The organism is Corynebacterium sp. c8Ua_99, from assembly GCF_039907185.1.
Lineage (GTDB): Bacteria > Actinomycetota > Actinomycetes > Mycobacteriales > Mycobacteriaceae > Corynebacterium > Corynebacterium jeikeium_D.
Window position 1 is genome coordinate 1 of sequence record NZ_JASBOG010000008.1, and the last position, 115,343, is coordinate 115,343.

Consider the following 115,343-nt stretch of genomic DNA (forward strand, 5'->3'; position numbering starts at 1 on the left):
CTGCAATAGGCCAGTACCGTACGACAGATAAAGCAAAAATCCCGAGAGCTGCATTTGCTGCAGTTTCTCGGGATTTATCTTGTGTCCGGAGGGGGACTTGAACCCCCACGCCCGTTAATAGGGCACTAGCACCTCAAGCTAGCGCGTCTGCCATTCCGCCACCCGGACCGGGTAGGAAGCACTTCCGTGCTGACCTGTGATACTGTATCCCGACTACATAATGAAACACAAATTGGCAGGTCAGCAGGGTATTGGCGCGCCAAACCTGGGTGTAATTACATCAGCGGTGTTAGCCCCGCATCCGCCTTGGATTCGCACTGAGAATCAGGCCCTGCAGATAGGGAGTCTTGTGAAGTCCCTGCAGCGCGCTCATAAAGTAGGCACACTGGTAGTTATGACTACGAATTCCAACGACACCGCAAATGCTCCGGTTTTCCCGGGACCAGATCCGTACGCACCGCTGAAGGATTTGCCAACCTTCGAGCTGTCCTCGCCAGATATCAAGGACGGCGAGAAGATTGCGGATGAATTCCGCGCTCCGTCGAATGTTTCCCCACAACTGGATTGGGCAAATCTGCCGGAGGGCACTAAGTCCATTGCCGTGACCTGCTTCGATCCGGATGCTCCGACCGCTTCGGGCTTCTGGCACTGGGCTGTCTTCAACATTCCAGCGACCGAAAAGGGTCTGCCACAGGGAGCTGGCTCCGAAGACGGCTCTAAGCTGCCAGAAGGCGCTATCCAGCTTGTCGGCGACTCGGGCATGCGTGGTCACTACGGAGCTAACCCACCGGCGCAGCATGCCCCACACCGTTACATGTATGCGGTGCACGCGGTCGACGTGGAGAAGCTTGAAGTTCCGGGAGATGCGACGCCGACCGTGCTTGGCTTCAATCTGTACTTCCACTCGATTGCGCGTGCCATCATCACGCCGTGGTGGGAGAACGTCGGGGAGTAAGGATACGACGCCCACACGGGCAACTACCGACCGGGCGCGCTACTCATACAGAAAACCCGGGGCCAGCGCCTTCATGGCAGCTGGCCCCGGGGTCACGTGTTTATTGGGTTAGGAAGCCTCAACGGCTTTCAGCAGTTAACCACGCCACGGCAGACCACAGCCGACTGCCTCCGAAATGGAGTAGAATCCCTGAGCTCGAATCTGGCGAGCCAACCCTTGGTGAATGTCACGAATCCAGTCCGGACCGCCATAAATCAACGGTGTGTAGCCCTGCAGTAGGGAAGCGCCGTTGGCAATCCGCTCCCACGCCTGCTCAGCAGTTTCAATGCCGCCGACGCTGATGAGAACTAGTTTGTCTCCGACGCGCTCGTGCAGCAGCTTCAGCACCTCTAGTGACCGAGCTGCCACAGGAGCACCCGAGACTCCACCGGCCCCCATCTCCGCGACCTCATCCGCGGGCGTACGCAGGCCCTCGCGAGAAATGGTGGTGTTGGTAGCCACAATGCCTGCCAGCCCAAGGTCAACCGCCAAGTCAGCAACTGCGATGACATCATCGTCGGAGAGATCAGGAGCAATCTTGACCAGCACCGGCGAGTCGGTCTCCTCAGTCACCGCTGCCAGAATCGGGCGCAGTGACTCCACTGCCTGAAGGTCGCGCAGACGCGGCGTGTTCGGTGAGGAGACGTTAACAACAACGTAGTCCGCCAAGCCGCCGAGCTGGCTAGCCGATTCTCGATAGTCATCGACGGCCTCTTCCAGCGGAGTCACCTTTGTCTTACCAATGTTGATACCGATGACGTCGTCACTGCGACGCGCCCGCAAGTTCTCCGCTACAGCAGCGGCGCCGGGGTTGTTGAAACCCATGCGGTTCAAAATGGCGCGGTCTTCCTTCAGACGGAACAGACGCGGGCGATCGTTGCCCGGCTGCGGCTTGGCAGTCACGGTTCCCAGTTCCGCGTAGCCAAAACCAATTGGCCCCCAGCAATCCGGGGCAATAGCAGCCTTGTCGAAGCCCGCGGCGAGCCCCAGCGGACGCGGGAAGTCCACACCGAACACGGTTTGACGCAGCACAGCATCGTCAACAACGAGTAGCTTGCTCACCGCCCGCTGTAGACTCTCCGACTTCTGCAGCCCCTTCAGGGTCTTCGAGATGGCCTCGTGAATCTGCTCCGGTGGAACCTGGAACATTGCCTTTAGCGCGAGTTGATAAGACTTGGCGCGAAGTTTCGAAGGCATCTACTTAGTCTCTCCCTCGGAGTCGTCTGCTCCCTTGGTGTCACCTGCACCGGTCGGTAGTTTATCGGCTGGTTCCCGAACCGACATCTCCTCACGGATCTTCTCTGCATCCTGCTTGAAATCAGCAATTGCCTTATCGACGTCCGCGGAGTCAAAAATCTGGGCCCCGTCACCGGTAGCCGAGAAGACGCCAATCTGGCCATCCTCGGTGGCAACAATCGACTGTGGATCTGCAACCGTGTTGATGTCCGCGACCTTGACTGGGGTACCCGAGCTGATGTCGTAGCCAGTCAGCTTGTTCACCTTCGTCGAAGTCACCCAGACAATTCCGCGCGATTCATCGACCGCTACCGCCCACGGAGCCTCCGGGGCCGGAGCTGCCTGGTGGAGGCGAATGACGTCAGTGGCAGTGTAAATAAGAAGCTGGTTGCCCTTGGTGTCTGCGGCAGCAATGACATGATCACCGGAAGCTACCTTGCCGACGCCGATGCCCGCACGCAGCGCAGAGCCAGCGCGGGACTCATCGAGCTTGAGCTCATGCACCGAAGTCTCCGGACGGTTGACCTCTAACAGCTTGACGTCCGCGTCATTGTCCGCTTTGGGAATCTCAACGAGCTGCGACCCGTTATTGGCAGCCTTGAAGTCACTGGCCAACTCGCCATCAGCGCCGAACACATCGACGACATTGCTATCCGCATGGGCACCGATGATGCGGCCGCCTTCCAGGCCAACTGCGGCGGAGTAGTTGGTGCCACGGCCGACAACGGCCGTTTCCGTAGCCTGGTCAGTAATGACGTGGATGCCATCTTCACACGGCAGCAGAGCGTTAGGGCCGCCCGGCGCGAGCTCACCACACTTCGCGTCCAGCTTCATTGATCGCTCAATTGGGTTATTCAGCGGACCGGCAAAGATCTTGTCCCCGGCCTTCAGGACAACTCGGTCGCCGACCAACACGGCATCGGTAACGTCCTCATCAATCTTCTTGGCTCTACCGATAGCAGTATCGGGAGCAGCGGGTGAAGCGGCCGGCACTGGCGTGGCGTTGCCCATTCCGGCATCGATGTCTCCTTCCACATCGGAGGAGCACCCTGCCAGGACCACTGCGCTAGCGGAAAGCCCCGCTAGAAGGGAGGTTATGACACGTCGACGACTGTTTTCACTCACGCTATAGAAACTACCACCCCGGCCTGATTACTTTGTGGACGCCTCCAGCCGTGGGAGGTTCTCGCATTCGTTGTGCCTTATAAGTCTTTAGAAGACTGCCGTTACTGATTACAGCGTGACGTCGTCAAGCGCGTTGCAAATCTGCGGTGGCAGCGTGAGTTGTTCGGAGGTGAGGTTTTCGCGTAGCTGAGCGCGGTCTCGAGCGCCAACGAGAATCGAGGTGACGCCCGGCCGATCGCGTGCCCAGGAAATCGCTGCGACGGCAGCACTGACGCCGAGCCCCTTGGCTGCGGTGGTCAGCGCGCCTGCAACCGTGACGCCGCGTGTGTCGAGATAGTCCTGTACCTCTGCGTCGGCGTGTTCGGAAGCAGCGCGGGAGTCTTCGGGAATGATGTGCTGGTATTTGGCGGTCAAAACACCTTGGGCCAGTGGGGCGCCACCGATAAAGCCGAGCCCCAAATGCTCACAGGCGGGCAGCAGTTCTGCCTCAGGGCTTCGCTGGAGCAGCGAGTACTCATGCTGTGCGAACACCGGAGCGATTCGATCCGCGGCGGCATGCGTCACCGCTGCCTGCCAACCGCTGTATCCACGCACTCCGGCGTAACGTACTTTCCCCGTGCGCACAGCCCATTCCAGGGTATCGGCGACCTCTTCCGGTGGGGTCAGCCCATCCCAGTAGCCGGGCGACCACAGGTCAATGTGTTCGACGCCGAGGCGTCCGAGCGTTTCGTCGAGGTCCTTTTGCAGTGTCTTACGCGAGCAGTCCACGCGCCTGCCGACGGGCCGCTCGGGGTGTATGCCAGATGCGACCGAGAGCACCAATTCGTCGGCAACGCCGCGCTTTGCGATGACCGCACCCAGCATGTCGGCAACAGTGTCGCCGCCGTGGAGTGGGGAAGCGTCGACAAGGTTGCCTCCGGCGTCGAGGAAGTCCGTCAGGATGCGTCCGGCCTCGTCTTGCCTGGTACCCGCACCCCAGGTGGCCGTACCCAGCCCCAAGGCGGAGACGCGTAAACCGCTGTTGCCCAGAATTCGTTGTTGCACGATTTTTACTTTAGGACACCCGTGTGCGGTCGCGGGAAAAGTTCCGCGGGAGAGGTCTCGCTATCGCCGCACCGAAACCTCGCTATAGCCACAACACAAACCGGACGAGTAGCCTATACAGCCGTGACTATCATGACGACACTAAGCGCCTCAGCGGATACCGCTGCCGATACCGCCGGCACCGGTATGACCTGGGCCCAGACGATCATCCTGTCCGTAGTGCAAGGTTTGACGGAATTTCTCCCGGTGAGTTCCTCGGGGCACCTTCGGATTGTCTCCGAGCTGCTGTGGGGCCAGGACGCCGGTGCATCCTTCACCGCTGTGGTGCAGCTTGGCACCGAATTGGCTGTGTTGGTGTTCTTCGCCAAGGACATCTGGCAGATCCTCACTGGCTGGTTTGCCGGTCTGTTCAATAAGGAAGCCCGCGGTTTCAACTACCGCATGGGTTGGATGGTGATTGTCGGTACGCTGCCGATTGCCATCATCGGTGTGCTGGGGAAGGACCTCATCCGCGATAACCTGCGCAATCTCTGGATTACAGCCGCTGTGTTGGTGCTTTTCTCCTTTGTCTTTATCGCCGCAGAGAAGTTCGGCCGTCGTGAGCGCAACTATGAAGAGCTGACCATGCGAGATGCCATCGTCATGGGTTTCGCGCAGTGCCTGGCGCTCATTCCGGGTGTGTCGCGCTCGGGCGGTACGGTGTCTGCCGGCCTGTTCTTGCACTTGGACCGAGAGGTTGCAACGCGCTTTTCCTTCCTGCTGGCTATCCCCGCTGTTTTCGCTGCTGGAATTTTTTCGCTTCCAGACGCGTTTGACCCTGCGGCGGGACAGGCCGCTAGTGGTGCGCAATTGGCCATCGGTACGCTGATTGCCTTCGTCGTCGGCTATGCGTCTATCGCATGGCTGCTGAAGTTTGTGTCGAACCACTCCTTCGCTTGGTTCGCCGCGTACCGCATCCCGGTCGGTTTGATTGTTATGGTGTTGCTCGGCTTCGGCACGATCAACGCTGTTTAGTGAGGTAGTGAGTATTTAATGCATTCGTGGCCCCAACCACAGGTTCCCAGTCTCGGCGATGCGCGCTTCGATGTGTTCAACCGCGCCAGCAATACAGGTAAGGCGCATTCGCTTGACGACGAAAGCTCAACATCGGTACCCCTACGCCTCTACGACACCGCGGATCAGAAGGTCTCCCAGGTGGAAGCGGGACCGGAGGCGACCATGTACGTGTGTGGCATCACACCCTATGACGCCACGCACCTGGGGCACGCAGCAACCTACCTCACCTTTGATCTGATTTACCGTCAGCTGCTGGACAATGGACACTCGGTGCATTACGTGCAGAACATCACCGATGTCGATGACCCGTTGTTCGAACGTGCGGAGCGCGATGGGGTGGACTGGCGCGAGCTGGGCACCTCGCAGATTGATTTGTTTCGCTCGGATATGGAAAACCTGTCGGTGATTCCACCGCGCGACTATATCGGCGCCATTGAGTCCGTGGGCGAGGTCGTGGAAATGGTCGAGAAGCTGCTGGAGAATGGCTCGGCCTACCAGCTCACCGATGACGAGTACCCGGATGTGTACTTCCGCAAGAGTGCCACTGAGAACTTTGGTTACGAGTCCAATTACTCGGCAGAGCAGATGGCGGAGTTCTTTGCGGAGCGCGGTGGCGACCCGGATCGCCCGGGCAAGGAGGCCCCACTGGACGCGCTGGTGTGGCGTGCCGCTCGCCCCGGGGAGCCAAGCTGGGAGGCTCCTTTTGGTGCGGGCCGGCCGGGTTGGCACATTGAGTGCTCGGCGATTGCCACCAACCGCTTGGGTAAGAGCTTCGACATTCAGGGCGGTGGCTCGGACCTGGCTTTCCCACACCATGAGTTCTCGGCGGCTCATGCCGAGGCCGCTACTGGCTGTGCACGGATGGCCAGCCATTATGTTCACGCTGGCATGATTGCGCTCGATGGCGTGAAGATGTCCAAGTCGCTGGGTAACCTGGTGTTTGTCTCCAAGCTGGTGGCCGCCGGCGTCGACCCGAGTGCTATTCGTATTGGCGTGTTCGCCAGCCATTACCGCTCTGATCGCGATTGGTCGGACGAGGTGCTGGAGGCGGCCAAGGCACGTCACGAGGCCTGGCGTGCGGCTTGCACAGCTACAAAGACTGCCACCGATGAGAAGGCTGTGAGCGCAGCAGCGGCACTGGTTGCCGATGTGCGCGCAAGCCTGGCCAATGACCTGGATACGCCGGCTGCTCTGGCCGCTATCGATGCCTGGGCTGCGGAGTGGTCCTCGGATACCAGCAACAAGGCAGATGCTGGCACAGTAACCGGCGCAGCGGGTGCCGGAGAATTCGTTGCCGCCGCGCTGGACGCGCTGCTTGGCGTTAAAATTTGAGCATGAGCAACTCAGATCTGTCTGCTGTCGAAGTAACGCAAGAGAACATCGATAAGCTAGTTGCCGATTTGCGCATGTTTGCCACCGGCAGCTACCTGCAGCCCGAGGAACGCGAGTTCTGGGAGCCACTTTTTGACGAATCGGTAGCCGACCAGGTCGGGGAAGCCCTCCGTGAGGCCGCCGCTGGTATTGATCAGGCGGCGGAACTGGCCGTCGATAAGCGAGAAGAAGCCGCAACGCAGGCGGTAGAGAACTGCCTACAGCGCGTGGCTGCGATTGAGCATGAGCACGGTGGCTCGATTTTTGATGAGGAGCTCGACGAGATTCTCGCGATTATCAATTCCGCAACGAAGGCTGTCGGTTTGGACCTGCCTGCGGTGAAGGCGGAAAGCTACTTTGAGATGGAATAACCAGCCCGATTAACGGCGCGGTTATGAAAGTAGACTAAGGTGTCTATTCATGACTGATCGCCACTCTTCCGAGTTCCTCACCGCACTGCACAGCCGTGTACTCATTGGCGATGGCGCCATGGGTACCCAGCTGCAGTCTTTTGACCTCGACGTTGACGCGGACTTCCTCGGCTACGAGGGCTGTAATGAGATTCTCAATGACACTCGTCCCGACATCATCGAGACGATTCACCGGCGTTATTTCGAGGCCGGCGCCGACCTGGTGGAAACCAATACCTTCGGCTGCAACTTCCCGAACCTCGCGGATTACGACATTGAAGACCGTATTCAGGAGCTAGCGCACAAGGGCACCGCAATCGCCCGCAAGGTCGCTGACGAAATGGGGCCGGGGCGCGAGGGTATGCGACGCTTTGTCCTCGGTTCGCTGGGCCCGGGCACGAAGCTGCCGTCTTTGGGGCACGCTCCGTACGCTCAGCTTCGCGACGCTTACACGGAGGCCGGACTCGGCATGATTTCCGGTGGCGCGGATGCGTTTTTGATTGAGACCTGTCAGGACTTGCTGCAGGTAAAGGCGGCCGTCAACGGTGTCAAGGCCGCCATGCGACAGGCTGACAAAAAGATTCCGATCGTCGTCCACGTGACCGTCGAGACCACAGGCACCATGCTGATGGGCTCGGAGATTGGTGCAGCCCTGGCAGCGCTGCAGCCGCTGGGGATCGACATGATTGGTCTGAACTGTGCAACGGGTCCGGACGAGATGAGCGAGCACCTGCGCTACCTGTCCAACTTCGCCTCCATTCCTGTATCGGTGATGCCGAATGCGGGCCTGCCAGTGCTGGGTAAGAACGGTGCGACCTACCCGCTGACCGCACCAGAGCTAGCCACAGCGCTGCGCGGCTTTGTTGAAGAGTTTGGCCTGGCGATGGTCGGTGGCTGCTGTGGTACCACACCGGAGCATGTTTCCGCTGTGCGCGATGCTATTACCGGTGCAGGCGCCTACGCCGAGCAGGGCCCTGCTGTTCAGGCAGCACGCCCATCGACGGATCCGAATGCAAAGCCAATCGATGAGGTCGCTTCTCTGTACTCGGCAACCCCGCTGACGCAGACAACCGGCATCACCATGATTGGTGAGCGCACCAACGCCAACGGTTCCAAGGCTTTCCGCGAGGCCATGCTGGCCGGCGACTGGGAGAAGTGCCTAAACACCGCCCGCGGTCAGGTCACCGATGGCGCACACATGATCGACCTGTGTGTGGACTACGTGGGGCGCGACGGTCGCGATGACATGGCAACCCTGGCATCGCAGATCGCCACCTCGGTGACGTTGCCGGTCATGCTGGACTCCACGGAACCGGAAGTTTTGAAGACTGGCCTGGAGCACCTCGGTGGTCGCTGCGCGGTCAACTCTGTGAACTTTGAAGACGGCGATGGCCCGGACTCGCGCTACCAGCGCATTATGCGCCAGGTTGTTGAGCACGGTGCTGCCGTGGTCGCTTTGACTATCGACGAAGAAGGTCAGGCGCGTACAAAGGACAAGAAGATTGAGATTGCCGAGCGTCTCATCGCCGACATCACCGGCACGTGGGGACTGCGCGAGCAGGACATTATTGTCGACTGTCTGACTTTCCCGATTTCCACTGGCCAGGAGGAAACTCGCCGCGACGGCATCGAAACCATCGAAGCCATCCGCGAACTTAAGCGTCGCCACCCGAACGTGCACACCACGCTCGGTCTGTCCAACATTTCCTTCGGTCTGAACCCGGCGGCTCGCCAGGTACTCAACTCGGTGTTCCTCAACGAGTGCATCGAGGCCGGTCTGGACTCCGCCATTGCCCACAGCTCCAAGATCTTGCCGATGAACAAGATCGACGACAAGCAGCGCGAAGTCGCTCTCGATATGGTGTACGACCGCCGTCGTGAAGCGGGGCACCCCGACGGGGAGTATGACCCACTGCAGGTATTCATGGAGCTCTTCGAAGGAGTCTCCGCCGCTGACGCGAAGGACGCCCGGGCCGAAAAGCTCGCCGCCATGCCGCTGTTCGACCGCCTGGCGCAGCGCATCATCGACGGTGAGCGCACGGGTATCGAGGCTGACCTCGATGAGGGCATGAAGGAAAAGGAACCGCTGGCGATTGTCAACGAGGACCTGCTGCGTGGCATGCAGACCGTTGGTGACCTGTTCGGTTCTGGCCAGATGCAGCTGCCATTCGTGCTGCAGTCGGCCGAGACGATGAAGGCCGCGGTGGGCTACCTCGAGGGCTTTATGGATGCCGAGGATGCCACGGGCTCCAAGGGCTCGATTGTGCTGGCCACGGTGAAGGGCGATGTCCACGACATCGGCAAGAACCTGGTGGAGATTATTCTCTCCAACAACGGCTACACCGTGCATAACCTGGGCATTAAGCAGCCAATCGCTACGATTCTGTCCGCCGCCAAGGAACTGGATGTCGACGCCATCGGCATGTCCGGCCTGCTGGTGAAGTCCACTGTGGTGATGAAGGACAACCTGCTGGAGATCAACTCCGCCGGCGATGCCACCCGCTTCCCAGTACTGCTCGGCGGCGCCGCGCTGACGCGTAGCTACGTGGAAGACGACCTGTCCGAGCTCTACCACGGCGATGTCTACTACGGCAGGGATGCCTTCGAAGGACTGCGCATCATGGACGAGCTGATGGCAGCTAAGAAGGGCCTCGGCCCAGACGAGAATTCGCCAGAGGCCATTGCTGCCCGCGAGAAGAAGGAAGCTCGCCGCGCCCGCCGTGAGCGCTCCAAGCGCATCGCCGCGCAGCGCGCCGCCAAGGCTGCTGCTGAAGCCCCCGAGGTGCCGGAGCGTTCCGATGTCGCCGCTGATGTCCCCGTTGCGACACCGCCGTTCTGGGGAACCCGCATTGTCAAGGGCCTGCCCCTCGACGACTACCTGACCACCCTCGACGAACGCGCTCTGTTCATGGGGCAGTGGGGACTGCGCGGCACCCGCGGCGACGAGGGGCCGAGTTACGAGGAACTGGTCGAATCCGATGGTCGTCCACGCCTGCGCGCATGGCTGCAGCGCCTGCGCGCCGAGAACATCCTCCAGCATGCGGCTGTCGTCTATGGCTACTTCCCAGCAGTTTCTGAGGGCGATACCGTACACGTACTGCCGCTACCTGCGGAAGGGGAGCAGCCCGACCCCGCGGCAGAGCCAGTGGTGTCCTGGACCTTCCCGCGCCAGCAGCGTGGTCGCTTCCTATGCATTGCTGACTTCATTCGCTCGCGCGAAGATGCCATCGCCGCAGGACAGACCGACGTCATGCCGTTCCAGCTGGTGACCATGGGACAGCCCATCGCTGACTTCGCCAACGATATTTACGCCAAGAACGAATACCGCGACTACCTGGAGGTTCACGGTATCGGCGTGCAGCTCACCGAGGCACTGGCCGAGTACTGGCACCAGCGCATTCGCTCCGAGCTCGCGTTCTCCGACGGCACAAGTGTTGGCGCGGAAGACTCCGACGATACCCAGGACTTCTTTGACCTGAAGTACCGCGGCGCTCGTTACTCCTTCGGCTATGGTTCCTGTCCGGATCTGACCTTCCGTCAGGGCATGATTGACCTGCTGCAGCCGGAGCGCATCGGCGTGGAGCTCTCTGAGGAGCTCCAGCTGCACCCAGAGCAGTCCACCGATGCGTTCGTGCTCTACCACCCGGAAGCGAAGTACTTTAACGTGTAGCTTCGCGCTATCCCTGCGGTCGCACCAGCAAGGTCTGCATGCTGCGGCCGATGGGGCCGTGCACATCGTAGAGCTCGCCCGCGGTCATGCCGATTCCGTCCGGCCCAATGGAACCGCGGGCGGCGATGCCAACCCAGCCGCCGTCTTCCGGCTGCGACTCCGATTCCGCCGACTTCTCCGAGGCGCCGAGCTGGGGGAGTCGGTGCAGGTGAACCACTAAGTCGGTATTCATAAACGCCCACTGGTGCGGGCTCAGCGTGGCCCCGATACCGTTGGCGGTATCAGCTACCTGCATGACTCGCTCCACCGCAGTCGGCTCCTCCCCGAGCACGATTGGGTACTGCGCGCGAACCCAGTGAATCTGTGTCTCGGCCAGCTCTTCCGTCGCCCCTGCGCGGGCTTCAATTGATTCGATGTAGCCGCCACTCCAATCGTCGGTAAGCGGAATGTACTCGGCGCTGCATTCCTCCGGCCCGGGCACCTGCTTGTCGAATGCACGCTCAATATCCCGCGTATCCGCAGTGGCCATCATCCATGCGGACGCCGTGGCAACTGGCCGCCAGGCACCCTTGACGTCGGCAAGCAATTCGGCTTCGACCTTGGCAATCTGCCGCCCCGAGCGCGAGACCCATGAGCGCGCGCGGAGCTCCGTGTACGGTACAGCCGACAACAGATCCACGGCGATGCGAGTAATACGCATCCCCTCGCTTTCCAGACGGCGGCGCTCCAACATGCGCGTCAGCAGCGCCGACGGCGGCGCACCGTGCTGAAACGGCCCCCACGCCCCATAAGTGAAGCTGGTGGGCATGAAGCGCTCGTAGCTGAGCTCGCCTTCGGTGACCGTCCCTAGCGGAATGAAATATGCCTCGGGTTGGTCGATAGCCTGGGCGAGCGAATCTTCAGTGGTTGTCATAGCGAGTCGATGCCTTTCATTCACGCGGGACACGTTCATGCGGTGGTTTCATGCAGCACCGCAACATACTTTCCTTCCTGAAACTCTAAACCTTCATCCGACGGTTTTGCTGACATAATCGCTAAATGCTTGATTGCCTGGCATAGTCGCATGGTGTGAAAGCAATTTTGTGGGACATGGACGGCAGCCTCATCAACACGGAACCTCTGTGGGAGATTGCCACGTACGACCTCTCGGAATTCGTAGGCCGTCGCCTGACTCCGGAGTTGCGCTTGCAATGCGTCGGCAACACGCTCTGGGACACGCTGTCGATTTGTGCTGATCATGCGGGACGCACGCTTGACGACGAGCTGTTTGCCTCGGGCTCCCAATTCGTCGAAGGTCGCTTCACTGAATTGGTTCTAGAACATGGGGTGGAGTGGCGCCCGGGTGTGCCGGAGATTTTGGACCAGGCCCGGACTGCTGACATTCCGGTGGTGTTGGTGACCAATACCCGTCGGCACGTGGCGCAACCCTGCATTGATGTCATGGGGGAGCAGCACTTCGCCGCAACAGTGTGTAGCGATGAGGTGGCCAACGGCAAACCGGCACCGGATCCGTACTTGCGTGGCGCAGAGCTAGCCGGATTTGCGCCAGAGGACTGCCTGGCTATCGAAGATTCCTCAACGGGGGTGCGCTCTGCACTCGCTGCGGGATGCACGGTGGTGTGGAATCCAATGCCGGATGTGAGCGTTTCGCAGGCTGATGTGGAGACGTTAGTACCCCCGGCGCGCTTCATTTCGGGCAATTTGGATACCTCGAATTTGGGCTTATTGCGGGCTGCTTTCGCGGGCGAGTAGACGACATGGAACAATAGACCGGGTGAAGAACTTTGATGACCTGTTTGCAGAGCTGAAGGAAAAAGCACAGTCGCGCCCCGAGGGATCGGGCACAGTCAAGGCGCTGGACGCTGGTGTGCATTTCCAGGGCAAGAAAATTGTCGAAGAGGCCGGTGAGGTCTGGCTTGCAGCTGAGCACGAATCTGACGAAGCCCTCGCAGAGGAGATTTCGCAGCTGTTGTACTGGCTGCAGGTGGTCATGGTCGGTCGCGGGCTGAGCCCCGAGGATGTTTACAAGTACCTGTAGGAGAAATCAACACCATGCTGCGTATTGCCGTGCCCAACAAGGGATCGCTGTCCGAGGCGGCAGTCGAAATCCTGAAGGAAGCTGGCTACCCGGGTCGAGGCGACTCCAAGAGCCTGACCATCCACGACGAAGCCAACGACATTGAGTTTTTCTTCCTCCGCCCGAAGGATATTCCTATCTACGTTGGCAACGGCCATCTGGATTTGGGCATCACCGGCCGCGACCTGGCCGCTGACTCGCTGGCTCCGGTCGATGAGGTTCTGAATCTGGGCTTCGGCGCCTCGACCTTCCGCTACGCCGCTCCGGCCGATGAGGAGTGGACCGTAGAAGCTCTGGAGGGCAAGCGCATTGCCACCTCGTACCCGAATCTGGTGCGCGAGGATCTGAAGGCTCGTGGCATTAACGCCACCGTCATTCGCCTTGATGGTGCAGTGGAGATTTCCATCCGCTTGGGAGTTGCCGACGTTATCGCCGATGTTGTCTCCACCGGTCGCACCCTGCGCAAGCAGGGATTGAAGCCATTCGGCGATGTTTTGGTCAGCTCTGAGGCAGTTGTTGTCGGACGCAAGGGTGTAGAGGTCACCGAGGAGCAGCAGGTGTTCCTGCGTCGCATGACCGGCATTCTGCATGCCAAGACGTACTTGATGATTGACTACAACATCCGTGCGTCCGCGCTGGAAGAGGCATCCAAGCTCACCCCGGGGCTGTCCGGCCCGACCGTGTCGCCGCTGGCTAACGAGGATTGGGTAGCAGTTCGCGCGCTAGTTCCGAAGGCAGAGGCCAACCCGCTCATGGACGCACTGGCAAAGATTGGTGCCGAGGCGATCTTGGCTTCGAATATCCGTATCGCGCGTATTTAAGTCACGCGAACCTTACACGCTATCCAGTGGGAGCTTCCTAGCTGAATCCACCCTTTACCTACGCTAGCGTAGGTAGTAATATTGACACTAAGAGTGCGCACGGCGTTAGCCGGACCGAAGCAGTAACTTTATGCCTGTACATGCGGCACATACGCCAGCACTGTAGTTTTGGCGGTGTAACCAATCATCGCCACTAAATGTGGCCCACAAGGCTGCGTCTACTAGGTCTGCTAAAAGGCTAGAAGGGATTGCTTCCACATGTCCGCAACACGTACCGAGGTCGACCTGCTTGGCTCTATGGAGGTCCCGGCAGAGGCTTACTACGGCATCCACACCCTGCGCGCAATCGACAACTACCAAATCTCAGCCAAGACCATCAACGACGTGCCCGAATTCATTCGTGGCATGGTGATGGTGAAGAAGGCCACGGCCATTGCCAACCAGCGCGTCCACACGCTGCCCAGCGATGTTGCAGACATCATCGTCGCCGCATGTGATGAAATCCTGGAAAAGGGACGCTGCATGGATCAGTTTCCAATCGATGTCTTCCAGGGTGGAGCTGGCACCAGTCTCAACATGAACACCAACGAGGTCATCGCTAACCTCGCTCTAGAACTGCTCGGCCTGGAAAAGGGCCGATACGACGTCATTCACCCCAACGATGATGTCAACCAGTGCCAGTCAACCAACGATGCCTACCCAACAGGTTTCCGTCTTGCCATCCACATGTCGCTGCTGAGCCTGCAGAAGCACTTCGACTCCCTGGTTGAGGCTCTACACGCCAAGGGTGATGAATTCAACGACATCATCACAATGGGGCGCACGCAGCTGCAGGATGCCGTTCCCATGACCCTGGGACAGGCTTTCCACGCATTTGCCCACAACCTTGAGGAAGAGCAGGAGTCCATCGCAACTGCGTCGGCACGCCTGCTGCAAATCAACCTGGGAGCAACCGCTATCGGTACCGGTGTAAATGCGCCGGCAGGCTACCGCGAGGCCGTGACCCAGGCGCTGCGTGAGGTCAGTGGCTTTAAGGTGACCTCTGCGAAGGACCTAATCGAAGCCACCAGCGATACCGGCGCCTACGTCAGCGTGCATGCATCCCTGAAGCGCGCGGCCATGAAGATTTCCAAGATGTGCAACGACCTGCGCCTGCTGGCATCGGGTCCACGAGCCGGACTGAATGAAATCAACCTTCCGGAGCGCGCCGCTGGGTCTTCGATTATGCCGGCAAAGGTTAACCCGGTAATCCCAGAGGTCGCGAACCAGGCCTGCTTCAAGGTCTTCGGCAACGACGTGACCCTGACCTGGGCAGCCGAGGCTGGCCAGTTGCAGCTAAACGTGATGGAGCCTGTCATCGGCGCATGCCTCTTCGAGTCGATTGAACTGCTGCGCAGTGCTACCGACACTCTGCGCGACAAGTGCATTACCGGCATCACCGCTAACCCGGAAGTTTGCCGCGGCTATGTGGAAAACTCCATCGGTATCGTGACCTACCTGAATCCGGTCATTGGCCACCACGAGGGCGATATGATTGGCAAGGAAGCCGCTCGCACTGGCCGCTCCGTCCGGGACATTGTCCTCGAACGCGGGCTGATGGACGAGAAGGAGCTCAACCAGGTCCTGAGCACCGAGAACCTCATGCACCCGGAATACCGGGGGAAGCGCTACGTGGCAGGGGAGTCTCGCCTCGACGATTTGTCCTAAGCGGCAACAAGTCTAACGAGTGACTTTTCGGAGATACACATGTTAGTTGCCGTCCAAATCTCTATCGTTCTAGCAGCGATCCTCCTTGGCGCGCGTCTTGGTTCAATTGCTATCGGGTTCGCCGGTGGGCTGGGCGTTTTGGCGCTGGGCATCACCGGGGTTCCGGTCACCAAAGACGACATTCCGTTCGATGTCATCGGCATCATTATGTCGGTAATCGCGGCAATTGCCGCTATGCAGAAGGCCGGAGGCATGGACTATCTCGTCCACATTGCCGAACGGTTGCTGCGCAAGAATCCGCGACACATCACCTACTGGGCCCCGGTTGTCACCTACCTGATGACACTGCTCGCCGGCACCGGCCACACCGCATTTTCCACCCTCCCAGTTATCGCCGAAGTATCCAAGGAGGGAGGCGTTCGCCCGTCCCGCCCGCTGTCCGTGGCGGTCATCGCATCTCAGTTGGCGATTACGGCATCACCCATTTCAGCGGCTGTGGTGCTGATGGCTTCGCTCATGGAACCCCGCGGCGTTGGTTATCTCACACTCCTGGCGATTGTCATTCCTTCGACGTTCCTCGCCATCCTTCCGACCGCCTTTGTCACGAATCACCTAGGCAAAGAGCTTGACGACGATCCGGAGTATCAAAGCCGCTTGGAAAAGGGGTTAGTCTCCAAGCCACGTGGCCAGATGAGCGAATACGTGCCAACCAAGTCGGCCAAGTGGTCCGTGGCGATTTTCCTACTCTCGATTCTCGCGGTGATGGTCTACGCGACCATCAGCACTGAACAGGTCGGCCTCATCGCTGACCCCACGCTCCCACGAAACGAGGCGATCATGTCAATCATGTTGACCGCCGCCACTGTTATCGTGCTGGCCTGCAAGTTGGACGCGGCAACCATTTTGAACACCCCGGTGTTCAAATCGGGCATGTCCGCCAGCGTCTGCGTTCTCGGTGTGGCGTGGCTGGGAACCACAATTATCAACCACTACATCGACGACATTAAGGCCGCGTCCGGCAGCCTACTGACCACAATGCCGTGGATGCTGGCAATCGTGCTCTTCTTTGCGGCCGCATTGCTGTACTCGCAGGCGGCCACGGCAAAGGCCATCATGCCCGCTGCACTCGCGGTGGGAGTTTCTCCCATCACTGCGATTGCTTCCTTCGCAGCGACTTCCGCGCTATTCGTACTGCCTACTTACCCGACGCTCCTTGCCGCGGTGGAGATGGACGACACTGGCACAACCCGAATTGGCAAATACGTGTTTAACCACTCGTTCATCATCCCAGGCATCTTATGTATTGCCCTGTCCGTCGCGTTTGGATTCGCCTTCGGCAGCGCACTGCTGTAGTGGTGGGCTACCTAAAACACCGCATAGAGAAACTGACTAGGTTTATGACAAAATCGAAGCGGTTAAGTCCATTCACCTGTCATAAACCTAGTCAGTAACTTGTACTGACACCGTTACCGCCGACGGTGGCACCCCGCGAAAGCTAAGTTCGCCGCGAGAGCCACCCCATCCGCAGCTTTTACTCAGTGCCGCCATCGCCGACAGCACCCGGCCAACCGGGGTACTCCGGTGTGACCCCGCCATAGGCAGGGCACATCTCCTGGAAAGAACACCACCCGCAGAGCTTGGACTTCTTCGGTACAAAGTCACCGTTTTCACCGTCGCGCACGATCGCCGACCACAAGTCGGCAATCTCCGCTTGGAAGGCCTCTAATTCTGTCGCGTTGGGACTCAGCACCAGGTCATCGGCAACCTTCAGGTACATCAACCGCAGCTGTTCCGGGATACGACCGGTGAGCCGCCACCACACCAGCGCGTAAAACCGCATCTGGAAGAGCGCCTCATCCTGGAAGCGAGGAGAGGGCTTCTTGCCCGTCTTGTAGTCGACAATCCGGACCTCACCGGTCGGGGCAATATCGACGCGGTCGATAAAACCACGAAGTGGCACTGACAATGGCACAGTCTGATCCGCATCCGGATCGATAACCAGCTGAACGAACTTTTCCATCTCGGCCGCATCGAAGCCCATGGGGTTTTCCATCATGAAATACCCCTTGAGCAGGCCGCGGCATTCGACCAGGAAGTCGTAGTAATCATCCTCCGGAACTAGCTCAATCAGTTCCTCGTCCTTTGCACGCATGTCCTCCCAGGTCGGCTTCAGCCGTTTCACCACTGCGGGGTAAGTGCGTTCTTCACGGGGCCAGGCATGCATCTGTTCGAGCACAGCATGCACCAACGTGCCCTTGACCTGCGCGACAGTCGACGGCTCCGGAATCTTGTCAATCGCACGGAACCGGTACTTCAGCGGGCACTGGCGGTAGTCATTAGCTCTCGACGGCGACAGCGCCAACTTAGAGCGGCGGGAAGGTTGAACTGCTGACTTAGAACTTTGGGCATTGTCGGGCATACTAGCCAGGTTAGAGTACCGCCCGGATTTGGCTGCACCCGACATGACCCGACCCAACCAAACCCCAAAAGGAGCCCACACACCTATGGCATTGAGCGGACCATTCCAAGTCGGCGACCGAGTCCAGCTGACTGACTCGAAGAATCGCCACTTCACCGTCATCCTCGAGGAGGGTGGCAAGTTCTTCACTCACCGCGGCACCATCCTCCACGACGACCTCATCGGCGCCAAGGAAGGCACCACCGTCACCTCCAGCGAAGGCACCGTCTACCTGGCCATGCGTCACTTGCTGGTCGATTACGTCCTGTCCATGCCGCGCGGTGCTGCGGTGATTTACCCGAAGGATGCTGCACAGATCATCGTCGAGGGCGACATCTTCCCAGGTGCGCGCGTGTTGGAGGCCGGCGCTGGCTCCGGCGCGCTCAGCCTCAACCTGCTCCGCGCCATCGGCGCTGACGGGCAGCTTATTTCCTACGAGGTCCGCGAGGACCACATCGAGCACGCGGAACGCAACGTTGTCGACTTCATGGGTCACAAGCCCGACAACTGGGACTTGCGCCTGGGCGATCTCAACGAGGCCTCCATCGAGTCGCTCGGCGGCCCGGTCGACCGAGTCATTCTGGACATGCTCGCTCCGTGGGAATGCCTGGATACCGTCTCGAAGGTGCTTCAGCCTGGCGGCGTGCTCATGGTCTATGTCGCCACTGTTCCGCAGCTAATGAAAGTCATGGAGGGCATCCGCGCGCAGAAGTGCTTCACCGAACCACGCGCCTGGGAATCCCTGGTCCGCGACTGGAATGTTCAGGATCTCTCCGTCCGCCCGGCGCACCGTATGCAGGCGCATACCGCATTCCTGGTGTGGGCACGCAGGCTTGCCGACGGCACGGTGCCTCCGCGCCCGCAGCGACGAAATCAAAAGAAGCTCTAGACCCGCCGCTTCGCGCTGGGAGGTGTAGCCGTCGTAAAGCGTGATGCGACACACGGTCTAAATCGACCAAGCAACAACGGCATCTGGCCCTATGGGTAATCTGGGATACATGACAACGCCGTCTGACAAAATCCGTGATCTTGAGCAGAAGAACTACAACCTCGGCATTCGTAATAATCGCCTGGTTGAGCTGTTGCGGGACTCCCGTAACAAGCTAGAGCTACTGCGCCAAGACATGGAGGACATGCTGGAGCCGCCTAGCACGTACGGTATTTTCCTTAAGCCGGGGCCGGAGAAAGGCACCGCAGAGGTTTTTACCGGAAATCGACGGATGCGCCTGCGGGTGCAGCCGGAGATTAATGAGCGGGCGCTTCGGCCGGGTGCGCAGGTGCGTCTGAATGAGGGCTCGATAATCGTGGAGGACTGCGGTTATCCGGAAAGCGGCGACATCGCCAATGTTCGTGAGGTGCTGCCGGATCGGGAGCGCATTTTGGCCTCGGATACTCACGGTGAGGAATTCGTGGTGTCTCTGGCGGGGGATTTGTCGCCGAAGCCGGGGGACTCGGTGATGATTGACCGCAAGTCGGGCTATGCGTTTGAGGTCATTCCGAAGTCCGAGGTGGAAAACCTGGTGCTGGAAGAGGTACCGGATGTCACCTACACGGATATCGGTGGTTTGGACAGTCAGATTGAGCAGATTCACGATGCCGTGGAGATGCCGTTCCTGCAGCCAGAACTGTTTGAACAGTACAACCTGCGTCCGCCGAAGGGTGTGCTGCTCTACGGCCCTCCCGGCAATGGTAAGACGCTGATTGCCAAGGCTGTGGCTAATTCGTTGGCACGCAAGATTGCGCTATCCCGAGGCAAGAGCGAGGCGGAGGCGCAGCGGGCGCAATCGTACTTCTTGAATGTCAAGGGCCCGGAGCTGCTGAACAAGTTCGTGGGTGAGACCGAGCGTCAGATTCGCCTGATTTTTGACCGCGCTCGCGACATTGCCGAGGATGGCAAGCCGGTAATTGTCTTCTTCGATGAGATGGACTCGGTTTTCCGCACTCGTGGTTCGGGCATCTCCTCGGATATGGAAAACACAGTGGTCCCGCAGCTGCTCAGTGAACTTGACGGTGTGGAGGGGCTGGAAAACGTCATCGTGATTGGTGCCACCAACCGCGAGGAGATGATTGACCCGGCAATTCTGCGCCCAGGACGCTTGGATGTGAAAATCCGCATTGAGCGCCCGAATGAGGCTGCGGCGAAGGATATCTTCCGCAAGTACTTGACTCCAGAGCTGCCGTATAAAGCAGCCGAGGTGGAAGCGCGCGGTGGGGTGGAGCAGAATGTCGCACACCTCATTGACCAGGTTGTTGAGCGGATGTACGCCAAGACGGAAGAAAACGAGTACGTGCGGATTCGCTATGCCGATGGCACCAGCGAAGTTATGTACTACCGCGATTTCAACTCCGGCGCGATGATTTCCAACATCGTCGACCGTGCGAAGAAGTCCGCCATCAAGTCGGTTATCGCTGGCGGCGAGGCTGGTATTAGCTTGGATCACCTGCTGTCTGCAGTGGCGGAGGAGTTCGCGCAGAACGAGGACCTGCCAAACACCTCGAACCCGGATGAGTGGGCTCGCATCTCCGGTCGTCCAGCGGCGCGCGTTGCCTCGGTCGAGGTGATTCGCCATGGCTAAATCCGCCGCCAGTTCTGCACAGTCGAACCGCTTCTTCGGCACGGAGATTGAGTACGGCATTTCCAGCCCGGACAACCCGGATGTCAGCCCAATTCTCACCTCCACGCAGGCCGTGCTCGCTTTCGCGCATGAGCAGGAGGAGGGCCTGTCGGGGCGCATCCGCTGGGATTACGCACCAGAGTCGCCACTGCGCGACAGCCGTGGTTTCGACCTGCGCCGTTACCACCAGCCACCGATTGTTGACCCGAATGCCGTCGGCGCTGCAAACCTGCTGGTGCAAAATGGTGCCCGTTTCTACGTCGATCACGCGCACCCGGAGTACTCCTCACCGGAGACGGCAACCGCCCGCGAGGCGGTTATCGCTGACCGCGCAGGTGACAAGATTATGCTGCGCGCAGCTCAGCTTGCCGCCGAAGCCACCGATGCTGAGGGCAATCCAGGTCCGATGCTGAAGCTCTACCGCAACAATGTCGATGGCAAGGGCGCCTCGTATGGTGCCCACGAGAACTACCTTTTCTCCCGAGAAACCGAGTTCGATGACATCGTCGCCGGTCTGACGCCGTTTTTCGTCACCCGCCAGGTGTTCACGGGCGCTGGTCGCGTGGGTCTGGGGCAGACGGGGCAGGAGTCGGGTTTCCAGATTTCGCAGCGCGCGGACTACATCGAGACTGAGGTCTCGCTGGAGACCACTTTGAACCGCGGCATCATCAACACCCGCGATGAACCACACGCAGACTCCGATCGCTTCCGCCGCCTGCACGTCATCATCGGTGATGCCAACATGAGCGAGGTCGCCACCTTCCTCAAGCTGGGCACCACAGGTTTGGTCATCGACGCCATCGAGGACGGCGTGCGTTTCGACGACCTGCAGCTCCGCAACCCCGTCGAGGCCGTCCATAAGGTCTCCCGAGACTTGACTTGCACCGAGAAGCTGCAGCTGGCAGACCATGTCACGTGGATGTCCGCAGTGGAAATGCAGTACGAGTACCTGCGTCGCGTGGAGAGCTACGACCAGCAGGGCGACGTCGTCAAGCTCTGGCGTGAAGTGCTCGACGTGCTTTCCGACGACCCCCGCAAGGCAGCCCATCTGCTGGATTGGGTGGCGAAATACAACCTCATGGAGGGCCTGCGTACCCGCCTGGGCGCGGGCTGGGACCACCCGAAGTTGGCGTTGATTGATATTCAGTACTCGGATATTGACCCTGCTCGTGGGCTGTACCATGCGCTGGTGCGCCGCGGTTCGATGCGCACACTCGTGACCGAGGAAGAAGTCGACCGAGCGGTTGAATACGCACCGGAGTCTACGCGTGCGTATGTACGCGGTGGCATTCTGCGCCGCTTTGGCAAGGATGTCGTCGCGGGCAGTTGGACCAGCTTGGTGGTGGACACCGCGGGGGTGTATCGGAGCACTCGTGACGTGGAGTCGCCTGGAATTACGCTGGCCTACATTACGCTGGATGAAGTTGACCGTTTCACTGCCGCAGAATGCGGTGACGTGTTGGAGTCTGCGGAGACAGTGGCCAAGGTGGTTGAGCATCTGCGTACTCTCGGGGCTATCCGCGAACAATAGGCACACATAGTGCAGTAATAGAGCAGTAATACTCAAAAGTTCATTTTTAAGGAGCAATATCATGGCTGGTAACACTCAGGTTTTCGGCGGCGGTTCCGGCGGAGGCGACGAGGAAGAGTTCGGCGAGGTCGCTGGCGGCGGTCAGGCTCAGGAGCACGTTGCAGCTGCTGACGACCTGCTGGATGAAATTGATGGTCTGCTGGAGAACAACGCCGAGGAGTTCGTGCGTTCGTATGTCCAGAAGGGTGGCCAGTAAAAAGTGACTGACCAGCAGGTAGGGCAGCAGGAGCCGGAAGCAACGCCGACACCGGTACCGGCACAGGCGTTGACCCGACGCATCACCGGTATTGAGACCGAGTTCGGCATCACTCTGACGCTGGATGGCTCGCGCCGTCTGGGACCGGATGAGATTGCCCGCTACATGTTCCGCCCGGTGATCGCTAAGTACGGGGCAACCAACATTTTCACCCCCAATGCTGGTCGTATGTACCTCGATGTCGGAAGCCACCCGGAGTACGCTACCGCTGAGTGCGATTCGGTCTCGCAGCTGGTAGCGTACGACCGCTCGGGCGAGGTCATCTTGAATGAACTCGCTGAAAAGGCTGAAGCAGAGCTTGCCGACGAGGGCATCGGTGGCAAGGTCTACCTGCTGAAGAACAACGTTGATACCGTCGGTAACTCCTACGGTTGTCACGAAAACTACCTGGTTGGACGTGAACTGGGACTGAAGTCCCTGTCCAAGCTGCTGCTACCTTTCTTGGTTACGCGACAGCTCATCTGTGGCGCGGGGAAGATTTTCCTGCCGTACCCAACCTCGCCGTATCACAACGATCCGATTCAGTACTGCTTCTCGCAGCGCGCGGATCATGTGTGGGAGGGCGTCTCCAGTGCAACGACGCGCTCCCGGCCGATTATTAACACTCGCGATGAGCCACACGCGGACTCCAACCGATTCCGCCGCTTGCACGTCATCGTGGGCGACTCCAACATGAGTGAGACGACGACTGCGCTCAAAATTGGCTCCACTCAGCTGGTACTGGAGATGATTGAAGCCGGCGTGAAGTTGCCGGACTTCGAAGTCGCCAACGAAATCAAGTCCATCCGTGCGGTGAGCCGCGATATGACCGGCAAGGCCGAGATTCCACTGCGCAGTGGCGAAACTGCCACCGCACTGCAGATTCAACGCGAGTTCCTGGACGCTGCGACGGAGTGGCTGAAGGTCCGCGAAGAAAACATGGTCAATGAAGACAAGGGCATTGCCGGGGCCGGCACGTCCAACGAGGAAATGGGCCGCATCGTCGAGCTGTGGGGTCGCGCGCTGGATGCCGTGGAAACCGGTGACTGGTCTCTCATTGAGCACGACATTGACTGGGCCATTAAGTACTCGCTCATGAAACGCTACCTGGATCGCGGTCTAACGCTGGAGGACCCCAAGCTTCATCAAATCGACTTGGCCTACCACGACATCCGTCCCGGCCGAGGCATCTTCCGTGCGCTGGAAGCCCGTGGCATTGCCTCGCGGTGGATCACCGATGAGCAGGTCGCTGAGGCAGTCCGCATCGCACCGCCAACTACTCGTGCGAAGCTGCGCGGTGATTTCCTCGTTGCAGCTGAAGACTCCAGTTTGAAGACCGTAGTGGACTGGACACACCTGAAGATTTCCGGTGACGATCCCATCTCCACCATGCTCGGCGACCCCTTTGCCACGGAAAACGATGAGGTCAATGAGATGATCGAGATTCTGACGGCCGCGAAGAAGACCTCGGATACGGATTCGAATAACTAGTTCCGTCCCCGGAAACTGCCCCAGGAAAAGGAGCCCCACAGTCGTGTCTGTCTCACCGGTATCGGAAAACCCCGGATCCGCTGCGATCAGTGAGAACCAACGTCAGGTTCAGCTGCTGTTGGCGCTTGCCGACGACACCGGGTGGGTCAGCGAGTCGTGGATCTCCAAACATGTCGAGGGTTACTCCCGTGTTTCCGAGGATTCCCGGGCTCGTTATTTACGTGCGGACACCGCGGCACTCCTGGCAGCCGGGGTCCCGGTGGAGGTTTCGTCGTCAAGCGCGGGCGATAAGGTCAAACGTCTGCGCCTGAACAGACTACGGTGGCCCCAGCACGACCCCGAGTTCACTGAAGCGGAGGCTTCGGTGGTTTTCCAGGCGGCGAATGCGGCGTTTGGTTCGGAGGAGCTGAGCTCGACGGCTGTGGCGGCGTGGCGGAAGCTCGCATCGTTTGCGCAGCGCAGCGCCATTGCGAAGCCGGATGAGTCGGTGGTGGTGGCCGATGCGGTGGATATGAGTCGAGTGGATTTCAGCACACTGCTGACCGCGATGACCTCGCCGCGCCGGACAGTGGAGATGTGGTACTCCCGCCAGTACGGCGTGGATGATGAACTGCGCATGCTGGAGCCGTGGGGTCTGATTAACCTGCGCGGGCGCTTTTATGTGTTGGGCTTTGATCCGCAGCGTGAGGCCGCGCGTATGTTCCGGCTCAGCCGTATCCGCGATGTGTCGGATACAGGGACGTCGGCGACCCAGCCAATGCCCGATGGTGACTTGCAACAGATTGCGGAAAACATGTTGCACCGCGGTGGCAAGACCTATCAGGCGGTTGTTCGTATCGCTCCGAATACCTGCGCTGATGTGGTGATGAAAGCGACCGCGTTGGGGGATGGGCGCTACGAGCTGCCAGCGGCACCTGTGAGTGAGATTGTGTCCACAGGTTTGAGTTACGCACCGGATTTGATTGTGGAATCACCTGAAGAGGCACGGTCGGAGATTATTGCTCGGTTGGAGCAGGTACTCGCTCGCCATGGCGGATCGAATGGTGCGAAGAACGCTTTGGAGGGCAACTAATGACAGTGCATGCAGCCCGGGAACTTGACGCGAATGTCAGTGTCGACGAGTTGTTGGCGGTCGTACCGTACTTTTCGCAGCACCGTTCAATGACAGAGGCCGCTACCGAGCTGGCCATACCTTTTGCCCGAATTCGGGCAATCGTGGAGCAGATTGCCGACATCGACCAGCCGGGACTCCTCGGAGTGCGGGCTTTTGAAGTTGATTACCGCAACAGCTTTGATGTCCGCATTCGGCCTCAGGCAACGGTGCTCAGCCAGCCACGTGCGCTCACAGCCGAAGAAACCGCGACCTTGCTGCTCATCCTGGAAACCATCGAGGACTCCGCAGCCACCACTTCCTCCGAGGCCGCGCAGACGGCCGCGACAAAACTACGCAGTGCTCTGGGAATAAACGTCCCCATCATTGACTCGACCGCTGCGGAAAATGGCAAGGCCTTTTCCTTTTCTGAGCAGATTTATTCCGCGCTGCATCAGCGCAAGGTGTTGAAGGTGCGCTACCGGAATGCCTCAGGGCAGATTACAGTCCGTGAGCTTGACTGTGTCAACGTTTATACAGTTGAATCCACGACGTACCTCCGCGCTGTGGACCGTGCGCAGGAAGACCGTCGCCAGAAGAGCTTCCGCGTCGACCGCCTGGAGGCCGCCGAGGTCCTCGACACTCCCGCCGGTTTCCACCGCCCAGAGCCTGTCGATATCCGTGATCCCCACGCCTTTGGTGCGGAAACGGGAACGTCCGAATGGGCAAGTGTGCTTATCGACGCCGACGCCACCTGGATCGCAGACTATGAACCGGTCTTCTTTACCGAAGATGAGGGAGAAGAAGAGGATACCGAACTGGTCTCTGACCAAGGCTTAGGGCAGTCGGAATATGTCGCTGACGTGCCGATGTCCGACTTGGCCGCAACAGTCTCCTTTGTGCTCCGCCGTTCACCGAGCGTAACGGTCGCTGAGCCCTTAAAATTGAAAAACGCCGTTGTTGCGCGAGCCCGCGAAGCTTTGGCAGAGTATGGTCGAAACGACAAGGCTTAAATCAAAGCTTTAATCGCGCACGATGTGGCAACTTGCCACTTGTATTTGTATTCATTCGAAAGGTCTCTAAGCGGATGCCGAACCTAGGTCCCTGGGAAATCATCATTATCCTGGTCGTTCTTGTCTTGCTCTTTGGTGCAAAGAAGTTGCCGGATGCCGCACGTTCGCTCGGCCGCTCCATGCGTATCTTCAAGTCCGAAGTCAAGGAAATGCGCAACGATGACGAGCACCAGGAGCAGGCTGCAATTCAGCAGGCTCCGCAAGCCCAGCCACAGCAGCCGTACCAGCCGCAGCAGCAGTACCAGCAGCCGGCACCGCAGGCTCAGCCGCAGCAGCCGTACCAGCCGCAGCCTGGCCAGAACAACCCTGGCCAGCCGCAGCAGTAGTAGAAGGCCGGTTGAAGCGTGACTTCAGCTACATCCACATCACGTCCTCGGAAGCGCCAGCGTAGGCGCAATCCCGAGGGCGTGATGACTATTGTCGAGCACATTCAAGAGCTCCGGCGTCGCCTCGTTCTCGCCCTCGCTGGTATTGCCGTTGGCACTGTTGTGGGCTTTATCTGGTATCAGACCGCCTTTACCATTGGTCAGTTCCGCATACCGTTTACCTCGGTCAATGTTGGCCCTGTGCACTTTAAGTCCCTGGGTGAGTTGCTCAAGGATCCGTACTGTCAGCTTCCACCCGAGATGCGTCTCGGCGGCGGTGAGGGCGCGGAGTGTCGTCTGCTGGCGACCAGTCCGTTTGAAATGTTCATGCTGCGTCTGAAGGTCGGTGCGCTGGCCGGTCTGGTGATGTCGTCGCCATGGTGGCTCTACCAGATTTGGGCCTACATCACTCCCGGCTTGGTTCGGAAGGAACGCCGCACCACGCGCAGAGTTGTGACTGCCGCCGCGCTGCTGTTTGTCATGGGTTCCGTCCTGGCCTACTACGTTGTCGCCATCGGTCTGGAGTTCTTGCTCCAGATTGGTGAAGAGACGCAAATTTCTGCACTCACCGGTTCGCAATACTTCGGTTTCCTCTTGGCGCTCATCGTCTGCTTTGGCGTGAGCTTTGAGGTTCCGCTTTTCCTGGTCATGTTGAACATGGCCGGTGTCGTTACCTACGAGAGCATCAAGGACAAGCGCAGCATCATCATTATGTCGCTGTTCATCTTTGCGGCCTTCATGACTCCGGGGCAGGAACCAATATCCATGGTCGCAATGGCAACGGCACTGACGTTGCTGGTGGAAATCGCAATCCAGATTTGTCGTCTCCATGACCGTCGTAAAGCAAATGAGCGACCTGATTGGTTGGACGTCGATGACGAGCAAGGCTCCGGACCCATTACAGCGTCCGGCCCGATTGGCTCCGCCGGCGGTATCGGTGACGTGGGCGGCATTGACGCCCCGACTTCAGTAAGTGCGCCGACGTCGATTCAGCCGGGCGGCATGCCGACGGCATCAGCGGCCCCGACGACCTCTCCGGTCTCTGGCCCCACGCCAGTGAACGCGCCGACGCCGACGCGGGCATCCCAGATGCGTCCTACTCGCAATTCGCGTCCACCACGGCCACAGGGCATGATTCCGGAGACTCCGATGCCGACGCAGGACTTGCGAAATCGTCCGACGAGCGACTTTGATGATGTTCTCTAGCGCGGTTTATGACACTCTAGAGGCATGACTCTTCTCGGCGATTTCGTCAGCCAACAGGATTTCGACCTTGACGACTTTCAGCTCCGCGCCTGCCAATCAATTGAGGCAGGGCGGGGCGTTGTCGTCTGTGCACCCACCGGCGCGGGCAAGACTATTGTTGGCGAATTCGCTATTTATGCAGCTCTTGAGCGTGGCGGCAAGTGCTTTTACACCACACCTATCAAGGCGTTGAGCAACCAGAAGTACCACGACCTAGTCGAGGACTACGGCGAAGGCCGCGTGGGCCTGCTCACTGGCGACACTTCGATTAACGGCGACGCAGACATCGTGGTGATGACCACCGAGGTGCTGCGCAATATGATTTACGCGAACTCGCCGACGCTGAAGAAGCTCACGCATGTGGTGATGGATGAGATTCACTACCTCGCTGACCGCGAGCGCGGCGCTGTGTGGGAAGAGGTTATTTTGAACCTCGACCAATCCGTGGCCGTCATCGGTTTGTCGGCGACGGTGTCCAACTCCGAGGAGTTCGGTCGCTGGCTTTCCACGGTGCGCGGGCACACGGACGTTATTGTCACGGATCTGCGCCCGGTTCCGCTGCATCAGCACATGCTGGTGGGAAACCGGCTCTATCCACTCTTCGAGGCGAAGTCGGTCAAGGTCAATCAGGACCTGTTGGAGGCGTGCCGTCGTGCCGAGTTCGGCTACGGCGACGCTGGGGCCAGGGAGCGCTACCAGTACAAAAAGCACAAGGGCGGTGGGCGCTCGTATAGCTGGGGCGATAAGGGGCAGCGCAAGTTCCGTCCGCCGAAGCGCGGCGATGTTATCCGCATGCTCGGCTCCATGAACATGCTGCCCGCGATCGTTTTCATCTTCTCCCGCGCGGGCTGCGAAGGCGCGCTGGCGCAGGTCGGTGCTACGCGCGCAGAGCTCACTGACCGGGATGAGCAGGAGCGCATCGCCAAGATTATCGATGACGGTGTTGCACACATTCCGAAGGAAGATCTGCAGGTTCTCGGTTTCCTGCGCTGGCGCCGCATTCTCATCCGTGGTTTTGCGGCGCACCATGCGGGCATGCTGCCTGCGTTCCGGCACATTGTGGAAGAGCTCTTTAACGAAGGCCTGGTCAAGGTTGTCTTCGCCACCGAGACGCTTGCGCTGGGCATCAACATGCCTGCCCGCACGGTCGTGCTGGAGAAGCTGGTCAAGTTCAACGGCGAAGCACATGTGGATCTCACGCCGGGTCAGTACACGCAGATGACCGGTCGCGCTGGCCGCCGCGGTATCGACACTGTCGGCAATGCAGTGGTGCAGTGGGCCCCGGCAATGGATCCGAAGGCTGTCGCAGGGCTGGCATCTACGCGCACATACCCGCTGATTTCCACCTTCGCGCCGAGCTACAACATGAGCGTCAACCTCCTGCAGACGCTCGGTTACGACGGCTCGAAGCGCGTCATGGAGCGCTCATTCGCACAGTTCCAGGCGGATGGCGACATCGTCGGAGTCGCCGCCGAACTGTCCAAGGCAAAGCAAGAAGCCGCGGCCCTGCGTGCGGAACTGCTCGGCAGGGGAGCCGATGCGCACGCTGAAGGGGCGGAGGCTGAAGCGTCGTCGTCAAGCGAGGAAGGCAGTTCGCGTGACGACGAGCGCCTAACCCAGATGCTTGAATATCTGGATCTGCGCGCGAAGCTGACCCAGGAGGAGAAGAACGCCAAGCGCCGCAATATTGAAGACCGCCACACGGAAACAGTGACCGCGCTGCGCAGACTCCGTCGAGGCGAGGTTATTCCGCTGCCGAAGGGTAAGAAGGTGCAGCTGGCGGTGGTGTACCGAGAGGACCATTCGAAGTCGAATCCACGTCCCGGTGTCATCAGTGTCGGCGGGTTCGTGGGGCGTGTGGAGCCGCATATCTTCCCAGCGGCGCCGCAGACGGTCGGCGCGATTAGGCTGCCTCGGGATGCGGACCGGCATCCGCGACGTGCGCTCGGAATTGTGCGCGCAGAGATTGGCCGCAAGGGGCTAAAGGGACCAAAGCGGCTGAAGCGTCGCACTGGTGGCAACTCGCCGGCGGTGAGGAAGCTGCGACAGGAGCTGCGCGAGCATCCGCTACATGGCGATCCTGCGGTGGAGACGATGGCTCGTCACGCCGATACGCTACGGCAGGCCGAGGCGCATGTGGCCAAGCTGCAAAAGCGCGTCGATTCCGCCTCGGATACATTGGCGCGCACATTCGACCGCATGCTGCAGTTGCTAACACAAATGGACTACGTGGAATGGCCGGAGAGCGCGGAGCCGACAATTACCGAGGAAGGCCTGCGGCTGGCGCAGATTCACAACGGCTCGGATTTGCTGGTGGCCACGTGTCTGCGCCGCGGTATTTGGGATGATCTGGACCCCGCGGAACTGGCCGGTGCGGTGTCGAGTTTGGTCTTTGAAAACCGCAAGGCCAGTCAAGGCAGTGACGAGGTGCCTACCGAGCCGCTGGCCAAGGCGCTGGGGAATACTTATCGCATTTGGGAGGAACTGTCGGAGGATGAGCGCCGCTACCGGCTGCCGCTGACGGACTTGCCGGATATGGCTTTTGCTACGGCGATTCATCAGTGGACTGCGGGCGCACCGTTGGGGTACTGCCTGCAGGCAGCGGCCGAAAGCGGCGCGGAGCTGACCCCGGGCGACTTTGTCCGCTGGTGCCGTCAGGTCATTGATCTGTTGCAGCAGATTAAGAAGACCGGCTACTCCACGGAGATTCGCGACAATTCCGCCGAAGCTATTCAGGCGATTCGCAGGGGCGTAGTGGCGCTGAACAATTAGTTGCCGGTTACGTTGGTCAGCCGAAGCCTCGCCGCCCCGAGGCCACTCAACCGGCGACGGGCACAGGCCGACGGGTACAGTTGGCAACTATGAGCAACGGTATCTTTAGCTTTGACATCTATCAGCAGCGTCTGGATCGCACTGCGGAGCTTCTCCGCAGCCGCAATGCAGACGCTGCAGTCTTTGGAACCGGCGCTGACCTGCAGTATCTCATTGGTTCTGCGGTCACTTCGCATGAACGCCTGACGGCGCTGGTGGTCACTGCATCCGGCACCACCACACTGGTACTGCCCGCCGTGGAGCGCGGGGATCTGCCGCTGTGTGCAATCGGTGATCTCAACGCCGATGTGGTGTTGTGGGAAGACGGAGAGAATCCGCACCGCATTGTCGCCGACTTGGTGGGCCACGTGGGCACCCTCGCAGTGGGAGCCTCTTTGACCGCTGACCACTTGATTCCTATCCAGGATCTCACCGGAGCCAAGACTGTGTTGGCCGGAGACCTTCTGAAGGAACTGTTCATGCGCAAGGACGCCGCTGAGATTGATCAGTTGCGCGAGGCCGGCGCCGCTATTGACCGCGTTCATGCTCGAGTGCCGGGCATGCTGCGCGCAGGTCGCACTGAGAGCGAGGTCGCCGACGAGATCTCGGCTGCCATCCTGGAGGAGGGGCACGTCGCCATTGACTTCGTCATTGTCGGCTCCGCTGAAAATGGCGCGAATCCGCACCACGATTTCTCCGACCGCGTCATCGAGGAAGGTGACGTGGTGGTCGTCGATATCGGAGGCACCTTGCCGCTTGGCTACCACTCCGATTGCACGCGCACCTATGTCGTCGGCAAGCCGGGGGAGAAGGAAGCTGCAGCGTGGGCGGCTCTGCGCAAGGCGCAGGAAGCTGCCGTGGCGGCGGTGCGCCCCGGTGTGACGGCTGCAGAGATCGATGCGATTGCGCGTAATAGCCTCACCGCTGCGGGCTACGGCGAGTACTTCATTCACCGCACTGGTCATGGCATTGGCCTGTCCACGCATGAAGAGCCGTTCATTATGGCTGGCAATGAGCTCAAGCTCGAGCCTGGCATGGCGTTTTCGGTGGAGCCGGGTGTGTACCTGCCGGGTGAGTTCGGTATGCGGCTGGAAGACATCATCGTTGTCACCGAAGACGGCGGAGAATCGGTCAATAATGGTCCGCACGATTTAATTACCGTCTAATCGAGGTTTAGAGGAAAGGTATTTTCTAGCGCATGGGACACGTACTCGTTCTTGGTGCCACCAGCGAGATCGGCGGGGAAGTTGCCGCGCGACTGGCCAACCACAACACCTTCACGCTCGCTGCGCGCCGCACTGAGGCGCTCGACGGCATTGCCGGTCGGCTCATCGACTCCGGTGCCGTCGCGGTGCACCGCATCCACTTTGATGCCGATGACATCGCGGCACACCGCCAGTTCGTCGAGCACGCCTGGCAGCACGGTCCCATCGACACGGTGATTGTCGCGTTCGGTATCCTCGGTGATCAACGGAAGTGTGAGGAGTCCGGCGAGGCTGCTGCGGCAGTCATTCATACCGACTTCACAGCACAGGCATCGATTCTCACTGAGATTGTCGCGCGCATGGAGTCCGACATCGCCTCCGGCACGCTGCCTGTGCGCGATAAGGTCGCGGGCCGCATCATGGCCTTTTCCTCTATCGCAGGTGCCCGCGTGCGCCGCGCCAACTACGTCTACGGTTCGGCGAAGGCCGGTCTCGATGGTTTCCTCCAGGGCATGCAGGACCGCCTGCGCGGGAGCCATATTCAGCTGACGATTGTCCGGCCGGGCTTCGTCATCGGCCGCATGACCGAAGGCATGAAGCCAGCGCCGATGTCCTCGCGCCCCGCCGAGGTCGCGGAGGCCGCCGTCACTGCTTTCGACGGTCGGAAGCCCCACGTCTGGGTGCCGCGTAAATTGGCATTGCTCGCACGCGCCACACATCTGACTCCGCGCTGGATTTGGCGGAAGATGCCCCGATGAGCCCAAAGCTTCGCGTCGTCGGCATCGGCTGCGACGGGTACCCTGGCCTATCCGCCCGCGCTGTCGAGGCGTTGTCGTCGGCTCGCCGCATCATTGGCTCTCCCCGTCAGCTCCATTTGCTTGCCGACGTCAACCTGGACGCCGACCTCTCACCTTGGCCAGGTGGCTTCTGGAAGGATTGGCGGGCCACCCTGGCAGATATTGACCCCGCAGTCGATGTCATCCTCGCCAGTGGCGATCCCATGTTCCACGGTGTCGGCGTGTCCCTGGTCCGGGAGCTCGGCCGTGGCGCCGTGGAGGTTATTCCAGCGCCATCGTCAGCCTCATTGGCCTGCGCTTACCTCGGCTGGCCCTTGCATGACACTCCGGTGATTTCGCTGGTGACAGGCGAGCCGGGGCTACCTGGTGCCGCGCGTGTCGTACCGGTAGCGGATTCACTACGGCCCTTCCTGGTGCTGTGCCGAAACGCGGACTCAGTGAAAGAGGTCGCTACGGTTTTAGCCGACCGCCCAGACACCAAGCTCACCGCGCTGACCAATCTCGGCGGCACGGAAGCTACAGGGCTGCCGGAGTCCGTTGCCGCAGGCACGGTGGCGAACCCACCAGTTCCAGCTGGCAACCTCACGGTGCTGGCGGTGGAGCCGTCGGGAAGCGCGCGCGGCTGGCTGCGCGACGGTGACTTTGATTCAGATGGCCAGCTGACGAAGGCGCCGATTCGCCAAATGACGGTCGCTGCGTTGGATCCGCGGCCGGGAGCGCTGCTGTGGGATGTCGGCGGTGGCACGGGGTCGATTGGCATTGAGTGGGCTCGGCACGGCGGACGTGCGGAAATTTTCGAGCGCGATGCTGTTCGTGCAGAGCGAATTGCTAAGAATGTGGCGGCTCTGTCTGGCAATGTGACCGTCCACCGCGGAGCGGCACCAGCGGTGTTGGCGGACTCGAATCTTCGCCCAGATGCCATTTTCATCGGCGGAGGTCTCACTGCTGACGGAATGATTGAAACCTGTTGGCAACGCCTTGCCCCGGGAGGCACCATCGTCGCAAACACCGTGACGCTGGAGTCGGAGGCTCTGCTGTGGCAGGCGCGTCGCGACTATGGCGGGGATGTCACCCGGCTTTCCGTGGAGCGCGCAGGTGCAGTCGGCAGTTTCACTGCGTGGCGCCCTACGTTGCCGGTGGTGCAGTGGGTGGCGGAGAAGCCAGTAGAGCCTGCGCTACCATAGACGTAATTTCTCTGTCTAGAAAATATTGAGGACTCTGTAACTCACAATGACTGTGTATTTCATCGGTGCAGGCCCGGGGGCAGCGGATTTGCTGACGCTGCGCGCGGACCGGCTTATTCGTTCCTGCCCAGTGTGCCTTTACGCGGGATCGATTGTCCCGCCTGAGGTGCTGGAACACTGCCCCGAAGGCGCAGAGATCATCAACACCGCGCGAATGCCGCTGGATACCATCATCGAAACCATTCAGGCAGCGCATGCGGCGGGCAAGGATGTCGCACGCCTGCAGTCCGGCGACCCGTCGGTGTGGTCGGCGCTGGCAGAACAGGTCCGTCGTCTCAGCGAGCTCGGCATTGACTACGAAATCGTTCCGGGTGTGCCGGCATTTTCCGCGGCGGCGGCCGCTCTGGGCCACGAGCTCACGGTGCCAACTGTTGGCCAGTCGGTGGTGCTGACTCGTATCTCCGGGCGCGCTTCCAAGATGCCGGAGGGCGAGACCCTGGAGAACTTCGGCCGCACGGGCGCAACTCTGTGCATTCACTTGGCCGCCCACGACATCGATCGTGTGGTCGAGGAGCTCACCCCGCATTATGGTGAGCACGGTCCGGTGGCAGTCGTGGCTTTCGCATCCCGTCCGGAACAGGTTATTCTCCGCGGCACGCTGTCTGATATCGCGCAGCAGGTCAAGGATGCAGGTGTGACTCGTACGGCTGTCATCATTGTCGGCAAGGTGCTCACCGCCGAGGCGTTCCCGGATAGCTACCTCTACAGCGATGATCGTCCACGCGATGAACACGGACGGACCATTCCATGCGTGCACTAATTCTGGGTGGAACTGCTGAAGCCCGCGCCCTGGCCAAGCGCTTAGTGGGCGAGGGCTGGTTTGTCACCTCTTCACTGGCCGGTCGCGTTTCTAACCCGAAGCTGCCCGTCGGCAATGTCCGCATTGGCGGTTTTGGCGGTCCCGCAGGACTGACTCGGTGGCTCATCTCCGATGCCACTGAAGTCATCATCGATGCCACGCATCCGTATGCAGAACAGATCAGCGAATCTGCTGCTGAAGCTGCCCGCGCCACCGGTATTCCGCTTGTTGCGCTGCATCGCCCTGCGTGGGAGAAGCAGCCAGGAGACAACTGGATTGAGGTGTCCTCCATGCAGGAGGCCGCGGACGTTGTTGCCGACCGTTTCTACAGCCCGTTTCTCACTATTGGCCGTCAGCAGCTTGCTCCATTTACCGGTGACTCCAACGGCCGTTACCTCATTCGCTGCGTGGAACAGCCCGCGCCGCCGCTGCCGAAGGATCGGAAGATTATTCTCAGCCGTGGGCCTTACGACGTCGCAGCGGAGCGCAAGCTCATGCGGGATTACGCCGTGGACTGCGTGGTAACCAAAAACTCCGGTGGTGCTGCTACTTACGCCAAGATTGAGGCAGCCCGCGACCTGAAGAAGCCGGTCGTTATCGTGCAGCGCCCGCAGCTGCCCGGCGCGGATATCGCCACCGTCGCCACAACGGTGGATGAGGCGTACAACGCCGTCATCCGCCGGGCGTAGCGGCTAACGCAGCAACTCGCCAGTTCCGCTGGTGCCGCCCTCACCGTAGTGACGTGCGGTGTAGACCCGAGTGGTCTTGCCGGCACGATACGCCTTGGTCGACGACGAACCGATAATCACCATGGTTCGCATATCGACGACATCCGGATCGAACTCCGCCAACGTGGTCACGGTAACGTTTTCCTGCTCCGAGCCAACTGCCCGTGCCACAATCACAGGCGTTGTCGGTTCGCGGTACTCCATGGCCAATGCGCGTAGCTCTCGAATCTGCCATCTCCGCGACTTGGATGCCGGGTTGTAGACAGCAAATGCCATGTCTGCTCCGGCTACGGCACGCACTCGCTTAACGACGACCTCCCAGGGCTTCAACCTGTCGGAGAGACTGAGCATCGCAAAGTCATGGCCAAGGGGAGCACCCACTCGACTTGCGACAGCCTGAGCCGCAGTCATGCCCGGCACGACTCGAACTGGAATGTCTCGCCACATATCGTCATCAGCGACTTCCAGCACTGCGGCCGCCATAGCGAAGACCCCCGGGTCACCGGAACTGACCACCGCAACTCGACCTCCACGCTTGGCGATATCCAGCGCCATAGTGGCTCGCTCTGCCTCTACGCGGTTGTCTGAGAGGTGGCGGCGTTGCCCGGCGCGCTCAGGAACCCGGTTGATGTAGGTGGAGTAGCCCACCAGATCCGTGGCTCGGGCCAGTTCCTCGGTGACTTCTGGGGTGGTCCAGCGCTCCGCACCCGGGCCTAGGCCGACAACGACGACTTCACCAACTGCTGGGGCAGCCGACTCAGTCGCCGTATCGGTGACTGTATCGCTCGCCGCATCATTAGCTGGCTCAGGCGCCCCAGAAACACTCCGTTCAGTTCCGTAGACAGCGGAAGGCACGACGGCTACTGCGAAGTACGGAACTTTCTCCGGGTCTGCATCGGCCAGCGGGTAGCTGGTGTGCTCATTCATGGTTGCTCGCTCGACAACGTAGGCGCGCTCGAGCATGCCTGCGGACTGCAACGCTGTACGAACCTTCTCAACGTTTTTCCCCAGCTTCATAATGACTACACAGTCTGAGGCGTCAAGAACCGCAGCGATGCGCTCGGAATCGGCGGTGGCTGGGACAACGCTGACGATTTCGGTAGCCTCGCCGAGCGGCTGACCAATCTCTGCTGCCGCCGCAGTAATGCTGGCCACTCCGGGGACAATCTCAGTGGGGAAGTCCTCGCTGAGAGCGTGGTGCAGATGCTGGTACGAGCTATAGAGCATCGGGTCACCGAGCGAAAGCACTGCAACACTTCGTCCCTCGGCCAAGTGCTTGTGCAGGCGAGCAGTGGCCTCTGCATAGAAACCGGCGAGCTGCTCGCGGTAGTCGACTGGGCGCCCGGTGGTCACCGGGTATTGCAATTGTTCTTCCACGGCAGCGTCGTCACGCGCGTCAATCAGTTCGGCGGCGATTGAGCGCGCCGTGGAACGTCCGTGAGTGCCGGCATGGTAGGCGATGACATCGGCTGTGCGGATGATGTCGGCACCGCGGAGTGTAATGAGACCTGCGTCGCCGGGACCGAGTCCGACGCCGTAGAGATGACCAGGCTGAGCACTGTAGGAGCCGGACATGGTTTAGATGATCTCCTTTGCGGTGGCAATGGCATTGAGGGCAGCACAGGTGATAGCCGAGCCACCGCGACGGCCGGTGACGGTGATGTACTTCAGCTCTGGGTTTTCGGCACCGGAGTCGATAGTGGCCTGCTTTGATTCCGCGGCACCGACGAAGCCCACTGGCATGGCCAAAATGGCAGCGGGCATGGGGAAGGAGCCCTCATTAATGCGGTTGAGCAGGTGGAAGAGGGCGGTGGGAGCGTTGCCGATGGCGACAACCGCGCCCTCTAGGCGTGGCTTCCACAGCTCCACGGCGGCAGCAGTGCGCGTGGTGCCGAGTTCTTGAGCCAGCTTGGGGACGCGCTCATCACGCAGCAGGCAGATGACCTCGTTGTCAGCAGGTAAGCGCTTGCGGGTAATACCCGAGGCGATCATGTTGACATCGGTGAAGATAGGAGCGCCTTCCTCGAGAGCCTGGCGAGCTGCGCGCACAGCTCCCGTGGAAAAGACGATGTCCTTGGCCAGGTCGGTCTGACCTGCTGCGTGAATCATTCTGACAGCGACGGTTTCCTCATCGGCATCGAAGCGGGAAAGATCGCTTTCTTCGCGAATGATGGCAAACGAGTTACGGTAAATATCCGCACCGTCGGTGTTGTACTCAAAGCGCTTCATAGGCTTAAAGCCTAGTCCACAGCAGTGACTTCGTATTCTCCGTCCCCGGTGGCGAGATAGTCGAAGTAACCGCCCTTGGGCTTGCCGCAGCGACGCTCACAACCGGAGAAGTGCACGCGCCCCTCGGGCAGTCGGCCATCGGCAATTGCGTGAGAAGCATCGCCGCGGGTGTCAGCCAGAGACTTTTCGCAGCCGGGGCGTCCGGTGCAGGCGCTGACGCGCAGCCAGGTGGACTTCCGGTCGAAGATCAGACCATTGGGCGCCAATACCTTGACGACCTGTTCGGCAACTTCCTCTTCCAAATCGTGCAGAATCAGCGAGTACCACGGAGTGACGTGCACAGGAACTTGCGTATGCGAAATCGCACGGGCCAGACGCGCCGGGAGGACACCAAAGCGCAGGCCAGCGGCCAGGCTAACCAGGCCATCCGGCTGGTCAATCCAACCGATCTGGCGGGACAGCCCGGCGGTGGCATCGAAGATCTCAGCCGGAGTCGGCTCCTGGCGACGAACTCGCGCGCCCAATTCCTCGACTACGGCATCAGCAACGCGCTCGGCCGCATTGGCTTCGGCGATGCGCCAGGCTGAACCACGGCTGTCATTCCACACCTTCGCTGTGGTGATGAGAGCCTCCACGACGTCGTCACGCGAGACGACAAGCCCCGAGGTCGCGCCACCAATGATGAGTTCGAACGTGTTCTCATCGTGGGCGACAACACCGAAGTCGGGGCGCTCACCGAGCACGTCACCGCGGCCATCGTCGAAAGCCATGAGTGTGCGACCTGGCAGTGTTGCCAGCGACGGCTCCGCGATGAGGGCCTTGTCGAACTCTTGAACCAGGTCGCGCACATCAGCTTTACCGCCGACGCGACCGGACAGCGGCGACTGAAGAACGTTGCGTACGCGGTCGTGGCTGGTGGAGGGAACCAGCTTCTCTTCTTCCGCGGCATCGGCGAATGCGCCGGTGTTGGTGATGCCACGGATCTGAACATTGCCGCGGGAGGTGAAGTGAATATCACCGTCGCCGAAATTCTCGGCCAAATCGGCGAGTACGGCGAAGCCCGGCGCGGGGAGAAAGCCTCCGGGGAAGCGCAGACGACCAATTGCGCCATCAGCTGCGATATGAACCTTGCGGCTGCCGGGGCAACCGTCCTGACGAGTGCGGGTTCCTTGATCAGATGCAGTCATACTCTCAAGAATACGCAAACACACACAGAGCTGAGCCCCCGAAAACAGGGGCACATTATCCAGCCCCTTTCCAGCCCAACGAAACCATCCTGAAGTGGAGTTTTCATACCCCTCCGCAAAAACATACAAATTCTTCACTGAAAATCCACCGATCTACCTTTTTAAAACCTTATTGTTTTCATAACCTAACTTCCTCTGAATTAAGGGAAGTTTTCATTGGGTTTTCAATCTGGGGTTATTCAGGAGATTTCATGCCACATCACGACGCTGAAGCACTCACGCACGAGGCACACGACACCGTCGGCACCGGCCGTGCCTCGACACAGACACGCTCTGCTTCACGACGAAACCGTCGCACAATCCGAACGGGAATCGGGGTAGCGCTAGCAGGTCTTATGACCATCGGCCTGGCTACACCTGCAAACGCACAGCCACTAAACATCCCGGGCCTATCGGATAGTGGGCTGGCGGATAAGGTGTCGTCGTCAAGCGCAAACCGCGAACTGCCTGGTTTCGGCCATGTACCGAACCCGAATATGGAGAGGCTACTCGGCATCGAGAAAGACGATGAGGAGTCTGGTAGCGAGGGCGCAGGCAGGCAGCTGACCCCGGAACAGGCTCGCGTGGCCGCAGCCTCTCCGCTGAATTCTCTGCCGCTGACCCCGTCGCGCACGGCAAATGCCGGCATGCTGGTCAGCAGTGAGGATGCCGAGATGATGGTGAACGACAAGCTGTGGAATGTGGATGCCAAGCGTATTCACTACAACTCCACGGATTCCCTCGGAAATCCCAGTGTGGACACAGCCCTTGTGGTGACGCCGAAGACGGAGTGGAAGGGCAGCGGTCCGCGTCCGGTCGTCGCAATCGCGCCGGGCACGCAGGGTGGCGCGGAAAAGTGCGACCCCTCGGTATCCTCGCAGACCGGCCTAAAGATTGAGTTCGGTCCGTTGGACATTATTGCTCCATACGAGACGATCCCGATGGTCGCGAACTTGAAGCGAGGCGCGACTGTGGTGATGATCGACCACCACCGCAATTCCCAGGGTAACCAGGACTACGTCGACAACATCGCCTCGGCACAGTCGCTGTTTGATGCCGTGTCTGCCTCACACGAGCTCGGCGTGGACAAAAATGCGCCCGTGGGAATTTATGGCTACTCCCAGGGTGGCTCCGCAGCCGCTGCAGCCGCTGAGCGTGCAGGTGTCTACGCTCCAGAGCTCAACGTCGCCGCATCTGCCGCCGGCGGCCCGCCGTCCGATCTCGCAAACGTCCTCGACCAGATTGATGGCACTACGCTGACCGCCGCGATTGCACTGGCAATCAATTCTGTCCTGGATAAGGATCCGGAGCTGCGCCGAGTCCTCAAGGAAGAAATCAGCCCCGAAGGCAAAGAACTGCTGGACAACGTGGGCAACTACTGCGCGGGTGGCTTGGGTTTCCATCACTCGTTTGAAACCACTGACCAGTACACGACTAGCGGTGAGTCACTCAGCGAGATGATTAAGCGCTACGAGCCGGTACAGAAGGAACTCGCACGCCAGCGCGTCGGCAACTTCGTCCCAAATGCGCCGGTGTACCTCTACTCGGGTGAGCATGATGACATCATCCCCATCAACCAGGTTCGCAAGCTGCGCGATTCCTGGCTGAATCTCGGCTTCACCGACCTGGAGTACGTCGAAAACACGACTTCACCGGTGCTACCGAAGACGGGCATTAACCATATCGTTCCGATGCTCGCGGAACTGACTAATGCCACCGACTTCCTCTGGTCCCACTTCCCAGATCAGCCGGCGGAGCAGTCGCTGGAACTCTAGCAATAGCCCCTGCAGTAGAGTGATGGAGAAATCCACTGCCATGCCGCTGACGAGAAGCTCGGTGAAAATCCGCACGGTCGCGCCACTGTCACAGTCAGACCTCGTCATCGGTTAGAAGGCAGACTCCCGCCGACCGGGGACGCGTTGCTCCCCAGGAAGTGAATGACTACACCGTGATTCTGCTGCTGTCGACCTCGGATACCGACCTTCTGTCCGCCCGCGCGGCCGCTCAGGCCAACCCGGAGGTGTCCTACCGTTGGGCAAACCCGGCGCGTCTGCTCGACGATGATTTGCCCACGCTTGCCGACGGCGCCGATGTCGTCATCATCCGACTTCTCGGTGGCCGCCGCGCCTGGGAATCCGGCATCGACTACTTTGTGAACTCCGGTATTCCCACCGTCCTCGTCTCCGGTGAGCAGGCACCCGATGCCGAACTCACCGAGTATTCGACAGTTCCCGCAAACGTCGCCACGCAAACGCACATTTACCTGGCGGAAGGCGGCGCAAAGAACCTCGCACAGCTGCACAATTTCCTGTCGGACACACTGCTTCTGACCGGTCTTGGCTTTGAAGAGCCCACTCGCATGCCGGCCTGGGGTTTCCTGGAGCGCGACTCCAAGGTGGCCACGGAAGATTCCCGCGGCACCGTCGGCATTATTTACTACCGCGCCCAGCACCTGGCGGGAAATACGCACTACATTGAGGCGCTTGCTGACGCGGTCGAGGCTCGCGGCTACGTCGCCAAGCCTATCTTCGCCGCGTCCCTGCGCACCGCCAGCGATGAACTGCTGGCAGAGCTAGCTTCCTGCGACGCGCTCATCACCACGGTGCTCGCCGCTGGCGGCAACCGCCCGGCACTCGCGCAGGCCGGCCAGGACGATGACGGCTGGGATGTCGCCGCACTCGCAGACCTGAACATTCCCATCATCCAGGGTTTGGCCCTGACTTCGTCCAAGGCGGCATGGGAGGACAACGACGAAGGTCTGTCGCCGCTGGACGTCGCAACACAGGTCGCCGTCCCCGAATTCGACGGCCGCATCATCTCGGTCGCGTTCTCGTTTAAGGAAATCGACTCCGACGAGCTCATTTCCTACGTCCCGGATCTCGAGCGTTGCGACCGCCTGGCCGGCATCGCCACCCGTTACGCCGCGCTCCGCCACATCAACAACGCTGACAAGCGCGTCGCCGTCATGCTCTCTGCGTACCCGACCAAGCACGCCCGCATCGGCAACGCTGTCGGTCTGGACACACCAGCATCCACGTTGAAGGTGCTGCACGCGCTTGCCGACGCCGGATACAACCTCGGCGACACCACCAAAATCCCCGGATATGCCACCGCCGAGGATGGTGCCGATGAACCAGATGCGTTCATGCACGCCATCATCGAGGCCGGCGGCCAGGACCCGGACTGGCTGACCGAAGAGGTTATGGAGGCAGCCGAGCTTCGCCTGCCCGCTGCCACCTACGAGAAGTTCTTCGCTACCTTGCCGGAAGAACTTCGCTCCGACATGCAGGACAAGTGGGGTGCCGCGCCGGGCACCCTGTACGTCCACCCGGATACCCAGGACATCTACATTGCGGGCCTGACCTTCGGCAATGTCGTGGTCATGGTGCAGCCACCGCGCGGTTTCGGTGACAACCCGGTGGGTATCTACCACGACCCGGATCTGCCGCCGACGCACCATTACCTGGCCTGCTACCGCTTCCTGTCGCTGCCGCAGGCGCAGGGCGGTTTCGGCGCCGATGCCGTGGTTCACATGGGCAAGCACGGCAACCTGGAGTGGCTGCCGGGCAAGACCGTCGGCCTTTCCGCTTCCTGCGGCCCGGATGCTGCCATCGGCGAGCTGCCAATGATCTACCCCTTCCTGGTCAACGACCCGGGCGAAGGCACACAGGCCAAGCGCCGTGCTCACGCCACGCTTGTCGACCACCTCATTCCGCCAATGGCCCGCGCCGAATCCTACGGTGACATCACCCGTCTGGAACAGCTTCTCGACGAGCACCAGAACATCTCCGCCATGGATCCGGCCAAGCTGCCGGCCATCCGCCAGGAGATTTGGACGCTGCTGACCGCCGCGAAGATGGACCGCGACCTCGGCTGGGACGAGCGCCCGGACGAGGAGGTCTTCGATGACATGCTCATGCATGTCGACGGCTGGCTCTGCGAGATTAAGGACGTCGCCATCCGCGGTGGCCTCCACGTGCTCAGCCAGGCACCGGAAGAGGAATCCCTGATCGGCACTGTGACCACCATGTTGCGCGCCCGCCAGCTGTGGGGCGGCAAGCAGACCCTGCCGGGCCTGCGCGAAGCTCTCGGCCTGGCCGAGGACGGCACCGATGAGCGCCACGCTGTGGACTCTATCGATGCACTGGCTACGGCACTGGTAACCGCCGTGGTGAAGAATTCCGACCAACCGGTGACACAGATCGCGGCTGATGTGCTCGGCTCCGAGGAATTTGCCGATATCGCGGCACCAAACGGCCTTGATCAGGTTGTCGAGCTGCTGCAGTTCACCCGCGACGAAATTCTCCCGCGCCTGGCTGCTACCAGCGAGGAGATCCCGCGTATTCTTTCCGCTCTCGATGGCGAATTTGTTCCAGCTGGCCCCTCCGGCTCACCGTTGCGTGGCCTGGTCAACGTGCTGCCAACAGCCCGCAACTTCTACTCGGTTGACCCCAAGGCGGTGCCGTCGCGCCTGGCTTGGGAAACCGGTGTCAACCTCGCCGATGGCCTGATTGAGCGCTACCGCGCCGACCACGGCGAGTATCCCAAGTCGGTTGGCCTGTCGGTATGGGGCACTTCCGCCATGCGTACTTCTGGCGATGACATCGCCGAGGTGCTCGCGTTGATTGGTGTGCATCCGGTGTGGGATGACGCATCTCGCCGTATTGTCGGCCTCGAGCCGATTCCGCTGGAGGAGCTGGGCCGCCCGCGCATTGACGTGACCGTCCGTATTTCCGGCTTCTTCCGTGATGCGTTTCCGCATGTTATCGACCTTTTGGATGATGCGTTTCAGCTCGTCGTCAAGCTTGATGAATCCGATGAGGACAACTACGTGCGCGCCCATGCGAAGGCCGACCAGCAGGAGCGCCCGCGTCGCATCTTCGGTTCCAAGCCGGGCACCTATGGAGCTGGCCTGCTGCAGCTGATCGATTCCGGTTCCTGGCGCGATGACGCGGACCTGGCAAAGGTCTACACGACCTGGGGTGGCTACGCCTATGGCCGCGGCGTCGATGGGGAAGAGGCAGCTGACGACATGAAGACGGCCTACCGCCGTATTCAGGTTGCCGCGAAGAATGCCGATACCCGCGAGCACGATATCGCCGACTCCGATGACTACTTCCAGTTCCACGGCGGCATGATCGCCACGGTCCGCGCACTGACGGGTTCCGCTCCGGAGGCCTATGTGGGCGATTCCACCCGCCCGGACGCCGTGCGCACCCGCACCCTGCACGAGGAGACGCGACGCGTCTTCCGTGCCCGCGTGGTCAACCCACGCTGGATGCAGGCAATGCGTAACCACGGCTACAAGGGCGCCTTCGAAATGGCCGCAACCGTCGACTACCTCTTCGGTTACGACGCGACGGCGCAGGTCATGGATGACTGGATGTACGAAACGCTTACCGACGAGTACGTTGCGAACCCGGAAAACCGCGAGTTCTTTGAACAGTCGAATCCGTGGGCTCTGCACGATATTTCCGAGCGCCTGATGGAGGCCGCCGAGCGCGGTATGTGGGAAAACCCCGACCAGGAACGCATGGATCTGCTGCGCCAGACCTACCTGGATACAGAGGGCGACTTGGAGGAGCGCGCTGACCGGTAGGCGACCGCTAGTCGTCGTCTAACCGGCCGATAGCCGTAACCACTTGCTCATCTAGTGGCGGTTACACTGGGGAACTATGAGCAAGTGGTTCACAATTATTTACCTCATCGCCGAGATTGCGGCCTTTATCGCACTTGGTGAATGGATTGGCTATGGCTGGACCGTCCTGCTGGTTCTGGGTCTATTCATTCTGGGATTGGTTTTCGCCGCCATCGAGTTCAAGCGCATCTACCAGAAGTTGCTGCTGGATACTTCTCGTACTCTTACTGAGTACGGACAGAAGCATCCGGAGGAGGCAATCAAGCGCTCGGCAAAGGGCGCGGGACACTTTGTGGCTGACTCGGCAATCCTGTTGGTTGGCTCTTGGCTGATTGCCCTGCCGGGCGTCGTCTCCACGGTTGTTGGTTTCCTCATGGTGCTACCGCCGACTCGCTGGCTGATTCGTAAGAGCGGATCGGTGGCGCTGCTCAACGGACTCCGCAACTTCAGTGACCGCAGCATGATGGTGGTCTCTCAGTACGGCATGAACCCGGGTGCTCCAGGAACTGGCGCTGGTGCTGGCGGTTTTTCGGGTTTCCCTGGATTCTCTGGTGGTTTCCCGGGTGCGGATGGCAAGGCCTTCCCACAGGATAAAATCGTCCCACCGGCACCGGACAACGCCTGGGATGATGACCAGGACGACAGCGACAAGCGCTAACTCAAAAACTCGCAAACGTAGAGAGTTCTCTTATACAAGTGCACACTAACCGCCAAGCGCGCTCCAGCGAGCACGGGAACGTCGCTCAGAAAGACGCTTCGAAAGACATTCTGGAGAATCCGAATCGCTGGCAGGCGCGCTTTCGCGCGCTTACCCCACTAAAGCAGCGCCTCGTTCTCGCCTTCATTGCAATCCTCGCTGGTGGATTGCAGTTCTTAAGCTATGCGCCCATGAGCTGGTGGTGGACGGCCTGGATCGGCCTCGCCCTGCTCATTTTTGCCTTCTTCTGCGCAGCCGATTGGAAATCCAGCGTAGTGGTGGGCTTCAGCTGGGCAACAGCGACGGCTCTTTTCTCACTGCCGTGGATCGGCTCCTTCGTCGGCATTGGCCCCTACGTGGCTCTCTCAATTGTGCTGGGACTGCTCGCAATTCCGGCGGCGTTTGCGATGTGGCTGATTGCGCAATCCAGTTTCCCCCTCGCGCTGAAGCTCCCTGGCATGGCCGCTGCGCTCGTGGCAGGGGAGGCGCTGCTAGCCCGCTGGCCTTTCGGAGGCTTCCCCTGGCTCCGCGTTGCCTGGGGGCAGGTCGACGGCCCGCTGGCCCCAGCAGTGGCAATCGGCAGCACTGCACTGGTCACTTTCCTCGCTGCTTGCGTTGGTGCGGGTCTGGTCGCGCTCACGCTACGTTCCTACGCAACCTCCGCTGCGCTTTTGGTGGGAGCGTTATTCGTCGGCTGGGCTCTTCCTGCGTGGACCCAGCCGCTGCCTGAGCCTACGGCCGCTGACAACACCCGTGTCGCGGTTATCCAGGGCAATGTTCCGCGCCTCGGTTTAGAGTTCAATGCCCAGCGCCGCGCAGTGCTGCAAAACCACGCCGATGCCACCAATGAGCTGGCACGACGTGTCCACCAAGGTAAGGAACAGCAACCGGACATCGTTATCTGGCCTGAAAACTCCTCTGATGTCAGCCCGTTTACGGATGGGGAAGCGGCACGCATTATCGAAAATGCCGCGATGAATATTGGCGCTCCCATCGTGGTCGGCACCTTCACCTACACCAATGGGGTGCAAAACACCATGGTGGTCTGGGATCCACAGACCGGCCCCGGCGACCAGCACGAGAAAATCTATCTCCAGCCCTTCGGCGAGACCATGCCATTCCGCGAGCTACTGCGCCACTTTTCCGACATGGTCGCTCACGCCGGAGACATGACTCCGGGCAACGGCGATGCCGTGGTCACAACGCCAGGCACAGATGGTTTAAAGAAGGTCAATCTAGGCGTGGCCACCTGTTACGAAGTGGTCTTCGATGGCGCCTTCCGCAACGCGGTCAACCACGGCGCAACCATGCTGGCCACGCCCACAAATAACGCCACCTTCGGTTTCACCGACATGACCTACCAACAGCTGGCCATGAGCCGCATGCGAGCCATGGAGTTCCAACGCTCCACGGCCGTCGCCGCAACCAGCGGTGTGAGCGCAATTGTGGATGCGCACGGAGACGTCGTAAAGCAGAGCAAAATCTTCGAGCAGAAGGTACTCACTGAAACTCTGCCTCAGTACGCCCACCTGACTTTTGCAGCCCGCTTCGGGACGTGGATTGAAGGTCTACTGACCGCATTCGGTATTCTTTGTGTGGTTGGTGCCGTCCTGCGTCGCCGTGGCGGAGATGCCAGGGCAGGCGCAGATGAAGTTGATGGCCGGGATACTGAGCAGAACATGCACTAAGGAGAATCACGAGTGACTGCCCTAAATGAGTCGACGCTGGTTGTCATTCCCACTTTCAACGAGCGGGAAAACCTGCCGGGCGTGATTGCACGCCTGCGCGCAGCGGAGCCTCGCGTCGACATTTTGGTTGTCGATGACTCTTCACCAGACGGCACCGGTGAGCTCGCCGATGAAATCGCTGCCGCTGACAAGTCGGACAACGGCGAAGAGCACATCTACGTCCTGCACCGCGAGGGCAAGGGCGGTCTCTGGGGTGCGTACCGCGCGGGCTTCGCTTGGGGTCTCGAGCGCGACTACGAGGTTCTCTGCGAGATGGATGCCGACGGCTCCCACGCACCAGAGCAGTTCCATCTGCTGCTGGAGAAGCTCGAGGACGGTGCCGATGTCGTCATCGGTTCCCGCTACATTCCGGGCGGCAAGACCGTCAACTGGCCAATGAGCCGTCAGGTTCTCTCCCGCGGCGGCAACCTCTACATCTCGCTGGCGCTCGGCGCGGGCATCTCGGATATCACCGCTGGCTACCGTGCTTATCGACGGGAAGTTCTCGAAACCCTTGACCTCGAGAACATTGGCAAGGCTGCGTACCTGTTCCAGACCGAGCTCGCTTTTGAGGCTGTACAGGCGGGCTTCTTGGTGGAGGAGGTTCCGATCACCTTTACTGAGCGCGAGTACGGCGAGTCCAAGATGGATGGCAGCTTTGTGAAGCAGTCTCTGCTGCAGGTCACCAAGTGGGGATTCAAGCACCGCTCGCAGCAGGTAAAAAACCTGGGGTCGGAGATTGGTCGCCTGGCTGGTCACGAGTTTAAGCAGCGATTCCGCAAGTAGGGCTAGGGCAGCCCCAAAGATTGCGGCCTACCTGTGTGGAGACGGGCTGCCTGTATGACTGCGGGCTGCAAATGTGAATACGGGCTGCCTGTATGAATGGGGGCTGCAAATGTGAAACTGTCTTAGTTTATGACAGTTTCAAGCCATTTTTCAGGCCATTTTTGTCATAAACGCAGTCAGTAACTCGGATCGGCCCGCCGCAGCCAGGCACCAACAAAAAACGGGCCCGAATAAGGAGCAAAACCTTATCCGGACCCATTTTGCAGCATGTAATTCACAGCTGCAGCGCCCTAAAGCTCACTAGCGCAAGCCAGCTCAAACCTTAAGCGTTCTTCTCTGCTTCTTCGGCTTCCTTCTGAGCCTTCAGCAGGCGAGCGGCGTTACGACGACGCTTGCGCAGCAAGTCAACACGCTCATCCAGCAGCACGTCGAGCTCCTCGATGGAGCGGCGCTCACGGAGCATGTCCCAGTGAGTCCTCGGCGGCTTCACCGGCTTGGCTTCAGTGCCTTCGCCTTCAACCAGCTCACCAATTTGGCCATTCTTGCACAGCCATTCACCTGGAATTTCCGCGTCATCCGCGAATGGGACCTCGAAGATCTCACCGGATTCAGTGCGGTAGCGGACCATCATTCGCGGCGCGAGGTCATGATCGCGATCGGTCTCATACGAAACGGCGCCCATGCGACTGCCACGAAGAACTCGATCTGCCATGTGGAACGTGCCCCCTTTGGTAGAAATACTAGACCACACATTATAACGCCTTAATCTGTATTCATGCCATAATTGACTTCTGTGTCAGATCAAAAGCCGAGCACAACTACTGCCAATTGCCAGTGGTGTGGCCGCGAAATGGAGGTCGCCATCCGCGGTCGCCGTCGCAAGTTCTGCAGCCAAGCCTGCCGGCAGCGCGCGTACGAAAAACGCACTGGCGTAGCAAAAGGCGCTTCCAGGCCGATTGCCGAGCGAATCAATTCGGATCTCACGCTAAAGACCGCCACCGATGCCACGAGCAGGCCGGCGGGCGATGACGTCGTAAAGCGAATAGGGGACGGGCTCTTCGAAGTACGTTGTCTCGCCGAAGACTTGCGCACCGCGCTTGACGACGGCATGGAGACTGCCGTCCTGCAGGAGATTACGCAGGAATTGATTATGAAAACGCGCGAGGTGGAACGGTTTATCCCATAGCGGATTAAAAGGATAGGATGAGCACTATGAATTCTGGTGTCCGTAAGTCAATTATTACTTTGATAGCCGTTGCAGTTGTTGCGCTCGCAATTGTTATTGTGGGGCCAGTTTTGTATCGCGTTTTCACGCATGAAGGGGTGCGTACAGAGGATTTCGAGGCCACGGAGCTGCCTGCAGCAACAACTGATGCGAATGGCACCTGGAAGATTATCGGTGGCGATAACTCACAGAACACCTCCGTTGGTTTTACTTTTAACGAGGTACTGCCGGGCAGCAGGCGGACGACGTCCGGTTCCACTCACGATGTCACCGGTGAGCTGAAGGTTGCTGACAACAATCTTGAGGACGCATCCGTTGTTGTTGATATGGCAACTCTGACTAGCGATATTGAACGTCGTGACATCAATGTCCGCAACAATATTTTCAGCGTTGAGCAGTACCCAGAAGCTAAGTTTGAGCTTGCAGAACCACTCGATATTTCGAGCATTCCAGATAACGGCCAGTGGGCGAATATCGAGATTCCGGGACGCCTGACCATCCGCGGTGTCACCAATGATGTCACCGTACCAATGAAGGCCGCTCGTACCGAAAACTTGGTTTTGTTGTCGGGCTCTTTGCCAATCAACCGCCTGGATTACAACGTGCGCCTGCCACAGTTTGTAGCTGCATCCATCGAGGAGAACGGCGAACTCAATCTGCGCATTGTCGCAGAGAAGCAGGACGCGTAGGACGCGTAGGTTTCGCGGCTGGCAGACACAGCCATCTAAAGAGAATCGCAGTAGCGCTAATCCAAAGAGGCTTATAGCCAGCGAAAATACACCTCGATTCGTCACTGTGACGCAATAAAGCCATTTAGTCACACACCACAGAAGTCCTGCCAAAAACAATTTTGGTAGGCCAGTTGGGAGTCACAACGATATGAACACCTACGAAGCAATGCTGCTCGCACGAAAGGTGCGAATGGTACTACTGATTATCTTCATTGCATTCGTGGCCTACAAGGGCGCGTGGTGGCTCGTGGCTGTCGGCATACTCCTGATTGGCATGACGCTGTGGCAGAACAAGCGGCTGCGGGAAGAGATTGCCGTCCGCAACGCGGATGAGCTTGCAGCGAACGCCAAGGACAATGAGCAATAATCCCGACGGCATAGATCAAGCGCCAAGATAGAACACGGCAGCAGAAAAGCGGCGGCGGAAAAAGCGGCAGCCCTGGAAATTCAGAAAACCCCAGGGCCAACCACTTTCATTATTTGTCCGATAATATACATTATGACATTTTGGCTTTAGGGGTCCGTCCTCCCCATTAGCGCCGATACCGCAGCTACCGCCAGATCTAGCCAGTCATCCAGCCAGCCAGTCAGTCAGATTGTCCCGCCAACCCGCACCGCCATGCCCACTCAGCAAACAACTATTTTTCGCTACACGCCTATTCAGGAATTTTTAGTAAAATTTCTCGCATGCCTGACCTCTCAGACACATCCAGTAGCTCCGACAGACCCGATACGTCAGACCCGTCAGATAGATCTGACTCGTCCGACGACTCTGAGCCTCGCGCCAACGTAGATGGGCTCTCTGTAGCCGCTGTAAGCGCAATCACCGCAGCAACCGCAACCGCCTCAACGACCGCAGCAAACACTTCAGGTGATGCCGCGTGATTGTATCCGCGCTCATTGTATTCGCAGCTTTTCTTTTCCTCGTTTTCGCCAACGCAGTTTTCGTTGCTGTCGAGTTTTCCTACCTCACGGTTAATAGGAATGACGTCAAGAAGGCCGCAAACGCCGGCTCAAAGTCCGCATATTTAGTAGACCGCGCCCTATCACGCACCTCTACTAACCTCTCCGGCGCACAGCTGGGAATTACGGTCACCAGCCTCGTCGCTGGTTTTCTTACCGGTCCTTCCCTCGGCGTGCTCCTCGAAGCCGCTTTTGGTGGCACTAGCGTCTCTCCCGCCACCGTCACTGCAATCAGCACTACGGGCGCTTTCATTATCGCAACCTTCACTCAAATGGTCTTTGGTGAACTCGTTCCCAAAAACTGGGCCATCGCCGAGCCCATCAAAGTCGCAAACCTCGTGGTCAGGCCGCAAAATGCCTTCATGTTTGCATTCGGCTGGCTGGTCTGGCTGCTCAACAGCGCGGCTAATTGGGTACTAAAACGGCTCGGCTTCTCCCCTGAGGAAGAGGTTGCCAGTGCCAGAACCGCGGAGGAACTCCGTGCCGTCGTCACGCGCTCTAGCGATGAAGGAAAGATTAACCCGCAGACCGCCGAGTTGGTGGCGCGATCAATTGAGTTCGGCGAGCGCACTGCGGCTGATGTGATGACGCCACGCACGCAGATTATCTTTATCGAAGATCAGAGTGTCGCAGAGATGCTGACGGTCGTCGCAGATTCTGGACATGCACGCTTCCCCGTCGTTGGCAATAGCGTCGACGACATCCGGGGCGTGGTGCACTACACCGACCTGCTCAGCGTGCCACACGCACAACGCTTGACGACGTCAGCTGCGAGCCTGGCCAAAGATGTGCTCGTGGTGAACGATTCGACCACGCTTGATCCGCTGATGCGTCAATTGCGGGAGGATGCATACCAGTTCGCGGTTGTCGTCGATGAGTACGGCGGTACGGACGGCATTGTGACGCTGGAGGATCTCGTCGAGGAAATCGTCGGTGAAATTGACGACGAACAGGACGATCGTTCGTTGCTCTACAGCCGGATTAGCCTCAATACGGTAATTGTTTCCGGTCTCATGCGCCCTGACGAGTTGGGAGAGATCCTGAACCTGGTTCTACCGGAGGGCGAAGAACCCGACACGATTGGCGGCTTCATCACCGAGCGCTTAGATCGCATGCCGCGCTTCGGCGACACCGTCACGGTCGAAGCCACCGACCACGAAAACCTCGATGAGGAGAACTTGCCTACCACCGCTGAAGTCGCCTTCCGAGTAGAGCGCATGGCACGTCACCGCGTTGGCCGTATTCGTGTCCAGGTGGACCGCGTCGGCAACAAGGTCGCGCACACGGATGAAGGCGCTCATCAGGACGGCACCAGTCACAACCACGTCGAGCACAACAGCGAACAGGAGGGCTAAAACATGCCACTACTTACTCTTATTTTGCTGTTAGCCCTCAACGCCTGGTTTGTCGCCGCTGAATTTGCGATGGTCTCGGCTCGCCGAGACCAGATTGAACCGGATGCCGTCAGCGGCTCTACCAGCGCAAAGTACGCGCTGCGCGGTATCGAAAACGTGTCGGTCTCCCTGGCGGCAACACAGCTGGGCATTACCGCCTGTTCCCTGCTCATCGGTGCCGTCGGTGAGCCTGCGATTGCGCACTTCTTCGAGCCCTACATGACAGCGCTGGGACTCCCCGCGGGCACCGCCCACGTGGTTGCGCTGGCGTTGGCGCTGCTAATCGTCACTTTCTTACACATGGTTGTCGGCGAAATGGTGCCGAAGAACATCGCTGTTGCGGCTCCCAGTCCGACGGCGAAGTTCGTGGCTGTTCCGCTGTATGTGATTGTGCGGGTGCTCAATCCGGTTATCTGGGCGATGAATACGACGGCGAACATCGTGGTTCGCAAGGTTCTTCGCGCCACTCCGAAGGACGAGGTCGATTCCTCCTTCACCGCTAGTCAGGTGCAGGATTTCGTCGCCGAGTCCGGGCGTCAGGGCCTTCTCGACAATGACGAGCTCGCGCTCCTCCACAAAGCTCTCGGCTTCGAGCATCTCACCGCCGCGGATGTCACTATGCAACTCGACACCCTCGTTACCATTGGCCCCGACGCCACCGTCGCCGACATCGAAGAGCTCAGCGCACGCACGCGCTTTTCCCGCTTCCCCATCACCGATGCCGATGGCAGCTTCATCGGCTACCTTCATGTCAAGGATTTGCTCTCGCTTGACGACGGTCACCGCGACCGACCCTTCCCGCGGAATCTGATTCGCACCTTCGCAAGCGTCAGCCCGGATGCCAAGCTCCAGACGGTCATGCGGCTGATGCAGCGCGAGCAGGCTCACTTTGCCTTGGTGACGGAGGAAAATAGTACTTCGGAGAACTCTGTCAGCGGAATCGTTGCGCTGGAGGACGTACTAGAAGAGCTCGTCGGCGAAGTCCGCCAGGCAACAGCCTAGCGCGTGCGCCGACGAGCCCCGTCGATTCCAGCTGGTTACTTGCTGCTGAAAGCTTGTTAGCTAATTACTTCAGTGCAGCCAGTGCGGAGTCGTAGTCCGGCTCCGTGGTGATCTCATCGACCAGCTGGTTGTAAATGACCTTGCCCTCTTCGTCAGTGACGACTACGGCACGAGCAAGCAGGCCAGCGAGCGGGCCATCCTGCTGGACAACACCGAAGGCTTCGCCGAAGCCGTGGCGGAAGTCCGAGGCAACCTCAACGTTGTCCAGGCCTTCTGCAGCGCAGAAGCGGCCGAGAGCGAACGGCAGGTCACGCGAAACATTAACCACGACGGTGTTGTCCAGCCCAGCAGCGTCCTCGTTGAAGTGACGCACCGAAGCTGCACAAACACCGGTGTCTACCGACGGGAAGATGTTGTAGACGACCTTCTTACCAGCGAAGGTCTCATTGGTGACCTCGGCGAGGTCACCACCGGTGAGGGTAAACTCCGGAGCCTTGTTGCCCACCTGGGGCAGGTCTCCGGAAAGCTGGACTGGGTTGGACTGAAATGCGGTTTGTGTCATAGCGCCCTTTTTACCGCCTTTCGTCCGGATCCTCCAGGCTGTTTTCTGGAAATCAGTAGAATCGTGACAGAAATGAAATTCCGGGCCGCAGTATCTTGAGCAATCTTTCGTACCTTGCGGTCCGGGCCACGCTATTCAGCGGGCCCCACGTTTATACTCCGAGGAAAGGCAGCCATGAGTTTGATTACCGCAATTGTGTCCATCGATGTCGAAGCTGACAAGATTCCGGAGGCCGCCGAGACCATCGTCGAGATCGACGGCGTGACTGAGGTCTACTCCGTTACTGGTGACTGGGACTTGGTCGTCGTGGTGCGCGCAACTAATCACGATGATTTGGCGGAAATCATTCCAAATCTCATCAGCAAGGTCGACGGTGTTATTCGCACTCAGACTCAGCTGGCTTTCCGCACCTACTCTCAGCACGACCTGGAAAGTGCATTCTCCATCGGGCTGGAGTAGCCGCGGATTCTTCCACCGAGCCGTGCGGTATGCGGGAGCTACTTAACCACTTCCGCCATCGCGCGGCCTGCCTGGCGGCCACTGAAAATACAGCCGCCCAGGAATGTACCTTCCAGCGCGTTGTTGCCGTGAACGCCACCGCCACCGAAGCCAGAGGCCTCGCCTGCAGCGTAGAGCCCCTCAAAAGGTGTTCCGTCCGGGTGCAAGCACTGGCCGTCGAGGGTGGTCTCGATGCCACCGAGCGTCTTGCGGGTCAGCATGCGCAGACGAATAGCAATCAGTGGGCCGTTCTTCGGATCCAAAATCGGTGATGGCGGCACGGAGCGGATGATCTTGTCCCCGAGGAAGTTCCGGGCCACGTTGACGTAATTGACCTGGTAGTCCTTGGAGAAGGGATTACCGGTCTGCATATCGCGCTGACGAATCTGCTCCTCGAGCTTCTCCAGGTCAATCTTCGGCGCTGCGGCTCCGGACTCCCCGCCCGAGCTCGCCTCCACAATCTCGTTCATCCCCTCGACCAGCTTTGGCAGATCGTCGGCAACCACCCAGTCTTCGCCGTTATCCATAAACGCCTGAATAGGTGCGGCAACACCAGAGGTCACCTTGCCAATCAGCTTCTTGATCTCCTTGTCGGTCAGATCCGGATTCTGTTCTGAGCCAGAGAAAATAAACTCTTTGCCCACGATGTTCTTATTCAGCACAAACCAGGAGTACGAGTGTCCGGTGGCCAGAATGTGCTTCATCGTGCCGACAGTATCGGCGCCCGGAATATATGGCGCTGGCAGGCGGTTTCCTTCTGCGTCGAACCACATGGCCGACGGCCCCGGGATGATACGGATACCGTGATTCGGCCACACGGGATTCCAGTTCTTCATGCCCTCGGTGTAATGCCACATGCGGTCACGGTTGACGAGGTTTGCGCCGGCCTGCTCTGCAATCTCAATGCCACGGCCGTCAACATGCTCTGGCACACCGCAGACCATGTCCTTCGGCATCTCGCCCAGGCGCTCGGTCGGCCAGCACTTACGCACGGCTTCCAGGTTGCCGCCAACACCGCCCGTCGCAATGCACACGGCCGACCCGCGGATCTCAAAGTCCTCCCCTGTTTCCTCGCGTGACGACGCCACTCCTCGCTCTAAAGATTCACAGGGAACCAGAATCTTGCCACGCACGCCGACGGCGCGGCCATCTTCGACAATCAACTCGTCAACGCGGTGGCGATGGCAGTATTCCACCAGCCCCTTCTTCGCAGCTTCAGCGACCGGCTCTGCGAATACGCGGACGATTTCGGGGCCTGTGCCCCAGGTGAGGTGGAATCGGGGTACCGAGTTGCCGTGACCGTCGGCACGCCCTTCACCGCGCTCAGCCCACCCGACGACAGGCAGGAACTTCACGCCGAGATTGCGGAGGTAGTCACGCTTCTCCCCTGCCGCGAAGTTCAGGTAGGCCTTGGCCCACTTGCGTCCCCAGTTGTCTTCCTCGCGGTCGAACTGCGCGGAGTTGAACCAGTCAGCTTCAGCGAGCTCGCGGTTGTCCTTGACTCCCAGGCGGCGCTGCTCTGGCGAGTCGACGAGAAAGATTCCTCCCAGCGACCAGAAAGCCTGTCCGCCGAGGTTGTTGGCATTCTCCTGATCGACAAGGATGACCTTCTTGCCGGCCTGCGTGGCCTCATACGTCGCGACCAATCCGGCAAGACCGGCGCCGACGACAACAATGTCTGCAGTACGTGTGGTGCTCTGTGCGTTCATAATTTCGTTTTTAGACCCTAAACACCGGCTTTGAGGTGGTTTTGCCTAAAAACGTGATTTATTTTTACAGGCTTTATTTATCTGGCGAATCTCCAACGCGTTCGGAGCTGCCCGCTGCTAGTGAGGTCTGCGTGGCGCATGCACGAGCTCGACCTGCACGAGCGTGACTTTCTCTGCTCGCACGAGCGCTTCAAACAGCGACAGATAGTAATTCCACATCCTCCGGAACACTCTGTCGTAGCCGATACCAGCGGCTTCGCGCGCATGCGCCGCAAAGAAATCTCGCTGGAGCTGCAGGGTCGTCGCAAAGTGCTCCGGAATGTACTCTTCCGCTGCGATGCGCAGGCCGGTTTCCCGGTCCACCATCTTGCGCAGCTCTTCCATGGTGAAAAGCTGCAGCTGCGGCCACACGTAAGCGCGTACGAGGTCCAAGCTGCGCTCGGCGAGCGCATCGAATTTGTCCGTCGCTACCACCATTTGGACGACGATGGTGCCGCGGTCGACAAGCAGACGCTCGGCGCTCTTCAGCCAGCGCAGCGCACCTGCACGACCGAAGGTCTCCAGACGCCCGACGTTGATAACCGCCTCGAAGTCGGACTCGAATTCGCGTGGCGACGGAATGTTGCGATCCATCTGGATCACATCGACCGCGCCGCGCAATCCGGCTTTTTCCACCCGTTCCAGCACCGTTTCGGTGTGGTCATCAGAGACGGTAATAACCTCCGCGCCCGCTCCCCTTTCTGCAGCCCGAAGGGCAATTTCTCCGCCTGCCGACGGCCATTCGGCGACACGGTCTCCGGCCCGGACTCGAGCAAGATCGAGGATGTGCTCAATATTGCGCACCTGGGCATGCAGAAAATCGGCACGCGCGACGGATTTCGGGGCATCGACATAAGTCACGTCAACTGACCAGTGCGAGGGAACCCCACCCTTGCCAGCACCACGGGCATAGTTTTGAATCTGTTCCCGGGACGAGGTTCGCACTCCGGAGGCGAATAGGCCGGAACCGCCCATCAGCAATTCGCCGGAATAGAGCTCGAGCAATGAGGTCGGCAACTCTCCCGCCATATCTGGCCCATCGAGACGCGGACGTGAACGCGCGACTTTCATCAGACCACGTGCCAGCGGCCCCAACGAAGCAATATCGAGCTCGGCGCTGAGCAGTCGGCTGAGAAGCTCTGGCAAATCATCACTGGACCATTCGCCCGCGAGATAGGCCTCCCCCAATCCGAGCCATTCTGAATCAGCTAGTCGAGAATAGAAAACAGGATCAATGACGCTGAAAATGACTGGACGAAACGATTCAGAACTAGTGGGAGATTCACTGCCGCCGCTAGAGCTGGCACCACCGACTCCGTCGATAGCCAAATCGGCGTCACCCGTCGACCGAGTAATGAAGGACTCTCCGACAAACTCACCGGATTCGACCAGTTCAATGCCGTTGTCCTGGCAGAGCCGCTCAAAAGAGCGTTCCATCATTTCGGCACGTTTCGCTAGGAAACGCCCCTCTGGAATACGCGCAACCCGAGGCCATCGCTCTGCGTCAATTGCCTGCCGGCTTGCCGAATTCACCCTGCCCGAACCTCCTAACAATCGCGCCGCATAAAGGTACGAATAACGAACTGAGTTTGCTCTCGAAGCCTACCGCGCAGGGACCCAGAATAGGCGGTGGCGCACCGAGAGGATTACTATTGTGGCTTGCCGGCTAAAAGCCGAATCTAAAACTTCGAGAACTTTAAAGTCTGTGAGGAGAAAATACATGACCGAGACTCCGTACCGCCCGCACTCCGGACGCCCGCACGTGGTCGTCATCGGTTCGGGTTTCGGTGGCTTGTTCGCGGCGAAGAAGTTGCAGGGCGCCGAGGTCGACGTCACTCTCATCGACCGCACTAACCACCACCTGTTCCAGCCACTGCTCTACCAGGTAGCAACGGGCATCCTGTCCTCGGGCGAAATCGCTCCGTCCACTCGTACGATCTTCGACGGTGTTCAGAACGTTCGTGTTGTCAAGGGCGATGTCACCGACATCGACGTCGAAAAGCAGGTTGTGACTTCGGAACTGGGTCACCAGACTTCCAAGTGGGAATACGACCACCTCCTGGTTGCCGCTGGCGCTGGCCAGTCCTACTTCGGCAATGATCACTTTGCCGAGTTTGCTCCGGGCATGAAGAACATCGACGACGCACTCGAAATCCGTGCCCGCATCATCGGCGCGTTTGAGCGCGCCGAGCTGACCGACGATCCCGCTGAGCGCGAGCGCCTGCTGACCTTCGTCGTTGTCGGCGCTGGTCCGACTGGTGTTGAACTTGCCGGCCAGCTGGCCGAGCTGGCTAACCGCACCCTCGCATCGTCCTACCGCAGCTACAACCCGCACGCTGCACGCGTCGTCCTGCTCGACGGCGCACCGCAGGTTCTGCCGCCGTTTGGCAAGCGTCTGGGCCGCAAGGCTCAGAAGTCCCTGGAAAAGATGGGCGTCATCGTCAAGCTTGGCGCGATGGTGACTGACGTCAATGAAGAGGGCGTCACCTACAAGAACATGAAGGATGGAACCGAGGAGTTCATCCCGTCGTTCTGCAAGATTTGGTCCGCCGGCGTGTCCGCTTCCCCGCTGGGCAAGATGATTGCCGAGCAGACTGGCGCCGAGACCGACCGCGCTGGCCGTGTCGTTGTCAACGAGGACATGACAGCTGGTGGCTACAAGAACGTCTACGTCGTGGGCGACATGTCCAACCGCGAGAACCTGCCGGGTGTTGCTCAGGTTGCTATTCAGGGTGGCGAGTACGTCGCCGCCAACATTGCAGCTGAGGCCGACGGCCGCGATGTCGCAGAGCGTCAGCCGTTCGAGTACTTCGATAAGGGCTCCATGGCAACCGTCTCCCGCTTCTCCGCAGTGGTGAAGATGGGCAAGGTTGAGGTTACCGGCTTCATCGGCTGGATTCTGTGGCTGGCCGTCCACCTGATGTTCCTGGTGGGCTTCCGCAACCGCCTCGTCTCCTGCGTCAGCTGGGGCCTGAACGTCCTGGATCGCAACCGTTGGCAGATGGTTTCCACCCGCCAGCAGATGTACGCACGCAACGCCATCGACCGCCTGGCCGAGTTCAACAAGGACAAGGCTGAGCAGGATCTGCCGCTGGAGGTTCGCGACACTCGCCGCGAGCACCGCGCAAAAAGGAACAAGTAGTTAACTTGCAGGTGGCCAGATTAGAAAACAGCTAATCACGACAAGCCACCTGCGAGCTTCCTACCAGGCCCGTTACCACCTATAACGATTTGCTACAGCGGCTTGTCGAGTACCGCAATTCGTAGGTTGGTGCGGGCCAACAGTTTTTCATCTGCCTTGCGGGTGTGCTCAATGCGCCACAGTTGCATGGTGCGCCCCAGGTACTCTGGCTCCGCCGTGGTAACGATTACCTCGCCAGCCCGGGCGGAGCGGTAGAAATCGGTGTTATTGTTCACACCGACGACCGGCTTCTTCGCACCGCAGGCAACGAAACCAGCAATAGAGCCAGCAGTCTCACCTAGCGAGCAATAAACACCGCCATTGGCTAGGCCCCACGGTTGCAGGTGGTCGGGCCCGACCTCGAGCTCCATCTGAATTCGCTCCGGCCCGACATGGACAAACTTCGTGCCCAGCAAGGTATCTAGACCGCCGATTCCGTTATCGCCCAAGGTGCTGTTAAAAACAGCCAGCTCCTCATCGCTCAGCGCTTCCTGGCTAGCCTTCGTCGCCAGTGTCATATAATCGCGCAGCGCCTTCCTCTTCGCCTGCTCGGCGACGGAAGCTGCAGAGTTAGAGTCCTGTGAACTGCCATTATTCGCAATAGTCTCGTCAGTCATGCCAAACATTGTGCCAGCGCACGCCATCACTCGTGGCAGTTTCAACGTTAAAAGCAGTAACAATTTCTGAGTCCCAGATACAACGAACCCCGGCCAGGCTTTAAGATGGTGGGCATGACCGATAACAATGAACTCGCACAAATTGGTGTCGTCGGGCTCGCCGTCATGGGCTCGAATATCGCACGCAACTTCGCCCACAAGGGACACACCGTTGCCGTGTACAACCGCAGTCCGGAGAAAACTCGCACCCTCATCGCTGAACACGGTGATGAAGGCTCATTCATCCCGTCCGAGACCATTGAAGAGTTCGTCGCTTCGCTGGAGCGCCCGCGTCGCGCTCTGATCATGGTTCAGGCAGGTGCCGCTACTGATGCGGTCATCGATCAGCTTGCCGACGTGATGGAGCCCGGCGACATCATCATTGATGGCGGTAACTCTCTTTACACGGACACCATCCGTCGCGAGAAGGCTATTCGCGCCCGTGGCCTGCACTACGTTGGCACTGGTATTTCCGGTGGTGAAGAAGGTGCTCTGACTGGCCCATCCATTATGCCGGGTGGAACGAAGGAGTCCTACGAGTCCCTCGGCCCGCTGCTGGAGTCCATCTCCGCTCACGTTGATGGCGTTCCGTGCTGTACTCACATTTCTTCCGATGGCGCTGGCCACTTTGTAAAGATGGTCCACAACGGCATCGAGTATGCGGATATGCAGGTCATTGGCGAGGCCTACCACCTGCTGCGTGAGGCCGCTGGCCTCACCCCTGCCGAGATTGCAGATATCTTCCGCGAGTGGAATAAGGGCGACCTGGACTCCTACCTGGTCGAGATTACCGCTGAGGTTCTCTCTCAGGCCGATGAGAAGACAGGCAAGCCGCTGGTGGATGTCATCGTTGATGCTGCTGGCCAGAAGGGCACCGGCCGTTGGACGGTCAAGGCCGCTTTGGACTTGGGCATTCCAGTAACTGGTATTGGCGAGGCCGTGTTCGCTCGCGCCCTGTCGTCTTCCCTTGCTCAGCGTGAGGCTGCCCGCAACCTGCCGTCGGGAAGCCTGGCTAAGGCACCGGAAGATCGCGATGCTTTTGTGGAGCGCGTCCGTAAGGCGCTCTACGCTTCCAAGATCGTTGCCTACTCGCAGGGCTTCGATGAGATTAACGCTGGTGCCAAGGAGTACGGCTGGGAGATTGACCGCGGTGCGCTGGCGACCATCTGGCGTGGTGGCTGCATCATCCGCGCACAGTTCCTGAACCGCATCAAGGAAGCGTACGACCGCAATCCGGAGCTGCCGGCGCTGGTACTCGACGAGTACTTCCGTGACCAGGTCACCGAGTGCCTCGACGCGTGGCGCGACGTTGTCGTCACTGCAGCACAGATGGGTATCCCGGCTCCGGTGTTCTCCTCTTCGCTGGCTTACTACGACGGCCTGCGTGCGGAGCGTCTGCCGGCAGCACTGGTTCAGGGGCAGCGTGACTACTTCGGTGCGCACACTTACCAGCGTGTTGACCGCGAGGGTGCTTTCCACACCCTCTGGTCTGGCGACCGCTCCGAGGTTGAAGCGTAGTCTTGAAGTCTGTCGCTTCACGCTCTTGAAGTTAAAAGGGGTCTGAGATGCCATTTCCCAAGAAGGCAAAGCCTGATTTTGTGCCACGAGTTCTTTCCATCGCCGGCACAGACCCAACAGGTGGCGCTGGGCTCCATGCCGATTTAAAATCAATCGCCGCCGCCGGTGGTTATGGCATGGGCGTGGTCACCGCTTTGGTATCTCAGAACACCGTGGGCGTTCGTGCCGTCCACACCCCACCTGTTGACTTCCTCGTCGAGCAGCTGGCTGCTGTAACTGAGGATGTCACCATCGACGCGGTGAAGATTGGCATGTTGGGTTCACGCGAACTCACGCAGGCCGTCACCAACTGGGTTCGGGAGACCAAGCCAGCCGTGGTTGTTCTCGATCCGGTTATGGTCGCCACCTCTGGCGACCGTCTGCTTGACGAAGATGCCATGGACGCAATGCGCGACTTGGTCGCGGAAGCCACCGTCATCACGCCGAATGTTCCCGAACTGGCATTGCTTGCCGACGCCCCGGAGGCCAGCGACTTCACTGAGCTGATTGAACAGGCACTGGAGTTCGCGAGCAAAAACGATGTCATCGTGATTGCAAAGACTGGTCACTTAAGTGATGAGGAAGCCGGCAATGCCGTGGCCTTCCCCGATGGCCAGGTTTTCTTCAGCTCTTCTCCCCGCATTCACACTGAGAACACCCATGGCACGGGTTGTTCGCTGTCCGCTGCTCTAGCCACACGGATTGGTGGGGGCTCAGCGATCAACGACGCCCTGCGCTGGACTACGCGCTGGCTCAGCGAGTCCATTCGTTTCGCGGATAACCTCAACGTCGGCCAGGGGCACGGCCCCATTGACCACGGCCACAGGGCTCGTCGCCTGGAAAAGGTCGCGCTTCGCCGAATGCAACCAGTGCATCTGAACTCCAGTTTTTACCCGGAGGCCGTCGAAGGCACTGATACTGAGCAGCCGCCGAAGGAGCTGGAATCTTTCTTCGGCCACTCACTCCAGATTGCTCCGGCTGGTCCTTTTACTTCCCAGCTGTGGCGGGACATCGAGGACATCGTTGCCGAGATTGGCGGAATGTTCAGCGTCCCCACGATGCTCCGCGGCGACCTTTCCTCGGACGAAACCAACTTCTTCGTAGCGCAAGAGGCCTGGTACTTGCACCAAGTTTTCCCAGTCCTGTCGCATCTGGCAACCAAAGCACCCTGCCCGAAGGAACAGGTTCTGTGGTCGTCACTCGCACAGGAAGCCCTGGTGCGTGCGTTGGAATTGAGCAATAACGGGCTGGAAGAGACTTCTTCGGCGCTCGAGGACATCGAGCCGACAACCATCACACAGCTTTTGCTGGACGTGCATTCTTCCTGTAGCGCTTTCAACCCATATCGGGTCGCCGTAACCAGTATCGTCGCCGAAATGTGGATTGCAACCGAGCTGACTCTGCAAGGAAAATCGCTGGTTGATGAGGATTCCGCGATCGCGAACTGGGTGGAGGTGTATTCCGACCCCGAGTATGTTGACAGTGTTCAGCAGGCTCTCGAGGTCCTTGAAGAGAATATGTCCACGGCCAGCGATGCGGAGCTCAAATCCATCCGCAACATCTTCCGTCGAGCCGCCATTCTCGAGCGCGAGGCCTATGCGCAACCGGGTCGCGGTTGGTAAATGTCATGGGACGGTAGTTTTCCAGTTCACCGGACGTGCCTATTGCATGGCTGTCCGGGGATAGCGGTATTCTAACAAACATGCCCCCTCCTGCTGAGTCCAGTGATTTCAGACAGTTGGGCACGCCGGAAGCGATTGTGAGTATTCTGCGTGCCCAGCACATAACTTCGCCTACTGCCGTGCAGGTGGCGACTTTGCCAGATGCTTTCGCTGGCAAGGACGTTCTTGCGCAGGCCCCTACAGGCTCGGGCAAAACGCTCGCATTCGGCATTCCGCTGGTCGCGTTACTCAATAACGCCTCTCCAGCGCTTCCCGGTTACCCGCGCGCGCTAATTATTTCGCCAACGCGCGAACTCGCAGATCAGATTGCTGATGTCCTCGCTGACATCGGTGCCGCTGCAGGTCTGCGTGTCTTGAGCTTGGTCGGCGGTGATTCCGTGGCCAAGCAGCAGACTCTGCTCGCGGCACCAGTCGATATCGCTGTGGTCACACCGGGTCGCGCACACGATTTGCGCCGCCGCGGTCTACTCAGCCTTGAGCACGTCCTCGCTGTCGTCGTCGACGAAGCGGACATGCTCGCTGACATGGGCTTTCTGCCCGATGTTCTGGGCCTGGTCCGTGCGTGCCCGAAGTCGGCACAGCGCATGGTCTTTTCCGCCACGATTAACGACGACGCCGCGGGGCTTATTCGCGATCGTCGCGCAAGTAGCACTGAAGTTGCGAAGCACAAGGTCACTGCCTCCCGGTTGACCATGCGCAATATGCGGCATCTGTTACTTCGGGTGGAGGACAACAACGAAGCCGACGAAGTGGTCGCCTGGATTGCCTCCCGCAAGGATCAGTGCGTCATCTTCGCCAACTCTAAGGCGCGTGTCGTGCAGCTGGCTAAGTTTCTACAGTTCTACGACATCAAGTTAGGTTTCCTCCACGGCGATCGTGGCCAGGCAACTCGTCGCGCGGTCCTCAAGGCCTTTGCCGAGGGTGAAATCAATGTCCTCGTCACCACGGATGTGGCCGCTCGTGGCATTGATATCGATGCTCTTGACTTGGTTGTGCACGCGGATCCGCCAAGGGATTCCGCGACGTATATTCACCGCTCGGGTCGGACGGCTCGTGCAGGTGCTTCCGGCACGGTAGCGATGATTGTGCGTGACCGCCAGGTTGATCAGGCCCGCGAGCTGCTGGCAGGGGCCGGCGTTGAAGCTGAAGAGCTGCGCGCCGCTCCGGGACTGCCGCGATTTGTCAAGGAACTGGGCGCACGGCGTCCGCGCCGGGCTCGTCAAGATCAGAGCCAATCGGCAGGCGGTGCTGGTGGTGCCGGTTACCGCGGGCGCGGCGGTCCGTCGGCAAGCGGAAAGAATCGTGCTGGCGGTCGCGTACACCGCCCCAAGCGAGGGAAAAAGAAGAAGAGATAATCAGTGGATATTGTTCTCAATATTGTCGCGGTTGTCGGCTTTATCGCGCTAACCGCTGGCACCGGCCTCTTTGTGGCGTTTGAATTCGCGCTGACGGGACTGGAGCGATCTACGATTGACGCCGACCGCGCCCGTTCAGCGGATGCACCTGCTGAGGCCGTTCACAAGGCGCATAATCGACTGTCCTTCCATCTTTCCGGTGCACAGCTGGGCATTACGTTGACCACGCTGGCAACTGGTTTCCTCGCGGAACCGGTGCTGGCACAGTACTTCACGCCGATGTTGCATTGGATGGGGCTCAGCGAGTCTGCAGCGGGACCGACCGCACTGATTCTTGCCCTCATCGTGGCCACGATGTTGTCGATGGTCTATGGCGAGTTGGTGCCAAAGAATGTCGCGATTACAGAGCCGCTGGCAGTAGCGCGAGTTACGGCTCGTCCGGTGATGGCGTTTAACTGGGTGTTCCACTACTTCATCCATTCGCTGAATGCCACGGCGAACTGGCTGGTGCGCAAGCTCGGTATTGAACCGGCGGATGAGTTGGCTTCAGCGCGTTCCCCTCAGGAGCTGGAAGCACTGGTACGTAATTCTGCGGAGCAGGGTGCATTGGATGAGTCGAAGGCCGCTGTACTCGAGTCGTCGTTACGCTTTGGCGAAACGACGGCGGAGGACCTAATGACGCCGCGGTCGACGATTACCTCCCTCGATGTCGATGACACGGCGCTGGATCTGCTGGCTGTCGCTATCGAATCGGGGCATTCCCGCTTCCCCATTACTGACGGGGACCTCGATGCCACTGTCGGTGTTGTCCACGTCAAGGACGCATTTGCGGTGCCTGCGGCGAAGCGCTCAACCACCACCATGCGGGAGATTGCACGGCCTGTGCCGACGCTGCCGCAGTCGCTGGACGGCGATGCCGTACTGGAGGCCGTGCGTTCGGCCGGCTCGCAGATTGCGCTGGTCGCCGATGAGTACGGCGGCATCGCCGGCATTGTCACCATCGAGGATGTCGTCGAGGAAATTCTTGGCGAGGTCTGGGATGAGTACGACGACAAGGAGTCCGAGCAGGAAGTCAAACGCGCGATCGAAGGTTGGAACTGCTCTGGCCTTGTGCGTACCGACGAGCTGCCGACCAAGGTCGGATACTTCGCCCCAGAAGGTAGCTTCGAAACGCTCGGTGGCTTGATTATGTTTGCGCTCGGTCGCATCCCGGAGGTCGGTGACGTCGTCCTGCTGCCAGAGACCGAACGCGACTTCATGGACGAGTTCGAATCGGGTATCGCCGGACGCTGGTACGCCCGCATTCTGGCGATGGATGACCGCCGCGTGGACCGTGCCATTTTGATTCCTGTGACCAACGAGCGCGCTAAGGAGATGTTCAACCTATGAGTGACTGGTTTGGAATCCTCCTGACTTTCTTCTTGTTGTTGGTCAACGCGTTTTTCGTGGGCGCGGAGTTCTCACTTATTGCTGCGCGCCGTGACCGTTTGGAAGCGCTGCTGGCTCAGGGAAAGAAGCGCGCACGCACAGTTATCAATGCTTCTGAGCACCTGTCGATGATGCTCGCCGCCGCACAGCTGGGCATCACCATTGCCTCGCTACTGCTGGGTAAGGTCTCTGAACCGGCGCTGGCACATCTGCTGGAAGCTCCTTTCCACGCCATGGGTATTCCGGAGTCGCTGCTGCACCCGCTGAGCTTTGCCATCGCATTGATGCTGGTGTCAGTGCTGCACATCATGCTCGGTGAGATGGTGCCGAAGAATATCGCGCTGGCAGGACCGGAAACGATGGCCATGCTGCTTATTCCTGTTCACATGGTCTTCTACCGCTTGACCAAGCCGCTGTTGCTGCTGTTTAACTGGATGGCTCGCCATACGCTTAAGCTGTTCGGCATTGAGCAGCGCGATGAGCTCGACACCACTGTCGATTCCACTGAGTTGGCATCGATGATTGCGGAGTCTCGTCAAGAGGGGCTCCTTGACAGCGAGGAGCACGTCCGCCTTCGTCGCACACTGGCTTCGGCCACGCGCACCATTGAGGAGGTACTGATTCCGCACGAGCAAATTCGGCGCCTCCCCACCGCACCGACTGTGGGCGACCTAGAGACGGCGGTCACCTTAACTGGATTCTCCCGGTTCCCCGTCGCTGCAGCCAACAATGAACCCAACGAGTACCGCGGCTATGTTCACGTGAAAGATGTCCTCGACCGCGTCATGGATCCTGCCTCCGGCCCAGAGACAGCCATCCCCGATGACGAGATTCGCCCGATGATTGAGATTCCGATCGATGCCACGCTGGATGAGGGATTGCGCATCATGCGCCGCTACAGCGCCCACATGGCAGTGGCTGTACGCGCTCGCATGCCAAAGCCGCACCTGCGCGCAAACGCCCCGGCAAGCATCGCTCCGAAGACTGGTGCTTTCTCCGGCGCGGAGCAGATCGGCATCGTGGCTCTGGAGGACCTCATCGAGGAGCAGGTCGGTGTCGTGCGCGACTGGACCCACGAGGTCTCCCCGCGTCGCAGCGGTGCGCCAAAGCAGCACTCGACCGTGAACCAGCCCCGGACCCGACCGGGCAGCACGCAGGGGCGCCAGCCGTGACGCCTACGCCCGATTCGTCTTTCGATTGGCGTGAAGCCAAAGCAAGGCATATCGCCCGCGTCGATGTCCTGACCCGCGACCGCCTGTCCCGTCGCAGTCGCGGCCAGCGCCACCCGGTCTGGGACTTCATCTTCGAGTACTACCCCGTTAAACCCGGCCAACTCCGCCGCTGGTCACCGGGCATCGGCGTAGATCTTCCCGGTGCGACGGCCAAAGACATCAGTCACCTGAAGTTCTTTACCCTCGACACGGACGACACTACCGATAGCCCTGCCCGCAAGGAGCCCACCGATACCGCCTCTGGGACGGCGCGCATGGATGTTTCGGCGTACGTCGATAAGCGAGGTACGACGGTGGCGTACATCGGCAATCTGTTGCGTTCGACGCGCGCGAATCCGGCGCACTTTGACTGCTTTGGCCTGCATGAATGGGCGATGGTGTATCGCCAGCCCGAGCATCGTCACCCGGAGCCCCTGCGGCTGGGTCAGGCAGGCACGGACGAGGTCGTCGAGGCCCACACGGTTCGATGTACGCACTTCGACGCCTTCCGTTTCTTCACGCCCGACGCCGTGCCGCTCAACGAGTTTGCCCCGACGCGCGAGACACAGCCGCACTGTGAGCAGATGGGGTGTCTGCACGCCAACATGGACTTGTATAAATGGGCGACCAAGCTCGGCGAGGCGGTCCCCGGCGACCTGTGGCTGGATACTTTCGAGCTCGCGTGCAGTGCCCGTGAGTTGGATATGCGCGCCGCTCCCTACGATCTGCGGGATTGGGGTTTTGCGCCCATTCGCATCGAAACGCCCGAAGGCAAGGCCGAGTACGTCCGCCGCCAGCGTGAGCTCAGCGCGCGTGCCGATGTTCTGCGCGGCCGTCTTCTCGAAGTGGTAGATGTCGCCTTGTCCACGCAGTAAAGTTGGCAGGAGTTACGTGCGCGTTTGTGCTTTACGACGAGGTCTGCTGCGAGTCGACAGTGCCGAGCACACTCAGCATAGAAAGGGCTAGAACGACATGGGACGACACGCCTCGGGAGAGAACAACTATCGAGTGGCTAAGGGGCCTTTTATTGCCGTCTTGGTGGTAATTGTTCTGGTGGCTGCGGTTTTTGCCTGGGTTAATCTGCGCAAGAGCAACGATTCGTCGATTGATGCTGACCGTGCACGGTGTACGAAGGGTGACCTGACGCTGGTGGTGACCGCTGATCCTGCTGCGGTGGGCTCGGCACAGAAGCTTGTGCAGGACTATGGCGAGTCGAATCCCGTGGTGAGGGACTTCTGTGTGCGGCCACAGATTACGGTGGCGGGCTCGCAGGAGGTTGTGAACGCCCTGACTGAGGCTGGCGGTGCTGAAGCTGGTGAGGGAGCTCCGGAGGACCCCGCTGCGGATGAAGCTGGTACCGGAATTATGACTCCGGGCGTCTGGATTCCCGCCGATATCTCTTTCGTGGACCAGGCGAAGAACTCGGACAAGGTCAAGGTCAACAACCCCAAGACGTGGTTGCCGCCGATTGCCAGCGGCGTGGCCTTCACAACCAATCGTGCTGACCAGCTGAACAACGCCACTTGGGAAGAGCTTGCGGGATTGCGCGTGGCCGCCCCCGGTGGCTCCGATGCGGCACTGTCTGCGGTGATCAGTGCTCGACTTGGCGGTGGCCCGGATGTCGCTCGCGAACGCGCGGGCTTGGGTGAGGTCTACACCTCCAATACTCTGCTGACCATGCTCAGCCAGAACGTCGCTGATTTCGACGGCGTGGCCGCGACCCAGCCCATGCTGCAGATGGCCGGCGAGGGGCTGAAGCTGGTCTCCCCTGCGGATGCACCCCAGTTGCACGCGCCAGTTGTCACCTTTGGCTCCGGCGGCAAGATTGACGAGAACACGGCTCGCGCGGCCGAGGACTTCCGGAACTTCGCAGCAGATCATGGCGCCGACGGCGAAGCTGCTGAGAGCACTTTCAGCCCTGAAGTAGCGGAGAACTTTGGAGTGCTCTCGCAGATTCAGACGGATTCTTTTGCGCTGCCGCCAGCACTGGAGCAGCCGGACGCGCAACAGCCCGCAACTGCGGTGGGTTCGGCACTCCTGCTCGCTGACACCTCCGAGGGCGTCGATGTCGGGGCGCTGTCTGCGGCACTGACCGGCGCTATCGATGCGGCGCCTGGCGGCCGTTACGGCCTGTGGACATTCGCACCCGAGGTGAACCGCCTCGCGGAACTTCCCGCGCCCGATGACGAGGCCAACAACGGCGCGGACGCCGTAAAGGGTTCGCTGGCCGAACTTCCGGCCGGTGGTGAGGCACAGTTCTGGCCAGCGCTTATCGATGCCTACCAGGCCGCCCGCGACACCTACTCCCCGGACAAGCCCAACCGTCTCGTCGTGCTCACTTCGGGTCGCGATGCCTCGGGCGCCGATGCCGCCGAGTCCGTCGAGAGGATCAAGGAACTCATTAGCCCAGACCGCCCGGTAACGATTGAGGTCATCGTGCTTCCCGACGGCGACAGCTCCAGCCCCGAGCTGCAGGAAGTGGCAAATATGACCACTGGCTCTCTGCGCATTGCGGCCGACTACGGCGATGGCCTGGCCTCTCAGTTGGCTGCGGCTATCGGTACGGAGTAAGTAGCAAAAAACCGCCTCCATCTGGTCCAACCTCGGGAGAGGAAAAACGGAACCAGTTGTGGAAGGCGGTTTTTGTTTAGCTTGTTTCGGCTATTTGAGCGGCGTCCATAGCAGCGACGCCGCTATTCAGCCATACAGTTGGCTGTTAGGAGATGCGACGGCGACGACGCTCAGCCAGCTCGTCGATGCCAGTACCTGGGTTCTCCTGAGTACCGTCGATACGCTCGGACGGGAAGGAGGCGATGGTGCCAGTCAGTTCCTTCATAATGCCCGGGACAGCAATGCCGAACACTCCCTGGCCACCGTTGAGCAGGTCGATGACCTCTTCATTGGAGCGACACTGGTAGACGGTGCGACCATCGGAAACCAGCGTGATGGTAGCCAGGTCATCGACGCCGAGGTCGCGCAGGCGGTCGACAGCCAGACGGATGTTCTGCAGGGAAATACCGGTGTCCAGCAGTCCGCGGACAATCTTCAAAACGAGGATGTCGCGGAAGGAGTACAGACGCTGGGTACCCGAGCCCTTGGCGGTACGGATAGAAGGCTCCACCAGCTTGGTGCGTGCCCAGTAGTCCAGCTGGCGGTAAGAAATGCCCGCTACCTGACATGCGATGGGAACGCGGTAGCCAACCTGCTCGTCCGGTCCCATGTCGAACAGGGATTCCTGAACCGCGCGTGGCTCTTGCGAGTCCGACGCACGGAGCTCATTGTCGCCAAAGAGCGAACCGCTGTTGTCGTCGACCATATAAATTCTCCCGAGGTAGTTTCACTGCCGTTATTTATCTTTCGCCAAGGTTAATCGGCTGTCAATACATCACAGGACGACACGCCGAATCTCTAAACCTAAAGTTAAGGTTTAGAGTTTGGAGTCATAGTTTCCCCAGCTCAAGCACAACCCGGGAGAAAAACCGCAGGACGGGATGAAACCATAACTTACGAAAAGTTACCCCTTTTATGGGGTCATTCAGCGACACGCCGGAGGAAATAAGCGTCACAACTACCCCAAAAGTAGCCAGTTGTTCACTCCAGTCACACGTTTAACGGTCGCCATCGGAAGCTGAATCGGCGCCACCGTCGGCTTCACCATCAGACTTCTTGTCCTCCGCATCACCATGCGGCTCGGCGAAGTAGTCAGCATCAATGCTGTCGAGGAATTCCGCAAACTCCGACACCGATGCCTCGACGGAGTCGGTCTCCGACTCGTCGGCAAGCGAACCGCCATTGGTTGCGACGAGACGCGCCGCTACCGACGTGGCGTCGAGCACATCACGCGCGACATACAGCGGAACCTCAAGCTCGCTAGCGATAAGGATGAGGTCGGAGGGCCGCATATCAATCTCTGCGCCACCTTCGAGCACCAGGCTGGCGATGAAAACGCCCTCATGCACGCCCGTAATCTGGCCGCGCAGGGCGCTCTGCCCCACCATGTCCAGCGTATCGACGAAGACCTCATGCATGCCCGGGCGACGCTGCGTAGCGCCGGTCTCACGGGCGGAGTACTCCGTCGCCGTCGCCAAATCAATCCAAATCGGGATAATCCGATTGGTCTCTTCGGCATGCAGGAGCAGCACTGGATCGTCCTCAGGAGGATGCGCCATCCAGTCTAGAAACTTGACTTCTACGAGTTTTTCGTCCATAACAGCGATAATTGTAGCGAGCCGCTATTTACGCGGGACTACCGACTACTTCCCCAGGTCCTTGTTGACCTGGCGCTTGACCAAAGTGCCGTGCAGCGTGACCATCAGCGCAGTCATCTCACGGCCCATCTCCACAGCCTTCTGCTTGCCGCTAGCCGCACGCGACTTACTCAGCGGACTAGCAGCGAGCGACACCAAATCTGCCTCACGGGCCGCAGCGGTACGCACAGTTTTGAGGTGGCGGGCATCCAGACCAAACTCAGCCAGCTTGACCGCCGTCTCAGTGATGAGCAGGTCATCGCCATCGAACATGTTCAGCGTGTCCGGAGTAATCAGGCCGACTCGAACCAGTTCAGTGATAAACTTCTCGCTAGCGCCGGTGCGCTCTGCCAGCTCCGCCTGCGTCAGCGAGACCACTGCGGCTTCGCGGAACTGATCCGCCGTCACCAGTGGAGTGACCGATGCCAGCCCGTCGCCGCCAGCGTTGCCCGCATCAATTTCGTCGAGCTGCTCTTTAATAACCTTCAGCGGCAAGTAGTTATCGCGCTGAACGGTGAGAATGTAGCGCAGGCGGTCAATGTCCGCCTGGCTGTAGCGACGATAACCCGAGGAGCTACGCGACGGGCACAGCAGCCCCTCCGACTCGAGAAAACGAATTTTGGACAGCGTTACATCAGGGAACTCAACCTTGACTTCCTTCAGCACAGCACCGATGGTCTTCTTCTTGCCCACCGAGCGTGCTTGCTTCGCAGTGCTTTCCGACGAAGTCGGCTGCGAAACTGCTGATTTGCGTACTGCTGCCACTGGTCTTTTCCGAGCCTTTACAAAAATAAGGGGTTAATGCCGACAGGCGTCGACATTAACCGATGTCGAATTAGTTACCGATCAGGAAGACGAGGCGGAACTTACCGACCTGAACCTCGTCACCATTAGCCAGAACCGCGGAGTTCTTCGGCTCGCGGTTAACGTAGGTACCGTTCAGCGATCCCACGTCGACGACCTCGTAGGAGTCACCGTTCTTGCGGAACTCTGCGTGACGACGGGAAACAGTCACATCATCGAGGAAGATGTCGCTGTCCGGGTGACGACCAGCGGTGGTGACTGCCTGATCGAGCAGGAAACGCGAACCTGCGTTTGGCCCCCGCTTGACAACCAAGAGTGCCGAGCCCGCCGGAAGTCCTTCAACACCGGAGACCGTGGAGTCCGTGTTAGAGCTGGACTCCATTTCCTTCAGCAAATCTGCACGGAAGACCGAGGTGGTCTCGACCGATGCCTCTGGCTGGCCGCTATTGCTAGTCATATCTTTCCCTCCGGGATAACCTTGGGCGATTTACTCGTTACTTTTTAGATAATAGCGCCCCAACCGCTTTCGTGTTGTTATCTAATCCCAACCATGTTGTGACGCAGCTCACCAGCAGGGTATGTACAACATGATTGATATGCGTAAATACCGACATCTGAGAGCTTTCTCTGTGGGTGTACCTAGGCCGGTCACCTGAGAAATATTTTCAAATTGTTACCAAACCTGTGGTTACGGCTTACCTAAACATCGCTGCAATTGAGCCGACGACCGAGCCGCCACCATTGCTCAAGGGGTTGTCGTTGACCATGTACGTCCACGTCGAGCTCGGGCGAGCAAGACCCGTGTCCTCTAGATGTGCGCCTTCGCTGTCGATTTCGACCTCTTGGAAGGTCTGCACCGACTCGGTAACGGCATTGTTCACCAGGCTCTTAAAGGCGCCGATGGCGGCGCGGTGGAACTCATCAATGGGGCTTTCCTTAGCCAGCGCGCGCAGGTGAATCGACTCCCGAAGGTCATCCAGATCCGCCAGGTGGTCTGACCATCCGCGATCCAGGTGGCTCAGCATGATTTCCCGGGCAGCATCCTCGGCGACATCGCGCCCGGCTGCGGCTTCGACTTCCCTCGCCCGCGCCGATGCCAACTTGGACAGTTCTTCCCAGGCAGCATTAGTAGTCAGCAGTTTCTCCCTGCGCTCATCCAGAATCTCGCGCTGGTCACCGATGAGCTTGTTGTACTTCCATGTCGTCGCATGAATCGACAGCATGGTCGCCTCTGTCACTCGCTGTGCGCGGTCGATGAACTGATAGGCCCTCTTATCCCGGACGCGGCCATCGTCCTCGGGAAGCACGCTCAGCGTCTCGCCAGCAGCGCCCTCGGAAATCACCGGATCATCCAGGGAGACAAAGAACACCGACGAGCCCGGATCGCCCTGGCGCCCGGCGCGGCCACGCAGCTGATTGTCCAGTCGGTCAGTGCGGTGCTTCCCCAGGCCAATGACGCATAGTCCACCGCGCTCAACGACCGCATCGCGGTTGGATTCATCTGCCCCGCCGAGACGGATGTCGGTTCCTCGCCCGGCCATCTGAGTGGACACCGTGACACGGCCAATATCGCCAGCATTGGCGATGACCTGGGCCTCCAGCTCGTCATTTTTCGCGTTCAGCACCGAGGATTCGATGCCGCGCAGGACCAGCGCATCGGCTAGTCGTTCCGATTCCGCCACGTCACGGGTGCCTACGAGTATTGGTCGACCAGTGCCGTTGAGTTCCACGACCTCGTCGACAAGCGCGGCGAACGCGTCGTCGGTGGTGGCGTAGATGCGGTCGGGCTCGTCGTCACGAATGCATGGGACGTTGGGTTCGATGACGGAGACGTGAAGTCCGTAGAACTCGCGGAACTGGTCTCCTGCGGAGGTGGCGGTGCCGGTCATGCCGCAGGTGATGTCATAGCGGCCGACGAGTTGCTGGATGGTCATGGAGTCGAGGATGCGACCGCCCTCAGAGACCTGCAGGCCCTCCTTGGCTTCTACCGCCGCCTGTAGACCGTCCGGCCAGCGCTGCAGTTCCGCCACGCGTCCCTTCGAAGCGTCGATGAGCTGGACCTTGCCGTCGCGCACGATGTAGTCGACATCGCGCTGCAGCAGCTCGTGGGCGTGCAGTGCAACGTTGACCTGAACCAGAGTGGTGCCGACGTGCTCGGCGTCGTACAGTGAGCCGATGCCAAGCAGCCGTTCGACGCGTGCGGCGCCGGTATCGGTGAGGAAGACGTTGCGACGACCTTCGTCGACGGTGTAGTCGTCGCCGAGCTGCAGGCGGCGCACCACGTCGGTAATCTGTCCGGTCGGTGCGGTGCCCGGCTCATTGCCGGCAAGCACAAGCGGGACCAGCGCTTCATCCACCAACACGGAGTCGGCCTCGTCGATGATCGCGACATCAGCGGGCGACTGCACGCGGTCTTCGATGGTCGGCGCGCAGCGGTCGCGCAGAACGTCGAAGCCGAGTTCGTTGACGGCGGCGTAGACGATGTCTGCCGCATATGCTTTACGACGCTCCCCCGGTCCCTCCTGCGGCGAAATAGCCGACACCGAGAGCCCTAGGAACCCGAACAGCGGTTGCATCCACTGCGCGTCGCGGCCTGCGAGGTAGTCGTTGACGGTCACCGAATGCACGCGGTGGCCGCGCAGCGCGAAACCGGCTGCAGCCAGGGCGCCGGAGAGAGTCTTGCCCTCACCGGTGGCCATCTGGACAACGTCTCCCTCCATGAGCGCCAGTGCGCCCTGCAGCTGCACATCAAAGGGGCGCATGGACAGGGTGCGCTGGGAAACTTCGCGGAGCGCGGCTAAAAGCTCCGGTGCGTCGGTGGCGTGTTGGCGGGTGAAGTCGGCGAGGTCAGCGTCGGAAAGCGCCTGTACCTGTGGCTCGAGCTCAGCGGCACGCGCCACCAGCCCTACGCTGCGTTTTTGGTTGCGCCCTTGCTTGCCGCTAAGAGCCTTCCAAAACCAATTAAACCCAGCCATCTTCTACCCTTCCTGCGCACGTGTGGTTGTCGGCGCGTTCTGACTCACCAGAGTAATCAATCTGGACCGCCCTTCGGAGCACCAATCGCTGCCAGCGAATTTGCACCATATGTCTTTAGTCACATCTTGAGTTTGAAACAATGGGTTTAACACTTGATGCGAGCAATTTTCGGAAGGACTTGAATCCCCTATGGCAATCGAATTCATCCCCACCGCTGACCTGGTTGACGAGATCGGCCCGGACGTGCGTTCCTGCGATACTCAGATGCGTAACCTCGGCGGTCGCGTGGAGTTCTGCGGCAAGATCTCCACGGTCAAGTGCTTCCAGGACAACGCGCTGCTGAAGAAGGTCCTGTCCGAGCCGTCTGAGGGCGGCGTGCTTGTCATCGACGGTGACGCTTCTGTTCACACGGCGCTGGTCGGTGACGTTATTGCGGGGCTCGGCAAGGACAATGGCTGGGCTGGTGTGGTCGTCAACGGCGCGATTCGCGACTCCAAGCTGATTGGCGAGATGGACTTCGGCTGCAAGGCGCTTGGCACCAACCCGCGCAAGTCCACCAAGACCGGCGAGGGCGAGCGCGACGTCGTTGTCTCCTTCGGCGGCATCGACTTCGTTCCGGGCGAGACGCTCTACGCTGACTCCGACGGTATTGTCGTGCGCTAGTAGCATCGCGCGCTGGACGGCAAACAAAAGCCTTAAGCAATAGCCGTAAACAAAACCGCCGCCTCCCGGAATCTTCCAGAAGACGGCGGTTATTTTTGTCGGGCTGACCGGATTTGAACCGACGACCCCCTCACCCCCAGTGAGGTGCGCTACCAAACTGCGCTACAGCCCGCGTGCACGAAGGTGCAACGAGCTATAGGTTACATCATTGGAGTTTGAAGGCGAAAATCGCCCCAGACCCCTGCCTTTCCTGCGGCATTACTGCAGGTAGATGGTCACAGGCGTGGATGTCTCCGCCATCTGTCCCTCCGGCGGATCGATCGAGGCGACCTTGCCCATAATCGCAGCCACAGAGTTGGTCGGATTGCCCTCGGCGTCGACGACGGTCACATTCTGGTAGCCGTTGGTACGCAATTCCACCTCAACCGATGCCGGGCTCTTGCCCACCACGCCCTGCGGGATGGTGCCCCAGCCGCTGCTGCGCTCACCGGGCCCAGGGATAGCTGGCGGCGACTCGCGAAGTTGGTCGAGCTCCTGCTCGAGGCGCTCACGGGTGTCATTAATCGTGCCCGATGGGTCCACACGGTCCAGCGGGCTTGTCGTGGTTTCTTCCGGCGAGGTTGTCGTCGGCGTCGGGCTTGCCGACGTCTCCTGCGTCGGCACCGCCGTATTGTCGTTTTTGTCCTCGGTTCCGGAAGTAAAGGACAAAACCAGGGCTACCAGCGCGACTACGGCCACCATGGCGGCGATGGCCACGATGGCGACAGGCTTGCCCCAGCCCTTCTTGGAGTCATCATTGCCACTGTTACCGCGGTTGTTGCCGTTGTTCATGTCACCGTAACCGCCTGCGCCACCTGCGGCGTACTGCTGGGTTGCGCCTGCCTGCTGGCCCGCCTGACCATAGCCGCGTTCTTCTTCAGAAAGCGGCGCCCAGTACTGGCCGCTACCCTGTGCACCTGCGCCTGCGCCACCGCCTTGCGCCCCGGCGCCGGCACCAGCGCCTCGTGAGTTCTCAAAACGTGTTTCATCGCCACGCTGCAGGAATTGTGTCTCAGAGGAGTCGCCACCGAAGTATTCGGTCGGCTGCTCGCCCGCGAAGTCGGCATCTGGGTTGTATCCACGGTATCCCTCGTCCCGCGGAATGTAGCGAGTCGCGGAGTCATCGCCGTATGCGCTTGAGGAATCGCGTCCGTAGCTGTTGTCTCGGCCATCGTGCTGAGAGCCGTCACGGTTATTGCCGCGCCTGACCATTGTCAGTTCTCCTTATCGCTAATTTCCTAAAACTCCAAAATGCCAACGAAAAGCCCAAAATGCAATTGCCTAAATCACATTTTGGGCTTTTCTCAGCTCAATTCGAGCGACTAGCAGGCCTGAACGGAACTACCTGACGGTGCTTCCTAGCAGGTCCTAGCGGCGCTTCTTCTTCTCGCGGACACGCACCGCGATGCGCACCGGCGAGCCCTCGAAACCGAATTCTTCACGCAGCTTGCGCTCCAGGAAGCGACGGTAGCCATGCTCCAGGAACCCGGTGGTGAACAGCACAATCACCGGCGGGCGCGAGGATGCCTGGGTGGCAAACAACACGCGCGGCTGGCGGCCACCACGCAGCGGTGGCGGGTTCTGCTGCATAATCGCACGCAACCAAGTGTTCAGGCGACCAGTGGAGATACGCTTATCCCACGACTCCACGGCCTCCAACATTGCCGGCTCCAGCTTCTGCACAGCGCGACCAGTCTTGGCGGAGATGTTCACCCGACGAGCCCACGGCACATGTGCTAGCTGCTCTTCAATTTCGCGCTCGAGCAGATCGCGGCGGTCCTCATCCATGAGGTCCCACTTGTTGTAGGCGACCACAAGTGCGCGACCGGAATCGAGAATCATGCGCAGCACGCGCTGGTCCTGCTCGGTAATCTGCTCGGAGGCATCGACCAGGAAGATCACGACCTCGGCGTTGTCAATCGTCGAACGAGTACGCAGCGACGCGTAGAACTCGTGGCCCTTGGCGGTCTTGGTCTTCTTGCGAATACCAGCGGTATCCACGAAACGCCACAGCGCCTCGTCCATCTGCACCAGCGAGTCCACCGGGTCAACCGTGGTACCAGCCACGTCGCTGACCACTGCGCGATCTTCACCGGAGAGCTTGTTCAGCAGCGAAGACTTGCCCACATTCGGCTTACCCACCAGCGCCACACGACGCGGCCCGGTCGGCAGCGACTTCGCACGCGGCACCTCCGGGAAGGAGGACACCACTTCGTCCATCACGTCGGCATTGCCACGACCGTGAAGGGCCGAGGTTGGGTGCGGCTCGCCGAGCCCGAGGGCCCAGAACTCCGCGACGTCGCCAAGCTGCGAATCCGACTCAAACTTGTTGGCAGCGAGAATAACCGGCTGCTCCGCGCGCTGCAGGCGACGGGCCATGACCTCTTCCGTGGCGGTGATGCCGACGGTGGTGTCAACGACCATGACAATCACATCGGCGGTCTCCATGGCGGTCTCCGCCTGACGAGCAATCGCCGCATGCATACCCTTGGCATCCGGGTCCCAGCCGCCGGTGTCCTGCACCCAGAAGCGACGTCCGCCCCATTCACCCAGGTAGGAGATGCGGTCGCGGGTCACGCCCGGGAAGTCTTCGACAACTGCTTCACGACGGCCAATGAACCTGTTAACCATGGTGGACTTACCAACATTCGGTCGTCCCACAATGGCCACGGTCGGAAGAGCTTCTTCCCCCTCGTCGCTCACGCCAAGCGCTGCGAAAGCGTTCTCCAGCTCTTCCCAGTCGGCATCGTCATCGATCTGGCCGGTTTCGGCGCGCTCGATGGCTTCGGAGATGATCGTCTCGTGGTCGGCAATCGTGCGGTCGATGAACTCGTCTGCGCTGGTGTGGCTGCCTGCGGTGCCCGGCGCGTTCTCGCTCTCCACGTTTGCGACCAGGTGTCCGGCGGTGTCGTCCTCGGAGCCGTCGTAAGAGCCCTCGTAAGATTCCTCGAACTCCTCGTTGTCGACATCGTCCCAGTCCATGGTGGACCCCGGGTAGCCGGCCTCAACGACATCGAGGACGTTTTCCACGACCTCTTCAATGTCCATCTCAGAGGTGTCCAGAATGAATGCGTCCTCGGCTGGCTTCAGCGGAGAGGTCGCACGGTTGCTGTCGAGTTCATCGCGGCGGATGACGTCGGCAAGCACGGTGTCGAAGTCGGCCTCACGACCAGCGGCGATGTCCTGGTCGTAGCGGCGGCGAGCACGGACCTCTGCGGAGGCGGTCATGAAAATCTTCGCCGGGACGTCCGGGAGAACGACCGTGCCGATGTCGCGACCTTCCACCACACAGCGCACAGCCGATGCGGCCAGCGAACGCTGGAGTGCGACCAGGTTGGTGCGCACGGCCGGAATCGCGGAGACCGCCGACACGTTGCGGGTGACCTCCGGGCCGCGAATCTCGCCGGAAACATCCTCGCCGTCGAGGAGGACCGCAGTGGAGTTCGGGTCATCGGAGACTTCCAGCGGTAGGGCGGCCGTCGCCTTGGCCACGGCTTCCTCGTCGGTCGGGTCGATGCCCTGGCGCAGCACCCACAGGGTGGCAACGCGGTACATAGCGCCGGTGTCCAGGTACTTTGCACCCAGCTCGGTTGCGACCATCCGGGAGACAGTCGACTTGCCAGTGCCGGAAGGGCCGTCGATGGCAACCAACAGCATGTCGTCAGTGTTCTGCTCGCTCATGTGGGCTCCTTCAGCTCCTTGGTTTTCTTCGTTCTTCTTCACTAGTGCCATTTACAGCCCCACCGCGTTGTAGAGGGAGGTCAGCTCAGCGCGGTTGAGTGCGCGGAGAGCGCCCGGGGTCTGCTCGCCCAGCTGGACAGTGTGAATCTTAGTGCGCACCAGGCGCTCGACCGGGAAGCCCGCAGTCTTGAGCATTCGGCGCACGATGTGCTTGCGGCCCTCATGCAGCTCGATGCGGACGATAGAGCGGCCCTGCCAGATGTCAATAATCTGCGCCATGTCCGCCTTAGCGATGCCATCATCGAGCTCAATGCCCTTTTCCAGCTCACGCATGACCTTGGCATCGACCTCACCGACAACGGTGGCCATGTAGGTCTTGGTGACCTCGTAACTCGGGTGCATCAGGCGGTTGGCCAGCTCACCATCGTTGGTGAGCAGCAGCAGACCCTCGGTGGGCGCATCCAGGCGCCCCACGTGGAAGAGTCGCTGACCAGCGCTGATCTTCTCACCGATGATGTCGCCCACACACGGGCGGCCCATGTCATCGTGCATGGTCGACTGCACGCCACGCGGCTTGTTCAGGACGAAGTACTGCATGTCCTCATTGACGATGACGCGGGAACCATCAACGCGAATCACAGACGTGTTCGGGTCCACCCGCACGCCCTGCCGCGTCACAATCTTGCCGTCGACCTCGACGCGGCCTTCGTCGATAAGCTTTTCCGCCATACGACGCGACGCCACGCCTGCCTGTGCCAGGACCTTCTGCAGACGTACGCCTTCACCTGCTTCGCTGTGCACGCGCTTGCCCGAGCCGCGGCGGTCGGAGTCCACGTGCTGGTGGCGCGCCGGGCGAGCGTTGGATACGTAGATGTCCTTCGCGTGGACGTTGGAGGTCTCCATCTTCGCGCCGCTGTCGCGACGGCTGCGGTTGCGCTGGGCGTTAGTGGAGCCGCGGTTGGATTGATTCTTACGGTTCTTGTGTGCCGGTGTGCCTTCTCGGCGAGCGGGTTTAGCCACTTGACCTACATCCTTTTCAAGCGTTGGAGAATGTTCTGTTTGTTAGAACGTCAGCGCCAGGCGACGCTGTTCTCTCCCCCGTGGGCCCAAAATGGCCGGTGGAAGCAGGTTAATAAAGAGAATTACAGAGAAAGCCTCGCGCCTTGTCGTCTAGCCACCTTAGCACGTTTCTAGTAAAGCGCCAGCTTAACGACGTCCCGCGCGGCCTCCACCTACAACGTCTTTTACAGCGCTGCGGCCCACTCTCGCACGCCCGGCAGCCACTGCGTAGCTTTCGCCACAAACTCCTGCCGGTCCAGCGCGCCCGCTCCCGCCTGCACCGACCCCAGCAGCGGCACCCCGGTGATGCGCGGCAGTTCCTCCAGGTTCGTCTCAATGATCGGGTCGACCTCCGCCGGCAACGAACCGCCCACCAGCGCCGTGACATTAACCCCACGGCCCCGCGCCACCTCGACGGTGAGCTCCGCCTCGTTCAGGCAACCCAGGTCCAACCGCGTCACGACCACCATCTGACTACCCGGCAGCAACACCGCCAGCTCCGGCAGCGCCCAGTCCTCGCCGAGTCGCACCAGCAAGCCGCCCGCGCCCTCCACGAGGACAACGCGGTTCGGCCCGTCGATAAGCTTGATTTTCTCCGCGATTTCCGTAGCCTCCGGCAGGCGCATGCCCGCGCGCTGAGCCGCCGCCACCGGCGCCATCGGCTCGGGGTAACGCTCGAAACCATGCAGGTTGTCAATCCCCGTCAGCTCCGCGACAGTGTCCAAATCACCGCCATTTGGGCCCGGAAAACCAGTCTGAATTGGCTTGACGACGTGCACCTCCTTTCCCTCCTCGCGAAGTGCCGCCGCCAGGGCTGCCGTGCCGATGGTCTTTCCAATATCGGTACCGGTGCCGGTGACAAGGACGATGCTCATGGTGGGTGGTGCTCCTTTTTGGTTGCGCTACTTGCGTTCTTCCTCGGCGGCGACGATGGCGGCGATGGCCTCGCAGATACGGTCGACCTCGTCATTGGTGCTGATGTACGGCGGCATGGTGTACACCAATTTGCCGAATGGCCGCAGCCACACCCCGGCATCGACAGCCGCTGCAGTGGCCAGACCCATGTCCACGGGGCGCTGCATCTCCACGACCCCGATTGCGCCAAGAACCCGCACATCGGCCACGGCATCGCTGCTGGCTAGGGGCTGGAGCTGGTTGCGGAGTCGGGACTCGATGCGCGGGACATCCTCACGCCACTGCCCCTCTGCAATCAGGTCGAGCTGCGCGCAGGCCACGGCACAGGCCAACGGGTTGCCCATGAAGGTCGGGCCGTGCATGATGCCTCCGCCTGCGCCACTGGAAATGTTGCGAGCCACGTCGGCGGTGGCGAGGGTGGCTGCGAAGCTCATAAAGCCGCCGGTCAGCGCCTTGCCGACACACATAATATCCGGCACAATCCCGGCCGCCTGCGTCGTGAACAGGTCACCGGCCCGGCCGAAGCCGGTGGCGATCTCATCCGCGATGAGCAGAATCCCGTGCTTGTCACACAGCTTCCGGAGCCCCACAAGCAGCTCGTGGTCATGGAACCGCATGCCACCAGCGCCTTGGACTACCGGTTCAATGATGATGCCGGCGACGGAGTCGTCGATAAGCGAATCGAAGTGCGCGAGATAGCGTGCGCGTTCCTCCTCGGTTGCGCCGCGGGCGGGTGGTTTGTCGGCGAAGACCTGCGGAGTCCACTGCCCCGTCCACAGCGAATGCATGCCGCCCTCGGGGTCGCAGACGGTCATGGGCGCGCGAGTGTCGCCGTGATAGCCGCCGCGCCAAGTGGCCAGGCGGGTGCGCTCGGGATGGCCTTTGGCCTGCTGGTACTGCAGCGCCATTTTAATCGCCACTTCGACGGAGACCGAACCCGAGTCGGAGTAGAAAATGGCATCGAAGCCGGGGCCTGCGAGCTTTAGGAGCTTCTCCGCCAGCTCAATGGCCGGACGGTGCGTGAGTCCGCCGAACATGACATGCGACATCGTGGTGGCCTGCTTCTTCGCGGCTGCGACCAGCTTCGGGTGCGAGTGGCCGTGGCAAGCGGCCCACCAGCTGCTCATGCCGTCGATGAGGGTGCGGCCGTCGGCGAGGTGGAGGTTCACGCCCTCGGCGGACTCGACCAGCTTGGGCGCGACCGGCGACGGGATGGGGCCGTATGGATGCCAGATGTGGTCGGCGTCGAATTGGGCGAGGTCGGCGATGGCTGGCCGGGTGTGTGGTTGGGCGGGTGGTTGGGCGGGCGGCGGGGTGTGCGGCTGGGCGGTTTCCGAGGCTGTCATGATACTCAAGCATAATACCTGTACAGCGCCAGACTTGAACGCCGTTCGGGGTTGGTGGTGGAGCTTCTCGCAAGGATTACAGACAGTCTCAGCGACTTTACGACACCCATGTCACCTCGTGGCAGCTGTGGAGGTGGCATGAGGTGACACCTGTGTCGTGAAGTGAGGTTGGGGTGGCCCGATGAGCCAGCCAGCTAGTACAGCCGCCCCGCTTTGCTCCACACCCGTCGGCGACGCATGGCCAACTCGGCCGCCTTACCTGTGATCGTGATGGGCTGCCGCGCGAAGGCGTAGTTACCGCGATAGCAACTACCACCATTTGCTAGGTGACGCCGGATTTCCGCGGCTGCTTGCCGCAAGGTGGCTACGGCGGAGCCGTCGAAAAGCTGTGACCAGACGATCCGGATGACATTCAACCCGAGGTTCTTCAGGCGCTTTTCGCGCTCCAGCTCCTTTGCGATTGCCACCTGCGTGTCCGCGACTCCACCGTCGGTGTATTTCATACGGCCGTCGAACTCGACGACCAGCCCAAGTTCGGGCAGGTAAAAGTCCACGCGTGCGATGAAGCCACGATCATCCCGAAAGGAAACCTGCTGAAGCAACGGAGCCCGAGAATCGTCGACAGCAGCTAGCCCCGCCTGGACGATTGCTTCTTTAGTGAGCGATTCCCCAATGCTTTCCGACGACGCTGTCGCTTGCCCCAACAATCTCCTGGCCTGTGCATTTCCCGGAGCACGCGGATATGCAGCCAACGTGGCCAACAGCTCCTCGGTGTCGGTGTGGCGCTGGAGGGCGGCGTCGGCAAGCACTAGTGCATTGTGCGGAGTGCGGGAACGGCAGACGTCGATGACGGACTTTGGGACATCGGTGACGAGGCGGCCATCGATTTCTACGATGTCCTCGGGGAGAATCCGGCCGGAGACGCGGATGAGGCGTTTGTGCGGCTGGTACGGGCCATTCGGTGTGCTTCGCGATTGCCCGCGCGTGCGGCCGGAGTTGGCGATTGCGATGGGAGTGTTGTGCGTGAGTAGAGGTAAACCGTGGAGAGCAGCGGCGGCATCGCGGGTGACTACGGTGGTGGTGCCGCGATGGACGAGCGCTTTGATTTCCAGGATGTAACGTTCGGTGCTGTTTAGGGTGAGCCACCTGTCGACAGGCACGTACGCGCCGTATGCGAGCCACAGGAGGCTGCCGCTTTTGGCCCGCCGGAGGAGATCTCGGTCGGAGTGCTGGCCGATTCGGGAAATTGCGAATGTGCTGGGGCGGGCGCATTCGCGCTGCTGGCCGGTACGGATGATGTCGTCGGCGTCGTAGATCCACTGCGGCATCGGATTGCGCTCCTGAGGTCCAGGCAACTGCTGGTTGGTGGGTGGTGATGTGAGTGTTTGTGGGTTTGTGAGTGTTTGCGAGTGCTTGCGAGTGCTACGTTCTCATTTTTGGGCTCACACGGAGACTCAGGAGGCATCGATTTGGCATCGACTGTGGATAGTTTGCAGTTTTCGGGAGTTATCCACAATGCGTGTGGTGGGTGTGGTGTGCGGTGTGGGTGTGGTGGGTGCAAAGGCTCGCAGTGAGCTGTAGCGAGCAGCATACCCAGCCCGGAATGCGACTTCACGACACCCACGTCACCTCGTGGCAGCTGTGGAGGTGGCATGAGGTGACACGCGTGTCGTGAAGTGGGTTAGCCGATGGAGCGAGCCCCGCAGCCCCGCAGCCCCGCGGCCCAGCTAGGCCCCCTGTCCAACCGCCCCAGAACCCCACCTAGTCCAACGGCTCGTCGATCAAGTCGACTTCAGGCAGCAGCGGAGCCAAATCAGGCAGCTGGTCCAGCGAATCAATCCCCAAAAGCTCCAGGAACAGCGTCGTCGTAACGTACAAATGCGCACCGGTTGCCGGGTCCTCTCCGGACTCCGCAATCAGACCGCGCGCGACCAGCGTGCGCATCACACCATCAACATTGACACCGCGCACACCGGAGACCTGCGCACGCGTGGCCGGCTGTCGGTAAGCCACTACTGCCAGCGTCTCCATAGCTGCACGTGAGAGCTTCGACTGCGAGCCATCCAGCAAGAATCGCTCGACCGCGCTGGCGTGGGCGGGAGCTGTGTAAAACCGCCAGCCCTCATCCGTTTCACGCAGCTCAATGCCGCTGCGTCGTGCACGGTATTCGTACTCGATCTCGCGAAGCACGTCACGGACATCACTTGCGGAAACGTCCAGCGCCCGCGCCATATCCTCCGCCGCCACCGGCGTATCGACTACCAGCAGAATCGACTCCACGCCTGCTCGCAACGGGTCAATGGGCGGCAACTGCGCCGAAGAAGCAGACGCGGGCTCCACGGCCTGCTCGGATGGTCCGGAACTGGTTTCGCTCATGCGCGTCAGATTACGCAACCTCCCGCGCCGGGCGCTAATTGGCCGGGCGCTAATCAGCTGTTAGCGCCAGCCCGACCAAGCCCACGCCCGACCAAGCCAAGCCGCAACGCCAGCCCCAACAGCCAGCCCCAGCCACCTACTCCCAGTTCGCCGCCGCCACGACGGCCGGATCCACGTCCAGCCCGGTCCAGGCCACGTGGATTTCCTCCAGCGCCTCCTCCTGCTCCACACCGATCGCCTTGGCACGGTAGAGCTCCAGCAGCGCGAGGAACCGCCCGACGACCTCCATGGACACGCGGCACTCCGATGTCAGCTGCGTAAAAGTCAGCCAAGTCCCCTCGCCTGCCAGCCGCAGCGAGTCCAGAATCTTGCCCGCCTGTTCCGGCACGGACACGGGCACGCCGTGGATGTGCCCAACACCGACTTCCTCCGGGGGCTTTGGCCGCATTACGACGGCCGCAAACTCGGCAAACTCCCCGAGCGTCATGCCCAGGCGCACGGGCGGCAGCAGTTCCTCGAACTGCTTGTCCGGCCCCACAGCTCGCGGATAGCGCCGCGGCGCGGTCTTCTGCCACTCTTCGAATTGGTCGGCAACCTTGCCATACGCCTGGTACTGCAGCAGTCGGGCGAATAGCAGGTCGCGCGCTTCTAGCAGTTCGAGGTCTTCTTCGCTGTCGACGTCGCCACGCGGTAGGAGCCGTGCGGTTTTGAGGTCGAGCAGCGTCGCTGCCACGACGAGGAATTCGGTGATTTCGTCGAGGTCACTGACTGCGTCGAGGCTGCGCGTGTATGCGATGAACTCGTCTGTGACCGCCGCCAGCGCGACTTCGGTGACGTCCATCTTTTTGCTGCTGATCAGCTGCAGTAGCAGGTCGAAGGGGCCGCTGAAGTTCGCGAGTGCGACGCGGAAGCCGGTGATTTCTTCCTGCACGCCCTCGCTTGACGACGGTTCGGGAGTGTAACTATCCGGAGAAGTCACCTATTATTTGCGGCCTTTGCGCTCGATGACCTCGCGGGCCAGGTTGCGGTACTGTGCCGCAGCTGGGGTGTTCGGCGCCCAGGTGGTGATGGGCTCGCCAGCGACAGAGGTTTCCGGGAAGCGGACGGTACGGGTGATGACCGTATCGAAAACCTTGTCACCGAAGACCTCGATGAGGCGTTCCATGACTTCCTTGGCGTGGCGAGTGCGGCGGTCAAACATGGTCACCAAAATGCCGGAGACCTCCAAGTTGAAGTTCAGGCGGTCACGGACCTTGGCCACCGTGTCGGTGAGCAGTGCCAGGCCGCGCAGCGAGAAGTACTCCGCCACCATCGGGATGATGACGCCCTCGGCGATGGTCAGCGCATTGACGGTCAGCAGACCCAGCGATGGCTGGCAGTCAATGATGATGAAGTCGTAGTCATTCATCACTGGGCGCAGTGCGCGCCCCAAGGCCTGTTCGCGGCCGACTTCGTTGACAAGCTGGATTTCCGCCGCCGACAGGTCAATGTTGGCCGGGACGAGATCCAGGCCGGAAACCTTGGTGTGGTGGATGACGTCGCGGACATCGGTGGTGTCGTCGACGATGAGGTTGTAGACGGTCAGGTCAAGTTCCTCATGCGGGACACCGAGACCGGCGGATAGTGCGCCTTGCGGATCCAAGTCAACGAGCAGGACTTTACGACCGAACTCCGCCAGTGCTGCGCCCAGGTTGATGGTCGAGGTGGTTTTACCCACGCCGCCCTTCTGGTTACACATTGCCAGGATGACCGCGGGGCCGTGACTGGTCAGGGGTGCGGGTTCCGGCAGCTCACGTGCCGGACGACCGGTGAGACCGAGTTCAACTCGATCGGCCTCAAACAACCCTTCTTCAGCCACAGTCAATCCCTCTTCCTTGAAGATTTCTCATCAATTCTACTGCGCCACGTAATACCGCCACGTAATACCGCCATATATTACCGCCACGTAGTAGCGCTACATACTACCGCCGCATATTACCGCGAGTATTCAGCCCGTGGGTGAGCCCCCGCCCAGACTCGTCGCATATTCTCCGCGGTAATCATGGTGTAAATCTGGGTCGTCGTCACGGAGGCGTGTCCGAGCAGCTCTTGGACTACGCGCACATCGGCACCACCTTCAATGAGGTGCGTGCCGAAACTGTGGCGCAAGGTGTGCGGGGAAATTTTCACGCTCAGCCCGGCACGCTCACCCAGCTCCGCCAGTGTATTCCCCGCCGACTGCCGAGACAGCCTGCGTCCCAGCGAGTTGATAAACAGCGCCGGCCCGGAGTTCGCCCGCACCCAGCTCGGCCGACCGCGTGTCAGCCACGCATCCAGTGCCGCCATGGCCGGCGATCCCACAGGCACGATGCGCTCCTTGCCACCCTTGCCGCGCAGAAGCACCAGATTGGTTTCGCGGTCCACGTCATCGATATCCAGACCGGTGACTTCCGAAACTCGCGCACCTGTCGAGTACAGAAACTCCACCAGTGCACGGTTGCGCAAATCCGTCACGTCAGCGGTGTCGTCGTCGGGGATGGACTCGATCAGCCGGGTGACCTCATCAATGCTGAGTGCCTTCGGATACCGCGAGGGCTGATTCGGCGGCGCCACTCGCTTGGCGACATCCACCTCCAACGCGCCCTCACCCACCGCAAACTTGTGGAAGCTCCGCACAGCCGACAGCGACCGTGTCACCGAGGTCGGGGCCAGTGCCGGCCTGCCCGCCGACTTATCTCCCCGCGCGAGATACGCCAGGAACTCTGACACATCCTGCTCGGTGACCTGCGCCAATTCCGTGCGCCCGATCTCCCGCAGGTATGTGCGGTACTTTTCCAAGTCGCGCTTATAACTGGCGAGCGTATTCGCCGACAGGCCCTTTTCCACCGCGAGGTAGGTGACGAAGGCGTCGACAAGCGGATCGATCGAACTCATCGGATGCGTTTCAGGTCCGCTCCGGCGCCGAGCTGCTCCGTCCGGCGCTTCGCCAGGGCGGTCGGTCGAATGTCGAACGGCTCCGCGACCGAGCGCGGCGTGGCACCATGCAACAGCACCTGCCCCGCCAGAAGCACACCCGACAGCGCAATGCCGTTGGAAATCTCGCCGCCCATCGCCATCACCACCGCCTCCTCGACGCCGATCCACGACGCAGTCATGTCTGCTTCCTCATCGTGGGCTTCCGGCTTATCGACGGCACGGAGACCCCTGGCCAGGTAGATCCGAACCGCTTCCTCTGCGAAGCCGGGTGAGCTGAACATATCGGTAAGTAGGGACCAGGACTCGGCTTCCAGCCCGGCTTCCTCGACCAGCTCGCGCTTGGCGGCCTCCAGAGGGTCTTCGTCCGCAACGTCGAGAAGCCCGGCCGGCAATTCCACCAGACGCTTCCCCGCCGCCTGCCGCCACTGATTCAGCAGGTAGAGGCGGTTATCCTCATCTGCGGCAACGACTGCGACAGCGCCAAAATGCTCCACGATTTCGCGGGCAGAAATATTCCCACCCGGCATTCGCACCTGGTCGCGGCGGACCGCGAGAATAGGTGCCTCGAGAACAATCTCGGATTCAACAACGTCAAATTGGTGCGCCATGAGTTTCACTCTAATAGGTAGGCCGGATTCACCCTCGCGGAGCCAAGGCTAGTTGTGCTTGAGGGCTGCGGCGATGAGGCCGTCGAAAAGCGGATGGGCGTTGGTGGGGCGTGACTTCAGCTCCGGGTGCGCCTGCGTGGCCACGAGGTATGGGTGCACGTCCGTGGGGTACTCGACGAATTCGACGAGCTTGCCGTCCGGCGAGGTGCCCGAGATGACCAGGCCGGCTTCTTCGAGCCGGCCGCGGTAGGCGTTGTTGACCTCGTAACGGTGGCGATGCCGCTCGGTGACCTCGGGGGTGCCGTAGAGGCGCGCGGCGACGGAGTCTTCGGCGAGCTTTGCCGGGTAGGAACCCAGACGCATGGATCCGCCCAGGTCAGCCTCGCCGGAGACGGCCTGGAGCTGTTCCTCCATCGTGGCAATCACTGGCTCGGCCGCGTTTTCGTCAAACTCGGTGGAAGAAGCGCCTTCAACACCTGCGGTGCGTGCCGCCTCGATGACAACGCACTGCATGCCCAGGCAGATTCCCAAAAGTGGCGTGCCGGTTTCCTTTGCGTAGCGGATGGTCGCGATCTTGCCTTCGATTCCGCGTCCGCCGAAGCCACCGGGGATGACAATCGCGTCAACGCCGGCCATGTTTTCTTTCAGCCCCTCGGGGGTTTCGCAGTCGTCGGAGGCGACCCAGCGAATGTTCGCTTTCACGCGGTGGGCAAAACCGGCTGCGCGCACGGCTTCCGCGACGGACAGGTAGGCGTCCGGCAGGTCGATATATTTGCCAACCAAAGCCACCGTCACCTCGCCCTTCGGGTTGTGGACTCGCTCGAGCAGGTCTCCCCACACGGCCCAATCCATGTCGCGGAACGGCAGGTTGAGGCGGCGAATGATGAAGGTGTCCAGGTGCTCGTCGTAGAGGACCTTCGGGATGTCGTAGATGCTCGGCGCATCCGGGCAGGACACCACGCCCTCGCGGTCGATGTCGCACATCAGCGCGATCTTGTTTTTGAGGGAGTCGGGGACGTCGCGGTCGCATCGCAAAACGACGGCATCGGGAACCAGGCCAATCGAGCGGAGTTCGGCCACCGAGTGCTGCGTGGGTTTGGTCTTCAATTCCTTGGAGGGGCCGAGGTACGGAACCAGTGACACGTGCAGGTAGAAGACGTTTTCGCGGCCGACGTCGTGACGCACTTGCCGCGCGGCCTCCAGGAAGGGCTGTGACTCGATATCGCCGACGGTGCCGCCAATTTCGGTGATGACCACGTCGGGCTTGTCGCCGTTTGCGTCCGCGTTGCCCATGGCGACGATGCGGGATTTGATTTCGTCGGTGATGTGCGGGATGACCTGGACGGTCTGGCCGAGGAATTCGCCGCGGCGCTCCTTGGCGATGACCGAGGAATAGACTTTGCCGGTGGTGACGTTGCCGCCGGCGGAGAGGTTGCGGTCGAGGAAGCGCTCGTAATGCCCCAGGTCCAGGTCGGTTTCCGCGCCGTCTTCGGTGACGAAGACCTCGCCGTGCTGGAAGGGGTTCATGGTGCCCGGATCCACGTTGAGGTAGGGATCGAGCTTTTGCATAGTCACTTTCAGACCACGCGAGGTAAGCAGGCGGCCGAGCGACGCCGCGGTTAAGCCTTTGCCGAGGGAGGAGGCAACGCCTCCTGTAACGATGATGTATTTCGTAACCACGGGACTTCAGAATATCGCTTGCGCAGGTGCAAGCGCAAGCGCCTTTTCATAATGGCGGAGATTTGTTTCATATTTGGGTAACTTTTTCGGAGTTGCGCCCCATCCGCCAGCAGGAACGCAGCGACAAATGCGAACTACGCAATACTCTCGAAGATCATGGTCGCCTGGATGCGGTCCCCGCCCATCAGCCCCTTACTGCCCGAAGAGGCAGTAGTAATCGTGTGCAGCCGAAACCCCTGCGAAGCCTTGTCGTTGATTACCCTCTCAAGCTCTGTCAGATTAGCTGAGCCGGTACCGATGAACTTTTCCTTCAGAACCACCTGAAGAACTTCATAATGAGGCATTTTCCGCCCTCCGTTAAAGTATTTTTCAATATTGCACGCAAAACAATACTCGGGCGGATGCATAAACGCGATCACGTCGTTACCCTCGGGGCTATGCCTGATTTAACGAATAAGACCATTGCAGTTTTGGCCACCGATGGATTTGAGGACTCCGAGCTGACTAGCCCGGCTGAGGCTGTGAAGGATGCCGGTGCGACCGTGCATGTGGTTTCCACGGAGGAAGGCTCCATTGAGGGCAAGAACGGCACGAAGGTGGACGTCGATAAGCTGACCAGCTGCGTTTCTGCCGATGATTACGATGCCCTAATTCTTCCGGGTGGCACCGTGAATGCTGACCAGATTCGCATCGATAAGGATGCCGTGGCGCTAGTGAAGGGATTCGCAACTGCCAACAAGCCGATTGGCGTGATTTGCCACGGCGGTTGGATTCTCACCGATGCGGATGTGCTGAAGGGCCGCACTATTACCTCCTACATCAGCGTCAAGACTGACCTGATTAACGCTGGCGCCAACTGGGTCGATGAGGAAGTTGTCGTTGACGGCAACCTGATTTCCTCCCGCACCCCGGCCGACCTTGAGGCTTTCAACAAGGCTCTCGTAGAGAACTTCTAAGCCACTCGGCTTTTAGCACCACCAAAGGACGGCTGTTGTCATGAGTTCATATTGGGATAACCCAAAGTCGCTGTGGGATCAGATTCCACAGCACGATCAGGAAGATGCTTCCGGGCAGCAGCCTCCCGCACCGGAGCAACCTTCCGCGGCCACACAGCCTGCCGCGCCTGAGCAACCTTCCGAGCCCGAGCAGCCTCCCGCACCGCAGCAGCTTCCGCCACAGCAAGGGCGCTATCAGGGATTGCTCTCGCACAACAGCATCGTTATCCAGCAGATTCGAAACTTCATGGCGGATGATTTCGACATCCTGGATACCGAGGGCAATTGCATCGGAAAGATCGAAACTACCGGTGGCACGCTGAGCCGCATGTTTATGGGCTCTCGTCGCCTGACAGTTTCCGAGCCAGACGGCACTCCGGTATTCGTTATTACCGATCCGACCGATCTTGCCCTTGACCGTTACGAGGTCTACTACCCCGACCCGCATGCGACAGCCCCTGAAGGCCAGCAGCAAGATGGAGCAGAGTCATCGCGACTTTTGGCCACTATTCAGCAGAAGTTTGCGTTCTTTAAGCGGCGGCTGGAGATTTCCATCCCCGGTTTTGCCAATTGCGAGGTCGACGGCGACGTCTGGCATTACGACGCCACTTTTATGATCAACGACGTCAGAGTCGCCCAGATGTCACGAAAGTGGTCGGGGTTTACAAATTTCCTATCCGGCAATGAGCGTTACATGCTCCAGCTCAAAGATGATTTGCCGCCACAATTGCGCGCTTCGATCATTGGTGCCGCCATTGCCCTGGATTTGATGGCGAAAAAGGCGCAATCCGACTAGCTGATTTCGCTGTCGGCTCGCGCCTTTTATCAAGAGCTACTGCTCGCGACTTTCGCTACCGCGACCCGGCAGCCTGAGCGATGCGTCCGTCGTTTTCCGTGATGCCGTCAGAAACAGCATTGACGTGTTCTGGGCGAACATTGGCATTGTCATTGATGCCACCTTCCACAAAGCCGGTTACCGGCACACACGGAACCTCAACATTGCGCCCCAGCGCATTAGCTACCAGCGCAATTGTCCGTGGCGAGAAAGTCAGTCCGATGTGACCCGATAGATCTGCAGAGCACCCATCCTGCAGCAGAATGTTGTTGGACGTTGGTGCCTGCCACTGGCTTGCAGCCATTGGAGTGACGGCTTCATCAACCTGAGTCGAGATTGCAACGTAGTTGACGCCCGGCTGCTCCAAGCCGCCTTCATTGATCTTGGCCATGAACTGGCCGTGCTGCATCAGATCCACCAGGCTCGGGCTGACAATGAAACCCGCAGCCTTGTCACCGGCGTTGTCGAACTGGTTGAGCTGCTCCAAACCATAGGAAGCTCCCAGCAGAGTTGTACCGTGCAGCACGCCCGCCAAGGAAACGACGGTGCCGATTCCCCGGCCCTGCTCCTGCTTGGCGTAGGCGGCAGCCAAGGCGCCACCGGCAGAGTGTCCAACAATATCGACGGCGGTTGCACCAGTTTCCGCCTTGAGAGTGTCAATCTTCGCAGTCAGCTCTGCCAAAGCGGTATCCAACGGGGTCATATTGCGCATGGTTGGGATAGAACCCAGCACTGAAAACTCGTCAGGACCCAGCTTGCCGACGTTAAATACGTACAGGCACTTCCCCATTGCCTTTAACTCCGGTGCCATGCGGGCATAGGTCTGGTACGAGTTCGAGTTCATACCGTGAATCATGACCACTGGATTCTCACCAGGAGCAGGAACACACTGCACATTTGTGCCCTCTGGGCTGATGTTCTCCGTCATCCCCTGGTTGACCATGACAGTGGGGAAATCATTTGCCTTTGGACCCCACTCGCCCATTTCGGTCCAGGACAGGACCTGATCATTACCAGTTTCCGTAGCCGGTGCAGCGGCCGCGATGGGTGCGGCTGCCAGAGCGACACCAGCCGCAGCCAACAGTGCTGTGGCTGACCGTGCCAGCTTTGCGAATGCTCGTTGAGTGCCCATGATTACTCCTTGCCTAGAGCAGTGAATAGTAAAACGGTTCCAAAAAGAACTACGGCATGGGCAAGAGCAAAAAACAGGCTATGAATCGCAATCGTACCCTGAAAAGCGGCCAACTAAAGCCCCTCAAAGGGGTTAATAAAATGTAATCTAAATATAACTATAACGCGATTCACCTACAGCTCCGTAGGTTATTAGAGTGATTTCGGTTACAGTCCGAAACACGAGTGACTTCCGCTCCATCCCGTGCATACAGCGCCGACAGCAACTGCAAAATAGCTCGAGACCTGCAGGGCCAGGAACTTGCTCAAGTACCGATTCAGGACCCAACTGAGGGAAAGCAGGGAAAATGCGATTCCAGCACCTGAATACTCCGGCACTAACGGATCATGAATGCCCGCATGCTTAAACATTATGAACAGCAATGAGTTCGCGGCCACAATGACCACTAGCACCGACATACTGGCGAGTAAATGCAGGCTGCGACGCAGCCAAGTCCTGGGAAACTGCTGGCTTCCCAAGGACGAAAACGAGAACAGTCGTTCTAATAGACCTAATTCCGAATCCGGCCTTCTTACTACCGTTCAGTGCATGACCACGTTTGATTCGCCAATTATTAGGGCGTTTTTCACAGAAGATGTCATCGAGTCGGCACAAAAGCTTTCAGCGCAATCCCCGTTGGTCGAGGTTGCAGCTGGTGTCTACCGCATCACCGTCGATGATTTTGAGGTCCAGGTTGATGGGTTCACTTTTCCTGGCTGTACTTCATGTCAGTGCGATGACTTTCGTACAAGGAAGTCATGTGCACACGTCTGCTTCGGCGTCGCAACAATGTTGGCCGAGCACCCCAGTATCGAAGAAGTCCTGTGGCCGGATTCTGATGCGGCTATGAACCCGGATCTGTTGGAACCCGATTGCTACTACGAGCTCAAAATGCTCCCCATGACATACTCCCCTTCGTGCCAGGGAGGCCGCACATTGGCGGAGTCAATACTGGATAAGGCGAGCCAATGCCACGGAGTCGTTGACGATGCCCGAATCACCGATGAGGTAAAACGCCTGTTCCAGGATTACTTCGAACTGCCAGGATCATGGGATCCCGATATTCGTAGGAAGGAAATTGAGGCGTTGATAGCCGAACTTCACGACCTCGGTGTTGACGACAAGGAGATTCGAACTCTCGTGTCAGAACACCCCGGGTATTCGGACGTAATTCCTCGTCGCTGGTGGCCACGGAGTTGGTGGAAGATACTGTTCCTGCCATCTACTTGGTGGCCACAAACATAGAGGCCGCGCAGGCGGCAGAAATAGCGTCAGGCATTCAACGATTAGAGAACCTTAGTTAAATCAATCGCTAACAATGATGACTGGTCCTTACTGGCGACAATCAGGTCATCTCCCATGCGCACCGCGGCAGTCGGAGTATGGAAATCCGGATGTGTACCTCGAATTTGATAGCTCCTCTCCCACTTGCAATCACTCTTGTCGTTTTGTGCCGATTCATTAAACTTCCACATATTTAGCCAAACTTCATGCGGCGCATCTGGCCGAATAGCGTCCGGCATATTCCACACAATGTGGCTGAAGAAATTTGGAACTTTCGCCAGCAGATCAAGAGGTAGCGAACGCGGATGAGCGTAAGCAATCCAAGTCTCGTTGCGCTCGCTGAGAGGCGACATATTGTCTGGAAAACCAGGCAAGTTACCCGCTATGGTTTGCACTTCCTGAGTTACGCAGTCATAACGTCGTAAAGCGTAGTCGGTGGTTTCACAGAAAAAGACGCCAGTGCCATCCGGCTCTACGATTACTCCATTAGCGAAATACCGATTGTCTAAAACACGTGTCACGGTGCCATCGGGATGCCAACAGTTCAGGCTTCCACGCGGTGCATGTTCGAGAATTGCACCCATGAATTCAGGGAAATGAAGCCGACTTGTAGATTCGGTAAACCAGATTGAACCGTCAGGTGCTTCGGAAGCGTTACTACAGAAGCGCAGCCTCTGACCGTTGACGCTCGTCGCTAGCACTTCAGGAGTCGAATTGAACGCGCAATCAGTCCCGGGCCGAAAGCGCAATAATCCTTTGAACGAGTCGCAAACGATAAGACTTCCATCAGCGCAAAGTTCCAGACCGAGTGGTCTCCCTCCAGTGTTTAGGAGCGCCTTGTGTTCGTTGGACTCGCAGTTAACTCGAATAATCTGACCATCTTCGGTTCCACAGAGAACATCGCTAGCACCGAAGGCGATAACATCCTCAGCACCATGCGCAGGCAACGGTATAACACGAGAAACCCCACGGAGGTCGATCGATTCTGGTCCGCTTTCATACTTCAAAGACACACGGTGCTTGCCAGGTTTAAGTTGAGTTTTCATACTTACTACTTAGCATGGCAATACTGTTTTGTACATGAATATTTAGATGTAGAACATTCATAGTCAGTTCGTAGAAGCGCTGCAATTTCTCATCTTTGCGTCTTGACCTCGCCCCAGAGAAACTCTCCGACCCGGTCACTGTAACCGAGGATGTGTGCAATCCAAGCCAAGATTCCCGCGCACCATCGGTTGCTTGCCGATCTGCATTTGGTGCATGACAGTCCTGAGCGGTCGCCAGCATGGAGCTGGTGGAAGACCTGTCCCAAAAACTCACCTGCAGTGGCCGGTCACCAACTTTAGTAACAGGTCACCAAAAACCTTCTACCAAAGATCAACTACAAATCCCCGTAGTATTCGCGAAGCTTCGCGGCCATCAAAGAGCGACGCTTCTGCAGGAACTCGTGGTAGTTCTCAACGGTTGTGTCAACAAGCGACGCCGGAATAGCATTGACTTCAAAGTTTCGGTCAAGGTCCTCGCGGGATGCGATCTCGCCGAGCGTCGGCTCACCGGACTCAATTTGGGAGAACACCTCACCCAAATATTCAGAGGGCATGCGGTTGCCGATTCGAATATTTACCGCAGTCTCTGCAAAGGCGTAGTTGGCCACCTGGTTGTAATCGCGCTTGTCGTTGACGCCGTTTTTGCGAAGATAATCTTTCGGAACCAGGTGATGAATGTCGCCTTGGACTTCAATCATCGAGCTCACTAGCGCGTGCTTACTTAAGAACGCCGTTGCCTGTGCCTTCACCTGCGAAGCCATGAAGGTTCGGAATTGCGGGTTATTCACGCTCGAAGAATCGAAACGCTGCGGGAGCGTAACTGCCCAGAAGCTTTCTCCCAGCTCGCCTTCTTCAAGTTCCTTCAACGCGGCGGCCGCCCCAACTCGGTCAATCGCACGCAAATCTCGTTCAAAAGTCGACTCGAAACTACCTGACGCTCTACCCGTCAACTGCGCCATTACAAACCATCGCCTGACGACGCTACTAACCTCCGGGTCTGGGCGACCGTCTGCACGCATTATTAGGAACAAAGCGTACGCAAAGTTGACCGCGTTGCTGGAGGTAATCATGTTTTTCTTGATAAAGCCTGTCGACCGCAAAATTACCAAGAACTTCTTGAACTCATACTTGTTAACGACGCGAAGTAGCGCTTGCTCGAACTTGTTGTACGCTTCCGGAATTCTCTCGGGGTAAAACTTTCTGGTTTCAGGATCGAGTCCGCTGAGTTCACGAACAACGAATGAAACCCGACCACGCCGGAAAGCGACCATCGAGGCGACACGGATGAGGTCTACGTACGACGGATCGTAGAGATCCTCAGTATCATCTTTAAGCCACTCGATTTCCTTCCAGTATTGAGTCTGCACAAACTCTTCATCATTACGGAGCTCGCCGTAATCGTGCGGGCTTACTGCTAGATGCGCGAAATAGTCAATGAGCTTCCGCAGGTTGCGACCTTGATCACCGTAGGAACTGATTTTGCTCATGACGAAGTCTGCGCTAGACAGTGCTACTCCCTTGGAGTTGATGCGCACAAAGATCTCGGCAACTGTCTCGATGTCGAGCTCATCACTCAGTGCGATAATTCCGATTGGGGCTTTCTTGATTCCCATCAGCTTTTCCAGAGCAGTCGCAACTGCTTCGTCGTCGGCTTCGGGGTTATTCGCCATATACTCCCCCATTGGCCGATAAACATTGTTCGACCGCAGGAATTCAGAGATGTCGTAGATCCACTCCGGTTGCTTCTTCAACACTGGTGTTGCAGTCGCAAACTCTTCAGTTTGCGGATTAAAACAGATAACGATTCGCTTAGTCTTAAAGTCCTTACCCATCACCGGCTGCCCAGCAACAGCGGCACGCAAAGCAGTAATGCGCTGTTGACCATCAATCAGAATCTGCTGATACCCAGCATGTCCGCCGCCTTTAACCGGTACTTGTTGACTTTGCCAAGTGATAAGGAACCCCACCGGGAACCCGCGATACAGCGAATCCATCAAATCGCGAACCTTCGTACTGTTCCATACAAATGGTCGCTGCATTTCCGGAATCGCAATAGTGTCGCTCTCAATCCATCCAAGCAGCGTTTCGACTGTGTGCTGGTTCACGGTGTACATGCTCATACTGATGATTGTCCCACAGGTTCACAATCACTCGTGAGCTTTAGGCGAACACATTCCCTCAGCTGATTGCCATCTTTGCTGCCGACGCTTGGATTCCCATCTTCCTTGTCGCTGTCGTCGTCTAAGCGCGGCTTATGCGGCTGTGTGAAGCCATTCGAGGTACATAACCAGCTTGGCATTTCTTCCCCGCAGAGAATTCCTCACACGTACTAAGACAATCCTCAATCCAGCCTCCGGCCATCGATAGCTTGCTGAAGGCACTACATGCCAAGGCCATCAAAGTCGGTTGCATGACGGGCTTTGCACGCGAATTCATCGATAGTGTTGTGCCCCCATGGGCTGGCACAACGGCATCATCGACGCCATTGTAGGCGGTGACGAGGTTGAGAACGGCCGCCCCGGGACCCCACCTCATCCTCTCGCCGTCATGGCCAGCTCGCTGTCACTGACAAGGCCGCCGTAATCATCTCTGGCGATACCGAGTCTGATGTTCACTCCGCCCGGAATTCGGGTGTCATCAGTGCCAGCGTACTGACAAGCTACTTCATCCGCGATCAGTTGGAATCACTCGGCGTCGACTGCATCCTGGACTCTTTCGCGAAGCTGCTGCACATCATTGAGAAGTAAAAACAAGCCTTACCGAAATGTGACCAAGAAAACCGAGCCCAGCTACCCCCGCACGGCGACAATGGCTTCCACATCCACGAAGCCCCCCCCCTATCCCCAAACAGCACGATGCCAAAATGACTGTCGACTCACCCCTGCCACCGCCTGTGGCTCCGACCGACACACTATGCCTGGTCGCCACAGTGCACCGCACGACCGCGGCCTCAGCTATAAGGGCGTCGGAATCGCCCGCGTCACCCGCAACGAAGATTTACACGTTGGCCAGAACATTTTTCTCCCTTACCGAACTATGCATGGAATGCGACACATGTATCGTCGATACAACCGCGAAATGCCAGAACATAACACTAACCGAGAGGGCTTTAGCAGTGGTTGACTACTGTACGGAGCGAAACAACCAACATTGTCCTGGACAACCATCAGACGGTGGCAGCAATCCCAGACTGTCCCTCGATACTGCCGCCTCGATCGCCACACCGCGCGTACGCCACTGTCACGGACGCTATGCAACCAACCGGTTCTACTGTCGGTCAACCTATCCTAGTTTGAGAGAATTGGCACTCCCTAACCGATTGTTGTTGATTACGCAGTCGATGTAGTTCGCCGAAGTCGTAGCTATGCGGCACGATGTCCCTAGCCACGCCCCTTGTGCGAGATTGCGCTGACTACCGACAGACTCGAAGTCCAAGCTAATCGAAAGCATTTCTATAACACCCGCCAAACTGTGACAGCCAATTCAGCGACGCAGCCTGCAACCGTATACACGTGCGGGCGGTACCGCGCTCCTGGTCGGAAGTATGGCTACCTGACCTACCGATACGTTTACCACTTAAAAACCTGTACGCGGCTGGCAAACTAATACCGCCGACTACGTCTGAGCCTCTCGCTGAAGCAGACCGTCAATTTCTTGACAACTTCCGGATCGACTGGGACACCAAGATAACAGTACGATTCACCTGCAGTAACTACCGGAAGACACGCAACCAATATCGAAACACTTCCAACGAGCACTAATCCGGGCTAGACCCCCTAATCCAACAAATGGAATATCTGAAGCTCAAAAACTATTACCGCAAGGACAAATAAAACAGCTTGAACACGACGAGCCAACAGTATCCAAAGATTAAACAAACGAAGTAGAGAAATCACAGGCGAAAAACGAGGACAATATTAATGCTAAAATATCAGCGCATTCAAGCTTGAAAATCAGGATAAATACTGTCCGTTCTTTTCAAGAAATTCCGAGATTACAGGCACCCCATCTGCCCAAGACATAAGGCGAGGGCCGCTAATGGCCCTATTATAAGGTTGATCGAAAACAATGACGTCCGTACCAGACAGCCTCAAAGCACTGATATTATCCGGAGAATCCTCAATATAGACGTGCGCACCAACGCTATCCTTCAAGCCGGTAAAGCATAACGACATATATGGGATTTCGTTCTGATCCAACCAGGTCGCGGTATCACTGACGATTCGTTTATGACTGCCACCCATAATCAATCGATGCGTAACAATCCTAATATGAGCACCCATGTCGGATAGTTGACGAAGAGCTTCTGACGCACCGGACATCACCGGCATATTCGCATACAACCCAGACGCGACTGCTTTAGAATGAATTCGCAAAAACTCTTCACCGCTATCTATACCCCAACCTGCCTTCACCAAGTTATATGTTACAGGTTCTGGCAAGCTCTCGGTCTCCACGGATTTATACTCGGCGACAAATGAACGCATCGCAGCAGTGTAATCTGCAACCACTCCATCAAGGTCGAGACCAATAATCGAACGTCCACGCATCATAGAATCTCCCTTTTCAAATGCTCAACTAGAGTTGCTATATATTTGTCAGCCCCACAATTAACTCCAATACTTGTTAAAAAGAAATCGTCGATATATTCAAGATCATACCCACCAGTTTCAGTAATTGCCACAACGTTTCTATCGTGTATAGTTGCCGGAATCTCTTCACGAATAATACGCTCCTGATAAACCTGTCGTATATCAACCCTTGTGGCTGAATAGAATTCTTTTACCCTGCACATCAATATTATTAGTGGCACTAATACCACTATTACCCCTCCCAACATCAAACGCTCCTGGACTACTTGATCCGATATTAATTCACGATGAACTAACATTAGGAAAGCAAATAAAACAACGAATGCCAAAAACGACAATAAACCCGAACCGGCGATAATATACTTAGGAAAGGAAAAAGCCCGTCGAGCAATTGCATGCCGGAAAGCCGTTAACAAATACGCACCAAATAGAGCAGATAGTAATGTAATTACCGCCAAAATATTAGAGATATCAAGCCATTTTATCCACTCTGCACGTGATTCAGTGACCGCACCAAACAAGCCGAAAAAACAAAGTATACTACACAGAAAGGCAGTTACGACTGCAAATAACGGCTGCTGCAACGGCTCGGGCACCAATCGAAAACTAAGTGTTTCAAGTGGAGTTGCAGCCCCTCTAGGCTGTATATGCGCCCGTTGAAAAGACGATCGATAAGTCGCGCGGTGAGATTTTAAGGAAATCTCGTTTTCACAATCATTACAGGGAAAGTATTTTTCACTACAAGCACAATTCTTTGGATAACAGACCTCCGTTACACACGGCCGTTGAGAATGCAAATACCGCTTACGAATCCGACGTCTCGGGGCACTGAAGGCCACGACACTCTTGAGTCTCAGCTCTGGAGGAAAAGCGAATTCCAGATGGCTACTTTTTGCGGATCTCGCCGAATACCGAACCAGAATGTCCAAATAGGGAGAATTCTTAAAGACTGTATTAAAGAAGCGCTTGACTAGACCTTTCTTAGGGACTTCTAAAGAGTTATCATTAATTTCCACATTGCATGCAATCTTAATAATCGTATGTCGAGAAACCGCAGATTTTACCCATGCCTGATCTTTCTCACCGGCCCGACATGCACTGTCCCAAAGAACGTTAGAATCGACAACGACTACGCAAAGATATGACGCCGAAACTAACGAAAGTAAGATGCATATGGTCTCAAAAGTAGTCAATTCATCAGTGTTATCACAGTTGACGATAGCGACCATTAACGATAGGGCGAGCATCTCAACATAGTCCGACGAATCAAGGACATATGGAGTATCTGAATCATTGATAACACCCTGATTCTTTTGACTTTCTAAATCATTTACGTCGCTAAATCGGGCTCCTAATGCCCAATACGACAATATAACTTCAAAATTTGGATTTACATCGCCAACGTCCGATGTCTCGCCCTGTAAGAATGACTTCCGGGACGCCGCACAGGCTGCGATTGAATCAAACAAATCACGACGATGGGTCTCTTGAGCGCGTTCAACTATTTCAGCACCCTCAACAGCATTCTTGTCATAATTATCGCTATAGATAATTTGACTTACAGCTTGCAAATATACGGCAATAAAGTCTTCGACAGGAAGTTTAACCCCTAAACGCTGAAAAAGTTGCAGGCTAAGTTGCTCAGAATAACGCAAAATTGTTGAATTATTTAATAAGTATTTTATCGCCCGATAAGTTAACAACCCATTCTCCCCGAAATTGAGGGATGGGACTGTATTCCCATCTTCGTTCAAAATACTTAAATTTACCAACATTCCTTTCCGTAAAAACGTTAAAGGCACGATACTTTGAGGAAAGTATCTGTCGTGACCTTTATCATTACTCCCTACGGGATACTTCAAACAAGGAGAATAAGGTAAATTAAAATCGAAGCTGATCTGACGCTGCGTGTAGCCTTCGCCGACTACCTGAATCCTCTCTACCCGTCGATTAATCCAGCTCCAATCGGTAATTCGAGTTAGAATATACTTTCCGAGTTGATCGTTTTTCTCATCTGCGGCCTGTTCATCAAACTTTGGTTTCTCAATTCCGACTCCCTTTTTAAAAAGGTCGCAATCCGAGAACTTGGTAAGCTGGTCATCTACTACCCCAAGTAGGGCTTCCTTAATTTTCTCATTAGCTTTCATTGCCTGCGTCACGATAATCCCCTGACCACACCTACTCGCTTCATCTACATCCGATGACGCTTCTGACTGCACTTTCTTTGAACAAGGATAGTCAACTCCTGGGTAAATCGTTCGAAAATCTAAAAATACGACACGATCCCTGATCAGGCGCCAATGCCTCATGGCGACACGACTCGGACAACCCTAAGTATCAGCAAATTCTCCCCGCACCTTCCCGAGAATCAAGAACACCAACTACGTTCAGCCAATTGTTATGAGGTTCACCTAAATAGTTCGACATACTTTCGCCACAACTACTTATATTTATTGCTGCATATATCCCTTGCCTGCAGAAAGGAGTAGCTTCTCGCCCGGTTATATTTAGAAACTAGATCTATTTTTACTTTCGACCTTTGCGGATTAATCGGTTTTGGTTATTTACTGAATCAGTTCTCGCGAATCTTTCTGTTCACTGACTCCATTGCGTTCGACATGACCAGGATTATTCCTCATGATCCAGTCTCCCCTATCGACTGATCTTGTTTCCATCGAGAGCTGTTCTGCCAGGCTCCTGCGTCGGCGCACACCGGGTAAAGTCGAGGCCACAAAAACTGACGTAACAACTATCGCGAAATGATTTACTGTTATGCTCATCGAAAGCTACTAAAGTACGCTCGTTGGCACACGATTGATATGGAGTCTTCATGTACAACCGCACGTACGGTTGGGTTCAAAACCCGGCTAATTTAAACAACCTTAAGCTGGTCGTGCAGATATTCGACCCAGAATCGAAGCACTATGAAATATTGCGCGATGATTTGGTCCCCAATCTAATCGCGTTCTCCGATTTGCGCGACGACCTCCTTCAAAAACTGAATTCAAACCAAACTCGCTTCACGTATACTGAGTTGGTCGGAACCTCAAGAGACAGGCAGGGTCGCGCTGCAGCTACTAGGTCTCACGCCGTCGCTGATGGACTCATCCAAATTACGATTCGTCCTCAAAATTTCCGGACAAAAGGAAAAGCTTGGACTGACAACTGGACCGCTGACGGCTTTCTGCGATGGGCGTTAAGTCTTGGATTAGTAAGCCACGACCGCTCGACCGATTTATGCGCAATCACCGACCTTGGTAAATCTTTTTCCTCGTCGACAGATTCACCGGAATCAGACCCAACGCTGGCCAAGGCGATTCTAGCGTATCCGCCGGCATCCCGCGTACTGCAACTTCTAGACGATGCCGATACCCCAGTCAATAAGTTTTACCTGGGAGAACGCTTGGGATTTAAGGGAGAACGCGGTTTCACCTCCTACCCTAGCGACACTATGGAAAAGTGGTTAGAGGAATCAGCTGATATTAATGAACAATCAAAGATTCGGAGCGACATCGAGGGTACAGCTGATAAATATGGCCGAATGATCTCCGGCTGGTTGATCAAAATTGGCTATGTCAAAAAGGTTTCCACACAAATTAAAACAGCAACAGGGCTACGGTCCGGATTTCCAAAATACGAAATAACCCCAAAAGGCCGCCACGCATACAGGAAGTCAATCGGCTATTCAAAAAATCGACGCCTTCCAAAGTATATCAACTGGGAGTTTTTAGCTGTTGACGGAAACGGGGCATCCGAAAATGCTAATCGAGACTATATTCGGACTCGCCGTGCTAAAATAATAGAGTTTCTCCAGCACTCAAAGTCACTTGCCATGTTAGAGAAGCACTTGATTGACCTTGGTTTTGACGATAACCGAACAATCATACTTAATGATATCGCCGGACTTAACTCAATCGGTATCAGAATCGATACGACCGAAAATGAACTAATACTACGGGACGATATCATCGGATTTAGTATTCCAGACATTGCTGTTACAGCAGAGCAGATGAAATCCGCACAGGAGTACGAAAAGCAAGAGCTTATGGAAATAACGACCTTGCCGCTCAAGTACTATGAGTTGCTCGACATAGCGCGTGACCCGAAACGCAATCGCGCTTTCGAGCTTATAACCATAGAACTATTAAAAGAGGTCATGGGACTCGATGGTGAGTGCTTAGGCGGCGGTCGCAAACCAGACGGAATCATCTACAGTGAAACCGAAAAGCAAGCTCTAGGCGTTATTGTCGACACCAAGGCCTATACGCATGGCTATGGAAAAAACATCAGTCAAGAGGACGAGATGGTGCGATACATTGAAGATAACCAGCTAAGGAGCTCTAAGAGAAACGAAAATCGGTGGTGGGAACACTTCGGAGAAAATGTAACACCCGATAACACCTTCTTTCTTTGGGTCTCAGGCGATTTTAAAGATCGTTTTCATGAGCAACTTGTGTCTACGTACGACAGAACCGGAACTAAAGGAGCGGCAATCTCTGCTCGAGAACTTCTGATCGCCGCCGACAAGGTCAAGAGCGGTCAATTAACTCCACACCAATTCCTTGAAGCTACTTCAACTCTCCAAGTCGTAGAATTTTAGATATCGACCACTGCTCTACCATTATCGTCTAACTGATAATTCGTGATTAAAACCTCTCGGCTTCCCCGCAACTTACTGTTATGCGACGAATTATCATAGTGAAACTTCAATTCATGAACATGCAAACCTCGTTGATAAATAAAATCAGCTAATAAAATGTTGCGTTTTCCCTTGTGCTCTAACACATTGCTTAGCGCACAAGGAACCCCACGCTCAGTTAGCTCTTCTATTACATCAAGCAAAGCTGCTTCACTCTTCTCATTCCAATTTCGGAATCCCCGATTGCCATCATTGTAGCTCCCAGTCGTAATTAGGTACGGAGGGTCCATATATACAAAATCCGATGGACTCAATCTGGAGTAATCAAAGTCTTCAAAGTATGCATCTTCAAAGTATGCATCAATACTTTGGAGTCGATTAACGAACCTCAGTAAATTTCGTTCCATATTTGTAGAAAAATGACTTCGGTTACGACCAAAAGGATTATTAAATTCGAGTTTTGAGTTAAACCTAAATTGATAGTTATAGCTAAACGACGAAAGAATATATAGATTAAGAGGATCTGGCCGCTTATTATAATAGTCTCGAAATGCTAAGAATGCTCCTTCATTGGTCTTACTTAGCTCCCACTTTTCTATAGTGTTATGTATCTGTCTCAATAATGTCCGCGGAGAACTCGTTTGGAATAACCGAAACATTTCGTTAATACGACTATTCATATCATTAAAGACATACCAGTCCGCATTAGCATTGATACCTACGTTAGCTCCACCGCTAAACAGGTCGACAAAACCTACATTGGAGGTAGGGATTAAGGGCATTATTTGACCTAAGAGGCGATACTTTCCACCAATATAGTTTAAGGGGCTCTTAATATAGTTTCCATTGCTCACCAAATCACATGAAATCAGCTTTGAATCTACACCCCGAGGACTATCGGGCCCTAACACGTCGATACTCGATTTCCTTTTCCTAAAATAGATTAAGACTTCGTACAGCTCATCTTTCTGAGAGGCGATTTTTGACTTATATTTTCTATAAGGTATATGTACGATATCGACTTTTCCATCAACCGAAGCGCTCTTCGCGAGATTTCTGAGGTCGCTCTCAGAAAGAATGCCCTCAGAGTTGTAGCTTAAAACGACATGCTTTGCGTCTATATTATTTAGTAGGTCGCGCATTGCGTTAAAAACTTTATTTTTTACGCAGTAATCACTCTTCAGATTCGACCAATCAAATAATCTAGTCACTCCTTTTAGTTCAGGCTTATCATTATTGGCAATATTCTCGAGTACATGGTAGTTAGACCCATACTGCCTTGAATTGTACGGTGGATCAATATAGGCAATATCGGTAGATAGTTCTCGTACGAGAATGTTTGCATCTATGTTATAACACTTATTCTGGCGCTGGTTATCTATTGGACGACTTGGTCTTAAAACCAAAGGTTTGAGCGCACGCTTATCCCATTTTTTAAGGTAAGCACCATACGTTCCGGTAGTATTACTAACAGAAGGGATTCCAGAAAGTAGCGCGTCTATAAGATAGAAATTTTCCTCTTCAGACACCCGCTTATTTTTTTCCCACTCAGAAATTTTATCGCGAATAAAATCCACGCGTTTGGCATTTTCAACCGAAAGATACATCGCACCACCGGTGGGACTATAGTTACTTTCATAGTAACCAACATTGTTTGCACCTAAGTAATCTTCCGCACCTCGCTGAAGAAAATCAATTGGATCTTTGATTCCAATTTCTGCCAATTTTGCAAATGTAGGTTGTTGATTTAATTGAATTCTAGCCACTGCATTGGCATAACTAAAAGCTAATAGATCATTTGTTATAACCTCGTACCTAGGCTTGAAGTACTCCGCGACGCTGTTCGTACCTGCAAAAATATCTAGGAACGTTTTCTCATCCCCATCGAGATTTCGTTCGAGAATCTCAGAAATGTTGTCGAGCAAAGCGACCTTTGATCCAATGTAGCGCATTTACATCCCTTTCATCCTTGTTGTAAATCTAGCGGAGTGACGGGCGCATGCGCAATAACGCAGGTCAGCTCATTAAGGAAACAAACTAGTCATTTTGCTCCAAAAGGAATTTGCTATTGGCAGATTCGTTTTTAACAATATGTTTCCCTAATAGTGAGGGGCTTATTTCACTGACTTGCCCCGAGCATTCCTACAGCTTCTACGTGCACTTTGCAGTCCTTATTGCCGGTTGCCGCCGCGATTTCGGATTATTAAGAGAGGTATCTTAATAACTGCGCTATTTGGCGTGCGGTCTTCACTGAGAAGCGTCCGGCAATTTCTTTATGAGTGTTTCTACAACCCCCACCTGCCCCGCAGCATCAGACACAGCGTCCACACGCTTCACGGCAGGGTCGGCGCCCCAGCGCTCATCCGGCAGAGCACTGACACCTTCACGGCCGAAGCCATCAGTCCCCACCACAACGTGGCCAGCAGCATCCTCACCAGCACCAAAGCCCTCAGCAAGAGCCACAGCCAGATCCGCAACCAGGCCAGCGCCAAACTCCGGGTCCTCGCCCTTATCAATCGCGGCGCGCGACACAGTGCCATGATTACCAACAATCACAATGCCAGCAGCCGGGCGCAGCGTCCCCTCCTCGTACTCGACAAAGCCACCGCCCTTCAGGGCCTCCAGCAGTAGCTTGCGGTCAGCAGCGGAAGCCCGCTCTCCCCCATCCTTATCCAGCTCCAACACTGGAGCCAGCGCCTGGCCAGCCTGTCTGCCCGGCTCACGGCGCTCCGGGTCCAGCTGCACATCAGCCGGCAGCGACGTAGAAACCGTGTCCTTCAGCTCGTCCGCACCAGCGGAGGAGAGGAACTTATCGGTCAACTTCAAAACGCCGGCATCTGGGGCACCGGCAGCGCGCAGGGTCTCGGAAACCCCTGCCAGTTGCTCCTCCGTGGCATCGGGAGTCGCGATAACCAGGACGGGCACGTCCTTCAGTGAGCCCTTGACAATCTCCCCGACAATGGGCTCGATGATTCGATTGGCTTCATCGGCACGCGCTTGCTGCGCATCAGCGCGGGCAACAGCGGCATCGCGCTCGGAGGCGGCACCAGTGCCGAAATCAATGCCAGCACCAGCAGGGTTCAGCACATAAGCACCCAGCGCAGCACCTGCCGCCACACCGAGGGCAGCACCTGTAACACCGGCTGTAAACTTCCCGCTCCTGCGCTTCTTCGCCATCGCCCGTCCCTTTTTCCTTTCGCCGACGCCTCAATCAGCACTGACAGCTGAAAACTCAGGCGCTCACAATGCTCAAGATACCGCTATAACTACTTAAACAGCCCCTGGAACCACAGTGCTATGGAGTTCCAGGTATCAATCAGATTCTCGCTGACAGAACTATCACCGGAAGTACCAGCGATAGCGAAGATCACCGCAACGGCGACAAAGATAGCCAGGATTGCCCAGGCCACACCGAAACCACGGCTATTGACCTGGTAGAGGTCGGCAACCATGCGACCGTCGACAAGCTTCTCCCCGACCTTCAAACGCGACAGCAGCGCCGACGGCACGCCGCTTTGATCCTCAGCGTGGTAGATGCTGTCGATGTTCTGCGGCGCGCCGACGGAGACCACCATGTCGGCGTCGTGATGCGCGGCGAACACCAGCGCCAGGTCAGTGGCAGAATCGGACAGTGCTGGGAAGGTCATGGCGCCAATGCCGAGGTCCTGAATGCGCTCAAGGCCCACCGCGTGACCGTCCGGATCGGCGGGCAGGATCACGCAACCGGCAGACCTCAGCGCCTCAGAGTTGATGTTCTCCGGATCACCGATGATGTAGTCCGGCTGGTACTTGAGATCAAACAGCGTGTCGGCACCGGTGTCGACGCCGATGAGCAGTGGCTCGTACTCGCGGATGAAGTTCTTTAAGTCTTCCAGCGTCTTGCGGTGTCCCTCACCTGGGCTGACCACAACGACCTTGCGGCCACCCAGCGGCTCTGTCTCGTCCGGAATGCCCAGGCCATCGATGTAGAGCGGCGATTCGGTCTTGGCGAACTCCACCAAGTTGCCGGAAAGCGCCTCCAGGCGGTCGACCATGCTGGTGCGGCCCTCGTCGAAGGCGCGCTCCAGCTCGTCCTGGTCGACCTCGTCGCCCTGTCCGATCAGGCGGTCACCGTGGTAGAGCTTGCCGTCGTGAAGCCTTGCGTTCTTGCCGTCCTTGAGCTTCTCAAAGACCTCGTCGCCGGCGTTCTGCACCATCGCGATGTCGGCGTCGCGCATCATCTGCGGGCCGTAATTCGGCACAAAACCCGTGGTAAACGCGCCGGTGTTCACCACTGCGGCGACCTTGGCATCAATCAACTGCTGTGCCAGTGGACGCGAGATATCCGGCGCATCAATCACCACGATGTCGCCTTCGCCCATGCGCTTGAGCGCACGATCCAGACGGGAACCGTCCCGCACAGTCCCCGAAATGCCAGGAAGATCTTTTTCGTTCCGAGAGAACAGACTCATGGCACTTAGTGAAACATAAGTGCAGCTACTTGGCCGCGAAGGCGCGCCGAGCTTGATCCAGAAGATCTTGTGCGTGCGCGCGTCCGGAGTCCGAATCGTCCAAGCCCGCCATCATCCGCGCAAGCTCGTCGATCCGCTCCTCATCGCCCAGGCTCGTCACCTTCGACGACACCGCACCAGAGCGCGCATCCTTACTGACCACCAAGTGGGTATCCGCAAACGCCGCCACCTGAGGCAAGTGCGTGACGACGATCACCTGGTTATTCACCGCCAACTGCTTCAGGCGCTTGCCAATTTCCACAGCCGCGCGACCACCAACACCGGCATCGACCTCATCGAAAACCATCGTGTGCCCGGCCTGTCCTTCGGCGAGGACAACTTCCAATGCCAGCATGATGCGGGAAAGCTCACCGCCGGATGCGGATGAGGCCAGTGGGCGAGGCTCGGCACCTTCGTGAGCTCGGAGCTTGAACTCAATGTTGTCGACGCCGGCGGGGCCAAAGGTGTCGGCCTTGGTGATCTCCACCACCAGCGAAGTGTGCGGCATGGCCAGGCCCTTGAGTTCCTTGGTCACGGCCTCTTCCAGGTGCTTCGCGGCCTTTGCGCGGGCTTTAGAGAGCTTCCGTGCGGTGGCTCCGAGCTTCTTCTCCGCGGTCTTGATCTCCGCGGTGAGCTTGTCCAGGGCTTCGCCGGAGACATCCAGCGTGGCGAGCTTACGCTCCGCCTTATCCCGCCAGGCCAACACGCCCGCGATGTCCGGGGCGTACTTGCGGGTGAGATTCTTGATCTCCACCTGGCGCTGCATGAGTTTGTCCAGGGACTCGGTTTCCTCCGGCAGGCCAGAGAGAAACGCGCCGAGACCAGCGGAAATCTCGGAGAGCTGGCTGGTCAGCTCATTGAGCTGGTTGGAAAACTCGGTGAGTTCCTCGTCGTCTGCGGCGGCAAGTTCAGTGGCGGCGGCACCGAGCAGTTCGGCAGCACCGGAGTCCTCGGTGGCGGCATCCATACCGGTCGTGCTCACGGCGGCGGCGCCATCGATGGCGGCAAGCGCCACGGCTGCAGCGTCGCGGAGACCGTCCAGGTCCTGCATGCGGCGGATCTGGGAGGCCAGGTCCTGGTCCTCGTCCGGCTCAGGTGAGACTGCGTCGATTTCCTCGATGGCGAAGCTGAGCTGGTCAGCACGCATGGCCAACTCGCGTCGCTTAGAGGTCTTCTCTTCCAGTTCTTTGACCAGGGTGCGCCAGTGTGCGCGCTGCTGACGGTAGGTTTCCAGGGGTGGTGCGATGGTGTCGGCATCCATGCGGTCGATGGCCGCACGCTGCTCATCGTCGCTTTGCAAGCGCAGCTGATCATTCTGGCCATGAATCGCGATCAGGCGCGTGGAGACATCCGCCAATGCCGCAGCCGACGCACTGCGGCCGCCAACCCACGCCCGGGAGCGCCCCTTCGCGGAGACCTGACGGGCAAGCAGGTACTCATCATTTTCATCGCGCTCGCCACCGAGTTCAGAGACCACAGCATCGATGGTGCCTGACTCTTCCTCCGAGAGGTGCTCGGTGGAAACGCGGCCTTCCACCAGAGCCTTGTCGGCGCCGGTGCGCACGCGGCCGGCGTCGGCACGCGCGCCACAGAGCAACTTGAGGCTGGTGACCACCATGGTCTTACCCGCACCGGTTTCACCTGTGAGTACGGTCAGGCCTGGGCTGAATTCAAGCGTCGCATCGGGGATAACGCCGAGGTCGCGGATGGAAATCTCAGTCAGCATGGCGCCTGCAATCAGTCCTTCCCTTGGAATGTGGGGTCTTGTCTGCCGTGGGTAAAAGGCTATTGGGCTTCGGCGGGGCCGCGCCACCCGGACGTCGGCAAGCGGAACTTGTGCACCAGACGATCGGCGAACGGCTGATCGTCCAGACGCACCCAACGCACCGGCTGCGCGCCGCGCTTGATTTCAATGCGGCTGCCCGGCGGCATGGTGATGTTGCGGAAGCCGTCGAGCACCGCGACTGCCTCGGCGGTGTCGTGGTTGGTCTCAATGGCGATGGTCGAGTGCGGCGAGATCACCAGCGGGCGGGAGAACAGCGCGTGGGCATTATTGGGCACGACCAGCATGGCATCGAGCTCCGGCCAGAGCACCGGACCACCTGCGGAAAAGGCGTACGCGGTGGAGCCGGTCGGCGTGGAGATAAGTACGCCATCGCAGCCGTAGGAACTCACCGGGCGACCATCGACTTCCAGGATGACGTCCAGTACGCCACGGCGGTTGACGTTTTCGATGCTGACTTCGTTCAGCGCCCAGCCGGAGCCAATTACGCGGCCAGTGGTGTCACGAACGGTGGCGCGGATGGTCATGCGGTCTTCGATACGCCAGGAACGCTTGATGACCCGGTTAATCGCCTCCGTCATGGACTCCTGCTCCCACTCGGCGAGGAAGCCCACGTGCCCCATGTTGATGCCGAGCACCGGCAGGTCAGCCGAGTGTGCGATATCTGCAGCGCGCAGGAAGGTGCCGTCGCCACCGAGGACGAGGACGAGTTCGCATCCCGACGCCGCTTGCGGGGAATGCCAGTAACGCGGGTACTTACCGAGCGTTGGGTGCGCGGCCAGAGCCTCCGGGTTCTTACCGGCCAGCACGCGGATATCAATCCCCGCGGCCTCAAGCAGCTCGGCCGCCTCGGCGGCCATTTCCAGGTTGGCGCTACGGCCGGTATGCGGGACCAGCAGAATCTCGCGCTTGCCGGCGCTGGTCTTAGGCTTGCTATCCCGTGAGTGAGTCTTCGCGCTAGTCGGTGAGCCGGTCCGTGATCCGGTCGGTGAGCTAGTCATTGTGCGGTCCCTCCTCGACGGCCTTGGCAATAGCCGCAGCCATAGTCTCGTCCCCAATGTCGCTGGCACCGCCGTCTTTCACCAGCCACAGGAAGAACTCCACGTTGCCACTAGGACCCGGCAGTGGGCTGGCCACAGCCGCGCGGAAGGACAACCCCAGCGTGCGGGCGTACTCAGCGACTTCCTGGACAACTTCCTGACGCAGCGCATCGCTACGCACAACGCCACCGGAGCCAAGGCGCTCCTTTCCCACCTCGAACTGCGGCTTGACCATCGGCAGCAGGTCAGCGCCCTCGTCCAGGCAGGAAACAATCGCTGGCAGCACCAGCTTCAAAGAAATAAACGACAGGTCTCCAACCATGACATCGGCCGTGCCACCGAGAATCTCCGGGGTCAGCGTGCGGACATTAGTTCGGTCGAGCACAACCACTCGCGGGTCATCCTGCAAGCGCCAAATCAGCTGACCGTAGCCGACATCGACGGCGTAGACGGTATCGACATCGCGGCGCAGACACACATCGGTAAAACCACCAGTGGAGGCACCGGCATCCAGCACTTTCCGGCCCTTCAAGTCCAGCCCTTGCGGTTCGAAAGCTTCCAGCGCCCCGAGCAGCTTGTGCGCCCCGCGCGACGCCCAGTTCTCGTCCTCTTCCAGGCCGCTGACGCGAATGGACACGTCCCCTGTCACCGCAGTCGCGGGCTTCGACGCGACAAAGCCACCGACCTCCACTCGGCCGGCTTTAATCATGTCCACTGCTGCCTCACGGGAGCGAGCAATCTTCCTTCGCACCAGCTCCGCATCGAGCCTGCGCTTAGGAGCTTTCTTTGCCACCGCGTTCACTTTCCTTCCCTGCGTGACGAGCCCAGGGCCTCATACAAAATCTCATGCGCCCGCTCGAACTGTGCGACTCTCTCCTGCGGAGTCGGTGCGGGTGCGGACAGTGCGGCCGCAACCTGCTCCCGGACGGCCTCCGGAGTTACCTCGCGCGCACCGGGCATTGCCGCCGGGCTAGGAGCGGGGCCGGGGGCGGGTTTGGGGCCGGGTGCAGATGCAGGCCCGGGTTTCGGCCCCGGCACGGGACCAGACTCCTGCCCCTGCCCTGGCTTCGGTGCGGCCTCACTCATCGGCTATCACATCCGCCAGGCAGCCAGCGCCGCCTCAGCAGCCGGGCCCTCTGCGCGGACCTGCGTGACCTCGACTGCGCCAGCACGACCAGCCTCAGAGTTCCACACCACATCCGCGACCGTCAGCAGAGCCGCCACCGCGGCCTCCGTCGGGTTCGCCAACCGAGGATCCTCCGTGTCACCGCCAGAAAGAACGATGACACCGGCCTCCGCGTCGTCGTAACGCGCGGTGAAACCAGCCTGCGGCGCCGGACGTGCCTGATCCAGCTCACGATTCAGCGCGGTCATGTCAGCACCGATGAGCGTCGGACGGTGCTCAGGCGGCGCTGCGACGACATCCATATGCGTGGAAACACCCGTGACCACCATAAACGTGTCCATCTTCGCAGCGTTTCCGCCCGCGATGTCGGTATCCAGGCGATCCCCGATCGCCAGCGGATTCTTCGCGCCTATACGCTCCGCAGCCTTAATGAACATCGGCGGCTTCGGCTTACCCGCCGACAGCGGCGCAACACCCGTGGTCGTCGAAATCGCCGCAGCGACCGAACCATTGCCGACCAAAAAACCGCGCTCCGACGGCAGCGTCGTATCCAAATTCGACACCAGGAAGCGCGCACCTCGCGACACCGCCAGCGCCGCCTCCGACATCTGCTTCCACGTCATCTCACGGTTGAGCCCCTGGAACACCGCCGCAGGGTTGTCATCAGCGGAATCCACCAGCGTGTACCCCGCCTCACGAGCCAACTGCTTAAACGACTCCGCGCCCAACACAAATACGTTCGAGCCCGGCTCAATGATCTCCGCCGCCATCTCGATGGCCGCCTGCGCCGATGTCATCACATCGTCCGCATGAACGTCATAGCCCAGCCCGTTGAGCTGGTCCGCCACCGTCTGTGGCGCACGGGAGGCGTTGTTCGTAATGAACACCATCGGCAGCGCTGCCTCAGTCAGCCCCTCCAGCGCGTTCGGAATCGCCGCGCCGCCCTCGTAAATCGTGCCATCCAGATCCAACAGAGCGGCATCATAGGAAGAAGCGACAGAAGCCATGAGGTGCATTTCTCCTTTTACGAAATAGGAACGCTTTACGACGAATTGTAGATGCGCAGCCGGATTGCGTCAGCGGTGGCTGGTTTTGCGAGCCGGGCAGCTGGGCTGTTTACTTGCTCAGCTCTTCGATGCGCTCGCGAGCATCGAGCATCTGGTCGACATCAATCTTGGCGCAGCGGGTAAACCACACCTTGGCATCGTCTTTACGGCCGGCCTCCACCAGCGCATCAGCGTAAGCGTAGAACAGACGAGCTGCCTCGAAGTCCTCGCGGTCCGGGTTCAGATCCTGGGTCTCCAGCTCAACCAGAGCCTCATCAATCTGCCCCATATCGCGGCGAGCACCGGCGGCGACGATAGCCAGCTCAGTCTTGGACTCGTTGTCCAGCCGCTTGGCTTCCTCGGAGCGAGCCAGCTCGATGGCCTTCTCCGGGCGGCCGAGGCCGCGCTCACAGTCCGCCATGACCGCGAGCATGCCCGGGCCACCGGAGATGCGGCGAGCCGCACGCAGCTCAGCCAGGGCTTCCTTCCACTCACCTGCGTGGTAAGCGGCAACACCCGCGGTCTCACGAACGACACCGACGCGGCCTGCGCGGTCCTTCGCTGCGCGGGCATGCTCCAGGGCACGCTGCGGGTCTTCGGCCATCAGGATTGCAGCCATAATCATGTGCCGAGCGACCTTGTCGGCGTTGTCCTTAGCCAGGCTCTTCAGATCCTGGCGCACGCTCGGGTCGAGTTCATCTGCACGAATGTCATCTGGCAGCTTCGGCTCGTTCTTGCGGGCCTCAATGCGCTCCTCGCGGAAACCTGGGCGCTGCGGGCCGGTGCGGTGCGTACGCTTCTCATCCTGGAAGCGGCCACCACGGTTGGAGCGACGTGGCTTACCACCACGACGGTCGAAGTTGCGGCCTCCCTGGCCACCGCGTCCGCCCGGGCCGCGACGATCATTGCGGTCATCGCGATTGTAACCACGACCGCCACGACCACCGCGCTCATTGCGGTCACCGCGGTTAAAGTCACGATCGTCGCGATCATCACGACGGAAGCCCCGCGAACCACGGGAATCGCGGTTACCGCCATGACCACCGTGACCACCACGGCCACGACCACCTGGGCCACCGCCCTGTCCACGACGATCGTTGCGGTTGCGCCCGTTAAAGCCGCCCTCGCCACGACCATGGGAACGGTTAGACCCGCGGTTTCCGCGATTTCCTCGGCCTTCGCCGGAACGAGGA

Annotated in this window: 95 protein-coding genes and 2 tRNA genes (1 of these 97 running past the window's edge); 50 read left to right on the top strand and 47 right to left on the bottom strand. The window is 58.8% G+C overall.

The annotated features are described in order from the left end of the window. Window positions 1–82: 82 nt before the first annotated feature. Window positions 83–168: transfer RNA gene (locus QKE19_RS05985), tRNA-Leu, on the bottom strand. A gap of 226 nt (window positions 169–394) precedes the next feature. Between QKE19_RS05985 and QKE19_RS05990 the strand changes: the two genes are divergently transcribed. Beyond that, window positions 395–955, top strand: coding sequence for a YbhB/YbcL family Raf kinase inhibitor-like protein (locus QKE19_RS05990; protein ID WP_049193504.1), 561 nt, complete (start codon window positions 395–397; stop codon window positions 953–955). Window positions 956–1,090: 135 nt separating this feature from the next. On the opposite strand, the gene QKE19_RS05995 is transcribed toward QKE19_RS05990, so the two are convergent. The 3 genes from QKE19_RS05995 to QKE19_RS06005 form a co-directional block, all read right to left on the bottom strand. Next, window positions 1,091–2,191, bottom strand: coding sequence for a quinone-dependent dihydroorotate dehydrogenase (locus QKE19_RS05995; protein WP_049193506.1), 1,101 nt, complete (start codon window positions 2,189–2,191; stop codon window positions 1,091–1,093). Then, window positions 2,192–3,355, bottom strand: a complete 1,164-nt coding sequence (locus tag QKE19_RS06000; protein ID WP_187401166.1) for a hypothetical protein — start codon at window positions 3,353–3,355, stop codon at window positions 2,192–2,194. It abuts the gene before it with no gap. Window positions 3,356–3,463: 108 nt separating this feature from the next. Next, window positions 3,464–4,399, bottom strand: a complete 936-nt coding sequence (locus QKE19_RS06005) for an aldo/keto reductase (protein WP_070429711.1) — start codon at window positions 4,397–4,399, stop codon at window positions 3,464–3,466. A gap of 132 nt (window positions 4,400–4,531) precedes the next feature. Here QKE19_RS06005 and QKE19_RS06010 point away from each other — a divergent pair, with 132 nt between their 5' ends. The 4 genes from QKE19_RS06010 to metH are packed head-to-tail and all read left to right on the top strand — an operon-like array spanning window position 4,532 to window position 10,906. Further along, window positions 4,532–5,413 (top strand): undecaprenyl-diphosphate phosphatase, encoded by an 882-nt coding sequence (locus tag QKE19_RS06010; protein WP_040361409.1) that lies wholly within the window; start codon window positions 4,532–4,534, stop codon window positions 5,411–5,413. 18 nt (window positions 5,414–5,431) lie between these two features. Continuing rightward, window positions 5,432–6,787, top strand: coding sequence for a cysteine--1-D-myo-inosityl 2-amino-2-deoxy-alpha-D-glucopyranoside ligase (mshC, locus tag QKE19_RS06015; protein ID WP_347890584.1), 1,356 nt, complete (start codon window positions 5,432–5,434; stop codon window positions 6,785–6,787). A 2-nt stretch (window positions 6,788–6,789) separates the two neighbouring features. Next, entirely contained in the window at window positions 6,790–7,197 is a 408-nt protein-coding gene (locus tag QKE19_RS06020; RefSeq protein WP_016422788.1) for a hypothetical protein, read from the top strand. Window positions 7,198–7,246: 49 nt separating this feature from the next. Continuing rightward, window positions 7,247–10,906 (top strand): methionine synthase, encoded by a 3,660-nt coding sequence (gene metH / locus QKE19_RS06025; protein WP_070607768.1) that lies wholly within the window; start codon window positions 7,247–7,249, stop codon window positions 10,904–10,906. Window positions 10,907–10,913: 7 nt separating this feature from the next. Here the strand turns inward: metH and QKE19_RS06030 are convergent, their stop codons facing one another. Beyond that, entirely contained in the window at window positions 10,914–11,819 is a 906-nt protein-coding gene (locus QKE19_RS06030; protein ID WP_076772023.1) for a thioesterase family protein, read from the bottom strand. A gap of 155 nt (window positions 11,820–11,974) precedes the next feature. On the opposite strand from QKE19_RS06030, the gene QKE19_RS06035 reads away from it, so the two are divergent. From QKE19_RS06035 to QKE19_RS06055, 5 genes are all read left to right on the top strand, one after another. Next, complete coding sequence (locus QKE19_RS06035; RefSeq protein WP_187404624.1) at window positions 11,975–12,658, top strand: HAD family phosphatase; 684 nt, start codon at window positions 11,975–11,977, stop codon at window positions 12,656–12,658. Window positions 12,659–12,680: 22 nt separating this feature from the next. Beyond that, window positions 12,681–12,944 carry a phosphoribosyl-ATP diphosphatase gene (locus QKE19_RS06040; protein ID WP_005510825.1) on the top strand — a complete coding sequence of 88 codons (264 nt, stop codon included), beginning with the start codon at window positions 12,681–12,683 and terminating at the stop codon, window positions 12,942–12,944. A gap of 14 nt (window positions 12,945–12,958) precedes the next feature. Next, window positions 12,959–13,804 (top strand): ATP phosphoribosyltransferase, encoded by an 846-nt coding sequence (gene hisG / locus QKE19_RS06045; protein WP_016422792.1) that lies wholly within the window; start codon window positions 12,959–12,961, stop codon window positions 13,802–13,804. 258 nt (window positions 13,805–14,062) lie between these two features. After that, window positions 14,063–15,511: an aspartate ammonia-lyase gene (aspA, locus tag QKE19_RS06050; protein WP_016422793.1), complete on the top strand. Its 1,449-nt coding sequence runs from the start codon at window positions 14,063–14,065 to the stop codon at window positions 15,509–15,511. A 39-nt stretch (window positions 15,512–15,550) separates the two neighbouring features. After that, window positions 15,551–16,864 (top strand): anaerobic C4-dicarboxylate transporter, encoded by a 1,314-nt coding sequence (locus tag QKE19_RS06055; protein ID WP_347890587.1) that lies wholly within the window; start codon window positions 15,551–15,553, stop codon window positions 16,862–16,864. Window positions 16,865–17,042: 178 nt separating this feature from the next. On the opposite strand, the gene QKE19_RS06060 is transcribed toward QKE19_RS06055, so the two are convergent. Further along, window positions 17,043–17,930, bottom strand: a complete 888-nt coding sequence (locus QKE19_RS06060) for a RecB family exonuclease (RefSeq protein WP_347890590.1) — start codon at window positions 17,928–17,930, stop codon at window positions 17,043–17,045. An 85-nt stretch (window positions 17,931–18,015) separates the two neighbouring features. On the opposite strand from QKE19_RS06060, the gene QKE19_RS06065 reads away from it, so the two are divergent. The 15 genes from QKE19_RS06065 to QKE19_RS06135 all read left to right on the top strand — a co-directional run bounded on the left by QKE19_RS06065 (window position 18,016) and on the right by QKE19_RS06135 (window position 35,219). Beyond that, a complete protein-coding gene (locus QKE19_RS06065; protein ID WP_126108029.1) occupies window positions 18,016–18,858 on the top strand; it encodes a tRNA (adenine-N1)-methyltransferase in 843 nt (280 codons plus the stop codon). Window positions 18,859–18,967: 109 nt separating this feature from the next. Continuing rightward, the gene (gene arc, locus QKE19_RS06070; RefSeq protein WP_347890592.1) at window positions 18,968–20,545 is read left to right on the top strand and encodes a proteasome ATPase; all 1,578 of its coding nucleotides are present in this window, start codon (window positions 18,968–18,970) and stop codon (window positions 20,543–20,545) included. Next, on the top strand, window positions 20,538–22,115 hold the full coding sequence (gene dop / locus QKE19_RS06075; protein WP_049170549.1) for a depupylase/deamidase Dop: 1,578 nt from the start codon (window positions 20,538–20,540) through the stop codon (window positions 22,113–22,115). The genes arc and dop overlap by 8 nt, the downstream gene beginning before the upstream one ends. A gap of 61 nt (window positions 22,116–22,176) precedes the next feature. Beyond that, the gene (locus tag QKE19_RS06080) at window positions 22,177–22,371 is read left to right on the top strand and encodes a ubiquitin-like protein Pup (RefSeq protein WP_005510795.1); all 195 of its coding nucleotides are present in this window, start codon (window positions 22,177–22,179) and stop codon (window positions 22,369–22,371) included. A gap of 69 nt (window positions 22,372–22,440) precedes the next feature. Further along, window positions 22,441–23,901: a Pup--protein ligase gene (gene pafA, locus QKE19_RS06085; RefSeq protein ID WP_049193530.1), complete on the top strand. Its 1,461-nt coding sequence runs from the start codon at window positions 22,441–22,443 to the stop codon at window positions 23,899–23,901. A gap of 43 nt (window positions 23,902–23,944) precedes the next feature. Beyond that, window positions 23,945–24,973 carry a WYL domain-containing protein gene (locus QKE19_RS06090; RefSeq protein ID WP_049189894.1) on the top strand — a complete coding sequence of 343 codons (1,029 nt, stop codon included), beginning with the start codon at window positions 23,945–23,947 and terminating at the stop codon, window positions 24,971–24,973. Then, window positions 24,973–26,004 carry a WYL domain-containing protein gene (locus QKE19_RS06095; protein ID WP_347890594.1) on the top strand — a complete coding sequence of 344 codons (1,032 nt, stop codon included), beginning with the start codon at window positions 24,973–24,975 and terminating at the stop codon, window positions 26,002–26,004. Before QKE19_RS06090 ends, QKE19_RS06095 begins: the two co-directional genes overlap by 1 nt. Before the next feature lie 74 nt (window positions 26,005–26,078). Next, on the top strand, window positions 26,079–26,390 hold the full coding sequence (tatA, locus tag QKE19_RS06100) for a Sec-independent protein translocase subunit TatA (protein ID WP_048734080.1): 312 nt from the start codon (window positions 26,079–26,081) through the stop codon (window positions 26,388–26,390). An 18-nt stretch (window positions 26,391–26,408) separates the two neighbouring features. Beyond that, a complete protein-coding gene (gene tatC / locus QKE19_RS06105) occupies window positions 26,409–27,635 on the top strand; it encodes a twin-arginine translocase subunit TatC (RefSeq protein WP_065421641.1) in 1,227 nt (408 codons plus the stop codon). A 24-nt stretch (window positions 27,636–27,659) separates the two neighbouring features. Further along, window positions 27,660–30,446, top strand: a complete 2,787-nt coding sequence (locus tag QKE19_RS06110) for a DEAD/DEAH box helicase (protein WP_347890596.1) — start codon at window positions 27,660–27,662, stop codon at window positions 30,444–30,446. Window positions 30,447–30,535: 89 nt separating this feature from the next. Beyond that, window positions 30,536–31,651, top strand: coding sequence for a Xaa-Pro peptidase family protein (locus QKE19_RS06115; RefSeq protein WP_053093005.1), 1,116 nt, complete (start codon window positions 30,536–30,538; stop codon window positions 31,649–31,651). Between the two features lie 32 nt (window positions 31,652–31,683). Then, window positions 31,684–32,448, top strand: coding sequence for an SDR family NAD(P)-dependent oxidoreductase (locus QKE19_RS06120; protein ID WP_049193518.1), 765 nt, complete (start codon window positions 31,684–31,686; stop codon window positions 32,446–32,448). Beyond that, window positions 32,445–33,671 (top strand): bifunctional cobalt-precorrin-7 (C(5))-methyltransferase/cobalt-precorrin-6B (C(15))-methyltransferase, encoded by a 1,227-nt coding sequence (locus QKE19_RS06125; protein ID WP_070549296.1) that lies wholly within the window; start codon window positions 32,445–32,447, stop codon window positions 33,669–33,671. The genes QKE19_RS06120 and QKE19_RS06125 overlap by 4 nt, the downstream gene beginning before the upstream one ends. 46 nt (window positions 33,672–33,717) lie before the next feature. Beyond that, window positions 33,718–34,491, top strand: a complete 774-nt coding sequence (gene cobM, locus QKE19_RS06130; protein WP_016422807.1) for a precorrin-4 C(11)-methyltransferase — start codon at window positions 33,718–33,720, stop codon at window positions 34,489–34,491. Next, on the top strand, window positions 34,479–35,219 hold the full coding sequence (locus tag QKE19_RS06135) for a cobalt-precorrin-6A reductase (RefSeq protein WP_347890598.1): 741 nt from the start codon (window positions 34,479–34,481) through the stop codon (window positions 35,217–35,219). Before cobM ends, QKE19_RS06135 begins: the two co-directional genes overlap by 13 nt. A gap of 3 nt (window positions 35,220–35,222) precedes the next feature. On the opposite strand, the gene cobJ is transcribed toward QKE19_RS06135, so the two are convergent. Genes cobJ through cobG form a run of 3 tightly spaced genes read right to left on the bottom strand, consistent with a single transcriptional unit; the run spans window position 35,223 to window position 38,674 of the window. Further along, window positions 35,223–36,833, bottom strand: a complete 1,611-nt coding sequence (gene cobJ, locus QKE19_RS06140; RefSeq protein ID WP_048734064.1) for a precorrin-3B C(17)-methyltransferase — start codon at window positions 36,831–36,833, stop codon at window positions 35,223–35,225. 3 nt (window positions 36,834–36,836) lie between these two features. After that, window positions 36,837–37,487, bottom strand: coding sequence for a precorrin-8X methylmutase (locus QKE19_RS06145; RefSeq protein WP_048734062.1), 651 nt, complete (start codon window positions 37,485–37,487; stop codon window positions 36,837–36,839). An 11-nt stretch (window positions 37,488–37,498) separates the two neighbouring features. Beyond that, window positions 37,499–38,674, bottom strand: a complete 1,176-nt coding sequence (gene cobG, locus QKE19_RS06150; protein ID WP_347890601.1) for a precorrin-3B synthase — start codon at window positions 38,672–38,674, stop codon at window positions 37,499–37,501. 251 nt (window positions 38,675–38,925) lie between these two features. Between cobG and QKE19_RS06155 the strand changes: the two genes are divergently transcribed. The 5 genes from QKE19_RS06155 (at window position 38,926) to QKE19_RS06175 (ending at window position 47,561) form a co-directional block, all read left to right on the top strand. After that, window positions 38,926–40,488 carry a lipase family protein gene (locus tag QKE19_RS06155; RefSeq protein WP_049170527.1) on the top strand — a complete coding sequence of 521 codons (1,563 nt, stop codon included), beginning with the start codon at window positions 38,926–38,928 and terminating at the stop codon, window positions 40,486–40,488. Between the two features lie 173 nt (window positions 40,489–40,661). Continuing rightward, a complete protein-coding gene (cobN, locus tag QKE19_RS06160; RefSeq protein WP_347890647.1) occupies window positions 40,662–44,312 on the top strand; it encodes a cobaltochelatase subunit CobN in 3,651 nt (1,216 codons plus the stop codon). Window positions 44,313–44,388: 76 nt separating this feature from the next. Next, window positions 44,389–45,009, top strand: coding sequence for an FxsA family protein (locus QKE19_RS06165; RefSeq protein WP_048734054.1), 621 nt, complete (start codon window positions 44,389–44,391; stop codon window positions 45,007–45,009). A 38-nt stretch (window positions 45,010–45,047) separates the two neighbouring features. Further along, entirely contained in the window at window positions 45,048–46,736 is a 1,689-nt protein-coding gene (gene lnt, locus QKE19_RS06170) for an apolipoprotein N-acyltransferase (RefSeq protein WP_347890603.1), read from the top strand. A 12-nt stretch (window positions 46,737–46,748) separates the two neighbouring features. Further along, entirely contained in the window at window positions 46,749–47,561 is an 813-nt protein-coding gene (locus QKE19_RS06175; RefSeq protein ID WP_016422816.1) for a polyprenol monophosphomannose synthase, read from the top strand. 322 nt (window positions 47,562–47,883) lie between these two features. Here the strand turns inward: QKE19_RS06175 and QKE19_RS06180 are convergent, their stop codons facing one another. After that, complete coding sequence (locus QKE19_RS06180) at window positions 47,884–48,273, bottom strand: RNA polymerase-binding protein RbpA (protein ID WP_005511311.1); 390 nt, start codon at window positions 48,271–48,273, stop codon at window positions 47,884–47,886. Between the two features lie 81 nt (window positions 48,274–48,354). Here QKE19_RS06180 and QKE19_RS06185 point away from each other — a divergent pair, with 81 nt between their 5' ends. From QKE19_RS06185 to QKE19_RS06205, 5 genes are all read left to right on the top strand, one after another. After that, window positions 48,355–48,747: a hypothetical protein gene (locus tag QKE19_RS06185; RefSeq protein ID WP_224783748.1), complete on the top strand. Its 393-nt coding sequence runs from the start codon at window positions 48,355–48,357 to the stop codon at window positions 48,745–48,747. Window positions 48,748–48,764: 17 nt separating this feature from the next. Beyond that, window positions 48,765–49,475, top strand: coding sequence for a YceI family protein (locus tag QKE19_RS06190; protein ID WP_070429697.1), 711 nt, complete (start codon window positions 48,765–48,767; stop codon window positions 49,473–49,475). A 190-nt stretch (window positions 49,476–49,665) separates the two neighbouring features. Further along, window positions 49,666–49,884, top strand: coding sequence for a hypothetical protein (locus QKE19_RS06195; protein WP_049193535.1), 219 nt, complete (start codon window positions 49,666–49,668; stop codon window positions 49,882–49,884). Between the two features lie 514 nt (window positions 49,885–50,398). Continuing rightward, window positions 50,399–51,835, top strand: a complete 1,437-nt coding sequence (locus QKE19_RS06200; RefSeq protein WP_347890604.1) for a hemolysin family protein — start codon at window positions 50,399–50,401, stop codon at window positions 51,833–51,835. Window positions 51,836–51,838: 3 nt separating this feature from the next. Then, window positions 51,839–52,876: a hemolysin family protein gene (locus tag QKE19_RS06205; protein ID WP_101739063.1), complete on the top strand. Its 1,038-nt coding sequence runs from the start codon at window positions 51,839–51,841 to the stop codon at window positions 52,874–52,876. A gap of 64 nt (window positions 52,877–52,940) precedes the next feature. On the opposite strand, the gene tpx is transcribed toward QKE19_RS06205, so the two are convergent. Further along, window positions 52,941–53,438: a thiol peroxidase gene (gene tpx / locus QKE19_RS06210; RefSeq protein WP_049193539.1), complete on the bottom strand. Its 498-nt coding sequence runs from the start codon at window positions 53,436–53,438 to the stop codon at window positions 52,941–52,943. A gap of 174 nt (window positions 53,439–53,612) precedes the next feature. On the opposite strand from tpx, the gene QKE19_RS06215 reads away from it, so the two are divergent. After that, window positions 53,613–53,897 (top strand): Lrp/AsnC ligand binding domain-containing protein, encoded by a 285-nt coding sequence (locus tag QKE19_RS06215; protein ID WP_005511316.1) that lies wholly within the window; start codon window positions 53,613–53,615, stop codon window positions 53,895–53,897. Window positions 53,898–53,935: 38 nt separating this feature from the next. Here QKE19_RS06215 and QKE19_RS06220 read toward each other — a convergent pair whose 3' ends face one another. After that, window positions 53,936–55,645 (bottom strand): FAD-binding dehydrogenase, encoded by a 1,710-nt coding sequence (locus QKE19_RS06220; RefSeq protein ID WP_347890606.1) that lies wholly within the window; start codon window positions 55,643–55,645, stop codon window positions 53,936–53,938. A gap of 117 nt (window positions 55,646–55,762) precedes the next feature. After that, a complete protein-coding gene (locus tag QKE19_RS06225) occupies window positions 55,763–57,217 on the bottom strand; it encodes a class I SAM-dependent methyltransferase (protein WP_347890608.1) in 1,455 nt (484 codons plus the stop codon). A gap of 187 nt (window positions 57,218–57,404) precedes the next feature. Here QKE19_RS06225 and QKE19_RS06230 point away from each other — a divergent pair, with 187 nt between their 5' ends. Further along, complete coding sequence (locus QKE19_RS06230) at window positions 57,405–58,826, top strand: NAD(P)/FAD-dependent oxidoreductase (RefSeq protein WP_049170497.1); 1,422 nt, start codon at window positions 57,405–57,407, stop codon at window positions 58,824–58,826. Window positions 58,827–58,918: 92 nt separating this feature from the next. On the opposite strand, the gene QKE19_RS06235 is transcribed toward QKE19_RS06230, so the two are convergent. After that, entirely contained in the window at window positions 58,919–59,482 is a 564-nt protein-coding gene (locus QKE19_RS06235) for a PaaI family thioesterase (protein ID WP_224433479.1), read from the bottom strand. A gap of 114 nt (window positions 59,483–59,596) precedes the next feature. Here QKE19_RS06235 and gndA point away from each other — a divergent pair, with 114 nt between their 5' ends. The 7 genes from gndA (at window position 59,597) to QKE19_RS06270 (ending at window position 69,325) form a co-directional block, all read left to right on the top strand. Next, window positions 59,597–61,039 carry an NADP-dependent phosphogluconate dehydrogenase gene (gene gndA, locus QKE19_RS06240; RefSeq protein ID WP_172954611.1) on the top strand — a complete coding sequence of 481 codons (1,443 nt, stop codon included), beginning with the start codon at window positions 59,597–59,599 and terminating at the stop codon, window positions 61,037–61,039. A 47-nt stretch (window positions 61,040–61,086) separates the two neighbouring features. Continuing rightward, window positions 61,087–62,700, top strand: a complete 1,614-nt coding sequence (locus QKE19_RS06245) for a bifunctional hydroxymethylpyrimidine kinase/phosphomethylpyrimidine kinase (protein ID WP_070546160.1) — start codon at window positions 61,087–61,089, stop codon at window positions 62,698–62,700. A gap of 80 nt (window positions 62,701–62,780) precedes the next feature. Beyond that, the gene (locus tag QKE19_RS06250; protein WP_222865657.1) at window positions 62,781–64,115 is read left to right on the top strand and encodes a DEAD/DEAH box helicase; all 1,335 of its coding nucleotides are present in this window, start codon (window positions 62,781–62,783) and stop codon (window positions 64,113–64,115) included. 3 nt (window positions 64,116–64,118) lie between these two features. Beyond that, a complete protein-coding gene (locus QKE19_RS06255; RefSeq protein ID WP_016422831.1) occupies window positions 64,119–65,504 on the top strand; it encodes a hemolysin family protein in 1,386 nt (461 codons plus the stop codon). Beyond that, the gene (locus QKE19_RS06260; protein WP_347890609.1) at window positions 65,501–66,715 is read left to right on the top strand and encodes a hemolysin family protein; all 1,215 of its coding nucleotides are present in this window, start codon (window positions 65,501–65,503) and stop codon (window positions 66,713–66,715) included. Before QKE19_RS06255 ends, QKE19_RS06260 begins: the two co-directional genes overlap by 4 nt. Beyond that, complete coding sequence (locus tag QKE19_RS06265) at window positions 66,712–67,629, top strand: 3-methyladenine DNA glycosylase (RefSeq protein WP_069359512.1); 918 nt, start codon at window positions 66,712–66,714, stop codon at window positions 67,627–67,629. The genes QKE19_RS06260 and QKE19_RS06265 overlap by 4 nt, the downstream gene beginning before the upstream one ends. A gap of 97 nt (window positions 67,630–67,726) precedes the next feature. Further along, window positions 67,727–69,325 carry a hypothetical protein gene (locus QKE19_RS06270; protein WP_069359511.1) on the top strand — a complete coding sequence of 533 codons (1,599 nt, stop codon included), beginning with the start codon at window positions 67,727–67,729 and terminating at the stop codon, window positions 69,323–69,325. A gap of 145 nt (window positions 69,326–69,470) precedes the next feature. Here the strand turns inward: QKE19_RS06270 and QKE19_RS06275 are convergent, their stop codons facing one another. The 5 genes from QKE19_RS06275 to secA2 all read right to left on the bottom strand — a co-directional run bounded on the left by QKE19_RS06275 (window position 69,471) and on the right by secA2 (window position 74,780). Beyond that, a complete protein-coding gene (locus tag QKE19_RS06275) occupies window positions 69,471–69,974 on the bottom strand; it encodes a MerR family transcriptional regulator (RefSeq protein WP_172620271.1) in 504 nt (167 codons plus the stop codon). Window positions 69,975–70,362: 388 nt separating this feature from the next. After that, a complete protein-coding gene (locus QKE19_RS06280) occupies window positions 70,363–70,962 on the bottom strand; it encodes a bifunctional nuclease family protein (protein ID WP_048734014.1) in 600 nt (199 codons plus the stop codon). 45 nt (window positions 70,963–71,007) lie between these two features. Next, the gene (locus QKE19_RS06285) at window positions 71,008–71,766 is read right to left on the bottom strand and encodes a MerR family transcriptional regulator (protein ID WP_016422836.1); all 759 of its coding nucleotides are present in this window, start codon (window positions 71,764–71,766) and stop codon (window positions 71,008–71,010) included. Window positions 71,767–71,836: 70 nt separating this feature from the next. Beyond that, window positions 71,837–72,262, bottom strand: coding sequence for an oxoglutarate dehydrogenase inhibitor Odhl (gene odhI, locus QKE19_RS06290; RefSeq protein WP_005511304.1), 426 nt, complete (start codon window positions 72,260–72,262; stop codon window positions 71,837–71,839). A gap of 238 nt (window positions 72,263–72,500) precedes the next feature. Further along, on the bottom strand, window positions 72,501–74,780 hold the full coding sequence (secA2, locus tag QKE19_RS06295) for an accessory Sec system translocase SecA2 (protein ID WP_070549322.1): 2,280 nt from the start codon (window positions 74,778–74,780) through the stop codon (window positions 72,501–72,503). 190 nt (window positions 74,781–74,970) lie between these two features. On the opposite strand from secA2, the gene rraA reads away from it, so the two are divergent. After that, window positions 74,971–75,444 carry a ribonuclease E activity regulator RraA gene (gene rraA / locus QKE19_RS06300; protein ID WP_016422839.1) on the top strand — a complete coding sequence of 158 codons (474 nt, stop codon included), beginning with the start codon at window positions 74,971–74,973 and terminating at the stop codon, window positions 75,442–75,444. A 98-nt stretch (window positions 75,445–75,542) separates the two neighbouring features. Here rraA and QKE19_RS06305 read toward each other — a convergent pair. From QKE19_RS06305 to QKE19_RS06370, 14 genes are all read right to left on the bottom strand, one after another. Next, a tRNA-Pro gene (locus QKE19_RS06305) sits at window positions 75,543–75,616 on the bottom strand. Between the two features lie 86 nt (window positions 75,617–75,702). Then, entirely contained in the window at window positions 75,703–76,695 is a 993-nt protein-coding gene (locus QKE19_RS06310; protein ID WP_347890610.1) for a hypothetical protein, read from the bottom strand. A gap of 156 nt (window positions 76,696–76,851) precedes the next feature. Continuing rightward, window positions 76,852–79,164 carry a bifunctional cytidylate kinase/GTPase Der gene (gene der, locus QKE19_RS06315; RefSeq protein WP_347890611.1) on the bottom strand — a complete coding sequence of 771 codons (2,313 nt, stop codon included), beginning with the start codon at window positions 79,162–79,164 and terminating at the stop codon, window positions 76,852–76,854. A 51-nt stretch (window positions 79,165–79,215) separates the two neighbouring features. Beyond that, window positions 79,216–80,067, bottom strand: coding sequence for a pseudouridine synthase (locus tag QKE19_RS06320; RefSeq protein WP_049189972.1), 852 nt, complete (start codon window positions 80,065–80,067; stop codon window positions 79,216–79,218). A 341-nt stretch (window positions 80,068–80,408) separates the two neighbouring features. Next, window positions 80,409–81,098 (bottom strand): dethiobiotin synthase, encoded by a 690-nt coding sequence (gene bioD, locus QKE19_RS06325; protein ID WP_347890612.1) that lies wholly within the window; start codon window positions 81,096–81,098, stop codon window positions 80,409–80,411. Window positions 81,099–81,125: 27 nt separating this feature from the next. Further along, entirely contained in the window at window positions 81,126–82,484 is a 1,359-nt protein-coding gene (locus tag QKE19_RS06330) for an adenosylmethionine--8-amino-7-oxononanoate transaminase (RefSeq protein WP_347890613.1), read from the bottom strand. A 194-nt stretch (window positions 82,485–82,678) separates the two neighbouring features. Then, window positions 82,679–83,812 (bottom strand): hypothetical protein, encoded by a 1,134-nt coding sequence (locus QKE19_RS06335; protein ID WP_347890614.1) that lies wholly within the window; start codon window positions 83,810–83,812, stop codon window positions 82,679–82,681. Window positions 83,813–84,245: 433 nt separating this feature from the next. Beyond that, entirely contained in the window at window positions 84,246–84,860 is a 615-nt protein-coding gene (gene scpB / locus QKE19_RS06340) for an SMC-Scp complex subunit ScpB (RefSeq protein ID WP_049170455.1), read from the bottom strand. A 136-nt stretch (window positions 84,861–84,996) separates the two neighbouring features. After that, a complete protein-coding gene (locus QKE19_RS06345; protein WP_181895337.1) occupies window positions 84,997–85,839 on the bottom strand; it encodes a ScpA family protein in 843 nt (280 codons plus the stop codon). 3 nt (window positions 85,840–85,842) lie between these two features. Continuing rightward, window positions 85,843–86,718 (bottom strand): ParA family protein, encoded by an 876-nt coding sequence (locus tag QKE19_RS06350; RefSeq protein WP_088611556.1) that lies wholly within the window; start codon window positions 86,716–86,718, stop codon window positions 85,843–85,845. A 116-nt stretch (window positions 86,719–86,834) separates the two neighbouring features. Beyond that, entirely contained in the window at window positions 86,835–87,773 is a 939-nt protein-coding gene (locus QKE19_RS06355; RefSeq protein ID WP_347890615.1) for a site-specific tyrosine recombinase XerD, read from the bottom strand. Beyond that, window positions 87,770–88,423, bottom strand: coding sequence for an NUDIX hydrolase (locus tag QKE19_RS06360; RefSeq protein ID WP_347890616.1), 654 nt, complete (start codon window positions 88,421–88,423; stop codon window positions 87,770–87,772). Before QKE19_RS06360 ends, QKE19_RS06355 begins: the two co-directional genes overlap by 4 nt. A 48-nt stretch (window positions 88,424–88,471) precedes the next feature. Continuing rightward, window positions 88,472–90,103 carry a CTP synthase gene (locus tag QKE19_RS06365; protein WP_347890617.1) on the bottom strand — a complete coding sequence of 544 codons (1,632 nt, stop codon included), beginning with the start codon at window positions 90,101–90,103 and terminating at the stop codon, window positions 88,472–88,474. A 134-nt stretch (window positions 90,104–90,237) separates the two neighbouring features. Then, window positions 90,238–90,522: a DUF4177 domain-containing protein gene (locus QKE19_RS06370; RefSeq protein WP_256887120.1), complete on the bottom strand. Its 285-nt coding sequence runs from the start codon at window positions 90,520–90,522 to the stop codon at window positions 90,238–90,240. An 18-nt stretch (window positions 90,523–90,540) separates the two neighbouring features. On the opposite strand from QKE19_RS06370, the gene QKE19_RS06375 reads away from it, so the two are divergent. Next, window positions 90,541–91,059, top strand: a complete 519-nt coding sequence (locus tag QKE19_RS06375) for a type 1 glutamine amidotransferase domain-containing protein (protein ID WP_347890618.1) — start codon at window positions 90,541–90,543, stop codon at window positions 91,057–91,059. Window positions 91,060–91,099: 40 nt separating this feature from the next. Then, the gene (locus QKE19_RS06380) at window positions 91,100–91,894 is read left to right on the top strand and encodes an LURP-one-related family protein (protein ID WP_347890619.1); all 795 of its coding nucleotides are present in this window, start codon (window positions 91,100–91,102) and stop codon (window positions 91,892–91,894) included. Between the two features lie 55 nt (window positions 91,895–91,949). On the opposite strand, the gene QKE19_RS06385 is transcribed toward QKE19_RS06380, so the two are convergent. Further along, window positions 91,950–93,065 (bottom strand): alpha/beta fold hydrolase, encoded by a 1,116-nt coding sequence (locus tag QKE19_RS06385; protein WP_347890620.1) that lies wholly within the window; start codon window positions 93,063–93,065, stop codon window positions 91,950–91,952. Window positions 93,066–93,653: 588 nt separating this feature from the next. Between QKE19_RS06385 and QKE19_RS06390 the strand changes: the two genes are divergently transcribed. Beyond that, window positions 93,654–94,349, top strand: a complete 696-nt coding sequence (locus QKE19_RS06390) for a hypothetical protein (protein WP_347890621.1) — start codon at window positions 93,654–93,656, stop codon at window positions 94,347–94,349. A gap of 41 nt (window positions 94,350–94,390) precedes the next feature. Here the strand turns inward: QKE19_RS06390 and QKE19_RS06395 are convergent, their stop codons facing one another. Then, complete coding sequence (locus QKE19_RS06395; protein ID WP_347890623.1) at window positions 94,391–95,434, bottom strand: SMP-30/gluconolactonase/LRE family protein; 1,044 nt, start codon at window positions 95,432–95,434, stop codon at window positions 94,391–94,393. A 335-nt stretch (window positions 95,435–95,769) separates the two neighbouring features. Then, complete coding sequence (locus QKE19_RS06400) at window positions 95,770–97,554, bottom strand: DUF262 domain-containing protein (protein WP_284826654.1); 1,785 nt, start codon at window positions 97,552–97,554, stop codon at window positions 95,770–95,772. Between the two features lie 334 nt (window positions 97,555–97,888). On the opposite strand from QKE19_RS06400, the gene QKE19_RS06405 reads away from it, so the two are divergent. After that, window positions 97,889–98,017 carry a hypothetical protein gene (locus tag QKE19_RS06405; RefSeq protein WP_284826657.1) on the top strand — a complete coding sequence of 43 codons (129 nt, stop codon included), beginning with the start codon at window positions 97,889–97,891 and terminating at the stop codon, window positions 98,015–98,017. 1,370 nt (window positions 98,018–99,387) lie between these two features. Here QKE19_RS06405 and QKE19_RS06410 read toward each other — a convergent pair. Both QKE19_RS06410 and QKE19_RS06415 read right to left on the bottom strand, forming a co-directional pair. Continuing rightward, window positions 99,388–99,987, bottom strand: coding sequence for a hypothetical protein (locus QKE19_RS06410; RefSeq protein ID WP_284826659.1), 600 nt, complete (start codon window positions 99,985–99,987; stop codon window positions 99,388–99,390). Continuing rightward, window positions 99,984–102,185: a hypothetical protein gene (locus QKE19_RS06415; RefSeq protein ID WP_347890625.1), complete on the bottom strand. Its 2,202-nt coding sequence runs from the start codon at window positions 102,183–102,185 to the stop codon at window positions 99,984–99,986. Before QKE19_RS06415 ends, QKE19_RS06410 begins: the two co-directional genes overlap by 4 nt. A 671-nt stretch (window positions 102,186–102,856) precedes the next feature. Here QKE19_RS06415 and QKE19_RS06420 point away from each other — a divergent pair. Continuing rightward, window positions 102,857–104,626 (top strand): restriction endonuclease FokI C-terminal domain-containing protein, encoded by a 1,770-nt coding sequence (locus QKE19_RS06420; protein ID WP_323632538.1) that lies wholly within the window; start codon window positions 102,857–102,859, stop codon window positions 104,624–104,626. On the opposite strand, the gene QKE19_RS06425 is transcribed toward QKE19_RS06420, so the two are convergent. From QKE19_RS06425 to QKE19_RS06465, 9 genes are all read right to left on the bottom strand, one after another. Further along, window positions 104,623–106,617: a Dam family site-specific DNA-(adenine-N6)-methyltransferase gene (locus QKE19_RS06425; protein WP_347890627.1), complete on the bottom strand. Its 1,995-nt coding sequence runs from the start codon at window positions 106,615–106,617 to the stop codon at window positions 104,623–104,625. The genes QKE19_RS06420 and QKE19_RS06425 overlap by 4 nt on opposite strands. 295 nt (window positions 106,618–106,912) lie before the next feature. After that, window positions 106,913–107,842: a copper transporter gene (locus QKE19_RS06430; RefSeq protein WP_347890629.1), complete on the bottom strand. Its 930-nt coding sequence runs from the start codon at window positions 107,840–107,842 to the stop codon at window positions 106,913–106,915. Between the two features lie 89 nt (window positions 107,843–107,931). Next, window positions 107,932–109,116 (bottom strand): putative cytokinetic ring protein SteA, encoded by a 1,185-nt coding sequence (gene steA / locus QKE19_RS06435; RefSeq protein ID WP_347890631.1) that lies wholly within the window; start codon window positions 109,114–109,116, stop codon window positions 107,932–107,934. A gap of 25 nt (window positions 109,117–109,141) precedes the next feature. Continuing rightward, on the bottom strand, window positions 109,142–110,881 hold the full coding sequence (gene recN / locus QKE19_RS06440; RefSeq protein WP_347890633.1) for a DNA repair protein RecN: 1,740 nt from the start codon (window positions 110,879–110,881) through the stop codon (window positions 109,142–109,144). Window positions 110,882–110,940: 59 nt separating this feature from the next. Further along, entirely contained in the window at window positions 110,941–111,939 is a 999-nt protein-coding gene (locus tag QKE19_RS06445; RefSeq protein ID WP_347890635.1) for an NAD kinase, read from the bottom strand. Then, entirely contained in the window at window positions 111,932–112,771 is an 840-nt protein-coding gene (locus QKE19_RS06450; protein WP_347890636.1) for a TlyA family RNA methyltransferase, read from the bottom strand. Before QKE19_RS06450 ends, QKE19_RS06445 begins: the two co-directional genes overlap by 8 nt. Before the next feature lie 5 nt (window positions 112,772–112,776). Next, window positions 112,777–113,064 (bottom strand): hypothetical protein, encoded by a 288-nt coding sequence (locus QKE19_RS06455; RefSeq protein ID WP_347890638.1) that lies wholly within the window; start codon window positions 113,062–113,064, stop codon window positions 112,777–112,779. A 6-nt stretch (window positions 113,065–113,070) separates the two neighbouring features. Beyond that, window positions 113,071–114,111, bottom strand: a complete 1,041-nt coding sequence (locus QKE19_RS06460; RefSeq protein WP_347890640.1) for an HAD-IIA family hydrolase — start codon at window positions 114,109–114,111, stop codon at window positions 113,071–113,073. Window positions 114,112–114,220: 109 nt separating this feature from the next. Then, window positions 114,221–115,343 carry the 3' portion of a tetratricopeptide repeat protein gene (locus QKE19_RS06465; protein WP_347890642.1) on the bottom strand. 17 nt of this gene lie beyond the right edge of the window, so 1,123 of the gene's 1,140 nt are visible here — the last part of the coding sequence; the start codon falls outside the window, past its right edge — the gene reads right to left on this strand; it ends in the stop codon at window positions 114,221–114,223.

What these genes read in the sequence shown, in the direction of transcription:
- recN (WP_347890633.1), bottom strand. Translation starts at nt 110,881, where the DNA reads ATGCTGACTGAGATTTCCATCCGCGACCTCGGCGTTATCCCCGATGCG.
- QKE19_RS06335 (WP_347890614.1), bottom strand. Translation starts at nt 83,812, where the DNA reads ATGCCGCAGTGGATCTACGACGCCGACGACATCATCCGTACCGGCCAG.
- QKE19_RS06095 (WP_347890594.1), top strand. Translation starts at nt 24,973, where the DNA reads ATGACAGTGCATGCAGCCCGGGAACTTGACGCGAATGTCAGTGTCGAC.
- bioD (WP_347890612.1), bottom strand. Translation starts at nt 81,098, where the DNA reads ATGAGCATCGTCCTTGTCACCGGCACCGGTACCGATATTGGAAAGACC.
- QKE19_RS06190 (WP_070429697.1), top strand. Translation starts at nt 48,765, where the DNA reads ATGAGCACTATGAATTCTGGTGTCCGTAAGTCAATTATTACTTTGATA.
- QKE19_RS06260 (WP_347890609.1), top strand. Translation starts at nt 65,501, where the DNA reads ATGAGTGACTGGTTTGGAATCCTCCTGACTTTCTTCTTGTTGTTGGTC.
- QKE19_RS06145 (WP_048734062.1), bottom strand. Translation starts at nt 37,487, where the DNA reads ATGAAGCGCTTTGAGTACAACACCGACGGTGCGGATATTTACCGTAAC.
- QKE19_RS06030 (WP_076772023.1), bottom strand. Translation starts at nt 11,819, where the DNA reads ATGACAACCACTGAAGATTCGCTCGCCCAGGCTATCGACCAACCCGAG.
- QKE19_RS06360 (WP_347890616.1), bottom strand. Translation starts at nt 88,423, where the DNA reads ATGGCGCACCAATTTGACGTTGTTGAATCCGAGATTGTTCTCGAGGCA.
- QKE19_RS06280 (WP_048734014.1), bottom strand. Translation starts at nt 70,962, where the DNA reads ATGGACGAAAAACTCGTAGAAGTCAAGTTTCTAGACTGGATGGCGCAT.
- QKE19_RS06010 (WP_040361409.1), top strand. Translation starts at nt 4,532, where the DNA reads ATGACGACACTAAGCGCCTCAGCGGATACCGCTGCCGATACCGCCGGC.
- der (WP_347890611.1), bottom strand. Translation starts at nt 79,164, where the DNA reads ATGAGCGAGCAGAACACTGACGACATGCTGTTGGTTGCCATCGACGGC.
- QKE19_RS06270 (WP_069359511.1), top strand. Translation starts at nt 67,727, where the DNA reads ATGGGACGACACGCCTCGGGAGAGAACAACTATCGAGTGGCTAAGGGG.
- QKE19_RS06250 (WP_222865657.1), top strand. Translation starts at nt 62,781, where the DNA reads ATGCCCCCTCCTGCTGAGTCCAGTGATTTCAGACAGTTGGGCACGCCG.
- QKE19_RS06215 (WP_005511316.1), top strand. Translation starts at nt 53,613, where the DNA reads ATGAGTTTGATTACCGCAATTGTGTCCATCGATGTCGAAGCTGACAAG.
- rraA (WP_016422839.1), top strand. Translation starts at nt 74,971, where the DNA reads ATGGCAATCGAATTCATCCCCACCGCTGACCTGGTTGACGAGATCGGC.
- tatA (WP_048734080.1), top strand. Translation starts at nt 26,079, where the DNA reads ATGCCGAACCTAGGTCCCTGGGAAATCATCATTATCCTGGTCGTTCTT.
- QKE19_RS06310 (WP_347890610.1), bottom strand. Translation starts at nt 76,695, where the DNA reads ATGGTCAGGCGCGGCAATAACCGTGACGGCTCTCAGCACGATGGCCGA.
- secA2 (WP_070549322.1), bottom strand. Translation starts at nt 74,780, where the DNA reads ATGGCTGGGTTTAATTGGTTTTGGAAGGCTCTTAGCGGCAAGCAAGGG.
- QKE19_RS06125 (WP_070549296.1), top strand. Translation starts at nt 32,445, where the DNA reads ATGAGCCCAAAGCTTCGCGTCGTCGGCATCGGCTGCGACGGGTACCCT.
- aspA (WP_016422793.1), top strand. Translation starts at nt 14,063, where the DNA reads ATGTCCGCAACACGTACCGAGGTCGACCTGCTTGGCTCTATGGAGGTC.
- QKE19_RS06455 (WP_347890638.1), bottom strand. Translation starts at nt 113,064, where the DNA reads ATGAGTGAGGCCGCACCGAAGCCAGGGCAGGGGCAGGAGTCTGGTCCC.
- QKE19_RS06230 (WP_049170497.1), top strand. Translation starts at nt 57,405, where the DNA reads ATGACCGAGACTCCGTACCGCCCGCACTCCGGACGCCCGCACGTGGTC.
- odhI (WP_005511304.1), bottom strand. Translation starts at nt 72,262, where the DNA reads ATGACTAGCAATAGCGGCCAGCCAGAGGCATCGGTCGAGACCACCTCG.
- cobJ (WP_048734064.1), bottom strand. Translation starts at nt 36,833, where the DNA reads ATGTCCGGCTCCTACAGTGCTCAGCCTGGTCATCTCTACGGCGTCGGA.
- QKE19_RS06205 (WP_101739063.1), top strand. Translation starts at nt 51,839, where the DNA reads ATGCCACTACTTACTCTTATTTTGCTGTTAGCCCTCAACGCCTGGTTT.
- QKE19_RS06445 (WP_347890635.1), bottom strand. Translation starts at nt 111,939, where the DNA reads ATGACTAGCTCACCGACCGGATCACGGACCGGCTCACCGACTAGCGCG.
- QKE19_RS06430 (WP_347890629.1), bottom strand. Translation starts at nt 107,842, where the DNA reads ATGGCGAAGAAGCGCAGGAGCGGGAAGTTTACAGCCGGTGTTACAGGT.
- QKE19_RS06275 (WP_172620271.1), bottom strand. Translation starts at nt 69,974, where the DNA reads ATGGGACCGGACGAGCAGGTTGGCTACCGCGTTCCCATCGCATGTCAG.
- QKE19_RS06380 (WP_347890619.1), top strand. Translation starts at nt 91,100, where the DNA reads ATGAGTTCATATTGGGATAACCCAAAGTCGCTGTGGGATCAGATTCCA.
- QKE19_RS06375 (WP_347890618.1), top strand. Translation starts at nt 90,541, where the DNA reads ATGCCTGATTTAACGAATAAGACCATTGCAGTTTTGGCCACCGATGGA.
- QKE19_RS06080 (WP_005510795.1), top strand. Translation starts at nt 22,177, where the DNA reads ATGGCTGGTAACACTCAGGTTTTCGGCGGCGGTTCCGGCGGAGGCGAC.
- QKE19_RS06235 (WP_224433479.1), bottom strand. Translation starts at nt 59,482, where the DNA reads ATGACTGACGAGACTATTGCGAATAATGGCAGTTCACAGGACTCTAAC.
- QKE19_RS05990 (WP_049193504.1), top strand. Translation starts at nt 395, where the DNA reads ATGACTACGAATTCCAACGACACCGCAAATGCTCCGGTTTTCCCGGGA.
- QKE19_RS06330 (WP_347890613.1), bottom strand. Translation starts at nt 82,484, where the DNA reads ATGACAGCCTCGGAAACCGCCCAGCCGCACACCCCGCCGCCCGCCCAA.
- QKE19_RS06055 (WP_347890587.1), top strand. Translation starts at nt 15,551, where the DNA reads ATGTTAGTTGCCGTCCAAATCTCTATCGTTCTAGCAGCGATCCTCCTT.
- QKE19_RS06390 (WP_347890621.1), top strand. Translation starts at nt 93,654, where the DNA reads ATGACCACGTTTGATTCGCCAATTATTAGGGCGTTTTTCACAGAAGAT.
- steA (WP_347890631.1), bottom strand. Translation starts at nt 109,116, where the DNA reads ATGAGTCTGTTCTCTCGGAACGAAAAAGATCTTCCTGGCATTTCGGGG.
- arc (WP_347890592.1), top strand. Translation starts at nt 18,968, where the DNA reads ATGACAACGCCGTCTGACAAAATCCGTGATCTTGAGCAGAAGAACTAC.
- QKE19_RS06020 (WP_016422788.1), top strand. Translation starts at nt 6,790, where the DNA reads ATGAGCAACTCAGATCTGTCTGCTGTCGAAGTAACGCAAGAGAACATC.
- gndA (WP_172954611.1), top strand. Translation starts at nt 59,597, where the DNA reads ATGACCGATAACAATGAACTCGCACAAATTGGTGTCGTCGGGCTCGCC.
- QKE19_RS06410 (WP_284826659.1), bottom strand. Translation starts at nt 99,987, where the DNA reads ATGATGCGTGGACGTTCGATTATTGGTCTCGACCTTGATGGAGTGGTT.
- QKE19_RS06385 (WP_347890620.1), bottom strand. Translation starts at nt 93,065, where the DNA reads ATGGGCACTCAACGAGCATTCGCAAAGCTGGCACGGTCAGCCACAGCA.
- scpB (WP_049170455.1), bottom strand. Translation starts at nt 84,860, where the DNA reads ATGAGCGAAACCAGTTCCGGACCATCCGAGCAGGCCGTGGAGCCCGCG.
- QKE19_RS06065 (WP_126108029.1), top strand. Translation starts at nt 18,016, where the DNA reads ATGGCATTGAGCGGACCATTCCAAGTCGGCGACCGAGTCCAGCTGACT.
- metH (WP_070607768.1), top strand. Translation starts at nt 7,247, where the DNA reads ATGACTGATCGCCACTCTTCCGAGTTCCTCACCGCACTGCACAGCCGT.
- QKE19_RS06355 (WP_347890615.1), bottom strand. Translation starts at nt 87,773, where the DNA reads ATGAGTTCGATCGATCCGCTTGTCGACGCCTTCGTCACCTACCTCGCG.
- QKE19_RS06425 (WP_347890627.1), bottom strand. Translation starts at nt 106,617, where the DNA reads ATGCGCTACATTGGATCAAAGGTCGCTTTGCTCGACAACATTTCTGAG.
- QKE19_RS06165 (WP_048734054.1), top strand. Translation starts at nt 44,389, where the DNA reads ATGAGCAAGTGGTTCACAATTATTTACCTCATCGCCGAGATTGCGGCC.
- QKE19_RS06245 (WP_070546160.1), top strand. Translation starts at nt 61,087, where the DNA reads ATGCCATTTCCCAAGAAGGCAAAGCCTGATTTTGTGCCACGAGTTCTT.
- QKE19_RS06060 (WP_347890590.1), bottom strand. Translation starts at nt 17,930, where the DNA reads ATGCCCGACAATGCCCAAAGTTCTAAGTCAGCAGTTCAACCTTCCCGC.
- QKE19_RS06405 (WP_284826657.1), top strand. Translation starts at nt 97,889, where the DNA reads ATGGGCTGGCACAACGGCATCATCGACGCCATTGTAGGCGGTGACGAG.
- mshC (WP_347890584.1), top strand. Translation starts at nt 5,432, where the DNA reads ATGCATTCGTGGCCCCAACCACAGGTTCCCAGTCTCGGCGATGCGCGC.
- QKE19_RS06395 (WP_347890623.1), bottom strand. Translation starts at nt 95,434, where the DNA reads ATGAAAACTCAACTTAAACCTGGCAAGCACCGTGTGTCTTTGAAGTAT.
- QKE19_RS05995 (WP_049193506.1), bottom strand. Translation starts at nt 2,191, where the DNA reads ATGCCTTCGAAACTTCGCGCCAAGTCTTATCAACTCGCGCTAAAGGCA.
- QKE19_RS06320 (WP_049189972.1), bottom strand. Translation starts at nt 80,067, where the DNA reads ATGGAGACCTCCAACGTCCACGCGAAGGACATCTACGTATCCAACGCT.
- QKE19_RS06400 (WP_284826654.1), bottom strand. Translation starts at nt 97,554, where the DNA reads ATGAGCATGTACACCGTGAACCAGCACACAGTCGAAACGCTGCTTGGA.
- QKE19_RS06195 (WP_049193535.1), top strand. Translation starts at nt 49,666, where the DNA reads ATGAACACCTACGAAGCAATGCTGCTCGCACGAAAGGTGCGAATGGTA.
- QKE19_RS06220 (WP_347890606.1), bottom strand. Translation starts at nt 55,645, where the DNA reads ATGAACGCACAGAGCACCACACGTACTGCAGACATTGTTGTCGTCGGC.
- dop (WP_049170549.1), top strand. Translation starts at nt 20,538, where the DNA reads ATGGCTAAATCCGCCGCCAGTTCTGCACAGTCGAACCGCTTCTTCGGC.
- QKE19_RS06115 (WP_053093005.1), top strand. Translation starts at nt 30,536, where the DNA reads ATGAGCAACGGTATCTTTAGCTTTGACATCTATCAGCAGCGTCTGGAT.
- cobG (WP_347890601.1), bottom strand. Translation starts at nt 38,674, where the DNA reads ATGACTGCATCTGATCAAGGAACCCGCACTCGTCAGGACGGTTGCCCC.
- cobM (WP_016422807.1), top strand. Translation starts at nt 33,718, where the DNA reads ATGACTGTGTATTTCATCGGTGCAGGCCCGGGGGCAGCGGATTTGCTG.
- QKE19_RS06135 (WP_347890598.1), top strand. Translation starts at nt 34,479, where the DNA reads ATGCGTGCACTAATTCTGGGTGGAACTGCTGAAGCCCGCGCCCTGGCC.
- QKE19_RS06420 (WP_323632538.1), top strand. Translation starts at nt 102,857, where the DNA reads ATGTACAACCGCACGTACGGTTGGGTTCAAAACCCGGCTAATTTAAAC.
- hisG (WP_016422792.1), top strand. Translation starts at nt 12,959, where the DNA reads ATGCTGCGTATTGCCGTGCCCAACAAGGGATCGCTGTCCGAGGCGGCA.
- QKE19_RS06180 (WP_005511311.1), bottom strand. Translation starts at nt 48,273, where the DNA reads ATGGCAGATCGAGTTCTTCGTGGCAGTCGCATGGGCGCCGTTTCGTAT.
- QKE19_RS06110 (WP_347890596.1), top strand. Translation starts at nt 27,660, where the DNA reads ATGACTCTTCTCGGCGATTTCGTCAGCCAACAGGATTTCGACCTTGAC.
- tpx (WP_049193539.1), bottom strand. Translation starts at nt 53,438, where the DNA reads ATGACACAAACCGCATTTCAGTCCAACCCAGTCCAGCTTTCCGGAGAC.
- QKE19_RS06120 (WP_049193518.1), top strand. Translation starts at nt 31,684, where the DNA reads ATGGGACACGTACTCGTTCTTGGTGCCACCAGCGAGATCGGCGGGGAA.
- QKE19_RS06460 (WP_347890640.1), bottom strand. Translation starts at nt 114,111, where the DNA reads ATGGCTTCTGTCGCTTCTTCCTATGATGCCGCTCTGTTGGATCTGGAT.
- QKE19_RS06155 (WP_049170527.1), top strand. Translation starts at nt 38,926, where the DNA reads ATGCCACATCACGACGCTGAAGCACTCACGCACGAGGCACACGACACC.